At 72.8% G+C, this 102,486-nt stretch carries 95 protein-coding genes and 3 pseudogenes; 50 read left to right on the top strand and 48 right to left on the bottom strand.

The features are described from left to right. The first annotated feature begins 182 nt into the window (after nucleotides 1-182). Nucleotides 183-1,883: a glycosyltransferase family 39 protein gene (locus tag HTV45_RS05105; protein ID WP_215204369.1), complete on the top strand. Its 1,701-nt coding sequence runs from the start codon at nucleotides 183-185 to the stop codon at nucleotides 1,881-1,883. A gap of 10 nt (nucleotides 1,884-1,893) precedes the next feature. On the opposite strand, the gene HTV45_RS05110 is transcribed toward HTV45_RS05105, so the two are convergent. Together HTV45_RS05110 and HTV45_RS05115 are read right to left on the bottom strand one after the other, a co-directional pair. After that, nucleotides 1,894-2,307, bottom strand: a complete 414-nt coding sequence (locus HTV45_RS05110) for a DUF3662 domain-containing protein (RefSeq protein ID WP_215204370.1) — start codon at nucleotides 2,305-2,307, stop codon at nucleotides 1,894-1,896. Between the two features lie 130 nt (nucleotides 2,308-2,437). Beyond that, complete coding sequence (locus HTV45_RS05115; RefSeq protein WP_215204371.1) at nucleotides 2,438-2,599, bottom strand: hypothetical protein; 162 nt, start codon at nucleotides 2,597-2,599, stop codon at nucleotides 2,438-2,440. Nucleotides 2,600-2,772: 173 nt separating this feature from the next. Between HTV45_RS05115 and HTV45_RS05120 the strand changes: the two genes are divergently transcribed. From HTV45_RS05120 to HTV45_RS05130, 3 genes are all read left to right on the top strand, one after another. After that, entirely contained in the window at nucleotides 2,773-3,690 is a 918-nt protein-coding gene (locus HTV45_RS05120; protein ID WP_215204372.1) for a MurR/RpiR family transcriptional regulator, read from the top strand. A gap of 397 nt (nucleotides 3,691-4,087) precedes the next feature. Then, nucleotides 4,088-4,462, top strand: coding sequence for a hypothetical protein (locus HTV45_RS05125; protein WP_215204373.1), 375 nt, complete (start codon nucleotides 4,088-4,090; stop codon nucleotides 4,460-4,462). Nucleotides 4,463-4,603: 141 nt separating this feature from the next. Beyond that, nucleotides 4,604-7,003 (top strand): SpoIIE family protein phosphatase, encoded by a 2,400-nt coding sequence (locus tag HTV45_RS05130; protein ID WP_215204374.1) that lies wholly within the window; start codon nucleotides 4,604-4,606, stop codon nucleotides 7,001-7,003. A 52-nt stretch (nucleotides 7,004-7,055) separates the two neighbouring features. On the opposite strand, the gene HTV45_RS05135 is transcribed toward HTV45_RS05130, so the two are convergent. Beyond that, nucleotides 7,056-7,667 carry a peptidoglycan-binding protein gene (locus HTV45_RS05135; protein WP_215204375.1) on the bottom strand — a complete coding sequence of 204 codons (612 nt, stop codon included), beginning with the start codon at nucleotides 7,665-7,667 and terminating at the stop codon, nucleotides 7,056-7,058. Between the two features lie 76 nt (nucleotides 7,668-7,743). Then, on the bottom strand, nucleotides 7,744-8,589 hold the full coding sequence (locus HTV45_RS05140) for a hypothetical protein (protein WP_215204376.1): 846 nt from the start codon (nucleotides 8,587-8,589) through the stop codon (nucleotides 7,744-7,746). Between the two features lie 711 nt (nucleotides 8,590-9,300). Here HTV45_RS05140 and HTV45_RS05145 point away from each other — a divergent pair. Then, nucleotides 9,301-9,717 (top strand): Zn-ribbon domain-containing OB-fold protein, encoded by a 417-nt coding sequence (locus tag HTV45_RS05145; protein ID WP_215204377.1) that lies wholly within the window; start codon nucleotides 9,301-9,303, stop codon nucleotides 9,715-9,717. A gap of 67 nt (nucleotides 9,718-9,784) precedes the next feature. Here HTV45_RS05145 and HTV45_RS05150 read toward each other — a convergent pair whose 3' ends face one another. Both HTV45_RS05150 and HTV45_RS05155 read right to left on the bottom strand, forming a co-directional pair. Beyond that, nucleotides 9,785-10,165 (bottom strand): PPOX class F420-dependent oxidoreductase, encoded by a 381-nt coding sequence (locus HTV45_RS05150; protein ID WP_215204378.1) that lies wholly within the window; start codon nucleotides 10,163-10,165, stop codon nucleotides 9,785-9,787. 10 nt (nucleotides 10,166-10,175) lie between these two features. Further along, nucleotides 10,176-10,668: pseudogene (locus HTV45_RS05155) on the bottom strand (SAM-dependent methyltransferase); the annotation flags it as partial. Between the two features lie 283 nt (nucleotides 10,669-10,951). Between HTV45_RS05155 and HTV45_RS05160 the strand changes: the two are divergent. After that, nucleotides 10,952-12,322, top strand: a complete 1,371-nt coding sequence (locus tag HTV45_RS05160) for a S1 family peptidase (protein ID WP_215204379.1) — start codon at nucleotides 10,952-10,954, stop codon at nucleotides 12,320-12,322. 339 nt (nucleotides 12,323-12,661) lie between these two features. On the opposite strand, the gene HTV45_RS05165 is transcribed toward HTV45_RS05160, so the two are convergent. From HTV45_RS05165 to HTV45_RS05190, 6 genes are all read right to left on the bottom strand, one after another. Then, a complete protein-coding gene (locus HTV45_RS05165; RefSeq protein WP_215204380.1) occupies nucleotides 12,662-12,847 on the bottom strand; it encodes a hypothetical protein in 186 nt (61 codons plus the stop codon). A gap of 165 nt (nucleotides 12,848-13,012) precedes the next feature. Beyond that, nucleotides 13,013-13,708 (bottom strand): L,D-transpeptidase family protein, encoded by a 696-nt coding sequence (locus tag HTV45_RS05170; RefSeq protein WP_215204381.1) that lies wholly within the window; start codon nucleotides 13,706-13,708, stop codon nucleotides 13,013-13,015. Nucleotides 13,709-14,129: 421 nt separating this feature from the next. Continuing rightward, nucleotides 14,130-14,933: an SDR family NAD(P)-dependent oxidoreductase gene (locus HTV45_RS05175; RefSeq protein ID WP_215204382.1), complete on the bottom strand. Its 804-nt coding sequence runs from the start codon at nucleotides 14,931-14,933 to the stop codon at nucleotides 14,130-14,132. 50 nt (nucleotides 14,934-14,983) lie between these two features. Beyond that, nucleotides 14,984-15,898, bottom strand: a complete 915-nt coding sequence (locus HTV45_RS05180; RefSeq protein ID WP_215204383.1) for an SDR family oxidoreductase — start codon at nucleotides 15,896-15,898, stop codon at nucleotides 14,984-14,986. A 102-nt stretch (nucleotides 15,899-16,000) separates the two neighbouring features. Next, on the bottom strand, nucleotides 16,001-16,630 hold the full coding sequence (locus HTV45_RS05185; RefSeq protein WP_215204384.1) for an MBL fold metallo-hydrolase: 630 nt from the start codon (nucleotides 16,628-16,630) through the stop codon (nucleotides 16,001-16,003). After that, on the bottom strand, nucleotides 16,630-17,718 hold the full coding sequence (locus HTV45_RS05190) for an S-(hydroxymethyl)mycothiol dehydrogenase (protein ID WP_215204385.1): 1,089 nt from the start codon (nucleotides 17,716-17,718) through the stop codon (nucleotides 16,630-16,632). Before HTV45_RS05190 ends, HTV45_RS05185 begins: the two co-directional genes overlap by 1 nt. Before the next feature lie 133 nt (nucleotides 17,719-17,851). On the opposite strand from HTV45_RS05190, the gene HTV45_RS05195 reads away from it, so the two are divergent. From HTV45_RS05195 to HTV45_RS05205, 3 genes are all read left to right on the top strand, one after another. Continuing rightward, a complete protein-coding gene (locus HTV45_RS05195) occupies nucleotides 17,852-19,606 on the top strand; it encodes an ABC transporter ATP-binding protein (protein ID WP_215204386.1) in 1,755 nt (584 codons plus the stop codon). Nucleotides 19,607-19,764: 158 nt separating this feature from the next. Then, on the top strand, nucleotides 19,765-20,130 hold the full coding sequence (locus tag HTV45_RS05200; protein WP_215204387.1) for a nuclear transport factor 2 family protein: 366 nt from the start codon (nucleotides 19,765-19,767) through the stop codon (nucleotides 20,128-20,130). Between the two features lie 130 nt (nucleotides 20,131-20,260). Further along, on the top strand, nucleotides 20,261-20,635 hold the full coding sequence (locus tag HTV45_RS05205) for a nuclear transport factor 2 family protein (protein WP_215204388.1): 375 nt from the start codon (nucleotides 20,261-20,263) through the stop codon (nucleotides 20,633-20,635). Here HTV45_RS05205 and HTV45_RS05210 read toward each other — a convergent pair. Beyond that, nucleotides 20,601-21,305 carry a TetR/AcrR family transcriptional regulator gene (locus tag HTV45_RS05210; protein WP_215204389.1) on the bottom strand — a complete coding sequence of 235 codons (705 nt, stop codon included), beginning with the start codon at nucleotides 21,303-21,305 and terminating at the stop codon, nucleotides 20,601-20,603. The two genes, HTV45_RS05205 and HTV45_RS05210, sit on opposite strands and share 35 nt — an antisense overlap. A 176-nt stretch (nucleotides 21,306-21,481) precedes the next feature. Here HTV45_RS05210 and HTV45_RS05215 point away from each other — a divergent pair, with 176 nt between their 5' ends. Then, a complete protein-coding gene (locus tag HTV45_RS05215) occupies nucleotides 21,482-22,744 on the top strand; it encodes a YncE family protein (RefSeq protein WP_215204390.1) in 1,263 nt (420 codons plus the stop codon). 174 nt (nucleotides 22,745-22,918) lie between these two features. Here HTV45_RS05215 and HTV45_RS05220 read toward each other — a convergent pair whose 3' ends face one another. The 4 genes from HTV45_RS05220 to HTV45_RS05235 all read right to left on the bottom strand — a co-directional run bounded on the left by HTV45_RS05220 (nucleotide 22,919) and on the right by HTV45_RS05235 (nucleotide 26,804). Beyond that, complete coding sequence (locus tag HTV45_RS05220) at nucleotides 22,919-23,416, bottom strand: metallophosphoesterase (protein WP_215204391.1); 498 nt, start codon at nucleotides 23,414-23,416, stop codon at nucleotides 22,919-22,921. Between the two features lie 66 nt (nucleotides 23,417-23,482). Next, entirely contained in the window at nucleotides 23,483-23,662 is a 180-nt protein-coding gene (locus HTV45_RS05225; RefSeq protein ID WP_215204392.1) for a hypothetical protein, read from the bottom strand. 117 nt (nucleotides 23,663-23,779) lie between these two features. Continuing rightward, nucleotides 23,780-24,199, bottom strand: coding sequence for a CBS domain-containing protein (locus HTV45_RS05230; RefSeq protein ID WP_215204393.1), 420 nt, complete (start codon nucleotides 24,197-24,199; stop codon nucleotides 23,780-23,782). A 163-nt stretch (nucleotides 24,200-24,362) separates the two neighbouring features. After that, nucleotides 24,363-26,804, bottom strand: a complete 2,442-nt coding sequence (locus HTV45_RS05235) for a SpoIIE family protein phosphatase (RefSeq protein WP_215204394.1) — start codon at nucleotides 26,802-26,804, stop codon at nucleotides 24,363-24,365. 375 nt (nucleotides 26,805-27,179) lie between these two features. Between HTV45_RS05235 and HTV45_RS05240 the strand changes: the two genes are divergently transcribed. After that, nucleotides 27,180-29,348, top strand: a complete 2,169-nt coding sequence (locus tag HTV45_RS05240) for a SpoIIE family protein phosphatase (RefSeq protein ID WP_215204395.1) — start codon at nucleotides 27,180-27,182, stop codon at nucleotides 29,346-29,348. A 277-nt stretch (nucleotides 29,349-29,625) separates the two neighbouring features. On the opposite strand, the gene HTV45_RS05245 is transcribed toward HTV45_RS05240, so the two are convergent. Beyond that, nucleotides 29,626-30,948, bottom strand: a complete 1,323-nt coding sequence (locus HTV45_RS05245; protein WP_215204396.1) for a S1 family peptidase — start codon at nucleotides 30,946-30,948, stop codon at nucleotides 29,626-29,628. 566 nt (nucleotides 30,949-31,514) lie between these two features. Here HTV45_RS05245 and HTV45_RS05250 point away from each other — a divergent pair. From HTV45_RS05250 to HTV45_RS05265, 4 genes are all read left to right on the top strand, one after another. Beyond that, on the top strand, nucleotides 31,515-31,730 hold the full coding sequence (locus HTV45_RS05250; protein ID WP_215204397.1) for a type A2 lantipeptide: 216 nt from the start codon (nucleotides 31,515-31,517) through the stop codon (nucleotides 31,728-31,730). A 117-nt stretch (nucleotides 31,731-31,847) separates the two neighbouring features. Further along, nucleotides 31,848-32,654, top strand: a complete 807-nt coding sequence (locus tag HTV45_RS05255) for an HlyD family efflux transporter periplasmic adaptor subunit (protein ID WP_215204398.1) — start codon at nucleotides 31,848-31,850, stop codon at nucleotides 32,652-32,654. Nucleotides 32,655-32,671: 17 nt separating this feature from the next. Then, entirely contained in the window at nucleotides 32,672-34,894 is a 2,223-nt protein-coding gene (locus HTV45_RS05260; protein ID WP_215204482.1) for an NHLP family bacteriocin export ABC transporter peptidase/permease/ATPase subunit, read from the top strand. A 1-nt stretch (nucleotide 34,895) separates the two neighbouring features. Then, entirely contained in the window at nucleotides 34,896-37,721 is a 2,826-nt protein-coding gene (locus HTV45_RS05265) for an NHLP bacteriocin export ABC transporter permease/ATPase subunit (RefSeq protein ID WP_215204399.1), read from the top strand. Between the two features lie 4 nt (nucleotides 37,722-37,725). Here the strand turns inward: HTV45_RS05265 and HTV45_RS05270 are convergent, their stop codons facing one another. Both HTV45_RS05270 and HTV45_RS05275 read right to left on the bottom strand, forming a co-directional pair. Next, entirely contained in the window at nucleotides 37,726-38,256 is a 531-nt protein-coding gene (locus HTV45_RS05270; RefSeq protein WP_215204400.1) for an SRPBCC family protein, read from the bottom strand. Between the two features lie 5 nt (nucleotides 38,257-38,261). After that, complete coding sequence (locus HTV45_RS05275) at nucleotides 38,262-38,600, bottom strand: helix-turn-helix transcriptional regulator (RefSeq protein WP_215204401.1); 339 nt, start codon at nucleotides 38,598-38,600, stop codon at nucleotides 38,262-38,264. A 118-nt stretch (nucleotides 38,601-38,718) separates the two neighbouring features. Between HTV45_RS05275 and HTV45_RS05280 the strand changes: the two genes are divergently transcribed. After that, entirely contained in the window at nucleotides 38,719-39,729 is a 1,011-nt protein-coding gene (locus HTV45_RS05280) for a Ppx/GppA family phosphatase (RefSeq protein WP_215204402.1), read from the top strand. An 88-nt stretch (nucleotides 39,730-39,817) separates the two neighbouring features. On the opposite strand, the gene HTV45_RS05285 is transcribed toward HTV45_RS05280, so the two are convergent. Beyond that, entirely contained in the window at nucleotides 39,818-40,426 is a 609-nt protein-coding gene (locus tag HTV45_RS05285; protein WP_215204403.1) for a flavodoxin family protein, read from the bottom strand. Nucleotides 40,427-40,505: 79 nt separating this feature from the next. Here HTV45_RS05285 and HTV45_RS05290 point away from each other — a divergent pair, with 79 nt between their 5' ends. Genes HTV45_RS05290 through HTV45_RS05300 form a run of 3 tightly spaced genes read left to right on the top strand, consistent with a single transcriptional unit; the run spans nucleotide 40,506 to nucleotide 42,373 of the window. Beyond that, nucleotides 40,506-41,519, top strand: a complete 1,014-nt coding sequence (locus tag HTV45_RS05290; RefSeq protein WP_215204404.1) for an iron-containing redox enzyme family protein — start codon at nucleotides 40,506-40,508, stop codon at nucleotides 41,517-41,519. A gap of 46 nt (nucleotides 41,520-41,565) precedes the next feature. After that, nucleotides 41,566-42,195, top strand: a complete 630-nt coding sequence (locus HTV45_RS05295) for a HemK2/MTQ2 family protein methyltransferase (protein WP_215204483.1) — start codon at nucleotides 41,566-41,568, stop codon at nucleotides 42,193-42,195. After that, on the top strand, nucleotides 42,176-42,373 hold the full coding sequence (locus HTV45_RS05300; RefSeq protein WP_215204405.1) for a CDGSH iron-sulfur domain-containing protein: 198 nt from the start codon (nucleotides 42,176-42,178) through the stop codon (nucleotides 42,371-42,373). Before HTV45_RS05295 ends, HTV45_RS05300 begins: the two co-directional genes overlap by 20 nt. A gap of 155 nt (nucleotides 42,374-42,528) precedes the next feature. Here the strand turns inward: HTV45_RS05300 and HTV45_RS05305 are convergent, their stop codons facing one another. Beyond that, nucleotides 42,529-42,963, bottom strand: a complete 435-nt coding sequence (locus HTV45_RS05305; protein ID WP_215204406.1) for a subtilase-type protease inhibitor — start codon at nucleotides 42,961-42,963, stop codon at nucleotides 42,529-42,531. A gap of 322 nt (nucleotides 42,964-43,285) precedes the next feature. On the opposite strand from HTV45_RS05305, the pseudogene HTV45_RS34015 reads away from it, so the two are divergent. Both HTV45_RS34015 and HTV45_RS05310 read left to right on the top strand, forming a co-directional pair. Next, nucleotides 43,286-43,838 (top strand): annotated as a pseudogene (locus HTV45_RS34015) (hypothetical protein). Between the two features lie 164 nt (nucleotides 43,839-44,002). Continuing rightward, the gene (locus tag HTV45_RS05310) at nucleotides 44,003-45,172 is read left to right on the top strand and encodes a lactate 2-monooxygenase (protein WP_215204407.1); all 1,170 of its coding nucleotides are present in this window, start codon (nucleotides 44,003-44,005) and stop codon (nucleotides 45,170-45,172) included. Nucleotides 45,173-45,318: 146 nt separating this feature from the next. On the opposite strand, the gene HTV45_RS05315 is transcribed toward HTV45_RS05310, so the two are convergent. The 4 genes from HTV45_RS05315 to HTV45_RS05330 all read right to left on the bottom strand — a co-directional run bounded on the left by HTV45_RS05315 (nucleotide 45,319) and on the right by HTV45_RS05330 (nucleotide 50,514). Continuing rightward, nucleotides 45,319-46,965, bottom strand: a complete 1,647-nt coding sequence (locus HTV45_RS05315) for an RICIN domain-containing protein (protein ID WP_215204408.1) — start codon at nucleotides 46,963-46,965, stop codon at nucleotides 45,319-45,321. Nucleotides 46,966-47,475: 510 nt separating this feature from the next. After that, nucleotides 47,476-47,853 carry a toxin Doc gene (locus tag HTV45_RS05320; protein ID WP_215204409.1) on the bottom strand — a complete coding sequence of 126 codons (378 nt, stop codon included), beginning with the start codon at nucleotides 47,851-47,853 and terminating at the stop codon, nucleotides 47,476-47,478. Between the two features lie 3 nt (nucleotides 47,854-47,856). Next, nucleotides 47,857-48,102: a hypothetical protein gene (locus HTV45_RS05325; RefSeq protein WP_103541942.1), complete on the bottom strand. Its 246-nt coding sequence runs from the start codon at nucleotides 48,100-48,102 to the stop codon at nucleotides 47,857-47,859. Nucleotides 48,103-48,264: 162 nt separating this feature from the next. Then, entirely contained in the window at nucleotides 48,265-50,514 is a 2,250-nt protein-coding gene (locus HTV45_RS05330) for a glycoside hydrolase family 9 protein (protein ID WP_215204410.1), read from the bottom strand. A gap of 220 nt (nucleotides 50,515-50,734) precedes the next feature. Here HTV45_RS05330 and HTV45_RS05335 point away from each other — a divergent pair, with 220 nt between their 5' ends. From HTV45_RS05335 to HTV45_RS05360, 6 genes are all read left to right on the top strand, one after another. Next, a complete protein-coding gene (locus tag HTV45_RS05335; RefSeq protein ID WP_215204411.1) occupies nucleotides 50,735-53,113 on the top strand; it encodes a SpoIIE family protein phosphatase in 2,379 nt (792 codons plus the stop codon). Between the two features lie 146 nt (nucleotides 53,114-53,259). After that, nucleotides 53,260-53,595 carry a YnfA family protein gene (locus HTV45_RS05340; RefSeq protein ID WP_215204412.1) on the top strand — a complete coding sequence of 112 codons (336 nt, stop codon included), beginning with the start codon at nucleotides 53,260-53,262 and terminating at the stop codon, nucleotides 53,593-53,595. A gap of 141 nt (nucleotides 53,596-53,736) precedes the next feature. Further along, nucleotides 53,737-54,255: a MerR family transcriptional regulator gene (locus HTV45_RS05345; RefSeq protein WP_215204484.1), complete on the top strand. Its 519-nt coding sequence runs from the start codon at nucleotides 53,737-53,739 to the stop codon at nucleotides 54,253-54,255. A 366-nt stretch (nucleotides 54,256-54,621) separates the two neighbouring features. After that, nucleotides 54,622-56,841: an MMPL family transporter gene (locus tag HTV45_RS05350; RefSeq protein ID WP_215204413.1), complete on the top strand. Its 2,220-nt coding sequence runs from the start codon at nucleotides 54,622-54,624 to the stop codon at nucleotides 56,839-56,841. Between the two features lie 111 nt (nucleotides 56,842-56,952). Beyond that, nucleotides 56,953-58,218: a sensor histidine kinase gene (locus HTV45_RS05355; protein ID WP_215204414.1), complete on the top strand. Its 1,266-nt coding sequence runs from the start codon at nucleotides 56,953-56,955 to the stop codon at nucleotides 58,216-58,218. After that, nucleotides 58,215-58,895: a response regulator transcription factor gene (locus HTV45_RS05360; protein WP_215204415.1), complete on the top strand. Its 681-nt coding sequence runs from the start codon at nucleotides 58,215-58,217 to the stop codon at nucleotides 58,893-58,895. Before HTV45_RS05355 ends, HTV45_RS05360 begins: the two co-directional genes overlap by 4 nt. A gap of 39 nt (nucleotides 58,896-58,934) precedes the next feature. On the opposite strand, the gene HTV45_RS05365 is transcribed toward HTV45_RS05360, so the two are convergent. Continuing rightward, nucleotides 58,935-59,459, bottom strand: a complete 525-nt coding sequence (locus tag HTV45_RS05365) for a flavoprotein (RefSeq protein WP_215204416.1) — start codon at nucleotides 59,457-59,459, stop codon at nucleotides 58,935-58,937. A 208-nt stretch (nucleotides 59,460-59,667) separates the two neighbouring features. Between HTV45_RS05365 and HTV45_RS05370 the strand changes: the two genes are divergently transcribed. Next, entirely contained in the window at nucleotides 59,668-60,117 is a 450-nt protein-coding gene (locus HTV45_RS05370; RefSeq protein WP_215204417.1) for a nitroreductase family deazaflavin-dependent oxidoreductase, read from the top strand. An 89-nt stretch (nucleotides 60,118-60,206) separates the two neighbouring features. Here the strand turns inward: HTV45_RS05370 and HTV45_RS05375 are convergent, their stop codons facing one another. Then, nucleotides 60,207-61,172, bottom strand: coding sequence for a cation diffusion facilitator family transporter (locus HTV45_RS05375; RefSeq protein ID WP_308309161.1), 966 nt, complete (start codon nucleotides 61,170-61,172; stop codon nucleotides 60,207-60,209). 100 nt (nucleotides 61,173-61,272) lie between these two features. On the opposite strand from HTV45_RS05375, the gene HTV45_RS05380 reads away from it, so the two are divergent. Both HTV45_RS05380 and HTV45_RS05385 read left to right on the top strand, forming a co-directional pair. Further along, on the top strand, nucleotides 61,273-62,298 hold the full coding sequence (locus tag HTV45_RS05380) for a glutathione S-transferase family protein (RefSeq protein ID WP_215204486.1): 1,026 nt from the start codon (nucleotides 61,273-61,275) through the stop codon (nucleotides 62,296-62,298). 93 nt (nucleotides 62,299-62,391) lie between these two features. Next, nucleotides 62,392-62,703, top strand: a complete 312-nt coding sequence (locus tag HTV45_RS05385; protein ID WP_215204418.1) for a DUF4235 domain-containing protein — start codon at nucleotides 62,392-62,394, stop codon at nucleotides 62,701-62,703. A gap of 9 nt (nucleotides 62,704-62,712) precedes the next feature. Here the strand turns inward: HTV45_RS05385 and HTV45_RS05390 are convergent, their stop codons facing one another. Then, nucleotides 62,713-63,105 (bottom strand): VOC family protein, encoded by a 393-nt coding sequence (locus HTV45_RS05390; RefSeq protein ID WP_215204419.1) that lies wholly within the window; start codon nucleotides 63,103-63,105, stop codon nucleotides 62,713-62,715. A gap of 245 nt (nucleotides 63,106-63,350) precedes the next feature. Between HTV45_RS05390 and HTV45_RS05395 the strand changes: the two genes are divergently transcribed. The 3 genes from HTV45_RS05395 (at nucleotide 63,351) to HTV45_RS05405 (ending at nucleotide 65,088) form a co-directional block, all read left to right on the top strand. Then, entirely contained in the window at nucleotides 63,351-63,743 is a 393-nt protein-coding gene (locus tag HTV45_RS05395) for an anti-sigma factor antagonist (RefSeq protein ID WP_215204420.1), read from the top strand. Nucleotides 63,744-63,889: 146 nt separating this feature from the next. Then, nucleotides 63,890-64,552 (top strand): DUF4230 domain-containing protein, encoded by a 663-nt coding sequence (locus HTV45_RS05400; RefSeq protein ID WP_215204421.1) that lies wholly within the window; start codon nucleotides 63,890-63,892, stop codon nucleotides 64,550-64,552. A 59-nt stretch (nucleotides 64,553-64,611) separates the two neighbouring features. After that, on the top strand, nucleotides 64,612-65,088 hold the full coding sequence (locus HTV45_RS05405) for a VanZ family protein (RefSeq protein ID WP_215204422.1): 477 nt from the start codon (nucleotides 64,612-64,614) through the stop codon (nucleotides 65,086-65,088). A 64-nt stretch (nucleotides 65,089-65,152) separates the two neighbouring features. Here HTV45_RS05405 and HTV45_RS05410 read toward each other — a convergent pair whose 3' ends face one another. After that, nucleotides 65,153-65,428, bottom strand: a complete 276-nt coding sequence (locus tag HTV45_RS05410; RefSeq protein ID WP_215204423.1) for a hypothetical protein — start codon at nucleotides 65,426-65,428, stop codon at nucleotides 65,153-65,155. Nucleotides 65,429-65,608: 180 nt separating this feature from the next. Here HTV45_RS05410 and HTV45_RS05415 point away from each other — a divergent pair, with 180 nt between their 5' ends. The 5 genes from HTV45_RS05415 (at nucleotide 65,609) to HTV45_RS05435 (ending at nucleotide 70,353) form a co-directional block, all read left to right on the top strand. Then, a complete protein-coding gene (locus HTV45_RS05415) occupies nucleotides 65,609-66,649 on the top strand; it encodes a PHP domain-containing protein (protein WP_215204424.1) in 1,041 nt (346 codons plus the stop codon). Between the two features lie 38 nt (nucleotides 66,650-66,687). Continuing rightward, a complete protein-coding gene (locus HTV45_RS05420; RefSeq protein WP_215204425.1) occupies nucleotides 66,688-67,344 on the top strand; it encodes an HAD family hydrolase in 657 nt (218 codons plus the stop codon). Nucleotides 67,345-67,416: 72 nt separating this feature from the next. Next, nucleotides 67,417-68,610: an aromatic acid exporter family protein gene (locus tag HTV45_RS05425; protein ID WP_215204487.1), complete on the top strand. Its 1,194-nt coding sequence runs from the start codon at nucleotides 67,417-67,419 to the stop codon at nucleotides 68,608-68,610. Between the two features lie 371 nt (nucleotides 68,611-68,981). Further along, nucleotides 68,982-69,995 carry an SDR family oxidoreductase gene (locus tag HTV45_RS05430; protein WP_215204488.1) on the top strand — a complete coding sequence of 338 codons (1,014 nt, stop codon included), beginning with the start codon at nucleotides 68,982-68,984 and terminating at the stop codon, nucleotides 69,993-69,995. Between the two features lie 85 nt (nucleotides 69,996-70,080). Then, nucleotides 70,081-70,353 (top strand): hypothetical protein, encoded by a 273-nt coding sequence (locus tag HTV45_RS05435; RefSeq protein WP_215204426.1) that lies wholly within the window; start codon nucleotides 70,081-70,083, stop codon nucleotides 70,351-70,353. Nucleotides 70,354-70,530: 177 nt separating this feature from the next. Here HTV45_RS05435 and HTV45_RS34020 read toward each other — a convergent pair. Beyond that, nucleotides 70,531-70,701, bottom strand: a pseudogene (locus HTV45_RS34020) (sugar kinase); the annotation flags it as partial. A 333-nt stretch (nucleotides 70,702-71,034) separates the two neighbouring features. On the opposite strand from HTV45_RS34020, the gene HTV45_RS05440 reads away from it, so the two are divergent. Beyond that, on the top strand, nucleotides 71,035-71,523 hold the full coding sequence (locus HTV45_RS05440; protein WP_215204427.1) for an FBP domain-containing protein: 489 nt from the start codon (nucleotides 71,035-71,037) through the stop codon (nucleotides 71,521-71,523). 80 nt (nucleotides 71,524-71,603) lie between these two features. Next, nucleotides 71,604-72,854, top strand: coding sequence for an aromatic acid exporter family protein (locus tag HTV45_RS05445; protein WP_215204428.1), 1,251 nt, complete (start codon nucleotides 71,604-71,606; stop codon nucleotides 72,852-72,854). 78 nt (nucleotides 72,855-72,932) lie between these two features. On the opposite strand, the gene HTV45_RS05450 is transcribed toward HTV45_RS05445, so the two are convergent. From HTV45_RS05450 to HTV45_RS05500, 11 genes are all read right to left on the bottom strand, one after another. Then, the gene (locus HTV45_RS05450) at nucleotides 72,933-73,661 is read right to left on the bottom strand and encodes a DUF2470 domain-containing protein (RefSeq protein WP_215204429.1); all 729 of its coding nucleotides are present in this window, start codon (nucleotides 73,659-73,661) and stop codon (nucleotides 72,933-72,935) included. Nucleotides 73,662-73,875: 214 nt separating this feature from the next. Next, nucleotides 73,876-74,781 (bottom strand): sigma-70 family RNA polymerase sigma factor, encoded by a 906-nt coding sequence (locus tag HTV45_RS05455; RefSeq protein ID WP_215204430.1) that lies wholly within the window; start codon nucleotides 74,779-74,781, stop codon nucleotides 73,876-73,878. Continuing rightward, nucleotides 74,778-75,521, bottom strand: a complete 744-nt coding sequence (locus tag HTV45_RS05460) for a PIG-L deacetylase family protein (protein WP_215204431.1) — start codon at nucleotides 75,519-75,521, stop codon at nucleotides 74,778-74,780. The genes HTV45_RS05455 and HTV45_RS05460 overlap by 4 nt, the downstream gene beginning before the upstream one ends. A 44-nt stretch (nucleotides 75,522-75,565) precedes the next feature. Beyond that, nucleotides 75,566-76,867 carry an alpha/beta fold hydrolase gene (locus HTV45_RS05465; protein ID WP_215204432.1) on the bottom strand — a complete coding sequence of 434 codons (1,302 nt, stop codon included), beginning with the start codon at nucleotides 76,865-76,867 and terminating at the stop codon, nucleotides 75,566-75,568. A 101-nt stretch (nucleotides 76,868-76,968) separates the two neighbouring features. After that, on the bottom strand, nucleotides 76,969-77,988 hold the full coding sequence (locus HTV45_RS05470; protein WP_215204433.1) for a LacI family DNA-binding transcriptional regulator: 1,020 nt from the start codon (nucleotides 77,986-77,988) through the stop codon (nucleotides 76,969-76,971). Between the two features lie 81 nt (nucleotides 77,989-78,069). Beyond that, nucleotides 78,070-79,482, bottom strand: a complete 1,413-nt coding sequence (locus HTV45_RS05475) for a BNR repeat-containing protein (protein WP_215204434.1) — start codon at nucleotides 79,480-79,482, stop codon at nucleotides 78,070-78,072. Between the two features lie 14 nt (nucleotides 79,483-79,496). Then, nucleotides 79,497-79,817 carry an L-rhamnose mutarotase gene (locus HTV45_RS05480; protein ID WP_215204435.1) on the bottom strand — a complete coding sequence of 107 codons (321 nt, stop codon included), beginning with the start codon at nucleotides 79,815-79,817 and terminating at the stop codon, nucleotides 79,497-79,499. A gap of 30 nt (nucleotides 79,818-79,847) precedes the next feature. Further along, nucleotides 79,848-80,930, bottom strand: coding sequence for a rhamnose ABC transporter substrate-binding protein (gene rhaS, locus HTV45_RS05485; protein ID WP_215204436.1), 1,083 nt, complete (start codon nucleotides 80,928-80,930; stop codon nucleotides 79,848-79,850). Nucleotides 80,931-80,957: 27 nt separating this feature from the next. Then, a complete protein-coding gene (locus HTV45_RS05490) occupies nucleotides 80,958-81,989 on the bottom strand; it encodes an ABC transporter permease (RefSeq protein ID WP_215204437.1) in 1,032 nt (343 codons plus the stop codon). Then, nucleotides 81,982-83,022, bottom strand: coding sequence for an ABC transporter permease (locus HTV45_RS05495; protein WP_215204438.1), 1,041 nt, complete (start codon nucleotides 83,020-83,022; stop codon nucleotides 81,982-81,984). The genes HTV45_RS05490 and HTV45_RS05495 overlap by 8 nt, the downstream gene beginning before the upstream one ends. Further along, nucleotides 83,019-84,536, bottom strand: a complete 1,518-nt coding sequence (locus HTV45_RS05500; protein ID WP_215204439.1) for a sugar ABC transporter ATP-binding protein — start codon at nucleotides 84,534-84,536, stop codon at nucleotides 83,019-83,021. The genes HTV45_RS05495 and HTV45_RS05500 overlap by 4 nt, the downstream gene beginning before the upstream one ends. 262 nt (nucleotides 84,537-84,798) lie before the next feature. Here HTV45_RS05500 and rhaI point away from each other — a divergent pair, with 262 nt between their 5' ends. The 6 genes from rhaI (at nucleotide 84,799) to HTV45_RS05530 (ending at nucleotide 92,533) form a co-directional block, all read left to right on the top strand. Next, complete coding sequence (gene rhaI, locus HTV45_RS05505) at nucleotides 84,799-85,959, top strand: L-rhamnose isomerase (protein ID WP_215204440.1); 1,161 nt, start codon at nucleotides 84,799-84,801, stop codon at nucleotides 85,957-85,959. Between the two features lie 146 nt (nucleotides 85,960-86,105). Continuing rightward, on the top strand, nucleotides 86,106-88,145 hold the full coding sequence (locus HTV45_RS05510) for a bifunctional aldolase/short-chain dehydrogenase (RefSeq protein ID WP_215204441.1): 2,040 nt from the start codon (nucleotides 86,106-86,108) through the stop codon (nucleotides 88,143-88,145). Further along, on the top strand, nucleotides 88,142-89,590 hold the full coding sequence (locus tag HTV45_RS05515) for a rhamnulokinase family protein (protein WP_215204442.1): 1,449 nt from the start codon (nucleotides 88,142-88,144) through the stop codon (nucleotides 89,588-89,590). Before HTV45_RS05510 ends, HTV45_RS05515 begins: the two co-directional genes overlap by 4 nt. A gap of 74 nt (nucleotides 89,591-89,664) precedes the next feature. Beyond that, entirely contained in the window at nucleotides 89,665-90,420 is a 756-nt protein-coding gene (locus HTV45_RS05520; RefSeq protein WP_215204443.1) for a (Fe-S)-binding protein, read from the top strand. Beyond that, the gene (locus tag HTV45_RS05525; RefSeq protein WP_215204444.1) at nucleotides 90,417-91,895 is read left to right on the top strand and encodes a LutB/LldF family L-lactate oxidation iron-sulfur protein; all 1,479 of its coding nucleotides are present in this window, start codon (nucleotides 90,417-90,419) and stop codon (nucleotides 91,893-91,895) included. Before HTV45_RS05520 ends, HTV45_RS05525 begins: the two co-directional genes overlap by 4 nt. Beyond that, complete coding sequence (locus HTV45_RS05530) at nucleotides 91,892-92,533, top strand: LUD domain-containing protein (RefSeq protein ID WP_215204445.1); 642 nt, start codon at nucleotides 91,892-91,894, stop codon at nucleotides 92,531-92,533. Before HTV45_RS05525 ends, HTV45_RS05530 begins: the two co-directional genes overlap by 4 nt. Nucleotides 92,534-92,609: 76 nt before the next feature. Here the strand turns inward: HTV45_RS05530 and HTV45_RS05535 are convergent, their stop codons facing one another. Then, nucleotides 92,610-92,897 (bottom strand): hypothetical protein, encoded by a 288-nt coding sequence (locus HTV45_RS05535; RefSeq protein WP_215204446.1) that lies wholly within the window; start codon nucleotides 92,895-92,897, stop codon nucleotides 92,610-92,612. A 124-nt stretch (nucleotides 92,898-93,021) separates the two neighbouring features. Here HTV45_RS05535 and HTV45_RS05540 point away from each other — a divergent pair, with 124 nt between their 5' ends. Next, on the top strand, nucleotides 93,022-93,378 hold the full coding sequence (locus tag HTV45_RS05540) for a tetratricopeptide repeat protein (RefSeq protein WP_215204447.1): 357 nt from the start codon (nucleotides 93,022-93,024) through the stop codon (nucleotides 93,376-93,378). A gap of 61 nt (nucleotides 93,379-93,439) precedes the next feature. On the opposite strand, the gene HTV45_RS05545 is transcribed toward HTV45_RS05540, so the two are convergent. Beyond that, on the bottom strand, nucleotides 93,440-94,849 hold the full coding sequence (locus tag HTV45_RS05545) for a PepSY domain-containing protein (protein WP_215204448.1): 1,410 nt from the start codon (nucleotides 94,847-94,849) through the stop codon (nucleotides 93,440-93,442). A 129-nt stretch (nucleotides 94,850-94,978) separates the two neighbouring features. Between HTV45_RS05545 and HTV45_RS05550 the strand changes: the two genes are divergently transcribed. Beyond that, a complete protein-coding gene (locus tag HTV45_RS05550; RefSeq protein WP_215204449.1) occupies nucleotides 94,979-95,623 on the top strand; it encodes a peptide deformylase in 645 nt (214 codons plus the stop codon). A gap of 336 nt (nucleotides 95,624-95,959) precedes the next feature. Here HTV45_RS05550 and HTV45_RS05555 read toward each other — a convergent pair whose 3' ends face one another. Continuing rightward, the gene (locus HTV45_RS05555) at nucleotides 95,960-97,405 is read right to left on the bottom strand and encodes an NAD(P)/FAD-dependent oxidoreductase (protein WP_215204450.1); all 1,446 of its coding nucleotides are present in this window, start codon (nucleotides 97,403-97,405) and stop codon (nucleotides 95,960-95,962) included. 119 nt (nucleotides 97,406-97,524) lie between these two features. On the opposite strand from HTV45_RS05555, the gene trxA reads away from it, so the two are divergent. Next, entirely contained in the window at nucleotides 97,525-97,920 is a 396-nt protein-coding gene (trxA, locus tag HTV45_RS05560; RefSeq protein WP_215204451.1) for a thioredoxin, read from the top strand. 50 nt (nucleotides 97,921-97,970) lie between these two features. Here the strand turns inward: trxA and HTV45_RS05565 are convergent, their stop codons facing one another. The 3 genes from HTV45_RS05565 to HTV45_RS05575 form a co-directional block, all read right to left on the bottom strand. Continuing rightward, on the bottom strand, nucleotides 97,971-99,404 hold the full coding sequence (locus HTV45_RS05565; protein WP_215204452.1) for an aldehyde dehydrogenase family protein: 1,434 nt from the start codon (nucleotides 99,402-99,404) through the stop codon (nucleotides 97,971-97,973). A gap of 132 nt (nucleotides 99,405-99,536) precedes the next feature. Next, the gene (locus tag HTV45_RS05570; RefSeq protein ID WP_215204453.1) at nucleotides 99,537-100,574 is read right to left on the bottom strand and encodes a LacI family DNA-binding transcriptional regulator; all 1,038 of its coding nucleotides are present in this window, start codon (nucleotides 100,572-100,574) and stop codon (nucleotides 99,537-99,539) included. Between the two features lie 328 nt (nucleotides 100,575-100,902). After that, nucleotides 100,903-101,565, bottom strand: coding sequence for a TetR/AcrR family transcriptional regulator (locus HTV45_RS05575; protein ID WP_215204454.1), 663 nt, complete (start codon nucleotides 101,563-101,565; stop codon nucleotides 100,903-100,905). Nucleotides 101,566-101,683: 118 nt separating this feature from the next. Here HTV45_RS05575 and HTV45_RS05580 point away from each other — a divergent pair, with 118 nt between their 5' ends. Next, nucleotides 101,684-102,247 carry an NAD(P)H-dependent oxidoreductase gene (locus HTV45_RS05580; protein WP_215204455.1) on the top strand — a complete coding sequence of 188 codons (564 nt, stop codon included), beginning with the start codon at nucleotides 101,684-101,686 and terminating at the stop codon, nucleotides 102,245-102,247. Nucleotides 102,248-102,486: the final 239 nt, after the last annotated feature.

The raw sequence follows: 102,486 nt of genomic DNA on the forward strand, positions 1-102,486 counted from the left end.
TGGGACGCCCTTGTGCACCGGTCCGTCGGCGAGTGCCCGCCCGCATCTGCCGGCAGCGGCACCGCGGGCAACGCGCCCCGCGCACAACGGCGTTCCGCGGCATGGCGCCGTGACGACCGTCGCACGGGGCAATGCCGCGGTGGCGCCCCGGTGGGGATGCGCGGGTGGGAGAGTGTGCCCCCATGAGGGATCTTGTGAAGGCGGGCCGGACACCGGACCCGGGTGCCGGTGCCGGTGAGCCGGGCTCGGAACGGGAGGGCTCGCACCGGGAGGGCTTCCGCCTGACCGGCTCGGGGCGGCGGTGGCCGGTGCTCGTCGTCGTGGTGCTGCTTCTCGTGCAGATGGCCGTGGCGATGGTGACCGCCGCCGTGCGGCAGACACCGACGATCGACGAGCCCGTGTACGTGGGTACGGCCGCCGTGTACCTGGAGGAACACAGCCTGCGGTTCAACCCCGAGCATCCGCCGCTCGGCAAACTGGTGATCGCCGCGGGGGTGGCGGTCGCCGGTCCGCACCTGGAGCCGGGGTTCGGCGGCGACCAGGGCGAGTTGGGGCGGAGGCTGCTGTACGAATCGGGGAACGACCCGGGGCGGCTCATGTTCTGGGCCCGGCTTCCGGTGATCGTCCTGACCCTGTTGTTCGGCCTCGTCGTGTTCTCCTTCGCCCGCGAACTGGCCGGGAACGCGGGCGGTCTCGCGGCGCTCGCGCTGTACTGCCTCTCACCCGACGTGATCGCGCACGGTTCCCTGGCCACGCTCGACGTGCCGGCCGCGGGGTTCGCGCTGACCTCCGTGTGGCTGCTGTGGCGGTCCCGCCGGCGGCCCCGGCTGCATCTTCCGTTCGCCGGGGCGGCGTTGGGGGCAGCGATGGCCACCAAGATGAGTGTGCTGCCCGCGCTGCCGGTGCTGGTGCTCACGGCAGCCGTGTCGGTGTGGTGCGCGGCCGGGGGCGACCGGCGGCGCCGGCTGGTGCGGGCGGCCCTGGGCGCCGCGGCCTTCGCGCTGGTCGCGGTCGCCGTCGTCTGGGTCGCGTACCTGCTCGTCGATCCCCGGTTGCGCTGGAGTCCGCAGCAGGTGCCCGTGGTCCGCGGGCTGCGCGGGCTGCTGGTGAACCTGCTGCCGTTCCCCGAGCCGTACCTGGACGGCATGCGCCTGCAGTTCCAGCTCGAGAACCGGCCGTGGCAAGGGTTCTTGTTCGGGCGGGTGTACGAGGGCTCGCTCTGGTACTACCTGCCGGCCGCGCTGCTGGTGAAGACACCGCTGGGCATGCTGGTGCTGTGGGCGGCGGGCGCCGTCACGGTGGTGTCGGTGCGGCGGTTGCGGCCGGTGGCGCCGTATCTGCTGCCGGTCCCGGCGCTTGCGCTGGCCGCCGCCATGGTCGGATCACGGAACTTCGGCACCCGGTACGCCGTGTTCCTGCCGATGTTCCTGGCGGTGGCGGCGGGCTGTGTGCTGCTGCTCCGGTGGCGGTGGGTGCCGGTGGTGAGCGCGCTGCTGGTGGCGTTCGTGGCGGTGAGCTCGCTGCGGACGTTTCCCTACTATCTGCCGTACTCCAACGAGGCGTTCGGCGGCCCGTCGAAGACCCGGCTGCGGCTGCACGACTCCAACGTGGACTGGGGCCAGGATCTCGGCCGGCTCGCCGACCGGCTGCGCGAGCGGTACCGGGGGGAACGCGTCTGGCTCGTGTACAAGGGCGCCGGCGTGCCCTCGGCCTACGGCATCGACGCGGCCGACCCGCGCCGCGTGCCGCTGGGGAGGGTGCGCGGGGTGCTGGTGGTGTCGAACTCCGCGGCGGCCAAGGCGACAGGCCGGCTGGCCGAGCTGATCGGGAGCAGCCGGCCCGTCGACGACGTGGGTCACTCGATCACGGTGTACCGGCGGTGAGGGAGGACCGTCAGCTCCGGCCCGGCGCCGCCGCCCGCTGGAAACCGTCCGCGCTCACATGGGGCATCACGCTGCTCGCCACACGGTAGCCGCCGCCCGGCACGTCGGCGGACCGGCGGACGTGCACGGCGAGCGGACCGGCCCACTCGTAGCCGTGCCGCTCGGCGTGCCGGGCCAGCCGGTCGGTGAGCACCTGCCCCACACGGCCGCCCCCGCGCATCAGTTCCTCGTGCACCGGTCCGGCCAGTTCCACGTCGTAGGCGTTGGGCACCAGGACCCGGCCGGCCCGGCAGACCACGGCGTTGCTGTCGCACTCGTGCCGCAGGGCATCCACGAGTTCGACCGGGTCCCGGGCGAACATCCGCGCCCACAGGGACTGCCACCGGTTCTCCAGCGTCTTCTCCAGCGCGCTCAGGGCGCTCATGTCTTCACCTGCCGAAACATCGTCACGTCGGGGGCGGGGGTGCGCGGGGGATGCCGTGCGGTCCAGGCCGCGGGTGGGTGGCCTCGCCCCGTCAGAACGCCGCGGCCGGGGCGTCGTCAGCACGGCACGCCTACCGCTCGTCGTAGTCGTCGGGGCGGATCTCGGCTTCCTCCAGCGCCTCGCGCATCGTGCGGCCGGTGCCGCCCTGCTCCCGCGTGCCGGTGTCCTCGCGCTGCTCGATCGTGTCGTCGGTGTCCCGGGTCTTCGGCCGGTTCTCCTCGGGGACGGTCATGTCCGCTGACTCCTCGTATGTCCTGGGGTGCGCCTGTTCCGCTGTGTCCGCGGGTTCCCTGCGCGGGCGTGGATATCCCCCGGGAAGCGGGCCGGTGTGCTCCGGCGGGCAGCCTGACCGTCACGGTGCGTGGGCTATGTTGAGCATTCGTGGGAGACGAAGGAGGCACACCGGTGCCATCGCCGCAGCAGGCACGCGCACAGGCATCCGCGATCACCTCGGGGAAGGCGGGCCAGGACGCGGAGTTGTCCCCGACGGCCCAGCTCCGCGCGCTGTTCGACCGGCCCCGGCTCTCCCCCGGCCAGCGGCGTATCGCCCAGTACCTGATCGAGCACATCGCCGAGGCGGCGTTCCTGTCGATCACGGATCTCGCGGACCGGGCCGGGGTGAGTCAGCCCTCGGTGACCCGGTTCGCCTCGGCGGTCGGCTTCAGCGGTTATCCCGCGCTGCGGGAGAAACTGCAGTCGATCACTCTCGGCGCCCGGACCGGCGGCCACGCCGAGGAGGCCGGGGGGAACGAGTTGCAGGCGGCGGTCGACGCGGAGATCGAGAACCTGGAGAACCTGCGGCGCGACCTCGCCGACGCCGACCCGGTCATCGAGGTGGGCCGCCGGCTGTCCGCGTCCACGCCGCTCACCGTGCTGGGTCTGCGCATCTCCGTCTCGCTGGCCGAGTACTTCGCCTACGCCGCCCGGCGTATCCACCCGGACGTGCGTCTGGTGACGCGGGGCGGCAGCGTCGCCTACGACGCGCTGCTGCAGTCACGGGAGGCGGGCGGCACCTGGGTGCTGGCGTTCTCCATGCCGCGGCATGCCCAGGAGACCCTGACGGCGGTGCGGGTCGCGCGCAGCGCCGGGCTGAAGGTCGCGCTGATCACCGATCTGGCGCTGGGCCCCGTGGTGGACGAGGCCGACGTCACCTTCGCCACCGGGACCGGTTCGCGGCTGGTGTTCGACTCCTACGCCGCTCCGGGCGTGATGTGCGCGGCGCTGCTCCAGGCCATGACCGACGCGGACCCCGAGCGGACGCAGGCGCGGCTCGACGAGTACGAGCATGTCGCCGACGAGCACCAGTTCTTCCTCAGGGACTGAGAGCCGTTCCTTGGGCGGGCGGCGGGATGTCCGCTTCGAAGCACGCATGAATGTTTTCATACGTCTTGCAAACCAGATGGCATATATAAATACTGCTCACGGATCGCACCTCCGGTGGCCCGGGGGCCGCGCTCCAGCACCCTCGTCCCTGACCCGTTCCGCCCGGAAGGCCGACGGTCCGCCCATGCGCCGCACGCACCGCTCACCGCGCCGGGCACCCGTCGCGACCGGGCGCCTGCACGACACCCGAAGCCGCCGGCTCCTACCCGCACCGGCGGCCAGGGTGTTCGGCCGGGCTTCCCTTGGCCCGGCCACTCGTGGCGGCCCCGGTCATCCCCTGGACCGGGGCCGCCCCACCCCGTCGTCCACGTAAGACGACACCCGCACACCGGAAGCGATGATCATGTCCCTGACGTCCACGCGCCTCAGTCCCGACTGGCCCTGCCAGGTCAAGGCCCCCGGCAGCTACGACTGGGAACGCTCTGCGGCGAAGTGGCTGCGCGAGCTGGTGCCTGCCCGCTACGCGAGCTACCCGGCGTTCATCCGGCACCCCGTCCTGCTGGGCCGGCATGCCCAGATCCAGGTGGAGCACGAGATGCGGGTGGCCCGCACCGCCCTGCAGACCGCACGGGCCGATCTGCCCCGGGCGGGACTGCGCGAAGGAGTCATCGAGCACACGATCAAGCTCTACGCGGCCGAGGTCACGCAGCTTCAGCACATCGCCCGCAGCGTACGGGCGGTCACCCAGGCCCTGGCCGACGCCGGCCGCTGACCGCACGGCCCCCGCGGCCGCCCGGCGTCTGCCGGTGCACGACCGTGGAGCCGCCCGGCGCCTGCCGGTGCGCCGCCGGTGTCCGGAACCAAGGCCGGCCATCCGGCCAACGAAACCGGAGTGGTGTGCGATGCTCGTCGCGTGAAGAGCGAGCCTGTCGTCCCGGCAGGGTCCGGTTCCGCACCGGACCTGGTGGAACTGGCCAGAATCGTCGCCCAGCAGCGCGCCGAGCTGGACCGGCTCCGGGAGCAGGCCGCGACCTCGTGTGTCGTGGAGCGTGCCAAAGGCGTGGTGATCGCGCTGACCGGCTGCACCGCGGACGCCGCCGGCGAGACCCTGCTCCAGCGTGCCAAGGCCGCCCGGCGCTCCCTGCTCGAGGAGTGCTGGATCACCCTGGGCGGACTGGCGCCCGCCCGGCCGGGCGGCACGTCCCCGGGCCGGTCCGGCGACGGCAGGGACACCACGCCGGCCGGCCTCCCCGAGTACGACCCGCCCGCGGCACCGTCCGCTCCGGACGACGTCGCCGACGCACTGACCCGCCTCGGCCGCGCCCTCGTGGGGATCGACACCTACCAGGACCTGGCCCACTGTCTGCTGGACCACTTCGGGCCGGACCTGGCGGCGGACTCGGTCATGATCTACGCCCGCCGGACCGGCGGTGGCCTCGAACTGATCGGGCACGCGGGCGTCGACGAACGGCTCGCCGCCCGGTGGCGGCAGGTGCCCCCCTTCAGCGGGGTCGCCGTGCTGGACGCGATGGACGCCGGTGAACCCCGCTGGCTGGAGGACTTCGCCTCGGACAGCGCGCGGTACCTGCTGATCGGCGAACCGCCCGAGCGGTGGCTGTCGCGGGCCTGGCTGCCGCTGTCCGCCGGGGACGGCACCGAGGTGTGCATCGGTGTGCTGCGCAGGTCCCCCGGCGCCTTCACGGAGCGCGACCGCATCCATCTGCGGGGCACGGTCCGTCTGTGCGCCGGCCGGCTGCGGATGTTCTCCGCCCTGCCGGAGCCCGCCGCCGACGCGTCCCCGGACGCCGTGCAGACGCTCTTCGCGGCACTGCCGGTGCCGGCCATGCTGCTGACTCCGCTGCACGGCCCCTCCGGTGACACCGCGGACTTCCGGATCGATGCCGCGACGGCGCAGGCCGCGGACCTCCTGGGCGGGAGCGGCGCCGTGGCCGGGCGGCGGCTGCGGGAGGTGTGGCCCGACGTGACGGACGCGCCGGTGTGGCAGGGCTGTCTGGACACTCTGGCCGGTGGGGCCGCGTACGAGGGCGAACCCTTCGCCCACCAGGAGACGGTGGACGGCGTCGCAGAACTCGCCACCTACTCCGTACGCGTGACACCGCTGGAGGACGCGCTGGTCGTCACCTGGGTCCGCCACGACTCCTCGGACCGCCAGGAACAGCGGCTCGCCGAACTGCAGCGGCTGGGTGACCTCGGCTGGACGAACTGGAATCTGGCCACGGGCGAGGTGTCCTGGTCGACACAGGTCTTCGCGATCCTCGAGCGGGATCCGGCGCACGGCCCGGTCCCGCTCCCGGACCTGCCCGGACTCGCGGTCTCCGACGACCGGGCGGCACTGCAGCGGGCCGTCGGCGCCCTGACCGGCCAGGGACAGCCGTTCGACGTCCCGTTCCGGGTCCGCGGCGAGCGCGGCGTCCGGCACCTGCGTCTCGTCGTCGAGGTGGTGGCCGAGGGGGACGGCACACCCGTGGAGGTGCACGGCATCCTCCAGGACCTGACCGCACGGCGGCGGGCCGAGCTGGCCCTGATGGAGAGCGAGCGGGCGATCCTCACCCAGCACGATGTGCTGCAGTCCGAGCGGGCCCTGGTCGCCCGGCTGCAGAACGCTCTGCTGCCGCTGCCCGAGCGGGCGGTGCGTCTCTCCGGGCTGCGCGTCGAGGTCGCCTACCTCCCCGCCCAGGCGGGCGTCCACGTCGGCGGTGACTGGTTCAGCGCCATCGAACTGCCGGACGGTGACGCCCTGTTCGTCATCGGCGACGTCGCCGGGCACGGGGTCGGCGCCGTCGCCACCATGGCGCAACTGCGCTTCGCCGCGAAGGGCATGCTCATCACCGGCTCCTCGCTGACCGGCGCGCTCGCCCGGCTCAACGCCCTGCTGCTGCATTCCAGCGACACCCATGCCACCGCGACCATGATCCTGGCCCGTTACCGGCCCCGGGACCGGCGGCTGCTCTGGGCACAGGCGGGGCACACACCACCCCTGCTGGTGCGCGACGGCGAGGTCACCTATCTGCGCCGGCCCCCCGGAATGCTGCTGGGCGCGGCCATCACCCCCCGGTACGAAGAGGCCGAGTGCCGGCTCGAACCGGGCGATCGCCTGCTGCTGTACACGGACGGACTGGTGGAGCGGCCTCCGGAGATCATCGACCTGGGCCTCGACCGCCTCGCCGAGGCCGTCACGGCCCGTCCGGACGACGAGTCCGGGTCTCTGGGAGCGCTGCTGGAGACCATGCTCGAGGACGGACGCCGCGACGATGTCTGCGTCCTGGACATCCGGCTGCCGCGGCAGCTCTGAGCACCGCGGCGGACGAGGGCGGGCACCCCGGTGGCCGCCGGCCGGGGGCCGTTCATCCCGCCTCCCCCGTACGGGACTCCAGCGCCAGGCGGGTGTCGTCGCCGTAGACGCCGGTCTCGTCGCCCTGGATGCCGTACCAGAGCTGGAAGCGGGCGACGGCGGCCGAGAGGGTGGCGTCGTAGCGGCCGTCGGTGGAGCCGGCCCGGTAGACGTCGGGGACGCGCAGCAGCCGCTCCTGGAGTTCGGCCACCTCGGGCCCCGCATCGCCCTCGCGGAGGAACCCGTCCTCGGCGCGGTGAGGCGGCGCCGGGGGCGCGGAGGCGGACGGCCCTGGAGCGGGAACCGCGCGGTCGTCGCTGTCGCGGTCCATGAGCAGCAGCGCGCACCCGAAGCCGGCCAGCGCCGCGGCGGCGACGGCGAGGGTCAGCACGGTACGGCGCGTCCCCGGCGGCCGGTCGGCGGGAACGGGCGGCAGTTCCTGTGTCCTGTCCTCCGCTCCGGCCGGCGGCCCGGGCAGTGGTACCGGCTCGTAGCGGCCCTGTTCCCCCTCCTCGAACTCCCGGAACAGTTCCGCGAGCGCGTCGGTGCGGCGCGGGCGCAGCACGCGGATGGGTTCGAGGGGTGGTCCGTCGTGCTGCCGCCCGGACCCGGCCGGTGTCGTCACCTTGCTCTCCTTCCGTCCGGTGCGGGGGGGGGTCGGCCGCCCACGGGGAGAGATACGTGACGAAGACCCCGCGGGTTCAGCCGCCCGTCCCCGAGGCGTCGCGGAGGAAGGCGCGCAGGGACGTCACCACCGCCGACACGAACGCCTCCCGGCCCGCGTCGTCGAGGGCGTCGAGGGACAGATACGGGTTGAGGTCCTCCAGTTCGACCAGCAGCAGTTCACCGTCCGGCGCACGGCAGGCGTCGACGCGCTGGATGCCGTGGGCGAGGGTGTTCCACTCGATGAACTGCCGGGCGAAGTCCAGGTCGTCCGGCGTGGGTTCGTAGCGTTCCAGCTGCCAGCGCCGCTCGGGGTCGGGGGTGTGGAGGGCGTACTGGAAGGAATGGTCGACGAAGGTGAAGGAGACCTCGTAGGCGAAGTCGATGTGCGGCTGCACCAGGACGTCCCCGTCGACGAGGCCGCGCACCTCGCCGGCGGGGACGACGCGCAGCCCGATGGAGTCGGCGCCGCGCCTGGGCTTGACCACGTACCGTTCCGCCGCGGGCAGCCGGCGCAGGTCCTCGGGCCGGTCGACGGTGGGGATCACCGGACGGCCGGCCGCGGTCAGGTCGAGCAGGTACTGCTTGCCGGCCATGTCGCCCCGGCCGGTGAGCGGGTTGTAGACCGGCACACCGGCCGCCAGGGCGTGCGCGCGAAAGGCGTCGTAGGCCTCCTGGTACGCCAGTACCGGACCGCTGTTGCGCACGACCACGGTGTCGAAGCCGTCCATGAGGGCGACGGTGTCCCGCGGGTGGCACAGGGCGAGATCGACGTGCTCGCGCAGCCGGGAGGTGAGGAAGATGTCCTCGTCGCAGTAGCGGCGCCCGCGGGCCGGGTAGGCCAGGTCGGTGACATAGAGGACGCGGGGACGGGCGGACGGCATACGTGCTCCTCGGCGAGACGGTGGTCCGATCATAGGGACGGCCCGCACAGGAGTGCGGTGACGGTACCGAGTGCCGTGCCGGGCGGGCACCGAGTGCCATCACCGGTTTCCGGCTTCTCGTCGTTCCCACCGCGGCCGGGAGCCGCACCGCCGGAGCTCGTGGACGGCACGCGGTACCGCCGCCTGGTGGCGGCGGCTTCCGGCTGGTCCTGGAGCGGGGGTACGAAACAGACCGCGGTGGACGGCATCGTGGCGCTCGCCGGGGCGGGACGGCAGTCTGCGGGCGGATGTGCTCGCGGCGGCCGTGGTCGCGGCGGCCGTGGTCGCGGCGCACGACAACGCCTCGCGTTCCCGGCTGCGTTCGAAGGGCCGGGGGACGCGGGGAGCGCGGTGGACCACGCGCTGGAGCATGTGCGGGAGGCGTTCGGCGGCACGCAGGCGCCCACCGTGACCGGGCGGCCCGGCGGCCATGGTGGTGGTCGTCTCACGGCGCGGCACACCGCTGTGGCGGGTGGTGCGGGACCGGAGTCCGCGCCCGGCCGCGGCCGGCCCTTCTCCGTACGTGCTCCCAAAGGAGAGGGTACGGAGTGCCTTTACGGGTGACACTCAGTGCCATACGCTGACTCCGCACGGAGGCACGTCATACCGGGCACGTGTGCGCCGGGCGACCGCGCACGCGGGAATCCGGCCGAGCGCAGGGAGTTGACCAGCGTGTATCACCACTCAGGAAGCGTCACGCAGCAGGCGGCCGGCTCCCCGACGGGTGTCCTCGATGCCCGGGGCACCGACCGTGCGGTGGCCATGGTCTACCAGCGCTGCACCTGGTGCGGCACCGCCATGTACCACCGGCTGCTGTGTCCGGTCTGTCAGTGCAGCGAGCTGCGTACGGAGCACAGCGAGGGCATCGGCACGGTCCGTCACTCCACGGTGCTGCACCGGAACACCCCGGCGGCCCGCAATGTGTCGCTGATCGAGATGGCCGAGGGATTCGTGGTGCGCGGCCGGGTCATGGGCCCGCCCATCGGTATCCACAGCGGCGACCGGGTGCGGCTGTCCACAGCGCAGGACCCGGTGCGGGGCGAGCCGGTCTTCCAGATGCTCGACGAGCCGTTCCGGGCGTGGACCTGACGGGCCGTGCGGACCCGGCGGACGGCCGGGCGCGGTCCCTGGCGATCACGGGAGGGCGCTCCGCGCCTCAGAGGGTGATACGGATACCCACCGTGCCGTCGCGACCGCGGCGGAGGCGGCTGCCCAGGAGCGTCAGCCGGCCCAGGACGCCGTACTTGCGGGCGAGCAGCCGCCGGTAGCGGTCGGTGGTGGCCTGGTCGCAGATCTCCGCGGTGGCGGGAACCTGGTCCCCGGTCGGATTGCCGCGCACGTCGCACGGACCGACGAGGACCCCACCGCGGGCGCGGATCCGCTTCACCTTCCAGGAGTCGGCGACGGTCCACACCCCGAGCGCGTCACCGTCCCGCACCACCCACACCGGCGTGGCCACGGGCGTCCCGTTCTTGCGGTAGCTGGTGAGCAACAGGTACTTCCCGGTGCCGAGCCGGTCCCGCAACGCGTCGTTCATGGAAACGAGTCTAGGCGTCCGCCCGGCGGGCGACGAAGACGCGCTCGCGTCCCGGGCGGTCGGGCGCGTCCCGCACCTCCTCCAGGGCGAAGCCGTGCCCGGCGAGGTCGGCCCCGGCCTCCTCGCGCCGCCGGAAACGCGGGGCCGGGTCCGACGTCGGCACCGTCGCCTCCGCGGCGAACACCCAGGTCGTACGGAACGTCACCAGCGGGCCGTTCACGCGCGTCACCTGGTGCCGGTGCCCGACCGTGCCGACGCCGGGTACGTCCGTCCCGCGGTACGACTCCTCGCGGGTCCATCCCTCCCACGCCCGCCGGGCCGGATCGCGGGTCTCGAACACCAGCCGCCCTCCGGGCCGCGGCGCCGCGCGGGCGCCCCGCAGCGTGCCGTGCCAGGCAGCCGGGTCCGCGATGGTCTGGGCGAGTTCGCCGTCATGTCACCAGGTCCACGGCGAGCGGGGCCAGGGCCGTCGCGTCGCCCTCGGTCCAGCGGACCCGCGCGGCACGACCGGCTCGGCGAGGGGTACGTCCATCTCGGCCACCCACAGCGGCAGCACGTCCGCGGGGTGGGTGCGCCGCTTCATGCTGGTCCGGCGCCGCAATGGGCGGCGAAAGCGGACATCCGGCGGGGTCCGCGGGCGCGGTGCTGTCCGCGCGGCGCGGTTTCCCGCCGGGATCACCTCCGCGCTGAACGCCGGGGCTCCGGGGCCCGTATGGACTGAGGGCACCCGACTCCGGGCAGGCCCCGCGGTGTTCGCACCGTGCCGCAGAGGTTCGGGAGCCATGCATGAGGCACGCACGACGACGGGTGGTCCGGCGAGTGACACGGCTGGCGGCCGTCGGCGGACTCCTCCTGGGGGCCACCATGGTCACCCGCGCCGTCGCCAGTGAACCCCGGGTGCCCGAGGCCGTCCCGTTCTCCACCGCCGAGGAGACGCCGGTGGGCCCGGGCGCCGGCCTGGTGTCACGGCTGGGCACGTCCCGTACGGCGGGCAGCTGGATCGGTGCCGACGGCCGCACGGTGGTCGCGGTCACCGACGAGAAGGCGGCGGCCGAGGTGCGCGGGGCGGGCGCCGAGGCGAAGATGGTGCGGCACAGCATGGACGACTTCAAGTCCGCGGCGAAGACACTGGGTTCGGCGCCGCGCGTCCCCGGCACGGCCTGGGCCATGGACTACCGGTCCAACGAGGTGGTGGTCCGCGGTGACAGCACGGTGTCCTCGGGCGACTGGTCCGAGCTGACCGAGGTGGCGGACGGCATCGGCGGCTTCGTGCGGATGGAGCGGACCGGGGGCACGTTCACCACCCGCCTCAACGGGGCCCAGCCGATCCTGTCGACGGCCGGCCGCTGCTCGGCGGGCTTCAACGTGACCGACGGCGAACGGGAGTTCATCCTCACCGCCGGGCACTGCGGGCCGGACGGATCGGTGTGGTTCGCCGACGACCAGGGGCGTCAGGAGGTCGGCACCACGATCGGCGGCAGCTTCCCCGGGGACGACTACTCGCTGATCGAGTACGCCGGAGGCCGGGCCGGCGAGGGCGCCGAGGTGGTGGCGGTCGGCGACGGCAAGGGCGTACGGATCACGGGGGTGGCGGACCCCGCGGTCGGGCAGCGGATCTTCCGGAGCGGCAGCACCAGCGGACTGCGTGACGGCGAGGTGACCGCGCTCAACGCGACGGTGAACTATCCCGAGGGCACGGTCGGCGGTCTCGTCGAGTCCAATGTGTGCGCCGAACCGGGCGACAGCGGCGGCCCCATGTTCTCCGAGGGGATCGCGCTCGGTGTCACCTCCGGGGGCAGCGGTGACTGCGCCACGGGGGGTACGACGTACTTCCAGCCGGTGACGAAGGCGCTGTCGGATCTCGGCGTACGCCTGATCGTGGCGCCCGGGGCGGACGGGGACGCCGCGGCGCCGTCCCCCGCGCCGTCGGAGGCGGGGGCGGCTCCGGACACCGCCTCCCCGGGGTCCTCGACGCCGGTACGGGGCATCGTCCCGGACCCCTCGACGCTGCTGGCACGGCTGGCCGACCCGCAGAACGTGGGACCGGGCCTGCTGGTGATCGGGGGCAGTCTGGTCGCCCTGGTGGCCTCGCGGTGGATCCGGGCGGAGCAGGACCGCAAGGCCTACCGGCGTCACTACTCGGCGACCTGGGGCTGAACGGACCCGGGTGCGCGCCGTTCGGCCCACCGCGAGCAGCACGGTCGCCATGGCCGCCGGCGGCAGCCCCGCCACCTGCCGCCGGGAGACGCGCGCACCCAGAAGGACGGGACCGAGGCGGACGGGGGGTGTCGGCCGACCGGCGAAGGTGACGGCGGAACGCGGGACGCGGCGCGACAGGACGGCGCCGGTGATAAGGGGCACCTCCCGGCTCGGGCGAAGCCGGGAGCCGGGGTGACGATGCCGTGGCGGAGGGCCGAGGAGAATGCGAGAAGGGCACCCATGTGTGCGGGGGTGCCCGGTGGACGGGTGGCGAAGCCAGGGCCGCCTACTGAGCGCTCAGGCGGCCCTGGCGGGCTGCGGAGGAGCCGAGGCCCACTCCTGGACCAGGCGCTGGTACTCCTCGCGCTGTTCGCCGCTCAGTGTCCCGCCCGACCGGAGCCACAGGGCCCGGATCTCCTCGTTGACCTCATCAGCCGATCGCTCGGAGGAGGGTTCAACAGTGGTGGACATGCCGTGAAGCATACGGCGCCAGAGGTGAAGACGCTGTGAGTAATGGCACGCATACCGGGCATTACCGACAGTGTTGCTGATCACGTCCATCTGCCGTATCTGCCATGGAACGTGGGCGAGTTCACAGCACTCCGCCCCCCGGACCCCGCACCGGGCCCGGAGAGCCACGGGCCCCGGTCAGGTGCCCGGCTTGCGGCCGTACACGAAGACGTCGTCGCCCTTCCTCAGCAGCGACCAGTACTTCTTGGCGGTGACCCTGGTCATGTTGACGCAGCCGTGCGACCCCGGAGGGTTCCACATGCTGACGCCGGCCGAGTGGAAGGCCTGGCCGCCGTCGAAGAACTGGCTGTAGGGCATCGGCACGTCGTAGATCGTCGAGACGTGGTCGATGTTGCGCCAGTAGACCTTCTTCAGACCGGTGCGGGTCTCGTACCCGTCGCGTCCCGTGCGGACCGGCACCGGGCCGTGAACAAGCTTCTTGCCGTCCTGGATCCAGCTGAGCTGGAGCGTGAGGTTCACACAGGCGATCCGGCCCTTGTTCGTCGGGCACTTGCCCGCCTTGTTCGGCTTCTTCCCGACCGCCTTCTGCTTGTTCATCAGGTTCATCACGCCCCAGGTGACGGGTCCGGCGTACCCGATGTCGGGTGTGATGCCGTGCTTGGTCTGGAAGGCGCGGATGGCCTTGCAGTCGGCGGACGACTGCTTGCCGTCGACCGGACGGCCGAGGAATTTCTCGACCTGCTTCTGGTACGGGCCCTTCGAGGTGGTGCAGCTCGCGGCCTGCGCGGGTGTCGCACCGAGCGCCAGCGTGAGCGGAGCCACCAGCGCGGTGACCCCTACGGCTACGGCGCTTCGTCTACGTGTGTCCCCCATGGTCTGTTTCGCCTTTCGCAGCGGTGGCGCAGGGCCTGCGCACTCTGCCAGGTAGACGACCGACCGGGACAATCGGTTGTACGGACCGGACACACCGCGACCGAACGGTGACAGTGGGCTGCGGGGCGCAGCGGACGCGCCGCGGGGAACCGGGGCCGAGGCTGCTCGCCCCGGTGCGCCTCGACGTCCTGTCTGCACGGTCGACGGCGGTCCGGGCGAGGAACGGGTGGCCGCCTTCGGCCGGGTGGGACCGCGGGCGGCGTTCAGCGACCGGCGGAGGTCGCGGGAGGACGGGGAGCGCATGGCCGGGGTGCCGGGGTGCCGGTGTGGGCTGTGTGGGCTGTGTGGGCGGTCACCGATGTCCTCGGAGGGCGAGGACCCCAGTAAGGGCACAACGGGGGTCCTCACCAGCTCGTCGGTCTTACCGCCGGCCTCCCGGCCGGGGCACCGCCCGGCCGAAACCGGGGTTCACCGCGGTGATCCCCCCGTCGACCACCAGCGTGGTCCCGGTGATCCAGGACGCGTCGCGGGAGGCCAGGAAGGTGACGGCGGCCGCGATGTCCTCGGGTTCGCCGACGCGGCCCAGCGGATAGACCCGCCGGAGCGCCTCGAGGTCGTCGTCCCGGCCGGCCCAGGCGCGGGTGCGGACGGTCCCCGGCGCGACGAGGTTGACCCGGACACCGCGCGGGGCCGCGTGTCCGGTGAGGGTGCGGGTGAGGGAGATCAGGCCCGCCTTGGCCGCGCTGTAGGCGTGGTTGCCGAAGTCCTGGAGGCCGTTGACGGAGCCGACGCTCACGATGGCGCCCCGGCCGGAGGCGGCGAGGTGCGGGAGTGCGGCGCGGCAGCAGCGGTAGGCGCCGGTGAGGGTGACATCGAGGTCCGCGGCCCACGCCTCGTCCGGCTCGTCCTCGAAACGGGGAGCGTCCGGTGTGCAGTGGGCGGCGTTGTTCACCAGGACGTCGAGCGCGCCGAAGGTGCTCACCGCGTGCGCCACGGCCGCCTCGACCGAGGCCCGGTCCGTCACGTCGCAGGCGGAGGCCACGGCGTCGAGCCCCCGCTCCCGCAGTGCCGACGCCGTCCCCTCCGCCGCGTCCTGGTCCACGTCGGCCACCAGGACCCCCGCCCCCTCCTCGGCGAACCGCAGGGCGGTGGCGGCGCCGATGCCGCGTGCCGCCCCGGTGATGAGAATCCCGTACCCCTCGAAGCGCCGTGTGTCCGTCGTCATGGGGTGACGGTAGCCGCCGGGACGATCACGGCGGCAGAGGCGGGACGGGATCAGCGGTAGCCGGTCACGTCCGCCGGCTTGCCCGCGTCCTGGACCTCGACGAGGTAGCGCCAGGCGTCGGGCCGGCTGCCGTCGAGGTCGGTGAATCCGTACTCCCGGGCCAGGCCGCCGCTGGAGAGGGAGGTGCCGTTGAAGCGGGCCACGTCCGGGTCTGCGGCGAGGGCGGTGACGGCCCGGCCGGCATAGCGCGGGGTCTCGGAGATGGCGAAGTGCGGGACGTCGGCGAGGGCGTCGCGCCAGTTGTCCTCCCGTACCCCGAAGTGGTCGAGCATCATCTCCGAGCGCAGCCAGCCCGGGGTGAGGGCGACCGCCGTGGCGCCGCGCGGGCCGAGTTCGTGGCCGAGGGCGAAGGCCATGCGCAGCACGGAGGACTTGGCGAGGTCGTAGAAGAAGGAGACGCGGTAGTGACCGTCGTTGTAGTCGGCGGTGCCGTCGGTGACCTCGACGACGAGGCCGCCGGGGTTGCGCAGCAGCAGCGGCAGGGCGTGGTGGCTGGTGATCGCGTGGGTCTCGACGGCGAGCCGGAGCAGGCGCAGGCCCTTGTCCAGGTCGTGCTCCCAGACGGGAGCTTCCCACGCGAAGAGGTGCTCGCCGCCCCAGATGTCGTTGACGAGGACGTCCAGGCGGCCCTGCTCGTCGGCGATCCGGTCGACCAGCGCCTTCACCCGGTCCGGTTCCAGGTGGTCGGTGGGCACCGCGATGCCCCGGCCGCCCGCCTCGGTGACCAGGTCGGCGGTGTCCTCGATGGTCTCGGGGCGGTCGTACTCGGAGCGGCGGGCGCGGGTGCTGCGGCCCGTGACGTACACGGTCGCGCCCGCCGCGCCCAGCTCCACCGCGATGCCCCGTCCGGCTCCCCGGGTCGCCCCGGCCACCAGCGCGACCTTGTCCCTCAGCTGCTCCGACATGTACGGCCTCCCGTCGTCCCTGCTCGGCTGTCGCTTCGAGGGTGACGGGTAAGCCGGACATCTCCTGTCGCCTTTTCGCGCCGGTCACCCGGGCGGGCCGGCTCAATGGCCCCGCGCGATCCATTCCTCCAGGTGCGGGGCCTCCGCGCCGATGGTGGTGGGATCCCCGTGGCCGGTGAGGACCCTGGTCTCCGGCGGGAGGGTGAGCAGCCGGTCCCGGACCGAGTCGATGATCGTCGGGAAGTGGGAGAAGGAGCGGCCGGTGGCGCCGGGACCGCCCTGGAAGAGGGTGTCGCCGGTGAAGACGGCGCCGAGCCCCGGGTCGTGCAGGCAGACCGCGCCGGGCGCGTGCCCGGGGGTGTGCAGCACCGTGAGGTCGGCGCCGGCGGCCTCGATCACCTGTCCGTCGGCCAGCCAGGCGTCGGGGTCGCGGTCCGGGTGGGTCTGCTTCCACAGCCCCAGGTCGTCGGGGTGCAGCCAGATGGTGGCGCCGGTGCGCTCGGCGAGGGCGGGGGCGGCGTCGATGTGGTCGTTGTGGGCGTGGGTGCACACGATGGCCGTCAGCCGCCGGTCCCCCACCGCCTCGGCGATCGCGTCGGCGTCGTGGGCGGCGTCGATCACGATCGCCTCGTGGTCGTCGCCGACGATCCACACGTTGTTGTCGACGTCCCAGGTCCCGCCGTCGAGGCTGAACTGCCCGGAGGTGACCAGTCGTTCGATGCGGGCGGTCATCACAGCACCACCACCGAACGCAGCACGTCGCCGCGGTGCATCCGCTCGAAGGCCTTCTCCACCTCGTCCAGCTGGATGGTCTCGGTGACGAACGCGCCGAGGTCCAGGCGTCCCTGGAGGTGCAGGTCGATCAGCATCGGGAAGTCCCGGGAGGGCAGACAGTCCCCGTACCAGGAGGACTTGAGGGAGCCGCCGCGGCCGAAGACGTCGAGGAGCGGCAGTTCCAGCTTCATCTCCGGGGTGGGCACGCCCACCAGGACGACCGTGCCGGCCAGGTCACGGGCGTAGAAGGCCTGCTGGTAGGTCTCGGGGCGGCCGACGGCCTCGATGACGACGTCGGCGCCGAAGCCGCCGGTGAGTTCGCGGATCGCCTCGACGGGGTCGCCCTCGCGCGAGTCGACCGTGTGGGTGGCGCCCATGGAGCGCGCGGTCTCGAGCTTGCGTGCGTCGATGTCGACGGCGATGATCTTCGCCGCTCCGGCGAGCCGGGCCCCGGCGATCGCCGCGTCACCGACACCGCCGCAGCCGATGACGGCGACCGAGTCGCCCCGGCCGACGTTGCCGGTGTTGATGGCCGCGCCGATGCCGGCCATCACACCGCAGCCGAGCAGTCCGGCGACCTGGGCGGAGACGGCGGGGTCGACCCTGGTGCACTGTCCGGCGGCGACGAGGGTCTTCTCGGCGAAGGCGCCGATGCCCAGGGCCGGGGAGAGTTCCTGACCGGTGGAGGCGAGGGTCATCTTCTGCCCGGCGTTGTGGGTGTCGAAGCAGTACCAGGGGCGGCCCCGCAGACAGGCGCGGCATTTCCCGCACACGGCCCGCCAGTTGAGGATCACGAAGTCGCCGGGTCCGACATCGGTGACGCCGTCGCCGACCGACTCGACGACGCCCGCGGCCTCGTGGCCGAGCAGGAAGGGGAAGTCGTCGCTGATCCCGCCCTGTTTGTAGTGCAGATCGGTGTGGCACACCCCGCAGGCCTGGACCCGCACGACCGCCTCGCCGGGTCCCGGGTCGGGTACGACGACCGTCTCGATCCGCACCGGCTCGTCCTTGCCGGGTGCGATCACGCCGCGTACTTCCTGGGCCATGGTGCTGACTCCTTCGTCGGCCGGTGTCCGTCCCCCCGACCCTACGCGGGAATGATCGGTGATGCCGCCCGCCGTGCGGCGGGCCGGTGCACTCCACGTAGCCTGATGTTCCATCGTCGCCGAGGGGGGCCACGTGACCATCGCAGCCGAGGATTCCGCTCCGCCCGCCTGGCGACTGCTGTTCGGATATGTACGCCCGCACCGGTGGGCCCTGCTGGGCGGTGCCCTGCTCTCGCTGATGACCGGGGCGACGGGGCTGATGCTGCCGCTGGTGGCCCGGGAGCTGATCGACGACCTCTCCGGCGACCGGAGCATCACCGGACCGCTGCTGCTGATGTCGGCCCTGGTCGTCGCCAACGCCGTGCTGGGCGGGCTGGGTTCCTATGTGCTCCGGCGCACCGCGGAGTCGGTGGTGCTCGGGGCACGGCGCTCCCTGTCGTCGTATCTGCTGCGGCTTCGCATCGCGGCCGTGGACCGCAGTGAGCCGGGTGACCTGATGGCCCGGATCACGTCCGACACCACGCTGCTGCGTGAGGTGACCACCGATTCGCTGGTCGGTCTCGGCACGGGCGGGCTGACGCTGATCGCGACCGTGGCGCTGATGGGCTTCGTGGACCCGGTGCTGCTGGGTGTCACGCTGGGTGTGATCGCGGTGGCGGGCACGGTGCTCGGAGTGATCGTGCCGCGGATCAACCGGGCCTCCCGGCGGGCGCAGGACGCGGTCGGGGTGATGGGTGCCTCGCTGGAGCGGGTGCTGGGCGCGCTGCGCACGGTGAAGGCCTCGGGCGCGGAGCCCCGGGAGGAGCGCACGCTGCACGAGGCCGCGCAGGAGTCGTGGCGGCAGAGCGTGCGCGCCGCCAAGTGGTCGGCCGCGGCGGGGAACACGGCCGGTCTGGCGATGCAGATCGCGTTCATCACAGTGCTCGCGGTGGGCGGCGCGCGGGTGGCGACGGGCGCCATCGACATAGGGACGCTGGTGGCGTTCCTGCTGTTCGTGTTCTATCTGATGGCGCCGATCCAGTCGGTCGTCGGCGCCGTCACGCAGTACCAGACGGGCAGCGCCGCCCTGGCCCGCATCCAGGAGGCGCTGCGGCTGCCCGCCGAACCGGCGGCCGGTCCCGCGCAGCTGCCCGGCCCCGGCACGGCTCCCGCCTCGCTCACCTTCGAGGGTGTCCGCTTCCGGTACGCCGACGATCTGCCGTACGTCCATCACGGGGTGACGTTCTCCGTGCCCGCGCGGGGTATGACTGCGTTCGTCGGCCCGTCCGGCGCGGGCAAGACCACCGTCTTCTCCCTGATCGAGCGGTTCTACGACCCCGGCTCCGGTGTGATCACGCTGGACGGCCGGGACGTGGCCGAGTGGGAGCTGTCGCGGCTGCGGGCGGCGATCGGCTATGTGGAGCAGGACGCGCCGGTGCTGTCGGGCTCCCTGCGGGAGAACCTGCTGCTGGGCAGTCCGGAGGCGGACGAGGACTCGGTGACGCGGGTGCTGCGGACAACCCGGCTGGACGGTCTGGTGTCGAGGATGCCGGAGGGTCTCGACACGCTGGTCGGGCACCGCGGCACCAAGCTGTCCGGCGGCGAGCGCCAGCGGGTGGCCATCGCCCGCGCGCTGCTGCGCCGGCCCCGGCTGCTGCTGCTCGACGAGGCCACCTCTCAGCTCGACGCGGTGAACGAGGCGGCGCTGCGTGACACCGTCGCCGACGTGGCGCGCACGACGACGGTCCTGGTGGTCGCGCACCGGCTGTCCACGGTGACGATGGCCGACCGGATCGTGGTGATGGACGCGGGCCGGGTCCGCGCCGTCGGCACGCACCGGGAGCTGGTGACCTCCGATCCGCTGTACGCGGAGCTGGCGACGACCCAGTTCCTGGCGACGGCCGGCTGACCCGGGGGCACGGCGGGTACCGGCCGCGGCGTACACGGGGCGTCCGGGCACGTCACGGGGTCCCGGCTTGCCCTGTCCGCCGGGGCGGGGGAGGCTCGTGGAGAGGCCGTTACGGCCCGCCGGAGGTCCGGGCCGCGGCCTCGGAGGAGGCGGTCATCATGACATCCGAGGCACAGCCCCGCTTCGGCACGGACACCCTGCGCCAGGGCATCGAGGCGGACTCACCGGCGCCGCTGGTGGCGCTCTACGCGGACGACGCGGAACTGCGCGTCGTCGACCGCGACGCCCAGCCCAGCCATCCCCGGGTCCTGCGCGGCCGGGACGAGATCGCGGCCATGCTCGACGACGTCTACAGCCGCGACATGACACATTCACTCGAGGCGTGTGTGGTGCAGGGCGACCACGCGGCGTACTGCGAGAGCTGCCGGTACCCGGACGGTGTGCGGGTGCTCTCGGAGTCGATGCTGACCCTGCGGGACGGGAAGATCACCGGGCAGACGATGATCCAGGCCTGGGACGAGTAGCCGCGCGGGCCCGGCCGGCACGTCAGGGCGGCGTCCGTCCGCGGCTCGTCGCCCCGGGGGCTGTCACCCCCTGCCGGTCACCGCACCGGACCGCTGACGGCGTCCGAGTGCGGCTGGTATGACTGGGTGCATGCACGCAGACACCGCTCGCTCGGCCATCGACACCTTCGTCTCGGCGTTCAACGCCTCGGACGACGCCTATGTGACCGCTCTGCTGTCGCAGGCGCTCACCTCGGACGTGGTCTTCTGGGGCCCGCTCGGCAGGAGCGAGGGTATCGAGGCGGTCGAGCACTTCGTGCTGGACATCCGGCGGCACCCGGCCGGATCGGGCACCATGGTGCGCTGTTCCGGGGTGGACATGCCGGACGAGTGGGCCCGGTACCGGTGGGTGTTCACCACACCCGGCGGGGGCCCGCGACTGGCGGGCACCGACGTCGTTCACCTGCGGCGGGGCCTGATCGACCAGATGATCATCTTTGCCGGGGACCTCGAACCGGCCGGCTGACGGGCGGTCGCTCCGACGCCGGCATCCAGCCGGGCGGGCGGAGGATGCTCAGGAGCTGGCGGACCAGTTCCTCCACCACCTCGTCCAGGGTGGCCTCCACCCAGCCCGCGCTCCAGTCGTGGAGCAGACCGTTGACGCTGCCGATGAATCCGGTCGCGGCGAGCCGGTGGTCGCGGGGCGCGGCCTCGCCCCGATCGGCGGCGCCCCGGGCCTCGGCGCAGATCAGCTCCACCCACTGGGCACGGCGGGCCAGGCGCTGTTCCTCCAGACGCGGACTGACCCCGATGATCTCGACGAACGCGATGCGGATCCGCCGCGGGTCGCGGGTGACCTCGGCGGCGTAGGCGCGGAAGACGGCGTCCGCCCGTTCGGCGACCGGGGTGTGCGCCGCACGGGCCGCCGCGGCCAGCACCGCCGCCTCCGCCCGGTCGTTGACCTCGAGATGCAGCACGGCCAGCACGTCCTCCAGGTTGCGGAACTCCTCGTAGAACTGACGGGTCGACAGGCCCGCGGCCTCGCTGAGGGCGGCGACGGTGGTGGACCGGTAGCCGGGGCCGGCTCCGAACAGTTCGAGGGCCGCGTCGAGGAAGCGCCGGCGCCGCTCGGCCTTCCGCTCCTCGGCGGACTTCCCGGCGTAGCGGCCGCGCGGTGCGCTCGGACTGCCCGGCACCGGCCCTCCCCTCCTTGTCCCCACAGCCAATTTTGTCGTGTACGCAGTCTTGTGGAGACGGCCAACCCTCCTTACTTTTCAGTAAGTTGATTCTGAAAGCGCCTGTGTTCAGATTCCCGAACCCCTGTCCTGGCACGCCTCACTCATGCCCCCCACTCACAGAGGAGAGAGCAGTCATGCCGCTCCGCAGAACCAGGCACCTGTGCGTCCTCGCCGCCGCCCTCGCCCTGACCGTCACCGCTCCCGCCTCCGTCGCGAGCGCCGCCGGTGACAATCAGACCTCCGCCGACCCCCTGCGGGAGGTGCTGTTCGTGGGCAACAACTGGGACGGCACCGCCGATGTCATCGAGTCCGCCGGTGACTTCGGCCGGATCGGCCGGATCGACGTCATTCCCGACCGGGACGAGCGGATGGCCGAGATCAACGCCAACCCGATCCACTGGATCTACTTCATGGCCATCCGCAACAGCGTCGGGGAGGGCCACGACCAGTTCGTCGACGACATGTACTCCACCCCGGACGGCACCTCGGTGGTGGTCTCCCGGCCGAGCTTCGCCGACGTGGTCTCCCTCGACCTCGCCACCGGAGAGGTCAACTGGCGTTTCCGCGTGTCCGGTTACCGCTCCGACCACATGGCCGTCTCCCCCGACGGCAAGCGCGTCGCCGTCTCCGCCTCGACCTCCAACAAGGTCCACGTCCTGGACATCGAGACCGGCGCGGAACTCGGCTCGTTCGCCACCGGCGACAAGCCGCACGAGAACATCTTCAGCGCCGACGGCAAGCATATCTGGAACATGTCCATCGGCGAGGTGAACACCGCGCTCGACGCGCCGTGGCTGGACTGGACGAAGGGCGACCGGCGCATCACGGTGGTCGACGCGACCACGTTCCGGCAGACCAAGGTCATCGACATGCGCGAGCGGCTCGACGCCATCGGGCTGGGGGACTACTCGGACGCGGTCCGCCCGGCCGCCTTCTCCCCCGACGAGTCGAAGCTCTACTTCCAGGTCTCCTTCTTCAACGGCTTCTTCGAGTACGACGTCGCCACCGACCGCATCACCCGCGCCAAGACCCTGCCGAAGAACCCCGCCACCAGCGCGGACCGCACCACCTGGGTCAACGACTCCCGCCACCACGGCATCACCATGAAGCCCGACGGCACCAAGCTCTGCGTCGCGGGCACCATGGACGACTACGCCACCGTCGTCGACCGCACCACCCTCCAGGAAGGGCCGCTGGTCACCGTGTCCAAGCCGTACTGGGCGACCGTCAGCGGCGACGGGAACTCCTGCGTGGTCTCCGAGAGCGGCGCCGACCGGGTCACCGCGATCGACTTCGCGACCGGCGAGAAGACCGTGTCCGTGCCCGTCGGCGACCACCCGCAGCGGGTCCGCCTGGGTCAGGTCGCGGAAGGCTGGTCCGGCCCGTCGGCCGGCTGAGCGCGGCGGAGCGGTCCGTCCACGGGCGGCGGGAGACCGGAGAGGAGCGGGTGTGAATGCCGCGCGGGCGGGTGGCCGGCCGGCGTCACAGCCGATCGTGGGAAGGATGTCCGTGAAAGCGCGCGTACTCACGGTGCCGGGGCCGCTTCCGTGCGGGCGAAGCGGCCCGGCCCGTCAGCGCGGTGGCAGCGGGTGGAGATCCACCTCGAGCCGGCCGCCGCCGAGCGTCGCGGTCATATAGGTGTGGTGGGGCTGACGGCGGCGGTCGGTCGGCGAACCCGGATTGAGCAGACGAAGTCCCGTGGGCGCGGTGGTGTCCCACGGGATGTGGCTGTGCCCGAACACCAGGACGTCGAGGTCGGGGAAGCGCGCGGCGCACCGGGACTCACGCCCCTGCGCGGGCCCGGTCTCATGGATCACGCCGAAGCGCAGCCCCCCGAGTTCGGCATACGCGATCTCCGGCAGCCGGGCGCGAAGACCCGGACCGTCGTTGTTCCCGTACACGGCGATCAGGCGGCGACTGCGGTTCTCCAGCAGGTCGAGGGTGTCGGTGTCGACCCAGTCCCCCGCGTGGAACACGACATCAGCGCGGGTGATCTCGTCCATCAGCGGTTCGGGCAACCGCCTGGCGCGCCGGGGCAGATGGGTGTCGGACATCAGGAGCAGCCGCATGGGGCCCAGCCTAGGCGTCCGGCCGTGTCCCGCCGGGCGGCTCGACCGGTGGCGTCCGCCGGTCGTCTAGTCGTCGCCCCTGACGATGTTCTCCTCCGCCCCCGTGGCCGGCCGGGTGGAGGGCGTCCCGCGCTCCACGGCGGGCAGGCAGGTCCGCAGCGGATCCTTGCCGCGCAGCCGCCGGGCCCGAGCCCAGCCGGTCTCCGGGCGGCGGGGCCGGGGTTTGCCGCTGATCTCCGTTGTCATGACGCATCATCTTCCTTCTAATTGAGCCGGCCTTCGGGTCCCCGGTGCCGGGCCGGGCAAACACCCGCCGTCCCGGCCGGTGCCCGTGGCGGGGGGCGTCCGGTGTCCCGGAGGGGATCAGGCCTGGGGGCGGGCCACGCTGATGTCGCTCAGGGCCGACTCCGGGTCGCGTTCCATGGCGGCGTCGCCCAGCGTGACGACGCCGACGGCGTGTCCGCCCTCGACGACCGGGACGCGGCGCACGGCATGCCGGCGCATCAGCCGCACCGCGTGGTCCAGGGCGTCGTCGGGTGCCACCGTCACCAGGTCCTCGCTGCACGCGCCGGCCACGGTGGTCTCCTCGGTGTCCACACCCTGCGCGACCGACCGCACCACCAGGTCGCGGTCGGTGACCAGCCCGCGCAGCCGGTCGCCGTCGGTGACGAGTACGGCCCCGAGGTCGCGGTCGCGCATCACGCGGGCGACCTCCGCGACGGAGGTGTGCGGCCCGACCGTGACCGGTGCGGCGGTCATGATGTCGCGGACGTGCTGTGCCATGACGTGTCCCCTCTCGAGACTGCGGAAGCCTCACGGGTACCCGGTGGAGCCGCGCGGTCACCAGGCGCGTGCGGCTGCCCCGGGCCGGGCGCGGACAGCCGGCCGGCACAGGGTGGAGGTCGTCCAGGCCGGGGGCGTCCAGGCCGGGGGCACCGGGGCGTCGTCAGCGCAGGACGAACTCCGCCCACACCTGTTTGCCGCCGCTGACCGGAAGGGTGCCCCAGGTGGCCGACACCGCCTCGACCAGCAGGATGCCCCGGCCTCCTGTGGCCTCCCAGGCGATGCTGGTGGGCTTCATCGGGCTGCGGGGTGAGGAGTCGGCGACCGCGAGCCGCAGCCGGCCGCCCACCAGGGTGAGGTCGAGACGGACCTGGCCGCCGGTGTGCACCAGGGCGTTGGTCACCAGTTCGGAGACGGCGAGCAGGGCGGCGTCGATGTCCTCGGTCACACCCCAGGAGCGCAGGGTGCGCCGGGTGAAGCGGCGGGCGTGTCCGACCGCCTGGGGCACCCGCCACACCGTCCAGCTCTCACGCAGCGGGAGCGAGGTCATGCCGTCGTAGCGCATCAGCAGCAGGGCGACGTCGTCGCTGCGCGGGGCCTCGCCGAGCAGGGCGTCGGCGACCGGCCCGAGATGGGCGGGGTCGGCGGCGGACAGCTGCCGGGCGAAGCGGTCCATGCCCTCGTCGATGTCGGCCTCGTGCGACTCGACCAGACCGTCCGTGGTCAGGGCGACCAGGGTGCCGGGCCCGAGCCGCAGCGGGCTCATGGGGAAATCGCTCTGCCGCACCACCCCGAGCGGCGGACCGCCCTCGGCCTCGGCGATCTCCGTACGCCCGTCCGGGTAGCGCAGCACCGGCGGCAGATGACCGGCGCGTACGCACCACGCCAGGCCCTCCTCCATGTCCACGTCGACATAGCAACAGGTCGCGAAGAGGTCCGTCTCCATGTCCATGAGCAGCCGGTTGGCGTGGGAGACCACCACGTCCGGAGGGTGTCCCTCGACGGCGTAGGCGCGCAGCGCGGTGCGCATCTGGCCCATGAGGGTGGCGGCGCCGGCGTTGTGGCCCTGGACATCGCCGATGACGAGGGCGACGTGGTTGTCGGGCAGGGGGATCACGTCGTACCAGTCGCCGCCGAGCTCCAGCCCGACGGTGCTGGGCAGATAGCGGGCGACGGCGACCGCGCCGGGCAGCCGGGGCAGCCGGCGGGGCAGCAGCTGGCGCTGGAGCATGCCGACCAGCTCGTGTTCGGCGTCGAGGGCTCGGGCCCGCGTCAGGGCCTGCCCGGCGAGGCCGGCGGCCGCGGTGAGCAGGGCCCGTTCGTCGGCGCCGAAGTCGTGCGGGGCGTCCCAGCCGATCAGACAGGCGCCGGCCATACGGTTGCCGGCGGGCAGCGGCAGCACCGCCAGGCCGCCGGGGCCGACCTCGGCGAGAGCGGTCTCCAGCATGGAATTCGCCGGCCAGATGCTGGCGCGGCCCTCCCGCAGGGCGGCGGCGAGGGTGGGCATGGTGCGCACGGGTGCCTCGGGCCACTCGGTGCGCCACTCCGCGCGCCACAGTTCCGGCCACGCCTCCGGCTCGGGCGGGTCCAGGACGGTGACGACGAGCCGTTCGTTCTCCAGCTCGGCCAGCGCGATACGGTCGGCACGCAGCGGCCGGCGCAGCGCGGCCACGACGGCCTTGCCGACGTCGCGAACGGTGACGGCGGTGGCCAGCGCGGCGGCGAGCCGCTGGACGCGGGCCACGTCGGTGATGTCGGAGCGCAGCGTGGAGACGTCGGCGACGGAGCCCACCAGCCGGGCCGAGCGCCCTTCCCCGCCGGGCAGCAGCCGGCCGCGCAGCCGGAGCCACTTGGGCGGTCCGGCCGGCTGGAGCACCCGGAACTCCAGTTCCCGCTCGCCGATCGTCATATGGTCGGCCTCGACAACGGACATCAGCGAGGGAAGGTCCTCCGGCACCGTCAGGCCCAGCAGGGTCTCCACCCGCCCGTCGAAGTCGCCGGGCTCGAGACCGAACAGCTCCAGGACGGCCGGGTCGACCATGAGCCGGCCGGTGTCCATGGCGAGGCTGAAGCCCCCGGGCGGCGGCTCCCCGCCCTCGGCGGCCGCGAACGGCGCCGGGAAGTCCACGGCGTCGGCGACGAGGCCGAGACAGACGCGGTCGTCGGCGTCGAATCCGCCGGGGCGCTCGCCGACCACCAGGAGACAGCCGCCGCCCCCGCGCACGGGCAGGGCCGCCAGATGGAAGTCCCGGCTCGGCACGCGCCTCGACTGGGCCTGCGCGGCGAGGTCCTCGGGCGTCAGCCACACCGGCCGGCCGCGGTGCGCCTCGGCCACCGGTGACCGCCCCGCGGCGGGATAGCTGTCACGTACCCCGCACAGGGTCTTCGGCATCCCGGCGGACTCCGTCAGACGGAGCTGTTCCCCGTCCGCCCCGGGGGTGTACACGGCGGCGAACGCGGCCCCGGCGAAGACGAGAGCCTGCTCCAGTACCCTGCGCATCCGCTCGGGTGAATCCGGTTCGACCGTGACCGCCGCCAGGGCACCTTCCGCACGCAGCGTTCTCGTGCTGCGTCCCGCAGCGCCCTCACTGGCCACGTTGGCCATTACAGCGCTAATGGGACACCGGCGCAGCCCCTGTGCGCGTACGGCGGCCGGGCGGTCCGGCCCGCACGCGGGTTCGGCGGCCGGGCGGACCGGCCCCCGTGCGACTTCGGTGACCTGGCGGACCGGCTCACACGCGGGATCCGTGACCCGGACCTGTGGCCTGGTCGGCGGCCGGGCGGTCCGGCCCTTTCACCCCGGGACTGCGGCGCGGGCCTTGGAGTCCCGGTCGCGGGGTAACCGGAGGGTGCGCCGTGGCAGCGGGCCCCGGCCGGTCCGCTCTCACCCCGGTGTACGGCCCCGCTCCCTCGTCCGCTCGTCGTGCGCGACGGTCCGGCAAGGGGGAGATTGGGTCGCGGGACGCGGCCGTGCGAGGAGGTGGTCGGCGTGTCCGAGGGACAGTCGTCCGCGCGGGCGCCGACGGGTGCGCAGGCACCGGCGAGCCCCCGGGTGCCCATCGGCCGGCCGCTGCTGTCGCTGACGCTGGCGGCGATGATGGACGAGGTGCACGCCCACTCCGGGGCGGTGTATCTGCTCGCCCCCGACCATCCGGTGCTGGAGATGGCGGTGATGGCGGGGCTGCCGCGCGCCTTCGCCGCCCCCTGGGAGCGGGTGGGGCTCAGCGCGCCGATCCCCGTCTCGGACGCGGTGCGCGAGCGCCGGCTGGTCTGGGTGGGCGGCGAGGAGGAGATGGCCCGCCACTATCCCCGGATCGCCATGGTGCTGCCGTACCACTTCGCGCTGGCCGCGCTGCCGGTGGCGACCCCGGCCAAGGCGTACGGTGCGGTGTTCGTGACCTGGCCCGGCGGGCATCCGCCGGAGCTGTCCGACTGGGAGCGCGATCATCTGACCGCCGCCTGCGACCGGCTGGCGGTGCGGCTGGAGCGGGCCGCCGAGCAGAGCCTGCCACTGGCACCCGAGCCGGATCTGCTGGCCGCGCCGCTGGTGGGCGGCTTGGCCGGCACGCTCGGAACGGTGGAGGCCGCGCGGATGGTGTCCCGGCTGCCGTACGGTCTGTGCTCACTCGATGTGCACGGGCGGGTCGGCTTCGCCAACGCTGCCGCCGCCGAACTGCTGGACGTCCCGGCGGACCGGCTGCTGGGCGCCCAGCTGTGGGCGTCGGTGCCGTGGCTGAACGATCCCGTGTACGAGGACCGCTACCGGGCCGCGATGTTCAGCCAGCACGTCACCTCGTTCGTCGCGCTGCGTCCGCCGGGCGAGTGGCTGTCCTTCCGGCTGTATCCGAGCACGACCGGACTCAGTGTCCGGATCAGCCGGGCCCGCGCGGTCACCGAGATGAACCGCACGGCGCCGCCGCCCGGGCGGGCGGGCACCCGGCTGGTCACCATCAGCCAGGTGCTGAGCCTGGCCGGCGCGCTGACCGAGACGGTCGGGGTGGAGGACGTGGTGCAGCTGGTCGCGGACGAGGTCGCTCCGGCCGTGGGCAGCCAGGGGCTGGTGGTCCTCGGCTCCCGGGCGGGCCGGCTGCGCGTACTGGGGCACCGCGGATATCCGGACCCGCGGGTCGTGGAGCGGTACGACGGTATGCCGCTGTCGGAGCCGACCCCCGGCAGCCAGGTGCTGCGTACGGGGGTGCCCGCGTTCTTCGGGAACCGCGCGGAGCTCGAGCGTCTCTATCCGTCGCCGGTACACGTCTCCGGGTTCGCGGCGTGGGCGTATCTGCCGCTGATCGCCTCGGGGCGCCCGGTGGGGACGTGTGTGCTGTCGTACTCGGCGGCGCACCACTTCGCGACGGAGGAGCGGGCGGTGCTGACCAGTCTGGCGGGGCTGATCGCCCAGGCGCTGGAGCGGGCCCTGCTCTACGACGCCAAGCACCGGCTCGCGCACGGGCTGCAGGAAGCGCTGCTGCCGCACACCCTGCCGTCGCTGGCCGGGATCGAGGCGGCCGCACGCTATCTGCCGGCGACGCACGGGATGGAGATCGGCGGCGACTTCTACGATCTGGTGCCGACGCAGGGCATGGCGGCCGCGGTGATCGGGGATGTGCAGGGCCACAACGTGACGGCGGCCGGGCTGATGGGGCAGGTCCGCACCGCCGTACGCGCCTACACCGCCGTCGGGCAGAAGCCCGAGGAGGTCATGCGGAGCACCAACCGGCTGCTGCTGGACCTGGGTTCGGAACTGTTCGCGAGTTGTCTGTATCTGCGGCTCGATCCCGTACGCGGACGGGCCGTGATGTCCCGTGCGGGCCATCCGCCACCGCTGCTGCGCCGGCCGGACGGGCGGGTCCGGGTGCTCGACCTGGCCGGCGGGCCGCTGCTGGGGATCGACGGTTCGGCGGTCTATCCGTCGACCGAGGTGGACCTCTCCCCCGGTTCACTGCTGGTTCTGTACACCGACGGTCTGGTGGAGTCCCCCGGTACGGACCTCGAGGACGCCCTGGCCGATCTGGGGCGGCGTCTCACCGAACTGGGTGACCTGCCGCTGGACGAGCTCGCCGACGCGCTGGTCCGGCACGGCGGGGGCGCGCAGGAGCGCCTGGACGACATAGCGGTGCTGCTGCTCAGGGCCCTGCCGGACGCCTGACACGGCCGGCCCGGACCGGCGTCCCGGCTCGAGGGGGCCACGGCTCGATCCGGGTGGAGGGGCCGGGTGTCACGGGGAGCAGGGGAGGCGTGGTCCGGCACGCGCCCCTCCGGGCGGCCGGAACATGTGAGGCCGGCGTCCCGCCGCCGGGCGGGCCGACCCTCGGCAGGGGATGCCTCACCGAGGCCGGACGTGCCCGCGGCGACGGCAGCGGCCCGGTCCCGTCACAGCTGGACGACGGGACCGGGCCGGTGTTGCCCGGGAGGACCGAGAGGGGTCAGTGGGTCTGGGCCGGACCGGAGCCGTCCCCGGCGGGCTGCCCCGCTCCGTCACCGGCTCCGTCACCGGCGTTCTGGCCACCGGGCTGAACGCCGCCGACCTCCTGGCCGCCGGCCTCCTCGCCCGCGCCCGCCTGGTCGCCGCCCGCCTGATCGCCGCCGGCCTCGTCGCCCGCTCCCGCGCCGCCGTCCGCGCCGCCGTCCGCGCCGAGGGTCGCGCCGACCGCCGCCAGGGCGGTGGTGACCGGCTGGAAGAACGTCTCGCCGCCGGTGGTGCAGTCGCCGCTGCCACCCGAGGTCAGGCCGATGGCGAGTCCGTCCCGGGTGAACATCGAGCCACCGCTGTCGCCGGGTTCGGCGCAGACGTCGGTCTGGATGAGGCCGGTGACCGTGCCCTCCGGGTAGTTCACCGTCGCGTTCAGACCGAGGACCTGGCCGTCGGCGAGCCCGGTGGTGCTGCCCATCCGGAACACCTCCTGGCCGACGGTGGCCTCCGCCGCCTGCGAGATCGGAACCGTCTGGCCGCCGACGTCGACCTCGCTCGGCGCCTGGGTGGCCGGGTCGTCGTACCGGACGAGCGCGAAGTCGCCCTCACCGGGGAAGAGTGCCTGGTCGACCGTGGCGATCGGCTGCCCGCCCTGCTGGTCGGACCACTGGTCTCCCCCGGCGGCGCAGTGACCCGCCGTCAGGAAGGCCGGGGCACCGTCGCCCGCGGTGACGTTGAAGCCGAGCGAGCAGCGCGCTCCGCCGGCGAAGATGGCGTCGCCGCCGGAGACGAACGTCTTGAAGGTGCCCGCGGACTTCTTGATGGTCGCCATGCCGGAGCCGAGGCTCTCCACGGTGGACTCCAGCCGGTCCCACTTCTCGCCGGTCACCGTGCTGTCGGCGGTGACGAGGATCTTGTTGGTGCGCGGGTCCACGGCCCAGGAGGTGCCCGGAATGGTCGCCCGCGCCTTCAGGGTCTGCGCCCCGGCGTCCAGTTCGGTCATGCTGTTGTCGACCTCGCGGACGGCCGCGCCCGCCTTCTCGGCCTGCACGACGACGCGGTCGTCGTCGCCCGGTACGACGTTGACGACGAGCTGCTTGCTGTCGCCGTCGTAGTAGGAACCGGCGAACGCGTCGCCGAGAAGCGCGGCGAGGTGCGAGGCGAGATCCGAGGCGTCGCCCGCCTTCAGGGTCCTGGGCGCCGCCGCGGCCGCGTCGCCGGACGCTCCGTCCTGCGACGCGTTGGCGTTCGGGAGCAGGATCGCGGCGGCTCCGAGCGCCACCACACCGCCCACGGCTATCGCGGCCTTGCGCTTCGGAATTCGCTTGTGACTCAAACTTCTCGACCTCCTGGGGGGACCGGAGTCGTGCCGCCGTTCGGCGGCTGTCGGGGGCGCCTGGACGGCTTCTGGTACGCACACGGCACGGGGCGCGTTCAATCGCGCCGCCTCCTCACACGAGGTGACCGTCCATGACCGGCGGGTGGCGATCATGAAGCGGAATCCCGGCTTCGGTGAATCTGCACAGCGAATGCCCAACCCGGTCACCGGAGCGGGGTCCGTCAGGGGGCCGGCCGGCCGGGTCACGTCTTTGGGCCCGGTGTGCCGGATTCCGGCCAGGGGTGCGCAAGTGGCCGGATGCGCCGATGCGGTGGACCGTGTGAAGGACTCGCCGTCAGGCCGTGCCCTCGTCTGCACGCCTGGACACCGGCGGGGCGCGAGTTGCCTGGTAGGACGTTTGATTGATTGGAAGGCCCCGCCCGGCGCGTGCTTTGATCCATCGCACCGCAAGGCCGCTCAGGGCTCCCGGCGACGGGTGTCCGGCGCCCGCGGTCCGCGGCCTTCATCTCCCCAGAGGGGGCCGCTCCCCCCGTGTGACATTCCATATGAAGGGAAGTTCCATCATGAACTCCACCCCCCAGGTCGAGACCGTCGAGATCTCCGACGCCGACCTCGACAGCGTCTCCGGCGGTCTGTCCGTGAACGCCGTGAACACCCTCACGGGCGCGGTGGACGGCATCGCCCCGGTCTCCGGCGTGATCGACACGGTCGTCGGCACCGTCGAGGGCGCCACCGGCCTGAACACCGCTCCGGTCACGAACCTGGTCGCCGGTCTCTGATCGCGCCTTCGTGTCACTGAGTCCCGGAGCCGCCCCCCGGCTCCGGGACTCAAGTGTTGCGCCGAAGTCCGAAGTTCCGGTTCCCGTCCCACAGTTCGCCCAGGTGAGGGAAGTCCCGTGCAGTTCCGTCAGCAGGCCCTCGCCAGGCTCCAGTCGCCGGAGGAACTCGATCTCCCCGTGCGCTTCGCCCGGCCGCAGGGCTGGTTGGTGCTGTCCGTGACGGTGATCGCGATGGCGGCCGCCTCGGTGTGGGCGGTGACCGCGACGGTGTCCTCCACGGTCGGCGCGCCCGCCGTCCTGACATACGGTCAGGGCAGTTACGTCCTGCAGAGCCCGGTCGCCGGCCAGGTCACCGCCGTCCTGGTGAAGGAGGGTGAGCGGCTGCCCGCCGGCTCCCCGGTCCTCAGGGTGCGTACCGGGGAGGGCGATGAGGTGGTCCGCTCCCTCGACGCGGGCCGGATCACGTCGCTCGCCGTCAGCACCGGACAGATCGTCGCCACCGGCACGGACGTCGCCGCCGTGGAGAAGGTCACCCGCGCGAACGCCCCGCTGTACGCGACGGTGTACGTCCCGGCCGAGAGCGCCGCCGGCATCCCCGCGCGCGCGCCGGTCGACCTGACGGTGCAGTCGGTACCCAGCCAGGAGTACGGCGTCCTGCACGGTCGGGTGAAGTCGGTGGACCGCTCGGCCCGGTCCGCCCGGCAGATCGCCGCGTTCCTCGGGGACGGCCGGCTCGGCGAGCAGTTCACCCGGGAGGGCAGGCCGGTGGCGGTCACCGTCGAACTGAAGAAGGCGTCCGGCACACGGAGCGGTTACGAGTGGTCCTCCGCGGACGGTCCGCCGTTCGAACTGACCTCGATGACCCTGGCGGAGGGCTCGGTGCGGCTGGCCGACCGGCGCCCCGTCGACTGGCTGCTGCCGTGAGCACCACCCGGGAGACCGTGAGCACCCCCCGGGAGACCCGGGGCAGACGCCGGGCCGCCCCGCCGAAGCGCAAGGTGCCCCGCTCCCGGGCGGGGACCGTCCGCACCCCCACCGTGCTCCAGATGGAGGCAGTGGAGTGCGGCGCCGCCTCGCTCGCCATGGTGCTCGGCCACTACGGCCGTCATGTCCCGCTGGAGGAGCTGCGCATCGCCTGCGGTGTCTCACGCGACGGTTCACGCGCCAGTAACCTGCTGAAGGCCGCGCGCGGTTACGGACTGACCGCCAAGGGCATGCAGATGGACCTGGCCGCGCTCGCCGACGTGGCGACGCCGGCCGTCCTGTTCTGGGAGTTCAACCACTACGTCGTCTACGACGGCACGGGCCGCCGCTTCGGCCGCCGCGGGGTGTACATCAACGACCCCGGCAAGGGCCGGCGGTTCGTCCCCCTGGAGGAGTTCGACGGCAGCTTCACGGGTGTCGTCCTGGTGATGGAGCCCGGCGAGGACTTCACCCGGGGCGGCCGCAGGCCCGGCGTGCTCGGCGCCATGCCGGCCCGGCTGCGCGGCACGGCGGGCACCCTGCCGGCGGTGGTGCTGTCGAGTCTGCTGCTGGTGGCGGTGGGCGCGGCGGTGCCCGGGCTCAGCCGTACCTTCATCGACGAGTTCCTGATCGGCGGCCGCACCTCGACGCTGGACGTGCTGTTCCCGGCGATGGGCGCCTGTGTCCTGCTCACGCTGGTGCTGACCTGGCTCCAGCAGGGCAACCTGCTGCGCGGCCGGCTGATCTCCTCCACGCTGTCCAGCGCCCGCTTCCTGCGCCATCTGCTGCGGCTGCCGGTGACGTTCTTCGCCCAGCGCAGCCCGGCCGACCTGGTGCAGCGGCTGCAGTCCAACGACGCGGTGGCCGAGACGCTGGCCCGCGATCTGTCGGCGGCGGGCGTGGACGCGCTGGTGGTCGTGCTGTACGCGCTGCTGCTGTACACCTACGACCCGCAGCTGACGTTCGTGGGCATCGGGGTGGCGCTGCTGAACATCGTCGCGATGCGGGTCGTCATCCGGCTGCGTGCGACGCGCACGGCGAAGCTGCGGGCGGACACCGCGCGCCTCACCAACACCGCCTACACCGGTCTGCAGCTGATCGAGACGCTGAAGGCGACCGGCGGGGAGGACGGCTACTTCCGCAAGTGGGCCGGTCAGCACGCCACGACGCTGGACGAACAGCAGCGGCTCGGGGTGCCGACGGCGTGGCTCGGCGTCGTCGCGCCCGCGCTCGCCACACTCAACAGCGCGCTGATCCTGTGGATCGGCGGTCTGCGCGCGGTCGAGGGACACGTCTCGGTCGGGCTGCTGGTGGCCTTCCAGGCGCTGGTGACCCGGTTCACCGCGCCGCTGACCCGGCTCAACGGCGTGGCGGGACGGATCCAGGACTTCGCCGCGGACGTGGCCCGGCTGAAGGACGTGGAGAACTTCCGGGCGGACCCGCTCTACGGACGTCCCGGTGCCGGGGAGTCGACGCGCCGGCTGCACGGCCACGTCGAACTGCAGAACCTCACCTTCGGCTACAACCCGCTGGACAAACCGCTGCTGACCGGGTTCGACCTGACCGTGGGGCCCGGGCAGCAGGTGGCGCTGGTCGGTGGCTCCGGCAGCGGGAAGTCCACGGTGTCGCGGCTGATCTCGGGGCTGTACACGCCGTGGGAGGGCGTGATCCGGATCGACGGGCAGCACATCGAGGACATCCCGCGCGGGGCGCTGGCGGCGTCCGTCTCGTTCGTCGACCAGGACGTGTTCCTGTTCGAGGGCAGCGTGCGCGACAACGTGGCCCTGTGGGATCCGTCGATCCCGGACGAGGCGGTGGTGGAGGCGCTCAGGGACGCGGCGCTGTACGACGTGATCACGCGCCGGCCGGGTGGCATCCACAGCCCGGTCGAGCAGGACGGCCGGAACTTCTCCGGCGGGCAGCGCCAGCGTCTGGAGATCGCGCGGGCGCTGGTGCGCCGGCCGAGCATCCTGGTCCTCGACGAGGTGACCAGCGCGCTGGACGCCGAGACCGAACTGTCCGTGATGGACAGCCTGCGCCGGCGCGGCTGCGCCTGTGTGGTGATCGCGCACCGGCTGAGCACGGTGCGCGACAGTGACGAGATCGTCGTCCTGGACCACGGCACGGTCGTGGAACGCGGACGGCACGGGGAACTGGTGGCGCGCGGTGGCGCGTACGCGGCGCTGGTCAGGGAGCGTTGACATGACGGCGGTGCACGATACGGCGGGCGGCGATCTCGTCCTGGGCGCGCTCGGGTCGCTGGGCACGCCGGTCGACTGTTCCGGGTTCTCCCGGCTGGACCTGGAGGGGCCGCAGGTGTTGTGGCTGATCGCGTCCGGCGGCGTGGACCTGTTCGCGGTCGACGCCGGGCAGCGGGGGCAGTGGCACCATCTGGGCCGGCTGGAGGCGGGCTCGCTGGTGCCCGGCCCGGTGACCGGTCCGGCGCACACCCTGGTGGCGCGTCCGCTGCGGGACTGTGTGGTGCGCCGCATCGGGCTGCGGGAGCTGTACCAGCCGGCGAGCACCCAGACCTGGTCCTACGACGCGTACGGCAACCCGCAGTACGTACCGCCGACGACGAGCCCGCTGGAGTACGCCCTCGCGCTCGGCGTGGGACGGAGTCTGTCCGTCCTGTTCCAGGCGCCGCTGGCGACGGAGCGGGCCGCGGCGCCCACCGACGACGACGTGTTCTGGATGCAGGTTCCGCCGGGCAGTGTGCAGTACGGCTCGCTGTACGGTGCCGAGGCGGCGGCCGATCTGCTGATGGACCCCGCGCTGTGGCAGAGCATGGTCGACCAGCAGTACCGGCTGATGACCACGCTCGACCGGTGGATCGAGCAGCTGGAGCACACGCACGAGACGCGCACCGCCGAGGGCATCGCGGCCGGTGAGGCGGTCCGGGACCGGGCCGACCGGACGCTGCTCGCCGCGATCGGCGAACGGCCGGGCCGGCGCACCACCGCGGCCGACGCCGACGCCACGCACGCGGCCTGCGAGCTCGTGGCCCGGGCGGCGGGCATCACGCTGGCCGCGCCCGCGCGGTCCGGCACCGGCGCGGACCGGCTCGATCCGGTCGAGCGGATCGCCCTGGCCTCCCGGCTGCGTACCCGGGTCGTACGGCTGCACGACCGCTGGTGGCGGGAGGACGTCGGGCCGCTGGTGGGTCACCGGACGCTGTCGGGCGCGCCGGTGGCGCTGCTGTGGCGGCGCGGCGGCTACGTGGCGGTGCATCCCGCGACCGGTCGTGAGACACCGGTCGAGAGGGCGAACGCGGAGGAGTTCGAGCCCCGCGCGGTGATGTTCTACCGCCCGCTGCCCGAGCGGCGGCTGAGTCCGCTGCGGCTGCTGCGGTTCTGCATGTCGGGCACCCGGCGTGATCTGACGGGTCTGCTGCTGAGCGGTCTGGTGACGGTGGCGATCGGGGCGCTGGTGCCGCTCGCGACCGGCAAGGTGCTCGGCGAGTTCGTGCCGAAGGCGCAGACCGGGCTGATCGTGCAGGTGTGCCTCGCGGTCATGATGAGCAGTGTGGTGGCCGCCGCCTTCATGCTGCTGCAGAACCTCACCCTGCTGCGTCTCGAGGGCCGGGTGGAGGCCACGCTCCAGCCGGCCGTGTGGGACAGGCTGCTCCGGCTGCCGACCCGGTTCTTCACCGAGCGGTCCACCGGGGAGCTGGCCAGCGCCGCCATGGGCATCAGCGCGATCCGGCGGCTGCTGGCCGGGGTCGGGCCCACGGTGGCCCAGTCGGTCACCGTCGGTGCGATGAACCTGGGTCTGCTGCTCTGGTTCAGCGTGCCGATGGCGCTGGCCGCGATCGGGATGCTGGTCGTCATCGCGGGAGTGTTCCTGGGGCTCGGGCTGTGGCAGGTGCGCTGGCAGCGCCGCCTGGTGGTGCTCACCAACAAGCTGAACAACCAGGCCTTCCAGACCCTGCGCGGGCTGCCGAAGCTGCGTGTGGCGGCCGCGGAGAACTACGCGTACGCCGCGTGGGCGTCCCAGTTCGCCCGCAGCCGTGAGTTCCAGCAGCGAGCGGGCCGCGTCAAGAACCTGACGGCGGTGCTGGGCGCGGTCTATCTGCCGTTGTGCACCCTGCTGATGTTCATGCTGCTGGCGGGGCCGGCGCGCGGCTCGATGACGGCGGCGGAGTTCCTCACCTTCAACACGGCCGTGACGATGGTGCTGACCTCGGTCACCCAGCTCACCGGCGCGTTCGTCTCGGCGGTCGCGGCGCTGCCCCTGTTCGAGCAGATCAGGCCGGTCCTGGACGCCACGCCCGAGGTGCGCGCGGCGAGTACCCGGCCTGGCCCGCTGTCCGGGGCCGTCGAGGCGCGGCGGCTGTCCTTCCGCTACTCCGACGACGGACCGCTGGTCCTCGACGACGTGTCCGTCGACGTAACGCCGGGCGAGTTCGTGGCGGTCGTCGGCCCGAGCGGCAGCGGCAAGTCCACCCTGCTGCGGCTGCTGATCGGCTTCGACCGGCCGGTGTCGGGGAGTGTGCTGTACGACGGCCAGGACCTGGCGGCGCTCGATCAGTCGGCGGTGCGCCGGCAGTGCGGTGTGGTGCTCCAGCACGCGCAGCCCTTCACCGGGTCCGTTCTGGACGTGATCCGCGGGACCGGGCCGTACACGCCGGAGGAGGCCATGGCGGCCGCCGAGATGGCGGGGCTGGCCGAGGACATCCGGCGGATGCCGATGGGGCTGCACACCATCGTGTCCGGCAGCGGGGCGGTCTCCGGCGGTCAGCGGCAGCGGCTGATGATCGCCCAGGCGCTGATCCGCCGGCCGCGGATCCTCTTCTTCGACGAGGCGACCAGCGCCCTGGACAACGAGACCCAGCGCACGGTGATCGAGAGCACCAAGGCCCTGGAGGCGACCCGGATCGTCATCGCGCACCGGCTGTCGACGGTGCTGGACGCGGACCGGGTGGTGGTCATGGAAGCCGGCAAGGTGGTCCAGCAGGGCGCCCCGGCCGAACTGCTCGCCGACACCCGGGGCCGCCTGCACGAGCTGGTGCGCAGGCAGCTCGCCTGATCCGTCAGGCGTCCGCGCCCGGGTACGGCGCCCCGGAGGGCATCCCGGCCGCGACGTAGGCCTCGTACAGCCGCCGGGCGGGAGCCTCGGGGCCGGCGTGCGGTCCCTCGAAGCGTTCGCCGCGCGCCCGGGCGTCCAGCGCCGAGAGGCACACGTCCCATCCGGCGCTGTTGCGCGCGGCGGTGTTCTCGGCGCCCAGGACGTTGGTGAGGGTGAAGCGGGTGCGCTTGTCCGCCAGTTCCTCCAGGTCGAAGTGGATCTCGTCGTCCTCCCAGGTGAAGGACAGGTGGCGGGGCGGGTCGACGGCGATCACCCGGCCGCCGGAGTCCTCCAGCGCGGGGTCGCCGGTGAAGGTGACGGCGCCTTGGGGGCGCAGGTCGATCTCCGCGCGGGAGGGGAACCAGCGGGCCAGCTCGTCGGGGTCGGTGACGAACCGCCACACCCGGTCGACGGGGTGGCCGTACTCGCGGCTGAAGCGGACGGCCGGGCGTCCGTCGTCCAGGGTGAGGAAGGTGCCGGTGGGTTCGGCGGGCATGGGGATCAGTCCTCCGGTGTCGGTTCGGTGGCGTCCGGCCGCTCGTCCAGGCGACGGCCCAGCGCGTCGAGGCTCTCGCCCCACAGCTTCCGGTACGGCGCCAGCCAGGCGTCCAGGGCGGCCATGGGAGCGGGGTCCAGGGCGTGCACCCGTCGCTGCGCCTCCTGCCGTACGTGGACCAGGCCCGCCTCGCGGAGCACCTTGAGGTGCTTGGAGGCGCCCGGCTGGCTCAGGCCGCACTCCCGCGCGATCTCCCCCACCGGCCTCGGGCGTGCCAGCAGCAGGGCGACGATGGCCCGTCGACGGGGGTCGGCGAGGGCGGTCCACAGGTCGGCGGCGGGCATGTGACCAATATGCCTCTGTGGTTATATTCCTGTCAAGGAATACACGGCTCGTGGCGTGTCTTCGACGCACCGGGGGCGGCCCCCGTTGACCCGCGCGATAAACGGGTACCCACGGGCCATGCGGACCAGCGTGGTGGATGTGGGATCGAAGACCGTCAGACTCGTCGTGTCGGACACGGACGGCGGTGCGCCGCTGCCGGTGCACACCTCCAAGTGGAGGCTGAGGCTGTCCGAGCAGGTCACGCCGGGCGGACCGGTGCCGGAGCAGGCCGTGCGGGACCTGGTGGAGGCCGTGACCGAGGCGGACCGGACCGCCACGCGATGGGGTGCGTCGGGTCCGCTGGCGTTCGCGACGGCCGTGGTGCGCGGTGCTCCGAACCGGCTGGAGGTGCTGCGGACGGTACGGAATCGGACGGGCGTCGAGCTGTGCACCCTGCCGGGCGAGGTCGAGGCGGAACTCACCTTCCTCGCGGCGCGGCGCTGGATGGGCTGGCGCTGCGGACCGCTGGCGATGCTGGACATCGGCGGAGGATCGCTGGAGGTCGCCTTCGGACGCGGCAGGCTGCCCGACTTCGCGGCCTCGCTGCCGCTGGGCGCGGCCCGGCTGACCCATGAGCACTTCGAGGACGAGGACCCTCCCTCGCCGGAGCGGATACGGGCGCTGCGCCGACGGGTGCGCCATCAACTGCGTGATGTGGCGGCCCGGATCCGCTGGGAGGGGCCTCGCACGGCGGTCGCCACCTCCCGGACGTTCCAGCAGCTGGGGCGGCTGTGCGGGGCGGCGCCCGGACGGCACGGGCCGTTCGTGGAGCGCCGGCTCACCAGCGCCGATCTGCGGGTGGCGGTCGACCGGCTGGCCGCCCTGCCCGCCGCGGAGCGTGCGCGGCTGCCCGGCATCTCGGCGCCGCGCTCCGTGCAGAGCCTGGCGGGCGCGGTCGTGGCGCACACGGCGATGAAGCTGACCGGGCTGCGGACGGTGACGATCTGCCCGTGGGCGCTGCGGGAGGGTGTGCTGCTGCGCCACATCGAGGACGGTCCGGCCTGGTGGGCGGAGATCACCCGCCTCAACGAGAAGGAGGCGGCCGGCCCGGAACCCGTACCGCTGCGCGTCGCCGCCGCGCGCCACTGAAGCGGTTTCGGGCCACTGGTCGAGCGGGCCGAGGCGGCGAGCCGGCCGCACTCCGGCAGGGCTGGACGGGGCGCGGCCGGCCGGCCCGCTACCGCGGGGGCGGGCCGAGGGGGTGGGACTCCAGGGCGCGGGCCACGCCCAGCAGGTTGGCCGCCATGGCGCGGCCGGTCTTGCGGGACCAGTCGTGGCCGCTGCCGCCCTCGAGGAAGCTCGGTCCGGGACCGGGGCCCTGGTTCCAGTAGGTCCAGGCCTGGCCCGGGATGGTGTAGCCGATGTCCTGCAGAGCGCCGGTGATCTCGCTGATGACGTGGTGGGCGCCGTCCTCGTTGCCGGTGACGACCACGCCGGCGACCCGGTTGTAGGCGACCGGGCGGCCGTCGTCGTCGGTTTCGGCCATCATCCCGTCCATGCGTTCCAGGACGCGTTTGCTGACCGACGACGGTTGGCCGAGCCAGGTCGGGGTGGCGATGACCAGGATCTGCGAGGCGAGGAGTTCCTCGTGCACGGCCGGCCAGTCGTCACCCTCGTGCACGGCCTCGCTGACCACGCCCGGGGCGATGTCCAGGTCCACCGCGCGGACGACGTCGACCGCCACGCCCTCCGTCTCCAGCTGTTCGGTGACGGTCCGCAGCAGCGCCTCCGTGTTGGACGTCTCCGGTGACTTCTTGAGGGTGCAGTTGATCATGAGTGCCTTCATGCGGCATGAGGTACCCCGCCGGCCGCCCTCTGCCACACCGGCAGGGGTTTCCGTGCGCCGTCCGGGTACCCGGGGCCTCATGGAACACCCTCAGGACGAACCCCGGCTGCCCGCACCACGCGGCGCCGTGAGCCGCGCCGTACAGGACCGTCTGCGCGGCACCGGCCCGCTGCCCTGCGACGAGGACGTCGCGGCGGCCCCCGTGTACGGAGACGATCTCCAGCTCGCCCTGTACCTCTGCTACGAGCTGCACTACCGCGGCTTCGCGGACGTGGACCCGGACCTCGAATGGGACCCCGGGCTGCTGCGCACCCGCGCCGCCCTGGAGCGGCGCTTCCTCGCCGCTCTCCGCGCGGACGCACGGCGGCACGACACCGTCGAGGACGCCCTCGCCGGGATCCTGGTGGAACCCGTGGACGGCACGGGTGTCAGTCATTTCCTGCGCGACAAGGGCGAGCTGTGGCAGCTGCGCGAGTACGCCGCCCTGCGGTCGCTGTACCACCTCAAGGAGGCCGACCCGCACGCCTGGGTGCTGCCCCGGCTGCGGGGCCGGGCCAAGGCGGCGATGGCGGCCGTGGAGTTCGACGAGTACGGCGGCGGCCGGGCCGACCGGGTGCACGCCCGCCTCTTCGCCGACCTGATGGACGATCTGGGCCTGGACACGACGTACGGTGCCTATCTGGACGCGGCTCCCGCCGAGCTCCTCGTGACGGTGAACCTGATGTCGCTCTTCGGCCTGCACCGCTCCCTCAGGGGCGCTCTGGTGGGGCACTTCGCCACGGTCGAGATCACCTCATCGCCCGGTTCCCGGCGGCTCGCGGAGGCGATGCGGCGGACGGGCGCGGGGCCCGCCGCCGAGCACTTCTACGACGAACACGTGGAGGCGGACGCGGTACACGAACAGGTGGTGCGCCATGACGTCATCGGCGGTCTGCTGGAGGACGAGCCGCATCTCGCCGCGGACATCGCCTTCGGTGTGGACGCCACGGTGTTCACCGAGGACCTGCTCGGCGACCGGCTGCTCGCCGGCTGGCGGGCGGGCGAGTCGTGCCTGCGTACTCCCCTGCCACAGGAAGTCCCCCATACCTCCTGAGCACGGGGGTACTCGGCCGTCTGTGAAATCACTCGTACCCCCGGGCGTGTACGCCCCTCAGGAGGACACCGAACTGCTGGCCGGCGCCCTGGTCGAGGAGCCCGTCCAGCCAGGTGCCGACGTTCTCGACGTGGGAACCGGGTCCGGCGCGCTGGCGGTCGCCGCCGCGCGGCGCGGCACCCGGGTGACCGCGGTCGACGTGTCGTGGCGGGCTCTGTGCGCCACGCGGCTGAACGCCCTTCGCGCGGGCGTGCCCGTCCGGATCCGGCACGGGAACCTGTTCACTCCGGTGCGGGGACGGTCGTTCGACCTGATCCTCGCCAATCCCCCCTACGTCCCTGCACCCGGCGGCCGGGGCCTGCCGCGCGGGGCGGCCCGGGCCTGGGACGCGGGCGCCGACGGGCGGCTCGTCCTGGACCGGATCTGCCGGGAGGTTCCGGAGCTGCTGCGGCCCGGTGGTGTGCTGCTGCTGGTGCAGTCGGCGCTCAGCGGCCCCGAGCTGACCCTCGGCCTGCTGCGGGCGTCCGGGCTGAAGGCCGCGGTGACCCGGCGCCGGCGCATCGCCTTCGGTCCGGTGCTGCGGGACCGGGAACACTGGCTGCGGGAGCGCGGGCTGCTGCCTCCCACGGAGAACGAGGAAGAGCTGGTGGTGGTCCGTGCCGAACTCCCCGTCTGACACCCCCCGGCGCGTCACCGTGCGGCGCAAGGGGCCGCTGCTGCTGGAGGGTCCGGTGGAGGTGGAGCTGGAGGACGGCACGGTCGTGTCCTCCGACCGCTTCCTGGTGGCCCTGTGCACCTGTCGCCGCAGCCGCCGCTACCCCTGGTGCGACACCAGCCACCGCGACAGGGCCTGAGCCTCTCGCCGGCCCCGCACAGCCCGGAGGCCGGCGGGCGGCCCCACTCCGCCCGTCGGCCTCCTTGCGCGAGATCGCACGTTCCGCGTGGGGGCTCGCACTCTCCCCAGATCTGCGGGCCGCCGCGCGGTCACGGGAACCGTGCGATCCCGGTCTCAGAACGCGAAGACGCTCGAACCGTGAGCACTCATCACGCACGCGTTGGAGAAGACCCGCTCGTAGGAGACGCGCTGTCCCTGCCAGACGCCGTCGACCGTGACGAGCACGGGGTCGTACTGCTTGGTGCAGAAGACGCCTTCCCTCATCGTCAGCGCGTCGAGGTCGCCCTGGACGCCGTTCAGGTCCGCGCAGGCGGAGGCGGCTGCCGGGTGGCTGCCCGAGGGTCCGGGGGCGCAGGTCAGCGTGACCGCGCGTTCCGGCGTGACGGTCGCCGTGCTGTCGCCGTGGCCCACGGTGAGGACCAGGGCCGAGGGGGCGTAGAGCGCGGACGGGGCGTCTCCGGGAGCTGCCAGCGCGGCCCCTGCAAGGGGTGCGCAGACGGCTGCGGCCGTGAGGCCGATGACGGTGGCCCAGCGCGCGGTGTTCCGCATTGTGTGCATCCTTCCGCTTCGTTTCGTCGGGTCGCCGGCCCTGCTCGGTAGTGCCTGACCGACGTGCCGGAGTCTGCCGAGTCCGCGACGGAAACTCACATCGAGTGTGCAGATTCGGGTAACATTGCGTGTTGAAACAGTGGCGTGAAGTGACAGCATGCGAGCACCTCGACCCGCCAACCGGGCGGCCGTCGCAGGTGCGAAGTGGACAGTTGGCCGAATAACCGCCGCTCGTTAATAGGCCTGAATCATTCCGGTTCAGCTGCCCGCAGACCGTTCCCCGGCCCTCGTGCTCATGAGATTCGCGCGTCATGGTCATCACGTGATGACGAACGAGGAGCGGGATCAACTGCGGGGCTGACTTCGCGGGCCGGCTCCCCGACGACCTCTTCGGGGAACTGGCCCAACGCACGCCCGACCGCGGGGAGACCACCGTGATCGGCCGCGTCTCCGCCCTCCGGACGGCCGGGGAGGACTCGCCGGACGGCCGGGAGACGGCGGCCGAGGGCAGCGTCCAGGAGTTCCGGGAGCGCACCCGGGAGGACCGGATGGCGGTGGCCCGGGACGCCGGGCGCAGCTTCGGACCGGAGTCTCTCCCGGGGCGTGGAGTGCGACGGCCACCGCGCCCTGTCCGCCCATGCCGCCGCCCCGGTCGTGATCCGGCTGCGCCGGCCGGAGCGCCAGGTCCTGGACACGCTCGTCGCGGGCGGGGTGGCCCGCAGCCGCGGGAACACGCCGGCCCGGTGCGTACGTGGGGCGGCGCAGCGACACATGGCTCACCGGACTGCGGGAGTCGCCGGAGCGTGTCCGGCGGGTACGAACCGGGGCCGGACGCCGCGTCCGGTGAGAGCGAGTCCGGCGGGGACGGCGGCTGAACGGCCCTGCCGGCGCCGCCCGGCCCCGCCGCGGGAGCCGGACCACCCCCGCCCGCCGGGCGGCCGACGGCCGCCGAACCGTCGTCCCGCACGCTGGACGCGCCCCGCGCATACCGGCCAGTATGCGTCGGGACGGCACGGCTCGAGGAGACAGGGCGGGACGGATGACGAAGCACTGGGGCGATTTCCAGTACGAGATCTACCTGAACGGGATGACGGGCGCCGTGCCCCGGCTGCCGACCGATCTGACCCGGCTGGAGGAGCTGACCGAGCAGCGGCTCGGCCCGGGTCCGGTCGGGTACGTCGCCGGGAGCGCGGGGGACGGCGGCACCGCCCGCGCCAACCGGGCGGCGCTGGAGCGCCACCGGATCGTGCCGCGCATGCTGCGGGACGTGCACGAGCGTGATCTGTCGGTGGAGGTGCTGGGGCGCGCGCTGCCGGCGCCGCTGGCGCTGGCGCCGGTCGGGGTGCTGTCGATCATGCATCCGGACGCGGAATCGGGTGCCGCCCGGGCCGCCGCCGCGCAGGGTGTGCCGTTCGTTCTGTCCTCCGCGTCCAGCACCCCGATGGAGGACGTCGCGGAGGCGATGGGCGAGGCGGAGCGCTGGTTCCAGCTGTACTGGCCGAAGGACGTGGAGGTGGCCCGCAGCTTCCTGAACCGGGCGAAGGCCGCCGGGTTCTCCGCGCTCGTCGTCACCCTGGACACTCCTCTGCTGTCCTGGCGTCCGCGCGATCTGGACCAGGCGTATCTGCCGTTCCTGCGCGGGGTGGGCACAGCCAACTACTTCTCGGACCCGGCGTTCCGGGCGGGGCTGGCCAAGCCGGTGCACGAGGACCCCGACGCGGCGGTGATGCACTTCGTGGGCATGTTCGCCGATCCTGCCAAGACCTGGCCGGACCTGGCATTCCTGCGGGAGAACTGGGACGGCCCGATCGTCCTCAAGGGGGTGCTCCACCCCGACGACGCCCGGCTCGCGGCCGATGCCGGAATGGACGGTGTGGTGGTGTCCAACCACGGCGGCCGTCAGGTGGCCGGAGCGATCGGGGCGGCGGAGGCGCTGCCCCGGGTGGCGGCAGCCGTCGGCGACCGGCTCAGCGTGCTGTTCGACAGCGGGGTCCGCACCGGCGACGACGTCTTCAAGGCGCTCGCCCTCGGTGCGCGGGCGGTGCTGGTGGGACGCCCCTACGTCTACGGACTCGGCCTCGACGGGCAGGCCGGCGTGGAGCACGTCATCCGCTGTCTGCTCGCCGAACTGGACCTCACCCTCGCTCTCTCGGGTCACGCCACGCCGTCCACGGTCGGCCCCGACGCCCTCTGGGACCCCACCGCCTGACCCGGCGGCTCACCCGTACAACCGTTCCCTCACCCTGCCCTTGCCCTCGCGAAGACGGCGAGGGGACGGCCGGGGCCGCGGCGCTCACCGGGCGTACGGCCGGGCGGTGCCCCCGCGCAGAGGGCACCGTCCCTGCCGCGGGGATGTCACGCCAGGGGTTCGGGCAGCCTGGCGTGGCGGGCCGGCGGGACGTCCGTCCCCGTGATGGAGAAGGAGTCCGAGGCGGCGCGTACGGGTTCGGCCGCCCAGCGCTGGTTCACCGTCCGGTCGCGTACCTTGACGACGATGTCGGCGTTCGCGTCAGGGGTCGCGGGGGTGAGGGCCAGCTGCTCGTCCCAGCGGGGCAGCAGCTCGCCCTGGAAGGTGAGGTCGTAACGCACGTCGTCACGGCGGACGTCGTCGGCGTCGGCACAGGTGCCCAGGACGACGACACCGGCGTCCTTGTGCGAGTCCAGGCACAGACCGGGGTCTGCCACGCTGCGCAGCAGTCCGTCGTCCTCGTAGGTCCACTGCTGGGTCCATTGCGAGGTGCACCCCGCCAGCCGGGTGCCCGAACCGTCCTGCGGCACGCCCCGGGTGTCGAGGCACAGACCGGAGGCTATGTCACGCAACCGTGTGCGCCCGGGCGCACCTGGCAGGCCGGCGGCTCCGGGCGGTGACGCGGACGGCACGGCCGCGCGGCCACCCGCCGCGCCGGTGGCGCCCGTCGGGTCGGCGCCGCCGCCGTCCGGCGTCGAGGACCCGGCGATGAGGACACTCACCAGCACTCCCGCGGAGACCGCCCCGAGGCCGGTGAGCAGGGTCCGGGTGGAGCGCACCGGGTCCGGGAGCGCGATGCCGGTGAGACGGTCGGGGACGGGTATCCGGGACAGCAGACGGTATCGGCCGCCGCCGGATCCCCCGTCACCGCCACCGCGCCGGCGGCGGGCCGAACGTCTGCCGCTCCCGGCGCCGGCGGACGCGCGCCCCGGACGGGAGTCGAGATAGCGCCGGGCGCCCCACCCGAGCACCGCCTCGGCGAGCAGCGCGCCCAACCCGTCCTCGAAGTGACCCAGTTGCTCAGCCGCGTTCCGGCAGTAGCGGCACTCCACCAGATGCTGCCGCACGTCCGGCAGCAGCGCACCGCCCCGGCGGATGGGGACGTCGAGGAGACGGTTGTAGAAGCCGCAGTCCTTGGTCGGTGCCAGTTCCTGATGGGCAAGGACAAGATGCTGACGGAATTTGTCCCGTGCCTGTTCGAGTGCGCCCGACGCGATGTCCGGATCCATGCCCAGCAGACCGGCGGGTACGGAAATCGGCTCGGCCTCGACCTCGACATGCCAGAGCAAACAGCGCGCGAGTGCGGGCAGGGACCGGAATGCCCGCTGAGCGAGTGAGCGGTTTTCCGGAGTCATGGTCGTCGCCGTGCGCATGCCACGTCCGCCGGCCGGCTTCTGCAGCTCCGGCAGAACCCCGGCTATTCGGTCGTCGGCGGCCCACTCCCGGACCGTGTCACGCACTCCGACCAGCAGTACCGGCCGCAGCGCGACGGCTGATTCACCGGCGGCGACCCGGTCCAGGACGCGGTGCAGGGCGGCCGCGGTGACCATGCCGGCCGTCTGTCCCGACGAGGCGAGGCAGACGGCGGCGTAGTCCTGCATCGGCCGCCAGTGCCGAGCCGTCAGCAGTGCGACGGAGTGGGCGGCCTCGCCGGCCTGGCGGCCCCGCAACCGCGCGGCGAGGACCTCGTCGGATTCCCCGGGGTCCCCGCCCGGCGACGGACAGGGAGGTCGAGTGGGGTGGGGGGTGTGCACTGAGATGGTTCCTTCCCACAGCGCATGTGACATTCGAGCGTTCCGACGCCAAAAAAGGGACTCCGATGTGTGCATACCTCTTCGGCGCGGCGCGGGGGGCACGAATTCACCGGCGGCGATTCGGATCCGGTTCATCAACTCGCGTGTGTCCCCGGCCTTTACCCCCTCGCGGGTGGCTCACTCTCGCACAACCGGCACGCGGCCAACAAGGCGGTCGGCCAAGCTGCGCCCATTGACAGAAAGTCAAAAGCCGAAGGGACCCGCGAATCTCGCCCCCGGCTTTCGACCTGGTGTTTTCCCGCGGTTCACCGCCGCGGCGACACAAGTGACGGCCGGCGCTCATCCGCGCACTCGCCGGTGGCGTTCCGCACCCCCGTGCGATGACCGCGCTTGCGCTGTGACCCCGCGCGCGCTCCCGGCGCACGCCGGAACGCGTTCCCCTGGTCACACCCCTTCCCGGAGGTCGGAGCGGGGTCGGCGGCTCTCCCCCGCGCGCGGTGCGCCGTGGTCTCAGATCTGCCAGGAGCGCAGCCGGTCGGCCGCGGCGTAGACATCGGCGTCGCCGGAGATCAGGTCACGGGCGAGGTCCACCAGGGCCCCGTAGGGCGGGTCGATGCCGACACCGCTGACGAACATGTACGCCACGGCGGTGGAACAGGCGAAGCGGGCGTTGGCCGAGGGCAGCGGCCGGAGCACGGCCAGGGTGTGCAGCAGGGCGGCGGCCCGCCAGGCCGCGTCGGAGTTCACGCCCAGCCGGGGCGGGTCCACGCGATGACGGGCGACGGCCGCGACCAGGGCGGAGAAGTCGTTGACGACGGGCTGGTCCGGAAGGACCTCCTCGTGCCGCTGGAGAAGCCAGGGCACGTCGATGTGCAGCACGGGTGCCATCGGTCAGGCGGCCCGTCCCTCGCCCTTGGCGGGAGGTTCGTCGTCCGGAAAGGCCGCGGCGAACTCGTCCTTGTGGGAGGCGAAGAACCGGCGGAAGGCTTCCGCACCCTCCTGGAGGGCGCGGTGGCGGGCTATGTCCGCCGCGGCCGCCTCCCGCACGAGGGCCTTCATGGACGTACCGCGTTCCTTGGCGATCTGCCGCAGGTCCTCGAGTTCGCGGTCACTGAACTCCACGTTGAGAGCTGGCATGCCATCACGGTACCGCGCAGGTACTCGATCGTAAATAGTCGCAGGTCAAGACATACGCACGGGGGTACCGCAGAACGTCAGCCCGATACCTGGCGGTGCGGATCCCCACGGCGGTCCCCGCGGGCCGGCGACCGGGCGGCCACCGGCCCGCGGGGACGGTCCTCAGCCCTGATCGGCCACGAAGGAGGCCATCCGGGTCAGTGCCGCGTTCCAGTTGATCGTGTGTTCGTTGGTCGACCAGGACTGGATGTCGTCGATGAAGCAGAACTGGCCGACGCAGCCCTGGAGTTTCGACTGGGCGAAGGGGTCCTGGATGCTGGAGTTCGGTCCGCCGGAGAGCGTGCCGGCCGGCGGGTTGGGGGAAGCCGGGTCGAGCTGACGGGCGTACCAGCGGCTGTGCTGGTTCTGCGCGTGCACCTCGCCGTAGCCGGTGACGTAGGAGATGTTCAGGGCGTTGCGGCCCAGGATGTAGTCCATGCTCTGCAGCGCGCCGTCGCGGTACTTCGCGGCGCCGGTGAGGTCGTAGGCGGTGGCGAGGACGACCGCGTTGTTGAGCACCTGGTGGCCGGACCCCCAGTCGTAGACGTTGCCGGGCGGCGCGTAGGGCATGCCGTACGGGTGGGCCTTCAGGGTGGCCAGGTAACGGTCGGCGCCCTGGATCACGGAGCGGCGGACCTTGTGCCTGTCCTTGCCGGGCAGCCGGTTCGGCACGGTCGCGAGGTCGAGCCGGCCGGCCGCGGCGGTGCGCGCCCAGTCGAAGCCGGTCGGGCCGAAGATGTCGGCGGTGTGCACCGGGGAGTTCAGCACGTACTCCCTGAACTGCCGCTCCCCCGTGGTGATGTAGAGCTCGGCGGCCGCCCAGTAGAACTCGTCGGACACGGTGTCGTCGGGATAGGCGCCGCCGCCGATGCCGTCGTCCGGGTCGGCGAGCAGGTCCGGGTGGGCGAGGGCCGCCGTCCATGCCTTGCGCGCGGCCGCCAGCGTCGTGGCCGCGAACTCCTTGTCGTAGGAGCGGTACAGCCGTGCCGCCTGGGCGGCCGTGGCCGCGAGGTTCAGGGTGGCGGCGGTGGTCGGCGGGTGCAGTTCCCGCTTCTGCGGATCGTCGCTGGGCAGCAGCGGCAGCCCGGTCCACTGCTCGTCGTGGATCTTGTGGTGGGCCATGCCGGCCAGCGGCTCACCCTCGGGGACCTGCATCTTCAGCAGGAACTCCAGTTCCCAGCGGGCCTCGTCGAGGATGTCCGGGACCTTGTTGCCGCTCTCCGGGATGTTCAGGGTGCCGTCGCCGAGCCGGTGCGCCTCGCCGGTGCGGGCGTGCCGGGCGCGTTCGTAGGTGCTGAGCACCTCCCACGTGCTGATGCCGCCGTTCACGACGTACTTGCCGTGGTCGCCGGCGTCGTACCAGCCGCCGGTGACGTCGAGCGTGTAGTCGCACTCGCCCGGCCGGCAGGGCACCTCGCCGTCGCCCTGGTTGGGCGCCACGCCGACGTGTCCGGCCGGGCGGCCGTAGCCGGGACGCAGATCGTCGCGGATCGGGGTGCCGCTGCGCTGGGTGTAGTAGCACTTCGCGGAGTCCAGCCGTAGCCGCTCGTACGCGCGTCCGTCGATGTCGAAGGGCCTGCTGGTCTCGCCGTCCGCGGTCAGGGTGTAGCCGGTGCCGCGTCCCCGGTAGGAGCCGAAGTCGAGGGAGTGGACGTTCTGTCCGGACGAGCCGTCCACGCCCCGCGGGACGGTCCAGCCCTTGCGGACCACCCGGCCGTCGTCGTCCCTGAGCTTCCAGGGCAGGCGCTCGACCGCGTCGGTGACCAGGGTGGCGTTCTTCGGCCCCGAGGGCAGGTAGGCGACCTGGTTGACCCGGACGCGGGGGCCCGTGTCGGGCTCGTACGGCTCGGGGGCGACCCCGCCGAGCAGGGAGACGTCGTCCACGCAGAAGCGCCAGGGGTCCGCGCTGCCGCCGAGCTGGAAGCCGACCTGCCCCGTGCTGGTGTCGACGGGGGAGGTGAAGGTGTACGCGTAGGTGTCCCCGGAGACGCTGAGCTGCGGTGACACCTCGTAGTAGGTGTCGTACGGCTCCACCTGGAGGCCGACGACGGCCCGCACGACATGCCCGGCGGGTGAGCCGTCCGCGCTGAAGGAGAAGCGGTACGACTCTCCCTCGACCAGGGTGAGGTCGTTCTGTCCGACGACCGCGTCCCAGCGGTTGGCGGTGCCACCGGGGACATCGGCGCACAGTCGGCCTTCCGACGTACCCGCGGTGACGTCGGCCGACGCCCACCAGGAGTCGGTGCCGGCGTCGAAGGTCCCATTGCGCACCTGTTCGACCTCGTCGGCCCCGGCCGGCGGGGCGGGCATGGCGGTGAGGGCGGTCGCCAGCAGACCGGTCAGGGACAGCAGTGCGGTTCTGCGTCTGTTCACGTCTGGGCTCCTCTGGGGAGGTGCGGGTGTCATGGGAGCGCTCCCATGTCCGTACGCGGACCATGGTTGTGGCAGGGGTGACGGTCCGTCAACGGTCGGGACAGGACCGGTGACGGCCGCCCCCCGGGGTCGTTCGCGTTCGCGTGGCGCTCCGACGCACTAGTCTGGGACTCTGGCGGTACACCGGTTCACGGTGAGTGTGCGCGATGGAGTGGCGACGATGAGGCCGGACGACCCGTTCGACGATGCCGTGGCGGCCAGGGCCGTCATCGCCCCCGACGGCACCCTCACGCGGTGGAGCGAAGGCGCGCGTCTGCTGCTGGGGCACACCGCCGAGGAAGTCGTCGGGCGCCCGGCCGCCGGCCTGCTGGCCCGCGGTGGCCCGCCCCGGCTCCCGGCCGACCGCTGGAGCGGCACCCTCGCGCTGCGGCGCCGCGACGGCGGCACCGTGACCGTGTGGGTGCTCGCCCATCACCGGCAGCCGGACAGCGGTGGCCCCGGGGAGTGGCTCGCCGTCACCCCGCTGGAGGTCCCGGCTCACGACCTGCCGGACGATCCACTGGTCAGGGCCGCCGCGTTCCAGTCGCCCTGCGCCACGATGGTCTTCGACGAGGCGCTGCGGCTGCACGGGGTCAACGACGCCATGGCACACCTCCTCGAACTGCCGGCCGACCAGCTGCGCGGGCTGCGGCCCACCGACGTCGGCGGCCGGCCGCAGCACAGTGAGCTCGAGCGGCATCTGGACCAGGTGCTGCGCACCGGCCGGCCGTACGAGATGCAGACGTACATGAAGGCCACCGGCGAGAGCCGCGCGCACGCCTGGCTGGCCCGGCTCGCGCCGCTCACCGACCGGGCGCGCCGGGTGCGGGGCGTGTGCGTGACGGCCCACGACTTCACCGAGCAGTTCCGGGCGCGGGAGCGGCTGCAACTGGTCAACGAGGCCAGCAGCCGCATCGGCACCACCCTCGATGTCACCCGTACGGCGCAGGAGCTGGCGGAGGTCTGCGTGCCCTCGCTGGCCGACCTCGTCAGCGTGGACCTGCTGGAGCCCGACGAGCCCGGCGGTGAGCCCGTCGGCCCGCTCACCGTGCCGGTCTCGCTGCGCCGGGTCGCCCACCAGTCCCTCACCCCGGGCAGCCCGGAGACCATCGCCGACGTGGGTGAGGTGGTCGTCTACCCGGCCACCGCGCCCCACGCCGACTCGCTGATCGCGGGCCACAGCGTCATGGCCTCCGTCGCCACCGGCGACCTCGACCCCTGGCTCGACATGGACCAGGCACGGGCCCGGCAGATCCGCGAGCACGGCGTGCACTCGATGCTTGCCGTCCCGCTCCAGGCACGCGGCATCACGCTCGGCGTCGCCGCCTTCACCCGCTTCAGCCGGCCCGAGGCGTTCACCTACGACGACGTACTGCTCGCCGAGGAGGTCACGGCGCGCGCCGCCGTCTGCATCGACAACGCCCGCCGCTATTCCCGCGAGCGTGAGACCACCCTGGCGCTCCAGCGCAGCCTGCTCCCCCGCTCCCTGCCGCGCACCGCCGCCGTGGAGGCGGCCACCCGCTATCTGCCGGCCGCCCGCACCGGAGTGGGCGGCGACTGGTTCGACGTGATCCCGCTGTCCGGGATGCGGGTGGCCATGGTGATCGGGGACGTGGCGGGTCACGGCATCCAGGCGTCCGCGACCATGGGCCGGCTGCGCACCGCGGTACGCACGCTCGCCGACATCGACCTGGCCCCCGACGAACTGCTCACCCACCTCGACGACCTGGTCCACCATCTGTCCCAGGAGGCGGGCGGCGACCCGGGTCACAGCGAGGTCGGCGCCACCTGTCTGTACGCGGTGTACGACCCGGTGTCCCGCCGCTGCACCCTGGCACGGGCCGGGCACCCCGCGCCGGTGCTGATCCCGCCGGGCGGCGCGGCCCACCACCTCGACCTGCCCACCGGCCCGCCGCTGGGCGTGGGCGGACTGCCCTTCGAGTCGGCGGAACTGGAGCTGCCGGACGAGGCGGTGCTGGCGTTCTACACCGACGGACTGGTCGAGTACCGCGGGCGGGACACCGAGGCCGGGTACGCGCTGCTGCGTGAGGCGCTGTCCGACGCCTCCGGCCCGCTCGACGAGACCTGCGACCGGGTGCTGCAGTCCGTGCTCTCGCCGGGCGTCCCGAGTGACGACGTGGCCCTGCTGCTGACCCGGACGCACAGTCTGCCGTCCGCGCAGGTGGCCACGTGGGACATCCCCGCCGATCCGGCGCTGGTCGCCCCCGTCCGCAAGCAGGCCGTCGACCAGCTTGCCGCCTGGGCGCTGACCGAGGCCTCGTTCACCGCGGAGCTGGTGGTGAGCGAGCTGGTCACCAACGCCATACGGTACGGGGCCCCGCCCATCCGGCTCCGGCTGATCCACGACGCCTCCACGCTCATCTGCGAGGTGTCCGACACCAGCCACACGGCTCCGCATCTGCGCCGGGCCAAGACCTGGGACGAGGGCGGCCGTGGGCTGCTGCTGGTCGCCCAGCTCACCCAGCGCTGGGGCAGCAGACACACGGCCGACGGCAAGACCATCTGGTCGGAACTCTCCCTGACGGACGGGGAGATGTGAGCCTGGCGGCCGGCCCGGTCGCGGCGCCGGCCGGGCCCGCCGCCGGGCCCCCGCCTCCTCCCGCGTGCCGGTGAGGGCTGCGGCCGCGAGGGGCCCGGGAACCCGCTGACGAGCACGCGCGCCGGCCGCCGGTAGGGTCGGCCGGTATGACCGTCGCCCGATCCGCCGCCCTGTTCATCGTCGCCGCCCTCTTCGAGATCGGCGGCGCCTGGCTGGTCTGGCAGGGCATCCGCGAGCACAAGGGCTGGATCTGGATCGGCGCCGGCGTCATCGCGCTGGGCCTGTACGGGGTGGTGGCCACCTTCCAGTCCGACGACAACTTCGGACGCATCCTCGCCGCGTACGGCGGGATCTTCGTGGCCGGGTCGATCGCCTGGGGCATGGTCGCCGACGGCTACCGCCCCGACCGCTACGACGTCGCCGGAGCCCTGGTGTGCCTCGCGGGCATGGCGTTGATCATGTACGCGCCCCGCGGCCACTGACCAGCGGGCCGGCGGGGCGCCCGCGGCGGGCACGGGAGACGCCGCGTCGCGGGATGTCCCGGCAGCGCGCCGCGGACACCGGCTGTTGACCCTCACGTGGCGTCAGGCTCCATAGTCTCCGCTGTGGAGAATCACTGGACCGTGGGACGCGTGGCCGGCCTGGCCGGCGTGAGCGTCCGCACGCTGCATCACTATGACGAGATCGGGCTGGTCCGGCCGTCGGCGCGGACCCCGGCCGGGTACCGGGCCTATTCGGCGGGCGACGTGGAACGGCTGCGGGAGGTGCTGGCCTACCGGCGGCTGGGCTTCGGGCTGCGGGAGGTCGGAGAGCTGGTCGGCGACCCGTCCACCGACGCGGTAGCGCACCTGCGCAGGCTGCGCGGTCTGCTGCTGGCGCGGCGCGATCGCGCCGAGCCGGTGCCCGTCCCGTGGGACTGCGCCGACGGCCTGTTCGAGGCGTACTGGCGCCGTCCGGAAGCATATCTCCAGGATCATGTGCGCCGGGCGGTGTCGGTGTGGACGCGGGTCGGGCCGCAGGCCGAACAGCGGGCGGTTCGCCGCCTCGGGGACGACCTCGGCTCCGGCCGATGGGCCGAGCGCAACAGCGACCTCGCCGGCCTCGACGCGGCAGACCTCGGACTCCGCCTGCTCGTGGCCTGAACGGCGGCGCGCCTGTCAGGACGGGCCGCGCGTCCGGTCGGCGGAGCCCGTGTCACACCCCTGATCGCTTCGCCCGTGCGCGCCTGCGCGGCCCGTCACGGCAGGTCCGTGGCGGGGTGGTCGGTGACGAGGGTGCGGAGTCAACTCCCGCGCAGTGCAGGGCGGTTCGGCGGTCACCACCCCGGGCGGGCAGCCGCCTCGCCGCACCGGAAGGTGAGCTACCGAACCGACCGCACGGCCGTGCGCCCCGCAGGTCCCTACTACGTTCTCAGTAGCGGCAACTGCCAGCAGGCGTACGACGACACGGCGGCCCGCGTCCCGAGAGGCTGGGCGGACAACCAGCACCCCATGGGGAGACCTCCTGCCGTGGCCATATTTCTTCACCGAACGGGCCGTCTGGCCTTTCGGCACCGTTGGTACATCGTTCTGGTCTGGGCGGCCGTCCTGGCCTTCACCGGACTCAGCGCACTCAGGGCTCCGGAGGCTTCCGACAAGGGGTTCTCCATGCCGGGCATCGAGTCCCAGCAGGCGTTCGACCTGATGGAGCGGCGTTTCCCCGGAACCGCCGCCGACGGTGCGACCGCCCGCATGGTGTTCGTCGCCCCGCGCGGGGAGCAGATCACCGCTCCCGGGAACAAGCGGGCCGTAGAGGAGGCCGTGGCTTCCCTGGCCGACGGCCCACGGGTCGTGAGCGCGTCCGACCCGTTCCGGTCGAAGTCGCTGAGCCAGGACGGCCGGACGGCGTACGCGACGGTCACCTACGGTGTCGGGGCCAAGGAACTCACCGATGCCGACAGGAGCCGGCTGGAGGGGGCCGTCCACCGCGCCCAGGATGCGGGGCTGACCGTCGAGGTGGGCGGCAAGGCCCTGGACTCGGGCGGCGGGCCGGGCGGCACGGCCGAACTGATCGGTGTGGCCGTGGCCGCCCTCGTCCTGCTGGTCACCTTCGGTTCGCTCGCGGCGGCAGGCCTGCCGCTGCTGACCGCCCTGATCGGCGTCGGGGTCAGCCTGGCAGGCATCCTGGCACTGGCCCACGCGCTGGACCTGTCCGCGACGACGAGCATCCTGGCGATGATGCTGGGTCTCGCGGTCGGCATCGACTACGCCCTGTTCGTCGTCTCCCGCTACCGTGAGGAGCGCGCCCGGGGCCGTGCGCCGCAGGAGGCCGCCGGGCTGGCGGTCGGCACGGCCGGGTCCGCGGTGGTGTTCGCCGGGCTCACCGTGGTCATCGCCCTGGCCGGACTGTCGGTCGTCGGGATCCCGATGCTCACCAGGATGGGCCTGGCCGCGGCCGGTGCGGTCACCGTCGCGGTACTGATCGCCCTGACCCTGGTCCCGGCGTTCCTCGGCTTCTGGCCGGACGCCGTGCTCACGCGGCGGGACCGCGAGGGCGGCCGGACCGGGGAGCGGAGCACCCCGGACAACTGGGGCACCCGCTGGGCGCGTTTCGTGCTGCGGCGTCCGCTGCCCGTGCTGCTGGCGGGCGTGGCGGGGCTGGGGGCCCTCGCCCTGCCGGCCATGGACCTGCGGCTGGGCAACCCCGGGGACGAGGCAAAGCCGGTCTCCACCACCGAGCGCCGCGCCTACGACGCACTGGCCGACGCGTTCGGGCCGGGCTTCAACGGACCCCTGACCATCGTCGTCGACGCCCGGGGCGCCACCGGCGCGAAGGACGCCGTCGAGTCCGTCACCCAGCGCATCGGTGACACCGAGGGGGTCGTCTCCGTCTCCCCGGCCCGCTTCAACGAGGCGGGTGACACGGCTGTCTTCCAGGCCGTGCCGTCCACGGCGCCGACCGACGAGAGGACCCGGGACCTGGTCACGTCCATCCGGGACGACCGGCCCGCGATCGAGTCCCGGACCGGGGCGACGTTCGCCGTCACCGGCACCACCGCGGTCGACATCGACATCGCCGGGAAGGTGCAGTCCGCTCTGCTCCCCTACCTGATCGTCGTCGTGGGCCTCGCGATCGTCCTGCTGATGCTGGTCTTCCGGTCCCTGCTGGTCCCGTTGAAGGCGGCCCTCGGATACCTGCTGTCGGTGCTGGCCTCGCTGGGCGTGGTCGTCCTCGTCTTCCAGCAGGGCCACGGCGCCGAACTGCTGGGAGCGGAGCACACCGGCCCGGTCATGAGCCTGATGCCGATCTTCCTCGTGGGTATCGTCTTCGGCCTGGCGATGGACTACGAGGTCTTCCTCGTCTCCCGGGTGCGCGAGGCGTACGTCCACGGCGCATCGCCTCACGAGGCGGTCGTCAGCGGATTCCGGCACAGCGCCCGGGTCGTCGCCGCGGCCGCGCTGATCATGGTCGCGGTCTTCGCCGGATTCATCAGCGAGAGCGACTCCATGATCAAGATCATCGGGTTCGGACTCGCCGCGGCCATCCTGTTCGACGCCTTCGTCGTACGGATGGCGATCGTCCCCGCCGTCCTCGCCCTCCTCGGCCACCGGGCCTGGTGGCTGCCCGGCCGGCTGGACAGACTGCTGCCCCGCGTCGACGTGGAGGGCGAGGCGCTGGACCAGCGGCCCGCCGCGGCGGATCCGCCATCGGCCGGGTCGCCGGCCGGCCGGGAGGTCTCCCGCACCTGACATCGCTTCCCCGCGGCCGGGGCCACTCGTGTTGGACTACACGGGTGGCCCCGGCGACCGTCCGTGAGGGCGGACGGCGGCACATGTTCCGAAGCACCGACGGAGAACCGTATGAGAACCAGCCCTGAGCGCTGTACCGACCGTTTCGAGCGGTACGCCGACCGCCATCCGCGCGTCGTCGACACGGTCCTGGTGCTGGTACTCATGGCCTGCGCGATCGTGGGCAGCGGTCTCACCAGGCCCGGCGCCGCTCCGCCTCAGCGGGACACCCCCGTGCTGATCGTCATGGGCGTCTCGTGCCTCGTCCTGTTCGCACACCGGAGCCGCCCGCGGACGGTCGCCGTCGTGAACGCGGTGTGCATCGTGGTCGTCACCGCGCTGGGGTACGTGCTGACCCCTCTGCTGCTGGCCCCCGTCATGGCGGCGATGTACTGGCTGACCACGCACACCGGCCTCAGGACCGCACGCCTGCACAGCGCCACCACCGCGGCGGCGCTGATGGCCGCGTCAGCGCTCTTCGACCCCACCTACGCCTCGTCGCCCGTGCCCCGGTCCATCGGCTACTGCTTCTGGCTGCTGCTGCCGCTCGCCGCCGGGAGCATGACCAGGCTGCGCCGCGCCTATGTGGCGTCTGTGCAGGCCCGCGCCGAGCACGCCGAGCGGACCAGGGAGGAGGAGGCACGGCTGCGCGTCACCGAAGAACGCATGCGCATCGCCCGCGAACTGCACGACGTCGTGGCTCATCACCTGGCCCTGGCCAACGCCCAGGCGGGCACGGCCGCCCACTTCGCGCTCACCGATCCGCCCCGGACGAAGAAGATCCTCACCAGCCTGACCGACACCACGTCCTCCGCACTGCGCGAGCTCAAAGCCACGCTGGGGCTGCTGCGCCACGACGGCGGCCCGGACTCCGCGCCGCTGGGCCCCTCTCCGGGACTCGCTCTCCTGCCCGAGCTGGTCGCGACGTGTGCGTCCGTGGGGCTGACCGTCACGGTCGCCACGACGGGCGAGCCCCGCCCGCTCACCTCCGGGGTGGACCTGACCGCGTTCCGGATCGTGCAGGAGGCGCTCACCAACACCACCAAGCACGCCGCCGCGGACGCGGCGCACGTGCGTCTCGACTACGAGGAGTCCCGACTGCTGATCACGGTCACCGACGACAAGCCGTCCGGCGCGAGCGACGCGGCCGCGGCCGGGCCGGGCCGGGGATTCGGCATCATGGGCATGCGCGAGCGAGCCCACAGCGTCGGCGGCACTCTCCGCGCGGGCCCCCGCCCGGGCGGGGGCTTCGAAGTCACGGCCGGCCTGCCGTTCCCGCCCGCCACCCCCGACGCGGCGCCGGACACCACAGAGCATCCGACAGGAGAACCAGCATGACCATCACGGTGCTGCTCGCCGACGACCAGACCCTGCTACGGGCGACGTTCCGGATGCTGATCGACTCCTGCGCGGACATGACCGTGGTCGGTGAGGCCTCCGACGGCGCGGAGGCGGTGGACCTGGCCCGCGCCCACCGCCCCGACATCGTCCTCATGGACATCCGTATGCCGGGCACGGACGGTCTCGCCGCCACGTCCGCCATCTGCGCCGACCCTGACCTGTCCGCCACCCGCGTCCTCATCCTGACCACCTTCGAGACGGAGGAGTACGTCGCCCGTGCCCTGCACGCCGGTGCCAGCGGCTTCCTCGGCAAGGACGTCACCACCGACACGCTGCTGGCCGGTCTGCGGACGGTGGCCTCCGGCGAGGCACTCCTGTCCCCCGCCGCCACCCGTACCCTCATCGCGAACTTCCTGATGACACCGTCCCTCGGCACACAGCTCGTGTCCGCACAGCGGCTGTCGGAACTCACCGCCCGAGAACGCGAGACGATGGCCATGGCCGCCGCGGGCAGGTCCAACACCCAGATCGCCGAGGCACTCACCCTCAGTCCGCTGACGGTACGCACTCATATCTACCGCGCGATGGCGAAACTGGGCGCCCGCGACCGCGCCCAACTGGTGGTCATCGCCTACCAGACCGGCCTGGTGCAGGTGACCCCGACCACGCCCTGACCCGCGCAGGCGCACCGGTGGAAGCCGACGGAACGCGCGTCAGTCCCGTCGCAGCAGGTCCAGTGCCTTCCCCCAGCCGAACTCCGGTCGCGTGCCGTCCGGTTCCGGATCGCCCTCGTACGGGTCACCGAAGCGCACACCCATCCCGCGCAGCCGGGTGAGGCTGTCCCGGTAGGCGGGGTGGGCGGCCAGCGCGCCGGCGACGCACGGCAGGACGGCGATCGGCACTCCCAGACCGGCGGCCTCGCACAGGGTGCCGAGGGCGAGGGTGTCCGCGACACCCGCCGCCCATTTGTTGATGGTGTTGAAGGTGGCCGGCGCGACCACCACGGCGTCGGGGGCGGGAAAGGGGCGCGGCTCGCCCGGGGTGCGCCAAGCCGATCTGATCGGGCGGCCGGTCTGCGCCGCGACGGCGGCGGCGTCGAAGAAGCCGTCCCTGGCGACCGGGGTCGCGATGACACCGACCTCCCAGTTCCGTTCCTGTGCGCGGTCGATCAGCCGGCTGACGTCCGCGGCGACACCGGCGGCGCAGACCACGACGTAGAGGAAGGGCTTGTCGGTCACCCGTACACCGTAGTCACCGGCGGAAACCCCGATCGCCCCTCCCGCGGCGCGGGCGCCGGGATCCCGCCATGAACACCCGCGCACTTGCGATGCCGCTGTCCTCCCCCGCGTCCGCCGCGCTCATGACGACGGGACGAACTCCGTGTGCGAGGGTGTTGCGGCAGTGATCGACTCTGCGGCAGTACGCGAGAACGACGGGAAGGATGCCATGCCTCTGCAAGGCGAGTACGAACCCAGTCCGACGCGGTGGGTGCGCGAGCAGGTGGAGCTGTACGAGAGTTCCGGGGGCACGGAGGGGACGACCCTGCAGGACACGGGGATGCCCGTCGTGGTGCTGACCAGCCGGGGTGCCAGGAGCGGCAAACTGCGCAAGTCCCCGGTGATGCGGGTGGAACACGAGGGCCGCTACGCGGCGGTGGCCTCGCTGGGCGGAGCTCCCCGGCACCCGGTCTGGTACCACAACCTCAAGGCCGACCCGCACGTCGAACTGCAGGACGGGCCGTCCAGGTGGGACATGACGGCCCGTGAGGTCACCGGCGAGGAGAAGGCGGAATGGTGGAAGCGCGCCGTCGCGGCCTTCCCCATGTACGCCGAGTACCAGGAGAAGACGGACCGTGAGATTCCCGTCTTCGTGCTGGAACGCGACGACCGGGACTGACGGAGGGTCCGGTGGCCGGCGGACCGGGCGTCGGAGGTGAATCCTTCGCCTCGGTGCGCATGAAGCCACCGGCGCCGGGCACCCGTGGGTCAGGCCCCGCCGCGTTCCCCCGTCGCGGCGGGGCTTTCCCATGCCTCGCACGCCTCCGGGGAGCCCCGCTCGGTGACGTCGAGGAAGATCTGGTCCGCCTCGGGGACCGTACGGGCGATGGACCGCTTGATGCGTACGGCGACCAGCTCCACCCGCTCGCTGTCCAGTCCGGGCATCAGATCGACGCGGGCGGCCACCAGTACCGTGTCCAGGCCGGTCTTCATGGTGAGGAGCGCCTCGACACTGTCGATCTCGGGCTGTGCCCGCAGCAGCTCCCGGATGCGCGCGCTCGCCTCCGGATCGGCGGCCTCGCCGATCAGCTGGTCACGAGCCTCGCGTCCGAGCCGGAAGGCGACATAGACCAGCAGCGCCCCGATGGCGAGCGAGGCGGACGCCTCCCACACCACCTGCCCGGTGATCATGTGCAGCGCCATGCCCGCGATGGCGAGGGTGACTCCCACCACCGCGGTGCCGTCCTCGGCGACCACCGTGCGCAGTGCCGGATCCCGCAGTCCGCTGCCCATGCCTCCCTGCCGGCGCACCTGGTACAGGGCGCGCAGCAGGGAACCGCCCTCGGCGAGCAGGGCGATACCGAGCACGACCAGTCCGGCGACATAGCCGTTCAGGTCCTCCCCGCCGCCGTTCCTGAAGGCCTCGACACCCTGGTAGAAGGAGAAGCAGCCTCCCATCACGAAAATGCCGACGGCCGCGAGCAGGGACCAGAAGAAGCGCTCCTTGCCGTAGCCGAACGGGTGACGGCGGTCGGCCGGGCGCCTGCTGCGGCGCAGCGCGGCCAGCAGGAACACCTCGTTCAGGCTGTCGGCGACCGAGTGCGCCGCTTCCGACAGCAAGGCGGGGGAGGCCGCGGCCAGTCCGCCGACGGCCTTGGCGACGGCGATCACCAGATTGGCGGCGAGCGCCACCAGCACGGTGATCCGGGTTCTGCGATCCGATCGAGTAGTCACCTTCGGCCGATTGCCCCGGTCGGCCCAGCACACACCGTGCCGTCGGCGGAAAACGGGGAACGCGGTGAAGGGACATCCGAACGGCGACGAGGAGAGCATCATGGGCCCCGACGACGGGGGCGGCGGCAACAGTGCGTACGGCAGGAAGAAGTTCAAGAGGTCCAGGGCCCACTTCGCGGACCGGATCACCGCGGACGGCCGGGACGGCCCGCCCGTGGAGGCGGGGCGCTACCGGCTGATCGTGAGCCGGGCCTGTCCGTGGGCGAGCCGGGCCCTGGTGTCCCGGCGCCTGCTCGGTCTCGAGGACGCGCTGTCCCTGGCCGTCACGGACCCGGTGCAGGACGACCGGAGCTGGCGCTTCACCCTGGATCCGGACGGCCGCGACCCGGTGCTGGGCATCCGCTGTCTGAGCGAGGCCTACGACCGTCGGGAGACGGGCTATCCGGGCGGGGTGAGTGTGCCGGCGATCGTGGACGTGCCCAGCGGGAAGCTGGTCACCAACGACTACCAGCAGATCACCCTGGACCTCGCCACCGAGTGGACGGCCCTGCACCGCGACGGGGCGCCGGATCTGTATCCGCCGGCGCGGCGCGAGGAGATCGACGCGGTCATGGACGACGTCTTCCAGGACGTCAACAACGGCGTGTACCGGGCGGGCTTCGCCACGGACCAGGAGGAGTACGAGGCCGCGTGCACGGCCCTGTTCCGGCGCCTGGAACTGCTGGCGGAGCGATTGGAGGGGCAGCGGTACCTGGTCGGTGACACCATCACCGAGGCGGACATCCGGCTGTTCACCACGCTGGTGCGGTTCGACGCGGTGTATCACGGCCACTTCAAGTGCAACCGGTGGAAGCTGGCCGAGAACCGGGTGCTGTGGGGTTACGTCCGTGACCTGTACCAGACGCCCGGTTTCGGCGACACCGTGGACTTCGACCACATCAAACAGCACTACTACCGGGTGCACACCGGTATCAATCCGTCCGGCATCGTGCCCCTCGGCCCCGATCTGTCCGGGTGGACCACGCCCCATCACCGTGAGGAGCTGGGCGGCCGGCCCTTCGGGGACGGCACGCCGCCGGGGCCGGTCCGGGCCGGCGAGGAGGTCCCGGCGCACAGCCGTCCCTGACCCGCACCCGGCCTGACGGCCCCGGAGCCCCGTAACACCACGACCCGACGAACCCTTCACCGACCAGAACCGACACCGACCTGGGAGATCCACGTGGCGAAGAAGAGCAAGAAGGCCAAGCAGAAGATGCCCCTCGCGTACAAGCCCATCGGGTTCGCGCTGGGCTGGACCAGCGGCACCCTGGCGGGGATGGCCTTCCAGAAGACCTGGAAGGTGATCCGGCACGAGGACAACGCGCCGGACGCGCTGGACCGGGACCGCCGCTGGGGGGAGATCCTGCTGGCCGCGGCCATCCAGGGCGCCATCTTCGCGGTGGTGCGCAGTGCCGTGGACCGTGCGGGCGCCAAGGCGATCGAACGCTCCACGGGCACCTGGCCGGTCCCGGACAAGGGCGGCCGCGACTGACCGGGCCGGTCAGCCCTGCTTCGGCGCCGTCGGGAGGCCCCGGCGGACGGTGAAGGAATGGCCCGCCGGGTCGGCGTAGCCGCGCACGTCATTGGGCCTCGCGGGGTCGCCCGTCTCCGTCGGGCGGCCCCCGAGGCTCACGATCAGGCGTTCCACCGCGTCCAGATCCTCCACCACGAACTCCACGTGTGCCTGGAGGGAGTTCTCCGGGCGGGGCCAGCTGGGCGCGGTCACGTTGACATCGCGGCGCAGCGCCAGACGGAAGCCGTCGGCGGCCCGGATCTCCACTCGGTTGGCGTTGGACCCGACCTCGTCGGCCTCCAGCAACTCCTTGTAGAACGCGGCGAGTTTCTCGGGCTCGGCGCAGTCGAGCACCACCACACCCGTCGTCACCAGTGCCATGTCTCCTCCGGGGTCCCTGCACGGGGCGCTGCTGCCCCGTGCCGTACGTGACACCTGTCCCGGCTCGCCGGTTTCAGTCGGCCCCCGGCACGGAGGAGACACGAAGAAACTTGGTCGCAATTCGAAGACATATGTCAATCGAACATGCTCAGATTCGCTCGACCGAAGGTAACTTGCAGGGACGGGACCGGTGTTGGACCGATCCACTTCCCCGTTGCACGGAGCAGTATGGAGGCGATGGCGTCGTGCGGTACGAACCGGCACCGCCGACCCGGCACCTCAGCGTCCGCCAGGTCCGGGGACACACGGTGCTGGAGTTCCGCGGTGAGATCGACATCGCCGCGGCCGAGGAGATGGTCCCGCATCTCGACGTGGCGACCGCCGAAGCGGACGCCCGGGTCGTGATCGACCTGACCGGGGTCGAATTCTTCGACTGCTCCGGACTGCGCCTGCTGTACCGGGCCCGGCACCGGACGGCGGACGGGCCGGGCGGCCTGCGCCTCGTCTGCGCCCATCCGCTGACCCTGCGCATGCTCCGCATCACCGGCCTGTCCCGCCTGCTGCCCCCGTGGCCGACCCTGGACGCCGCCCTGGCCGCGGCGGCGGAGCAGCCGGAATCCGCCTCCGGTCCCGCCTGACGGCGCCTCGGCCCGCCGGCGGTTCCGCGTGCGGGCGCCCCTCAGTGCGCCCCCTCCGTGCTTCCGGTGCGGCCTCGATTCCTCGACTTCCCTGTCTGCCCGCCCGGCCGAAGGGCATCCGGACTTCAGGAAGGAGGGCCGTCGCCATGACGACTCCCACGAGGAAACCGGCCGGCCGCGTCCCCGGATGGGTGAAAGTGGTCGGCTCGGTGGTCCTGCTGCTGGCCGTGCTGTTCGCCGGAATCCGTATGAGTGTGCTGCCGGGACTGAAGGACCTGTTCGGCACCGAGACCCGGGACCGCTCCGGACCCGCTCTCCTGGAGTCCATCCAGGACATCAGCCGCTACGACGCCGCCACGGGCAACTTCCAGGTCGTGGTCGACCTGGAGAAGGACGCCAAGTTCCTGCCCGACGCGGTCCGCGGCAGCCGCACGCTGTACGTCGGCGCGGGCACCGTGGACGCCTACGTCGACCTCGGCAGGCTGGGCCAGGGCGATGTGCGGGTCGACGACGAGCGTACGTCCGCCACGCTGCGGCTGCCCCACGCACGCCTGGGGACACCGGCGTTGAACCCGGAGCGCTCGTACGCCGTCTCCAGGCAGCGAGGGCTGCTCGACCGGCTCGGCGACTTCTTCTCCGACAATCCCAACAGCGAACAGGCCGTGCAGAAGCTCGCGGTGCGGCACATCGGCGACGCGGCGAAGGAGAGCGGACTCACCACCCGGGCCGAGACCAACACCACCGAGATGCTCGAAGGCCTGCTGCGCTCCCTGGGCTTCGAGAAGGTGCGGGTCACCTACGGCGACTGACAACCCCTGACAGGGGTAACCGGCTTACCTCAGAAGGAAGTTGCCAACCAGGAGGACCCATGGCCCGCGCCGCCGCACGTCCGCTCCCCCTCCCCGTGCGGCTGCTGGTGCTGCTGTGCGCCGTCGTGTTCATGGTGGTCTTCGCGGTGGTGCTGGCCCGGCTCACCCTGCAGCCCTCCCCCGCCTCGGAGGCACTGACCCACACCAACCTGCGTCCCGGCCGGTCACTGCGGGCCTATCTCGACCAGCCCGCACTGCGCGACGCGGTGCGTCAGATCGGCGGCAACATCCTGCTGGGCGTGCCCTTCGGCGTCCTCGCGCCGGTCGTCGCGCCGCGCACCCGCGGATTCCTGCGGGTGCTGGTACTGACGGCCGTGGTGATGCTGCTGGTCGAGGTCGCCCAGGGCTTCCTGGTGACCGGACGCGCCTTCGACGTCGACGACGTCATCCTGAACACCGGCGGAGCTCTCCTCGGCTATCTGCTCGTGGGCCGGCGCCTCAGCCGGACCGTGCACGCCCGGAAGTCACCGGCCTGACCCCTCCCTTCACCGGCCGGCGGGGGGGGGCAGCCGCCGGGACGGCCACGGGGCACCCCGGGTGTCAGGGCCGCTCGTCCTGTTTCTCGGCGGCCCGTGCGGAGTGGCGCGGGGTCCAGGTGAGCTTGTCCCCGCCCACCCAGCGGACCGTGTCCGGATCGTCCAGGTCGTGGACGGTGATCCCGAACGCTGCGGCGGCCTGCAGCACGTCGGTGATCGTCCGGGCCTCACCGACCACCTGTCCGTCGATCTGCACGATCCGGAACGGCGGGGTCCCGGGCTGCACCCCGAGCACCGTGATCCGCGGGTTCGACATGTACGGGCTCGCGCTTTCGGTCATGCATCGAGGGTAGAGCGCAAACCGGGTGAACGCGGCGTCCGTGCGCGAACCGGCGCAAAGCCGCCGCCGGCCCGCTCCCCGGATGCGCCGGTACCCGTACGGCCGGGGACGGAGGAACCGGTCCCGTCTCCGCCGTGCGGCCCGTCCCGCGCTGGGGAACCCTGGAGCGAGGAGGTGGCGATGGACCCCGTCGAGGCGCTGGAGCGGATCGCCTTCCTGCTGGAGCGGTCCCTGGCTCCGACGTACCGCGTCCGTGCCTTCCGCACCGCGGCGCGGACCCTGTCGGAGCTGGGAGCGGACGAGGTGCGCGCGCGGGCGGAGGCCGGGACGCTCGAGGGACTCAGAGGTGTCGGGCCGAAGACCGCGCAGGTGGCGCGCGAGGCGCTGGCCGGGGACCGGCCCGGCTATCTGCGCAAGCTGGAGGACGAGGCGGGCCGGGAGCCCGCGGACCGGCAGGGGCAGCGGTTGCGGGAGCTGCTGCGCGGGGACTGCCATCTGCACTCCGACTGGTCGGACGGCGGGAGCCCGATCGAGGAGATGGGCCGGACCGCCGCTGCGCTGGGCCACGAGTGGGCGGGGCTGACGGACCACTCACCCCGGCTGACCGTGGCCCGCGGGCTGTTGGCCGGCCGGCTGCGCGAGCAGCTGGACGTGGTGGCGGAGCTCAACGAGACCTGGGCGCCGTTCCGGCTGCTGACCGGAATCGAGTGCGACATCCTCGAGGACGGGTCCCTCGACCAGGAGCCCGAGTTGCTGGACCGGCTGGACGTCGTGGTGGTGTCGGTCCACTCCAGGCTACGGATGGACTCCCGGTCGATGACCCGCCGGATGGTGGCCGCGGTGCGCGACCCGCGCTCCGACATCCTCGGCCACTGCACCGGCCGGCTGCTGACCGGACGCGCCCGGCCCCCGTCGGAGTTCGACGCCGCCGAGGTGTTCGCGGCCTGCGCGGAGACCGGCACCGCCCTGGAGATCAACAGCAGGCCCGAGCGGCTCGACCCGCCGCGACGGCTGCTGCGCCAGGCGGTGGAGGCGGGTGTGCTGTTCTCCGTCGACACCGACGCGCACGCGCCGGGCCAGCTGGACTGGGGCATCCTCGGCTGCGCCCGCGCGCAGGAGTGCGGGGTGCCGCCGGAGCGGGTGGTCACCACATGGCCGCTGGACGAGCTGCTGGCGTGGGCCCGCGAGCGGCGGGTGCCCGCCGGAGTGGCGGACGGCTGAGGTGGTACCCGTGTCCGCTCCCGGAGGAAGGACAGCGTATGGAACGGGCGGCCGTGTTCGATGTGGACGGCACTCTGGTCGACACCAATCATCTGCATGTGACGGCCTGGTGGGAGGCGTTCCGCCAGGCGGGCCACCGGGTGCCGATGCACGCCGTCCACCGGGCCGTGGGACTGCCCTCCTCCGCCCTGATCGCCCACCTGCTGGGCGAGGACCGGGACACCGGCCGCGACGCGGAGCTCAGCGCCGCCCACAAGGCGCTGTACGGGCAGTACTTCGACCGGCTGCCCGCCCTGCCGGACGCCGGCCGGCTGCTGAGGCGGCTGCACGGGGAGGGCTGGACCGTGGTCCTGGCCACTTCGGCCGGCGGTGCGGAACTGAGCGCGCTGCGCCGGGCGATCGACGCCGACGACGCGATCGGCGCGACCGCGAGCGCCGACGACGTCGAGGAGGGGAAACCCGCGCCGGAGCCCGTCGAGCACGCCCTGGAGCTGGCCGGGGCGCCGGCGGAGCGCGCGGTGTTCGTCGGCGACACGGTGTGGGACATGCGGGCGGGCAGCCGCGCGGGGGTGCGCTGCGTGGGCGTGCTGTGCGGCGGTATTCCGCGCGCCGATCTGGAGGCGGCCGGCGCGGACGCGGTCTACGACGATCCGGCCCACCTCCTGGCGTCGCTCCCGGACGGTCTCCTGGCATGAGGTGCCACGCGCAGGGCATGAAGTGCCGTGCGAACGGGATACCCGCAGGGCATGGCAGGTACGGGAGAAGTGATGCGGCGCGGTGAGGCCGAGGGGCGGGGTACCGCGGTGGCTCGGGCGCGGGAGGCGGTGCGCTGGGACGTCCGGTCCGCCGGCCGGGCGGCACGGGCCGCCTGGCGGGGACCCGGGCGGGAACGGGACCTCGTCGTCCAGTCGCTGAAGGCCGCCGCCGCGGCCCTGCTGGCGTGGCTGCTGGCCCAGGTCTGGCTCGGCGATCCCATGGCCCTGATGGCGCCCTGGGTGGCGCTGGTCCTGGTGCAGGCCACCGTCTACAGCTCGATCGTGCAGGGAGTCCGCCAGTTCGCCGCGATCTGTGTGGGCGCGCTGGTGGCCTCGGGGGCACAGGCGGTCACCGGCGACACGACGGGCGCCCTCGCGCTGTCCGTGCCGGTACTGGTGCTGTTGTCGAACTGGCCGCGCTTCGGCGACCAGGGCATCTACGCCGCGACCACGGCGGTGTTCACCATCGCCACCGGAACGGTGAGCGCAGCCGCCGTCGGGCACCGGCTGGGGCAGGCGGCGCTGGGCGCGGTCATCGGGATCGCCGTGAACGCGTTCGTCCTGCCGCCGGTGCATCTGCGGGACGTCAGGGAGAACCTGGCGGCGCTGGCCCGGGAGAGCGGCGATGTGCTGCACAGCCTGGCCGGGGACCTGCGGGAGGGCGAGTGGGACGCGCAGACGGCCGCCGGCTGGGTGCAGGCCTCGGCGCGGCTCCAGGACCGCCTGGAGGCGTTGCGCTCGGCACGCGGGTGGAGCAGGGAGAGCCTGCGGCTGACCTCGGGCATCCTGCGCAGCCTGCACCGGGCGCCGACCGAGGCCCTGCCACCGCCGGAGGAGGACCAGCGCTTCAGCCGGGTCGCCGGGCATCTCACGGCGCTGACCCGCGGCCTGGCGGTGGCCGCGGACGAGGAGCGCACGCCCGCGGCACCGGACACGGCGGTGCTGCGCTGCTACGCGGAACTGCTGGAGCTGCTCGGCGACGGCTGCCGGGCGGACGCGGACCGGCTGACGGGCAGCGGGGAGCGGGCGGATCCGCTGCTGGACGAGCGGACGGAGGCGGTGATGCGGGAACTGCACGAGAGGCTCCAGGAGGGACTGCGGGAGCACGCCGGACGGGACGCCGCGCGGGCGGCCGTCCTGGGCACGCTGCTGCTCCAGGCGGAGAACCTCTGGGCCGAACTGGACGGTGGCGGGCAGGGCCGGTGACACACCTCACGCGCGAAGACGGCCGGAGGCGGAACAGCCGGAGGGGGCCGGCCGTTGAACAGGACGTGGGTGCGGATGGGACAGTGTCCCCGGGCCTCACCATTCGCCCACAGGGACGATCGTTCGGCTGAAGCCCTGTGGAGCCTTTCGCCGAGAGGCGACCGCCATCCGTGCCCACCCTTTGTCCGCCCCGGCCGTGATTCCCCCGTCACGGTCGGGGCTTCCTCCTGTCCGGCTCGTTCGCGGCGCGCGGACGTGCGTCCTCGCGGGCACCGGCCGGACGGCGTGTGCACGCGCGCGGCTGAGGGGTACCCGGCCGGCTCCGCGGAGCGTACGGCCGAGAGGAGCGGAAGGTGAGCGGCAAGGCGGGCATGAGGGTCGTCGTCACGGGCGCCACCGGCAACGCCGGAACGAGCGTGGTGCGCGCACTCTCGGAGGAACCGGAGGTCGGGTCCGTACGGGGTCTGGCCCGGCGGGTCCCCGGGTGGTCGCCGTCGAAGACCGAGTGGTCGGCGGTGGACGTGGCGTCGGAGCGGTTCGATCTCGTGGAGGAATTCGCCGGCGCGGACGCGGTGGTCCATCTGGCCTGGGCGTTCCAGCCGACGCACGATCCGGCGACCACCTGGCGCACCAATGTGCTCGGCAGTATGCGGGTGTTCGACGCGGTGGCCGAGGCGGGGGTGCCGGCGCTGGTGCACGCCTCGTCGGTCGGGGCGTACTCGCCGGGCCCGAAGGATTCCGCGGTGGACGAGTCGTGGCCGACACATGGCTGGCCGGACGCCGCCTACTGCCGGGAGAAGGCGTATCTGGAGCGGGCACTGGACACGTTCGAACGGGACCACCCGGCCGTCCGGGTGGTACGGATGCGGCCCGCGTTCCTCTTCAAGCGGGAGTCGGCGAGCGAGCAGCGCCGCATCTTCGGCGGGCGTTTCCTGCCGGGGCAGCTGGCGCGGCCGGATGTGCTGCCCTTCCTGCCCGACATACCGGGCCTGCGGGTGCAGGCGCTGCACACCGACGACGCGGCCGGTGCCTACCGGCTGGCGGTGCTGTCCGCCGGGGCACGGGGCGCGTTCAACCTCGCCGCCGAGCCGACGGTCGACGCGGATCTGCTCGGGGAGATGTTCGGGACCCGCCGGGTACGGCTGCCGCGCACCGCGGCCCGCTCGGCGGTCGCCGCCGCCTGGGGACTGCGGCTGCTGCCGGCCTCCCCTCATCTGTTCGACGCCGTGCTGCGGCTTCCGCTGATGGACTGCACCCGTGCGCGCGTGGAGCTCGGCTGGCGGCCGGAGCGCACGGCGACGCAGGTGGTGGAGGAGTTCCTGCGGGGCATGCGGCAGGGTGCGGGGGACGCGACGGAACCGCTGCGGGGGCGCAAGGTGGGCTGAGTGCTGCTGAGTGCTGAGTACCAGGTTTGGCGGGCCCGCGTGGAGGTACCCGCGACGGCTTACGCACGGATGAAGGGAGAGGGACGTGACCGACCACCGTCTCGAAGGACCCGGGGAGAACGGCGCCGCTGTCCCCCGCGATCTGCCGGACCAGCAGGCGGGTCCCGACGAGGATCCCTGGGAGGTCGCACCGGCGGCCGCGGAACGGGAGAGCGAGAGGAAGGCCGGCGCGTCGGACGAGGCGGGGTCCGGACCCGACGTCCCCGACACGGACGAGGCCGGCACGGGACGCCAGGGCGCCCCTCAGCCGGGGTCCGGCAACGCGGAGCAGCCCGTACCGGAGGAGCCGTCGGCGTAGTCCGCCGCGTCCCGGCGGGCGCCGCGGCCACCACCGGGCCACCGCGCCGGGCCGGCTCGACCGGGCGCCGCCCGGCATGTCGGTGCGCTTCTGTCACGGACCCCGGCGCACCGGGACGGACCGGCCCGCGGTGCGGTCCTCGGGCGTTGTGTGCCGGGCCGGCGGTGGGAATCCCGGGCCCGGGGCGACCAGGCCGGCGACGACATCGCTCACGGACCCGGAGCTGGGCCCGGTCGCGGGGCCGGGCTCGAAAGGGCTGAGCGGGCCGTCGAAGCAGAGCCGCTGAAGCACGGCCGCGCGGCCGGCCCGTCCGAGGTCACGCGCCGTGCGCCCGTTCCGCCCCGCCATGCGGCTCCCTCCGAACCCCTGCCGATCTGCGGCCTACCGCCGAAGGGCAGGACGGCGTGATGTCCGTGCCGCCCGGTCCCGTGCCATTCAGCGGCCCCGGACGACCTCCTGGACGTCGTCCAGCCGTCATGGCCCTCCCCCTCGGCGGCTGCGGAACAGCGTACGGAGCGCGGCCTGGCGTGTTCGGCGCCGGCGCGGAAATCCATTGGCTCCTGCGGGCGTCAGGTCCCTAGCCTGGGCCGGAGACCGGGCCTCCCGGGTTTCGCAGGACTTCGCAGGACTTCGCAGGACACGGACAACCACCGCACGGCACCCGCCAGGAGACGGCCCCCCATGAGAGCGCTCAGCGAGCAGGACATCCGCACGTCGTTCATCAACTGCTCCAAGGGGGAGGCCAGGCGGCTGGCCGTGCCCCGGGACCTGGCGTCACGTCCCTGGGACGATCTCGACTTCCTGGGCTGGCGTGATCCGGGCGCACCCGACCGCAGCTATCTCGTCGTCGAACGCGACGGCCGGCCCGTCGGGGTGGCCATGCGGTTCCAGCCCGCCCGGCGCGGCTTCCTGCACCGCAGCATGTGCTCCCTGTGCCTGACGACACACCCGCGCGGCGGGGTGGCTCTGATGACGGCGCGCAAGGCGGGGACGGCCGGCCGCGAGGGCAATTCGGTCGGCGCCTACATGTGCACCGACCTCGCCTGTTCCCTCTATCTGCGCGGCAGGAAGGTCCCCGAGACCGGGCCCCGGTTCGAGGAGAGCCTCACCGTGGAGGAGCAGATCGACCGCACGCGCGGCAACCTGTTCGCTTTCCTCGACACGCTGTAGGTCCTCCCGGCTGTGCTCCGTGGGGCTGCCGTCGCTGCTGAACACGTTCGACGCGTCCGGGGAGGGGGAACCGTCCGAGGATGCAAGCCGTACGTGAGATGACCGCGCCGGCCGTCCGCTTCGTGAAGCAGCGCCGGGACCCGGTGGCCGTGCAGACGCTGCGGTCGGCCGCGGCGGCCACGGTCGCCTACGTCATCGCGGTGCGGCTCAGTCCGGAGGCCGCCCCGCTCACCGCGCCCCTGACCGCGCTGCTCGTCGTCCAGGTCACCCTGTACTCCACGCTCACCACCGGGCTGCGCCGGGTGAACGCCGTGGTGACCGGGGTCGTCCTGGCGATCCTCTTCAGCCTGCTGGTGGGTCTGACCTGGTGGAGCCTGGCCCTGCTCCTGCTGTCGTCGCTGATCATCGGCCATCTGGTGCGGGTGAACGAGTTCGTCCCCGAGGTGGCGATCAGCGCGATGCTGGTGCTCGGGGTGACCACCCACGGGGACACCGCATGGGCCCGGATCGTGGAGACGCTGATCGGAGCGTTCGTCGGCATGGGCTTCAACCTGCTGCTGGCCCCGCCGGTGTGGGTGGAGGAGGCAGGCGAGTCGATCGAGGAGCTGGCGCGGCGGGTGCGGCAGCTGATGCTGCGGATCGGCGAGGAGGCAGCACAGGGGCCGCCCTCGGAGCGCGCGGCGGCCCGGCTGCACGAGGCCCGCCGGCTGGACCACGACATCTACGAGGTGGACGCGGATCTCCGGCAGGCGGAGGACAGTCTGCGGCTCAACCCGCGGGTGCGTGAGGGGCTGCTGCACCGAGTCGTGCTGCGTACCGGCCTGGACACGCTGGAGATCTGCACGGTGGTGCTGCGGGTGCTGGCCCGCACCCTGACCGACCTGTCCAAGGAACGCGGCCCGGGCCGGCTGTTCGCGCGGGAGACGGGCGTCGTCTTCGAGCAGCTGCTGTCCGAGATCGCCGACGCCGTGGTCAGTTTCGCGGTGCTGGTGACCACGAGTACGAGTGCCAACGCCGAGTCGGCCGAGGAGCGGCTCGCCTCCGAGCTGCGGCAGGCGGCGGCCACCCGTGACCGACTGGCCCAGCTGCTCTTCGAGGAGGCCCGGCGTGACGCGCGCCAGTGGCAGTTGCTGGGCGCGGTGCTCACCGAGGTCAACCGCATCCTCGACGAGATGGACACCGAGCACCGCACCCGCCGGCTCTTCGAGGAGCTGGACCGGCACTCGCAGGAACAGCGCGAGCGGCTGCCCCGGCTGACCCGGGTGCGGGACCGCCTCCGCGTTCCGGAGCGGCTGCGCCGGAACCGTCAGGGCGCCTCCCCTCGGTCCTGAGAGCCTGATGTCCCGCGGCGCCGGCTCCCGGAGGCGCGCCCGCGCGGTGCACCGCACCGCGCGGGCGCGCCGTTCGCCTCACCCGTCGCCGTCCGCGCGCTGCCGCTGCAGTGCCCGGGGGCAGGAGGCGGCCGCGGCCTGCGAGAGCAGCGCGTGCATGCGTTCGGTGAGTGCGGCGACATCGTCGGCGGGCGCGTGGAAGGGCAGCCGTACGTCGCTGTCGGTGCGGACGCGTTCGATGCGCAGGGTCAGTCCGTGCCGGTCGACGGCGAGCGGCTGGACGCGGAGCGCGCCGTGCAGGCTGCCCGCGTCGACGAGGCGGGTGAGCCGTTCGACCGCGTCGCGGTGGCAGTCGGCGAGGTGGGTGAGCAGCCGGGCCTCGGCGGTGGCCAGCGGGTCGGGCACGCCTGCGGCGAAGTCGTCGAGGTCGACGAGCACGGCGCCGGACGCCTGCCGGAGTACCACGCGTGTCGGCCGGAAGGCGAGACGGCCGTCCTGGAGGGAGAACCAGCCCGCGAGCCACAGCCGGGCACGGATCCGGTCGCGGACCGGGACGGGTGCGGCGTCGGCGAACTCCAGCACGGCGGACGGTTCGCCGCGGGGCGCGCAGAGCGCGACGGCGAACAGGGCGCTGTCCGCCGGCACGTCCAGCAGGACCCGTCCGTCGTCGGTCACGGTGTGCGCGCCGGCGAACTCCTCCCTGGTGCCCTCCGCGGTCACCGCGCAGGACCACGCGGTGGCGAGCACCGAGCGCGCCCGGTCCGCCGCGCCCGGCGCGGCCGTCCAGCCGTGCGTGTCGTCACCCATTCCGAACCTCCTCTTAGGTAAGCCTTGCCTAACCTATCGAAGATCGGGGTGCACGCCAACCAGGTGGCGTGATCCTTGTGGGACTCCTCAAGGCGCGTGAGCACGCCGAGCAGAGCGCGGGCGCACAGGTCGCGCACCCGCTCACGGCTCGGTTCCGAGCGGACCGGCCCGCGCGGCCGTCCCGGGGCGTGGCCCGGGACGGCCTTCGCCGGTGTCAGTTCCCGGCGTCCGGAGCGACCAGGTGCTCCAGGCGGGACGGGTCGGCCAGGATGTACAGACCCGTGATGCGGTGGTCGGTGACGGTGACCGACACGACCGAACGGATCCGGCCGTCCTCCACGCTGAGCAGGCCCAGCGCGTCGTTGACGAGGACCACGCGCGCCGCCGCCGTGTAGCGGGCGAACATCATCGCCGACTCGGCCACCGGCTTCGCACCCCGGAGCGTCTTGGACACGGCCAGGCCGCGGACGACCCGGCCCGCGTCGGCGCGCAGCACCACGTCCGGGTGCAGGACGGCGACCAGTGCCTCGAAGTCACCGCCGCGCGCGGCGGCCATGAACGCGTCGAGCACCCGTCGCTGCCGGCCCAGGTCGGGATCGGACGCGGGGGTGGCGTCCCGTACCCGGCGGCGGGCCCGGGAGGCGAGCTGCCGGGTGGCGGCCGCGTTGCGCTCCACGACGGGCGCTATGTCGCCGAACGGCACGGCGAACATGTCGTGCAGGACGAACACCAGCCGCTCGTCGGGCTCCAGTCTCTCCAGCACCACCAGCATGGCCACGCCCACCGCGTCCGCGCGCAGCGCCTCGTGTTCCGGGTCCGCTTGCGCCACGGGCCTGATCACCGGGTCGGGGACGAAGGTCTCGTCGATCGGCTGCTCCCGGCGCGCGGTGCGTACGCGCAGCATGTCCAGGCAGATCCGGCCGGTCACGGTGGTCAGCCAGCCGCCCAGGCTGACGATCTCGCCGGGGTCGACCCGGCCCAGGCGCAGCCAGGCCTCCTGGACGGCGTCCTCGGCCTCGGTGAGCGAGCCGAGCATGCGGTAGGCGACCGCCTCGAGATGGCCCCGGTGCTCCTCGAAGCTCCGCGCCAGCACCTCCTCGTCGCCGTTCAGCACGGTCACCGGGCGAACAGCTCGAAGGCGACCGCCGGGCGGTTCCCGAACCGCTTCCCCGTCTCCTCGGCGAAGCCGGTCAGCAGGCCGCGTGCGTACGCCTCCGGGTCCTCGTCGGTCAACGCCTCGATATAGGTGCGGTGTTCGAGCAGGGAGCGCACCGCCCGCTCAAGACCGCCGGTCGCGTCCACCGCGTGCGTGGGGCGGTCGGAACCGGCGACCGCCACCCAGCGGACGCCGTTCCAGGGTTCGAGGCCGCGCTCGGCCGGCTCCGGGAAGATCCAGCGGTTGCCGGCGTCACCGGCCGCGTCCAGCGTGGCGCGCCCGACGGCCACGTGGTCCGGGGTGTTCCAGTAGGTGCCGCCCCAGGTGTCCCGGTGGTTCAGGGTGATCAGCAGTTCGGGCCGGTATCTGCGCACCGCGGCGGCGATGTCCCGGCGCAGTGCGGGGCCGTACTCGACGACGCCGTCCGCGTGGTCGAGGAAGTCCACGTCCGACACGCCGACCACGGCCGCGCTCGCGCGCTGCTCGCGCTCCCTGAGCGGTGCGCACTCCGCCGGCTCCAGGGTGTCGATGCCCGCCTCCCCGCGGGTCGCCAGGACGTAGGAGACCTCACGGCCGGCGTCGGTCCAGGACGCGACGGCCGCCGCGCATCCGTACTCGAGGTCGTCCGGATGGGCGACGACGGCCAGGGCTCGCCGCCAGTCTTCGGGCATGGGCTGGAGTTGGCTGATCACCGGCTCGCTCATGCCCGCAGACTAACCCGCCGCACCGACAGCGCGGCGGGCACGCGTCACGCCTCGTCGCGTGCCAGGGAGAGCAGCCGGTCCAGCACGCGGGGGCCGCCGGCCCGCACGCCGTCGTGCTCGAACTCGTCGGTGACCCAGGTGCGCAGACCGCGGATCCTACCGGCGGTCTCGAGCGAGTGGGGTGTGTGGACGTACATGTCGTCGTGGTAGACGGCCGCCGCGGCCGGGACCTCGTTGACGGCGAGGCGCGCGGGGTCGTAGAGGGGTGTCCAGTCGGTCCGCTCGGCGAGCAGTTCCGCGGTCTCGCGCAGCGGGCGCAGCGCCGGGTCGCAGTCGAACATCCAGGGGTGAATGGTTTCGCCGGTGAACAGCAGCGGTTCGTCCCCGGCGAGCGTCTTGGCCGCGTCGAACCGGGGGAACTCGGCCCGTACGCGTTCGGCGGACCAGGCGGTGGGCCGGTCGTCCCGGCCGTAGATCGCCTCGTGGACGAGCGCGTACAGCGGGTGGCCGGCGAACGACAGCAGGCTCTGCGCCTGTTCCTGGAAGGCGTCGGAGAGCGCGGGGCCGCCCGGGGTGCGGACGAAGGCGTCCTCCAGGAGGTAGTGCAGCCGGTGGCTGCCGTCCCCGGCGCCGAGCATCCGGCCGAGGGACTGGAACGCCTCGGCGGTGAAACGGTAGCCGTTCGGGAGCACGACCTCGTGGGTGAGGAGGTGGTCGGCCACGCGGCGGGCGCGTTCGACGTCCTGCGGGTAGCGGGCGTAGTGGGCGGCGACCTTGCGTTCGACGCGCGGGTAGGCGGCCCGGTAGACGTCGTCGGCGTGGGCGTCGAGGGAGGGCAGACCGCCGGTGACGATCGCGGTGTCGAGCCCTCCCGGGGCCATGGAGAGGTAGGCGACGGTGCAGAAGCCGCCGAAGCTCTGCCCGAGCACGCTCCAGGGGGCCCCACCGGTCACCCGGGATCGGATGGCCTCGCAGTCCCGCACGATGGAGTCGGCGCGGAAGTGGGTGAGGTACGCGGCCTGTTCGGCGGGGCCGCCGCGCAGCGGGAGCGTCTGCCGGTTGGCGGGGGTGGAGCGGCCGGTGCCGCGTTGGTCGAGGAGGAGGACCCGGTACTCCGCGAGGGCGCGGCCGAGCCAGGCCGGCTTGCCGACGAAACGGTTCGCCCCGAAGCCCGGCCCGCCCTGGAGGTAGAGCAGCCAGGGCAGGTCCTGGCCCGCCCGCTCACTGGCGACGACCTCACGCGCGTACAGCTCGATCGTCTCCCCGGAGGGGTTGTGGTGATCGAGGGGCACGGTGAAGCGGCGGTCGGTGAGGACCACTCCGGGCTGGCGGTAGCTGACGGTCAACGGAACTCCTGGGACGAACGGATTGTCGGACCGTCACCCAGTTCAGCACATGTTCCTCCGGTCAACGAGCCCGGGATCAGGCGATCCTTGCGCGGCACCGGTCAACGGGCCGAGAGGCTGGAGCGCCGGACCACCAGCTCCGGACGGAGGACGACCCGGCGGTGCTCGTGAGGCGTGCCGCCGCTCTCGGTCTCCTCCAGCAGCAGCCCGGCCGCCAGGGCGCCCATGGTGACGGCGGGCTGCCGCACCGAGGTGAGCGGCACGGCCGCCGCGGCGGCGAACTCGATGTCGTCGTAGCCGACGATGGCCAGGTCGTCGGGCACGCCGACACCGGCCGCGTACATCGCCTGGAGCACCCCGAGGGCGAGCAGGTCGTTGGCGCAGAACACGGCGGTGGGCCGTTCGGCCAGTCCCAGGAGGCGGGCGCCCGCATCCCGTCCCGCCGCCACGTCGAGCCGTTCGGTGGGCAGCTCGGTCAGGGATTCCGGTCCGAGCCCGGCCTCGGCCAGCGCGTTCAGGGCGCCGGTACGGCGGTCCCGCACCTGGTTCAGTCCGGGCGGGCCGCTGACGTACGCGACGCTGCGGTGCCCGGCGTCGACGAGGTGCCCCACGGCCAGCGCGCCGCCCGCCACATCGTCCACGGAGACGGAGCACTCGGTGGTGCCCTCGGCGACCCGGTCGACCAGGACGAAGGGGATGCCGTGCCGGCGGAACGCCGCGATGTTGCGGCCGGTGGCGTCGGCCGGCGTGAGCAGTACGCCCCGTACCCGCTGTTCGGCGAAGAGGGAGAGGTACTCGGCCTCCTCTCCCGCGTCCTGGGCGCTGTTGCAGACCATCACGCCGAGCCCGGTCTGGCGCGCGGCGCGCTCCGCGCCGCGCGCGACGTCGACGAAGAAGGGGTTGCCCATGTCGAGGACGAGCAGCCCCATGATGCGGCTGCGGCCGGCGCGCAGCTGACGCGCCGACTCACTGCGGACGTAGCCGAGCCGGTCTATGGCGGACAGCACCCGCGCCCGGGTCTCGGCGGCGACCGTGTCCGGGCGGTTGATCACGTTGGAGACCGTGCCGACGGATACTCCGGCGACGCGGGCGACGTCCTTGATACCCACCGACTGGGCCATCGGGCAGGGACCTCCAGGGAGACGGGGGGCGGCTCGGCGGGCCATCACACTACCCGCACGGCCGCCCCTTGCCGGTCACGGTCAGGCGGGCAGCCGGAAGTCGGCGACGCGCAGTGGTGAGGGCGCCGTACCGGTGGACTTCTCCTGGTACATGACCGACAGGACCCCGTCCTGGGCGACACGGGTCTCGTCGATCACCGCCTCGCCGAAGGCGTCGAGCCCGGCGCCGTCGTACAGCAGCCGCCAGTCGGTGTGCCCGGAGGCGGCGGAGGCGGCGGCGACCCGGAGGCGGGGAAGGACGGCGTAGGCGTTGTCGTACCGGTCCAGGACCAGCTTGGTGCGCCGGCTGCTGTCCAGCGGGACGGGGATTACGGTCTTCCGCCAGCCGCCGGCGGCGGTGCGGCGGACGTGGAAGGCGCGGCCGTTCGCCGTGCGGTCGGCGACGTGGTCCGTGGTGCACTGCCCGAAGCGGCCGGGGACGTAGGAGATGATCGCGTGCGGCCGGCCGGCGGAGTCGGTGAACTGGCTCTCCTGGTTCATCAGGGAGTGGTCCGGGTCCAGCGGGTCGACGACCAGTCCGGCGTCGGTGACACGGACCCGGTCGGGGGTACCGGTTCTGCCGACGACGGTGCCGGCGTCGGTGCGCCAGGTGCGGCCGCGGTCGTCGGAGTACACGTAGCAGGTGTCGTGGTTGGTGAGGCCACCGCGGTCGCACCTCACGGCGTCGTCACGCTCGCGCCAGGTGAAGAAGGCGTGCAGGCGGCCCCGCCGGTCGTAGTCGATGCCGTGCAGGTACATGTTGCGGGCGGTGGAGGAGCCGTGCTCGCTGGTGTACGTGCCGGTGGAGCCGGTCCACTCCCCCAGTGCCGTCCAGCGGGTGCCGTCGTACTCGGCGAGCGCGTTGCGGCCGTTGCCGCAGACGCCCGCACGGTAGCTGAGCTGGAGCCTGCCCTCGGGGGTGGCGATGAACTGCGGATAGGTGAACCGCGAGGTGAGGGCGAGTCCGTCCAGGGTGGCCTGCGGGGCGCCGAAGCGGCTCGCGGTCCAGCTCTGGCCGGCCGGGTCGGTCAGGAGTCCGGCGACCGACTTGACGTAGGTGAAGCCGTCGCTGTGGGAGTCCATGTTCATGTGCAGCCGGCCGTCGGTCCCCGAGACGCCCATGGAGATGACGTTGTGGGAGTCGTCGTAGCGCAGGGTGTGGCCCACCCGCACGGTCTGCCAGGTGCTCGCGCCGAGGGTGCGGCGGCCGACGACGGCGTGGCGGTCGGCGGTGTACCAGGCGGCGTACTGGTGGCCCCGGTGGGTGAGCAGGCCGTTCTTCTGGAACGCGGTGTTGTTGACCAGGCCGTCGTAGGACACGAAGAAGAGCGCCAGGTCGTCGGGGGTGGTGCTGCCGACAAGGGTGACCGACGGGCCGGGAGCGGCGGCCCCCGCGGCCGCGGAGTCGGGGGCGAGGGCCGTCACGGTGCCTGACGGCAGGGTACGTCGTCTCATGGCGGGCTCCTTCGTCAGGCGAGGTGGAAGACCTCGGTCAGCGGTGTCATCGCCTCGTCGGGGCGGGCACCGTCCGGGGACTCGAAGAAGGGGGCCATCTCGGCCTGCCAGCGGGCGTTGACGCCGGTGGCCTCCATGCCGGCCCTGGCCGCCTCGAAGTCCTCGGTCTCCAGGTAGCCGACGAGGAGGCCGTCGTCGCGAAGGAAGAGGGAGTAGTTGTGCCAGCCGGTGGCCGAGAGCGCCTCGCGCATCTGGGGCCACACGGCGGCGTGGCGTTCGCGGTACTCGGCGATCCGGTCCTGCCGGACCCTGAGCAGAAAACAGACGCGTTGCATGAGTACCGCTCCCCTGGGGACAGGCCGGGATCAGAAGTCGAACTGGTCGATGTTCCCGGCGTTGAAGACGGTGGGCTTGCCGAGGTTGATCACGCCGTCCTTGCCGATGGTGTACTCGCCCATCGCCCCGGCGGTGAAGGTCTCGCCCTCCTTGCCGGTGATCTGGCCGGAGGCCAGCGCGATCGCGGTGCGGCCGGCCAGCTCGCCGAGCTTCGCCGGGTCCCAGAGCTCGAACGCCTCGACGGTGCCGTTCTTGACGTACTTGCGCATGTCGTTCGGTGTTCCGAGGCCGGTCAGCTTGACCTCGCCCTTGTACTTGGAGCCGGACAGGTACTGGGCGGCCGCCTTGATGCCGACGGTGGTCGGGGAGATGATCCCCTTGAGGTTCGGGTACTCCTGGAGCAGACCCTGGGTCTGCTGGAAGGACTGCTGGGCGTCGTCGTTGCCGTAGGCGACCTTGACCAGCTTGATGTCCTTGTACCGGGGCTCCTTGAGCTCCTCCTTCATGAAGTCGATCCAGGTGTTCTGGTTGGTCGCGGTCTGAGCGGCGGACAGGATCGCGATCTCGCCCTTGTGGCCGATCTGTTCGGCGAGCAGTTGCACCTCGGTGCGGCCCAGGTCCTCGGCGGAGGCCTGCGAGATGAAGACGTTGCGGCAGTCGGCGGTGGTGTCCGAGTCGTAGGTGACGACCTTGATGCCGTTCTTCATGGCCTGCTTGAGCGCGGTGCACAGGGCCCCGGGGTCCTGCGCGGAGACGGCCATGGCGTCGACCTGCTGCTGGGTGAGGGTGTTGACGTAGGAGACCTGGCCGGCGGTGTCGGTGGCGCTGGAGGGGCCGACCTCCTTGAAGCTGGAGCCCAGTTCCTTCACGGCCTTCTCGCCGCCCTTGTCGGCGGTGGTGAAGTAGGGGTTGTTGACCTGCTTGGGCAGGAAGCCGACGGTCAGTCCCTTCTTCGTCCCGGCGTTCGGGTCGGCCTGGCCGGCCGGGGCCGCGGCGCCGTCCTCCTTCTTGACGTCCTCCTTGGTGGTGCCGCCGCAGGCGGTGGCGGCCAGGGCGAGCGAGGTGACGGCGGCGAGGGCCGCGCAGGTACGGCGGACGGTTGCCTTGCGCATGGCGGGTTCCTTAGGGACGAGAGGGTTTCAGGGAGTCGGGGTGGGTGCCTCGGACACCGGTGGCGGGGCGGCGGCCCGGCGTCCGGCACGTGCGACGGCGAACTGCCGGGCGACACGGGGTCCCAGGACGGACAGCACCAGCAGCACACCCGTCACGACGATCTGCGACTGCGCGGAGACGTCCCGCAGACTCATCACGTTCTGCAGCGCGCCCAGCAGGAACACACCGGCGACGGCGCCGCCGAGCGTCCCCTTGCCGCCGTCGAAGTCGATGCCGCCGAGCAGTACGGCGGCCACGACGGAGAGTTCGAGGCCGGTGGCGTTGTCGTAGCGGGCACTGGCGTAGTGCAGCGCCCAGAACACGCCGGTGAGGGCCGACATCAGACCGGTCAGGGTGAACAGGATCAGCTTCTGCCGCTTGACCCGGATGCCGGCGAACCGGGCGGCCTCCTCGCCGGCGCCGATCGCGAACAGCGACCGTCCGAACGGGGTGGCGTGCAGGGCGACGACGGCGATGGAGAGCAGCACCAGGAACGGCAGGAAGGCGTACGGGACGAAGGTGTCGCCGATGCGTCCGGCGGCGAAGTCCAGGTACGGGGTGGGGAAGTCGGTGACCGCGTCGGAGCCGAGCACGATCTGCGCGATGCCCCGGTAGGCGGCCAGGGTGCCGATGGTGACGGCGAGGGAGGGCAGTCCGAGGCGGGTCACCAGCAGGCCGTTGACCAGACCGCAGAGGACACCGATCACGAGGCAGATCGGGATGATCGTCTCGATGGTCATGCCCTGGTTCCACAGGGCGCCCATCACGGCGCCGGACAGTCCGGCCGTGGACGCCACGGACAGGTCGATCTCGCCGGAGACCACGAGCAGGGTCATGGGCAGGGCGATCAGCGCGATCGGCAGGGTGTTGCCGATGAGGAACGACAGGTTGAGCGCGTTGCCGAAGCCGTCGACGGTGGTGAACGACAGCAGCAGGACCACGACGAGCAGGGCGCCGACGGCTGTGTCCCACCTCGACGAGGCGGACCAGCGGCTCGCACGCGTCAGGGACTCAGGCATGGCGGGCGTTCCTCTTCTTCAGGGCGGTGGCCACGCGCAGCGCGACGATCCGGTCGACCGCGATGGCGAGGATGAGCAGGATGCCGTTGATGGCGAGCACCCACACGGAGCTGACGCCGAGGGCGGGCAGCACACTGTTGATGGAGGTCAGCAGCAGTGCGCCGAGGGCGGCGCCGTAGACGCTGCCGGAGCCGCCGGTGAAGACCACGCCGCCGACCACCACCGCGCTGACGACGGTGAGTTCGTAGCCGGTGCCGGTACCGGAGTCGACGTTGCCGAACCGGGCCAGGTAGAGCGCGCCGGCGAGACCGGCGAGGGCGCCGCAGAAGGTGTAGGCGGCGAGGATCCGCTTGCGTACGGGGATGCCGGCGAGCCGGGCCGCCTCCGGGTTGGAGCCCAGCGCGTACAGCTCGCGTCCGCTGCCGAAGTGCTTGAGGCAGTAGGCCGTCGCCACGACCACCGCGAGGGCGATCAGCGCCAGGTACGGCACCGCCGAGATGCCGCCGGAGCCGAAGTCGACGAAGGTTTCGGGGAGATCGGCGGCGGTGATCTGGCGGGAGCCGACCCAGATGGAGTCGATGCCCCGGATGATGTACAGCGTGCCGAGGGTGACCACGAGGGCGGGTACCTGGCCGAGGCTGACGAGCAGACCGTTGAGCAGTCCGAAGCCGATGCCGAGGAGGACGGCGAGCGCGACGGCGACGACCGGGTTCCCGCCGCCCTGGAGGTGGATCCCGGCGGCGAAGGCGCTGATGCCGAGGGTGGAGCCGACGGACAGGTCGACGTTGCGGGTGATGACCACCAGGGCCTGGCCGGTGGCGACCAGGATCAGGATGGTCGCGTTCAGCAGCAGGTCCTTGATGCCCTGTTCGGACAGGAACTCGCTGTTGCCGGCCTGGGTGACGCCGATCATCACCAGGAAGACCAGGAGGATGGCCAGTTCGCGTATCTTGAAGACGCGGTCGGCCAGCCGGGTGGCGGCGGCCTTCGGCACCCCGGCGACGGGAGCTTCTTCGGGAGCGGTGACCGTCATGCGGCGGCCCTCCCCGTGGCTGCGGCCATCACGGTCTCCTCGGTGGCGTCGGTGCGGGGGATCTCGGCGGTGAGCCGGCCCTCGTGCATCACCAGCACGCGGTCGGCCATGCCGAGGATCTCGGGCAGGTCGGAGGAGATCATCAGGACTGCGACGCCGTCGGCGGCGAGCCGGGACAGCAGCCGGTGCACCTCGGCCTTGGTGCCGACGTCGATGCCGCGCGTGGGCTCGTCCACGATCAGCACCTTCGGCCCGGTGGCGAGCCACTTGGCGAGGACGACCTTCTGCTGGTTGCCGCCGGACAGGGTGTTCACCGTGTCGGCGATCCTGGCGTACTTGACCTGGAGTCGCACGGCCCAGTCGAGGGAGCGGCTGCGCTCGGCGCCGCGGTCGACCAGGCCGGCCCTGACGGTGCTGCGGAGTCCGGTGAGGCCGATGTTGCGCTCGATGGACATGTCCATCACCAGGCCCTGGGCGCGCCGGTCCTCGGGGACCAGGGCCAGGCCCGCGGCCATGGCGGTGGACGGGGCGCCATTGGTGAGCGCCCGCCCGTCGACCTCCACCCCGCCGGCGTCCCAGCGGTCGATGCCGAACACCGCGCGGGCGACCTCGGTCCGGCCGGCGCCGACGAGTCCGGCCAGGCCGACGATCTCACCGCGCCGCACGTCGAAGGAGACGTCGGTGAAGACGCCCTCCCGGGTCAGCCGGCGCACGCTCAGGGCGACCTCGCCCGGCGTCACGTCCTGCTTGGGGTAGAGCTCCTCGAGGTCGCGGCCGACCATGCGGCGGACCAGGTCGTCCTCGGTCATGCCCTCCAGCGGCTCGGAGGCGATCCAGGCGCCGTCGCGCAGGGTGGTGACGCGTCGGCAGATCTCGAAGATCTCCTCCAGCCGGTGGGAGATGAACAGCACCGCGGCGCCCTGGTCGCGCAGGGTGCGCACGACACCGAAGAGACGGGCGACCTCGCTGCCGGTGAGGGCGGCGGTGGGCTCGTCCATGATCAGCACGCGGGCGTCGAAGGAGAGCGCCTTGGCGATCTCGACGATCTGCTGGTCCGCGATGGACAGCCCGCGGGCCGGGCGGTCCGGGTCGAGTGCGACACCGAGCCGTTCCATCAGGGCCGCGGTGGCGCGGTACGTGGCCCTGTGGTCGATCCTGCCGAGGGCCCGCCGGGGCTGGCGGCCCATGAAGATGTTCTCGGCGATCGACAGGTCGGGGAAGAGCGTGGGCTCCTGGTAGATCACGGCGATGCCGGCGTCGCGGGCGTCGCCGGGGCCGTGGAAGACGACCGGAGCGCCGTCGAGCAGCACCTGGCCGGCGTCCGGCCGGTGCACTCCCGCCAGGGCCTTGATGAGCGTCGACTTGCCGGCTCCGTTCTCACCGGCGAGGGCGTGCACCTCCCCGGGGAACAGTTCCAGGGAGACGTCCCGCAGCGCACGCACCGCGCCGAAGGACTTGGACACGTCCCTGAGTGCGAGAACCGGGGCCGGACCCGTGTCGGACGGGTGGGTCATGAGGGCTCCTCGACGACGTCGGCGGGTCGGCCCACACCACGTCGTGAAAGGTTTCAACTGGGTTGCCGGGACGTTAGGCGCGCGATGCATGTCACGTCAATGGGTGTCCGTCGAAAATCTCTCGACGGCTTCGCTCTCCCCTGCGGTCACGGACAACCGTCTGCGCCGGAGGGGTTGACACCCCTTCGGGGGCGCCATAGCTTCCCGTCCTGAATCGTTTCACTCCGTGGTCGTTACGACCCGATGTCACAGGAGCCCTGACGTGACCGAGCTCGCCGCGGCGAAGGCCGCTCTCCAGACCCAGGCCGTCGAGACGCCGTCGTGGGCGTACGGGAACTCGGGGACCCGGTTCAAGGTGTTCGCCCAAGAGGGTGTCCCCCGCACTCCGCAGGAGAAGCTGGACGACGCGGCCAAGGTGCACGAGTTCACCGGAGTCGCGCCGACCGTGGCCCTGCACATCCCGTGGGACAGGGTCGAGGACTACGCGGCACTGGCCGGGCACGCCGCGGACCGGGGGGTGCGGCTCGGCACGATCAACTCCAACACCTTCCAGGACGACGACTACCGCCTGGGCAGCATCTGCCACCCGGAGGCGGGGGTGCGCCGCAAGGCCGTGGACCATCTGCTGGAGTGCGTCGACATCATGGACGCGACCGGGTCCAGGGACCTGAAGCTGTGGTTCGCCGACGGGACGAACTATCCCGGGCAGGACGACATCCGGGCACGCCAGGACCGGCTCGCCGAAGGGCTCGCCGAGGTGTACGAGCGGCTCGGTGAGGGGCAGCGGCTGCTGCTGGAGTACAAGCTCTTCGAGCCGGCGTTCTACACGACGGATGTGCCGGACTGGGGCACGGCGTACGCGCACTGCCTGAAGCTCGGTGAGAAGGCGCAGGTCGTGGTCGACACCGGTCACCACGCGCCGGGGACCAACATCGAGTTCATCGTGGCGACGCTGCTGCGGGAGGGGAAGCTCGGCGGATTCGACTTCAACTCGCGGTTCTACGCGGACGACGACCTGATGGTGGGAGCCGCGGATCCGTTCCAGCTGTTCCGGATCATGTACGAGGTGATCCGCGGGGGCGGGTTCACGCCCCAGGTGGCGTTCATGCTGGACCAGTGCCACAACATCGAGGCGAAGATCCCGGCGATCATCCGCTCCGTGATGAACGTCCAGGAGGCCACGGCCAAGGCCCTGCTGGTCGATCCGTCGGCGCTGGCCGACGCCCAGCGGGCGGGGGACGTCCTGGAGGCCAACGCCGTGCTGATGGACGCGTACAACACGGACGTGCGTCCGCTGCTTCGTGAGGTGCGCGAGGAGATGGGGCTGGACCCCGAGCCGCTCGTCGCGTACCGGCGGTCGGGATGGGCGGAGCGGATCGTCGCCGAGCGGGTCGGCGGGGAGCAGGCCGGGTGGGGGGCGTGAGCGTCTGCCGGTTTCAGCTCGTCGCGGACTGCCGGTCCGCTGTGGCTGATCGCGCCCGCGCGGCGGTGGCCGCACAGTGAAACAGCCCCGCGCCCCTGAGTATGCGCACTCACCCTCTTTCCCATTCGAAGAAGGACTGAACGTAGATGGCATCGCATCCGGAAGCCGCCGCTCTGCTCGCTCGATCGCACCGGCTCGGCGGCGATCCCCGTAACACCAACTACGCCGGCGGCAACACCTCCGCCAAAGGCACCGGAACCGACCCCGTCACCGGCGGCGACGTCGAGCTGATGTGGGTCAAGGGGTCCGGGGGCGACCTCGGGACGCTGACCGGGTCGGGGCTGGCCGCGCTGCGGCTGGACCGGCTGCGGGCCCTCACCGGGGTCTACCCGGGGGTCGCCCGCGAGGACGAGATGGTCGCCGCGTTCGACTACTGCCTGCACGGCAAAGGCGGTGCCGCGCCCTCGATCGACACCGCGATGCACGCACTCGTCGACGCCGCGCACGTGGACCACCTCCACCCCGACTCCGGGATCGCGCTCGCCTGCGCGGCCGACGGGGAGAAGCTGACCGCCGAGTGCTTCGGCGACACCGTGGTGTGGGTGCCGTGGCGGCGGCCCGGCTTCCAGCTGGGACTGGACATCGCCGCGGTCAAGGAGGCCAACCCCCGGGCCGTCGGCTGCGTGCTGGGCGGCCACGGGATCACCGCGTGGGGCGACACCTCCGAGGAGTGCGAGCGGAACTCGCTGCACATCATCCGCACCGCCGGGACGTTCCTCGCCGAGCGTGGCCGGCCGGAGCCGTTCGGTCCGGTGATCGAGGGGTACCAGGCGCTGCCCCGGGACGAGCGGCGGGCGCGGGCGGCCGCCCTGGCGCCGCATGTACGGGCCCTCGCCTCGCGGGACCGGGCGCAGGTCGGGCACTTCGACGACTCCGACGCCGTACTGGACTTCCTGGCCCGCGCCGAGCACCCGCGGCTGGCCGCCCTCGGCACCTCCTGCCCGGACCACTTCCTGCGCACCAAGGTCCGTCCGCTCCTCCTCGACCTGCCGGCGTCCGCGCGGCCGGAGGAGGCGGTCGCCCGGCTGAAGGAACTGCACGCGGCCTACCGCGAGGAGTACGCCGCCTACTACGCGCGGCACGCGGAGCCCGGCTCCCCCGCGATGCGCGGCGCCGACCCCGCGATCGTGCTGGTGCCGGGTGTGGGCATGTTCAGTTTCGGCAAGGACAAGCAGACCGCCCGGGTGGCCGGTGAGTTCTACCTCAACGCGGTCAACGTGATGCGCGGGGCCGAGGCGGTGTCCGCGTACGCGCCGATCGAGGAGTCGGAGAAGTTCCGTATCGAGTACTGGGCGCTGGAGGAGGCCAAGCTCCGGCGGATGCCGGAACCCGAGCCGCTCGCCACCCGGGTGGCGCTGGTGACGGGCGCGGGCAGCGGGATCGGGCGCGCCATCGCCCGGCGGCTGGCGGCCGAGGGCGCGTGCGTGGTCGTGGCCGATCTGGACGGGGAGAACGCCGCGCGGGTCGCCGAGGAACTGGGCGGGTCCGACAGGGCCGTCGCCGTGACCGTCGACGTCAGGTCCGAGGAGCAGATCGCCGGTGCGTTCCGGGCCGCCGTGCTCGCCTTCGGCGGCGTCGACCTCGTCGTCAACAACGCCGGTATCTCCATCTCCAAGCCGCTGCTCGAGACGTCCGGGCAGGACTGGGACCTCCAGCACGACATCATGGCCCGCGGTTCCTTCCTCGTCTCGCGCGAGGCGGCCCGGGTGATGATCGCGCAGGAACTGGGCGGCGACATCGTCTACATCGCCTCGAAGAACGCGGTGTTCGCCGGCCCGGACAACATCGCCTACTCCGCGACCAAGGCCGACCAGGCCCACCAGGTACGGCTGCTCGCCGCCGAGCTGGGCGAGCACGGGATCCGGGTCAACGGCGTCAACCCGGACGGTGTGGTGCGCGGTTCCGGCATCTTCGCGGGCGGCTGGGGCGCCCAGCGCGCGGCGACCTACGGGATCGAGGAGGAGAAGCTCGGGGAGTTCTACGCCCAGCGGACCATCCTCAAGCGTGAGGTGCTGCCCGAGCATGTGGCGAACGCCGTGTTCGCGCTGACCGGCGGCGATCTCACCCACACCACCGGACTGCACATTCCGGTCGACGCCGGCGTCGCCGCCGCGTTCTTGCGATGAGCACCGCCGTGGGGTCGTACGCCGCGGTCGACCTCGGCGCGTCCAGTGGGCGCGTCATGGCCGGCCGCGTCGGCCCGGACAGCCTGGAGCTGACCGAGGCCCACCGCTTCCCGAACCGGCCGGTGCGGGTGCCCGAAGGGCTGCGCTGGGACGTCCTGGGCCTGTACGCGGGCGTGCTGGACGGGCTGAGGCGTGCGGAACGGGTCGACTCCGTCGGTATCGACAGCTGGGCCGTGGACTACGGGCTGCTGGACGCGGACGGGGCGCTGCTCGGCAACCCGGTGCACTACCGCGACAGCCGCACCGAGGGAGCCGCCGCGACGGTGTGGGCGAGCGTGCCCGCCGCGGAGCTGTACGCGGCGACCGGACTGCAGTACGCCCCGTTCAACACCCTGTACCAGCTGACGGCGGCGCGCGGTTCGGCCCAGCTCGCCCGCGCCGGGCGGCTGTTGATGATCCCGGATCTGCTGACGTACTGGCTCACCGGGGAGCAGGGCACGGAGCTGACCAACGCCTCGACCACCCAGCTGATCGACCCGCGCACCCGGGACTGGGCGTACGGCGTCGCGGAGCGGCTGGGAATCGATCTCACCCTGTTCGCGCCGCTGCGCCGGCCCGGGGACCCGGCCGGGGTGCTGCGGCCGGAGGTGCTGGCGGAGACCGGGCTGAGCGGGCCGGTCCCGGTGACGGCGGTCGGTTCGCACGACACCGCGTCCGCGGTGGCCGCGGTGCCGGCGGACGGTGAACGGTTCGCGTACATCTGCACCGGCACCTGGTCGCTGGCCGGCCTCGAACTGGACGCGCCGGTGCTGACGGAGGAGAGCCGGGCCGCCAACTTCACCAATGAGCTGGGGCTGGACGGCACGGTCCGCTATCTGCGCAACATCATGGGACTGTGGCTGCTCCAGGAGTCCCTGCGGGCCTGGGGCGAGCCCGATCTGGGCGCGCTGCTGCGCGAGGCCGCCGGGGTGCCGGCGCTGCGGTCGGTGGTGGACGCGGGGGACGCCGCGTTCCTCGCGCCGGGGCGGATGCCGGAGCGGATCGCCGAGGCCTGCCGGGAGTCGGGGCAGCCGGTGCCGGTGTCCCCCGCCGAGGTCACGCGCTGCATCCTGGACTCGCTCGCCCTGGCACACCGCAAGGCGGTCGGGGACGCCTCCCGGCTCGCCGGGCAGCCGGTGGACGTGGTGCACATCGTGGGCGGCGGCACCCGCAACGCGCTGCTGTGCCAGCTGACCGCCGACGCCTGCGGGCTGCCGGTGGTGGCCGGGCCGGCCGAGGCGGCGGCGCTGGGCAACGTACTGGTGCAGGCCCGTGCGCACGGACTGGTCGGCGACCTCGGCGGGATACGGCGGCTGCTCGCCCGTACCCAGCCGCTGACGCGGTACGCGCCGCGCGGCGGCACCCAGCGGTGGCGGGCGGCGCAGGCCCGGCTCGCCGGGGGCTGACGATGGTCTCCCCCGCGTCCCCTCCCCCGCACTACCCTGCGTTCACCCGATGATCGACTGTACGAGGAGCCGCGATGCGTGTCGCCCTGTTCCTGACCTGCGTCAACGACACGCTCTATCCGGACACCGGGCGCGCTGTGGTGAGACTCCTGACCAGGCTGGGCGTCGAGGTCGACTTCCCGGTGGCGCAGACCTGCTGCGGGCAGGCCCACTACAACACCGGGTACCGGCATGAGGCGGAGCCGCTGGCCCGGCGTTTCTCCGATGTGTTCCGGGACTACGAGGCGATCGTGACACCGTCCGGGTCGTGCGGGGCGATGGTGCGGGAGCTGTATCCGCGGATGGGCGAGCGGGCCCGGGCCGAGGGGCGCGGGGACGGCCTCGCGACGACGCTGGCGCCGGTGGTGCCGAAGACGTACGAGCTCACCGAGTTCCTGGTGGACGTGCTGGGGGTGACGGACGTCGGGGCGTACTACCCGCACCGGGTGACCTACCACCCGACCTGTCACGGACTGCGCGGACTCGGCCTGGGCGAACGGCCGCTGGCACTGCTGCGGGCGGTGAAGGGGCTGGAGCTGACCGAGCTGCCGGGCGCGGAGGAGTGCTGCGGTTTCGGCGGCACCTTCGCGCTGAAGAACTCCGATGTATCGGCGGCGATGGGCACCGACAAGGTGCGCAACGCCGAGTCGACCGGCGCCGAGGTGCTGTGCGCGGCCGACAACTCCTGTCTGATGCACATCGGCGGAACCATGACCAGGCTGGGCACCGGCATGCGGCCGGTCCACATCGCCGAGATCCTGGCGAGCACCGAGGAGGAGCCGGCCGTATGAGCGGGACTTTCGTCGGGATGCCGGCCTTTCCGGAGGCCGCCCGGGACGCCGTGCGCGACACCACGTTGCGCGGCAACCTGCGGCATGCCACGCACACCATCCGGGCCAGGCGCGCGGGCGCCGTCGCGGAGCTGTCCGACTGGGCGGAGCTGCGGGAGGCGGGCAAGCGGATCAAGGATCACACGCTCCGCCATCTGGACCGGTACCTGGAGCAGTTGGAGGAGGCGGTGACCGCGGCGGGCGGCACCGTGCACTGGGCCGCCGACGCCGGTGAGGCCAACCGGATCGTCACGCGACTGGTCAAGGAGACCGGTGAGTCGGAGGTCGTCAAGGTCAAGTCCATGGCCACGCAGGAGATCGGCCTGAACGAGGCACTCGAGGCGGAGGGCATCCGCGCCTACGAGACCGATCTGGCCGAGCTGATCGTGCAGTTGGGCAAGGACCGCCCCTCGCACATCCTGGTGCCGGCGATCCACCGCAACCGCGGGGAGATCCGGGAGATCTTCGCCCGTGAGATGAGCGAGTGGGGCCGCCCCGCCCCCGAGGGGCTGACGGACACACCCTCCGAACTCGCCGAGGCGGCGCGGCTGCACCTGCGGGAGAAGTTCCTGCGCGCCAGGGTCGGCGTCTCCGGCGCCAACTTCATGGTCGCCGAGACCGGCACGCTGGTGGTGGTGGAGTCCGAGGGCAACGGGCGGATGTGCCTGACCCTGCCGGAGACGCTGATCTCGGTGGTCGGCATCGAGAAGATCGTGCCGACCTGGCGGGATCTGGAGGTGTTCCTGCAGACCCTGCCCCGCTCCTCGACCGCCGAGCGGATGAACCCGTACACGTCGATGTGGACCGGGACGGCCGACGGGGACGGACCGCGCTCCTTCCACCTGGTGCTGCTGGACAACGGCCGCACCGACACGCTCGCCGACGCGGTGGGCCGGCAGGCCCTGCGCTGCATCCGCTGCTCGGCCTGCCTCAACGTGTGCCCGGTCTACGAGCGGGCCGGCGGCCACGCGTACGGCTCGGTCTATCCCGGCCCGATCGGCGCCATCCTCAGCCCGCAACTGCGCGGCACCGACAGCGAGATCGACGCCTCCCTGCCGTACGCCTCGACGCTCTGCGGGGCCTGCTACGACGTGTGTCCGGTGGCCATCGACATCCCGGAGGTGCTGGTGCATCTGCGGGAACGCGTGGTCGAGGGCGGTCAGGTGACACGGGCGGGCAACAAGGTGGTGCTGCAGCCCGCGAAGGGCCACGCCGCCGAACGGTCGGCGATGCGCGCGGCCCGCTGGGCGTTCACACACCCCGGGGTGCTGCGCACCGGCCAGCGCCTCGTCGCGCGCACCCGGCGGCTGCATCCGCGCACCCTGCCGGGGCCCGGCCGGGCGTGGAGCGGCACCCGGGACCTCCCGCCGGTGCCCGCGGAACCCTTCCGGGACTGGTGGCAGCGTACGCGGGGCGGAAAGGGCGGTGCGCGGTGAACAGCAGGGAACGGGTCCTGGGACGGGTGCGGCGGGCACTCGCCGACGTGCCGCGCGACGAGGGACCCTACGAGCGGGCGGTCCCCCGGGACTACCTGCGGGAGCACGGTGAGCGCACACCCCGGCAGACGGTGGACCTCCTCGCGGAGAACCTGGCCGGCTACCGGGCGATCGTGCACCGCACGGACGACGGGGAACTGTCCGTGCTCATCACGAGGCTGCTCGCCGCGCGAGGGTCCCGGTACGTGCTCGTGCCACCGGGGCTGCCGCCGGAATGGATGTCGGCGGCCGGTCCCACGCGTATCCACGACCGTGCCGCGAGCACACCCCGCGAACTGGACCGGGCCGACAGCGTGGTCACCGGCTGCGCGCTGGCCGTCGCCGAGACGGGCACCATCGTCCTGGACGGCTCCCCCGGCCAGGGCAGGCGCCGCATCACGCTGGTCCCCGATCACCACATCTGTGTGGTCCGGGTCCCGGACCAGGTCGTCGCCTCGGTCCCGCAGGCTCTGGAACGCCTCGACCCGGCCCGTCCCCTCACCTGGATCTCCGGTCCGTCGGCGACCAGTGACATCGAACTGGACCGGGTGGAGGGTGTGCACGGGCCACGCACGCTGGAGGTCGTGCTGGTCGAGTGAGCACCTTCGGCGGTGCCGTCGGTCACCCGGGCGGCCCCTCACCCGTGACCCGTGACGGCCGCCGCGCGGCCAGGGCTCAGCCGTGCCGGACGGACCGGACCGGCGTACCCGGCCGCCTGCCGCACGACCGCCCGTGCCGCTCCCGGGACGCGGGAGGCGTCCAGGGGGTTGCGGCCGAAGGCCGGCGGGCTTCCCGGCCGGGCACCAGGACGACGGCGCGGCTGCCGTCCGCCGTCAGGGAAGCGATCTGACCGACGACGCCCGGGCTCGCGCCGGGGCCCTTGGGGACCGGGGCCAGGGCCACGCCCCGGCGGCAGCCGGCCGGCAGGTCCGCGTTGGCCGTGGAGCGCACGCCTGCGTCCATCCAGCGCCCCTCCCCGCTCGTGACCGGAGGGAACAGAGGCGGGACCGGCCGCCGCGGCCGGCGGTGCGGGGTTGCGGAATACCAGGCCGTCCGGGTCCGTTGTCGGCCGCGAAGGAGGTCACGCGTGGACACCATGTACTACGACCACGGAACCCCGGCCGAGCGCTGGGAGCGCGCCGGGATGTTCTTCGGCGCCAGGGACTACACCGCCGCCGCACGCGTTCTGGGCACTCTGGTCGAGGAGGTGCCGGAGCAGACCGGACCGCGGCTGCTGCTGGCGCGCGCCTACTACCACTCGGCCCAACTGCGGCGGGCAGAGGCTGAGTTGCAGGTCATCGTCGAGCGTGACCCGGTGGAGCACTACGCCCGGCTGATGCTCGGGCGCACTCTCCAGCGGCAGGGACGCGAGGACGAGGCCCGGCCGCATCTGCGGATCGCCGCGGCGCTGGGCGGCGAGGCCGGCGGGTTCGGCGAGGAGTAGACCGTCCCACGGGTGCCCGGCTCCCGCGCCGGGAGCCGGGCACCCGCACGGCGGGTTCGCGTCATCGCACCGCCGTGCCGTCCGCGGACGTCCGGCGCCCCCGCCGGTGGGCGATCTCCCCGAGGACGATGTCGACGGCCAGGAACGCCGCCAGCGGAATGCCGAACAGCGGCAGGAAGTAGCCCAGTACGGCGATCAGCGCCAGCAGGGGGACGAGGACGTACGGCGGCACGTGCTGCCAGGCTCCCCGTGGGATCGGCCGGCCGAAGGCGGAACCGCGGCCCCGCTGCCACCACATGCGGTAGCCCCAGAGGATCAGCAGGATCAGGGAGAGGGCGAGGACCATCAGCACGATCTGGTTGGGCAGGCCGAACAGGCTGCCGGTGTGCAGGTCGATGCCCCAGCGGGTGAGCTTGGCGAGGACCGGGTGGTCGGCGAACCGCAGGACGTCGGTGACCTCGCCGGTGGCGGGGTCGACGGCGGCCGAGTCCTGCTTCACGGGCCAGCTGCGCTGGACCTGCTGGACGACGTACGCGGAGTTCTCGCCGGCGGGCGGCCTGATCTCCACCGGGTCGCCCAGGCCCTCGGCCCGTGCCGCCGCGAGCACCCTGTCCAGGCCCACTCCCTGTGCCGCGTCGCCGGAGGCACCGCCGGCCGTGCCGTGACCCGCGTGTTCACCGCCCGCCTCGGCCGACACCGCGGGGGTCTCCTGCCCGAGCGACGTGCGCAGTTCACCGATGCTCGCGCCCGCGTAGGTGGACCAGGTGAGGCCGGTCGCCGAGAGGAAGAGGAAGCCGACCGCCGCCCAGGCGCCCACGCCGCCGTGCAGGCCCAGTGTGCGTCGCCGTCCGCCGGTGCCGCGCACCTTGCGCAGGGCACGGCGCCGGGAGAACCAGAGCACGAGTCCGCCGGCCGCGATGACCCACAGCCAGCTGGCCGCGAACTCGCTGTACAGGCGGCCGGTCTCACCGAGGCGGAGGTCGCGGTGGAACTCGTCGATCCAGGTACGCAGCGGCAACGCGCCCGAGGAACCGTACTGTTCCAGCTCGCCGCGCACCTCTCCGGTATAGGGGTCGACGAACACCGCGAGGGTGTGGGCGGGGTCCACGCCCGGTATGCCGGACAGCATCACCCTGGTGGTGGCATTGGCCTCGGCGGAGGGGCGTACGGCGGCGATCGTGCCGTCGGGGTGGGCCTCGCGGGCGGCGGCGACCTGGTCGGAGAGGGGGAGCTCGCGCTCACCGACGGGGACGGTCAGCTCATGGCCGTAGACGATCTTCTCCGCCTGGAAGGAGGCGGCGTACAGCAGACCGGTGAGAGCGGCGACGAGGAGGAACGGCGCCACCACCACGCCCGCGTAGAAGTGCAGGCGCAGCACGAGGGGGCGCAGGGACGCCCACGCGCTCTTCGCGGGTGCTGGGGCGGGGGGTTGGGGGGCCTCGTCCGTGGCGGTCGAGGGAGCGGTGGTCATCGGTGGGGTTCTCCCGGGGACGTCTGATCGGCGGGCATGGCGGTGCAGTAGTCGGGGCGGCGGGGCGTCGAGTTCCCGGGAGGACTGTGTGATCTACGGCACAAGCGCAGGGCGTGCGATCCTGACGGCATGGAGATTCCGGACAATCGCGCACCCCTGGCCGAGTGGCTCGAGCAGCTCCTGGCCGTGGAGGGGCCGTTGCCCATCGTCGCGGCCGGTGATCCGGTGCTGCGCGGCGGCAGTGAGCCGTACGACGGCCAGTTGGGCCCCGCGCTGCTGGCCCGCTTCGTCGAGGCGCTGCGCATCACCATGCACGCGGCGCCGGGTGTCGGACTGGCCGCGCCGCAGGTCGGGGTAAGGTTGCGGATCGCGGTGATCGAGGATCCGGCGCCGGTTCCGGACGAGGTGCGCCGGGTGCGTGGGCGGGTCCCGCAGCCGTTCCGGGTGCTGGTCAATCCGGCGTACGAGCCGGTCGGCACCGGGCGGGCCGCGTTCTTCGAGGGGTGCCTGAGCGTGCCGGGGTATCAGGCGGTGGTGGCGCGGGCCGCGCAGGTGCGGCTGACCGGGCGGGACGAGCACGGGCGGGCGCTGGACGAGGTGTTCACGGGCTGGCCCGCCCGGATCGTCCAGCACGAGACGGACCATCTCGACGGCACGCTGTACCTCGACCGGGCCGAGCCCCGCTCACTCTCCACCCATCAGGCGGCGGCGGAGTACTGGGCCCAGCCGACGCCGGAACGGGCGGCGCGGGCGCTGGGCTTCGAACTGCCCTAGCGACCCAAGGCGGGGATCTGTCGTCGGTCCGGTACGAGCGCGGATCGTGCTGGAGCGCGCCGGGGCCACTCGGCCATGGAGGTGGCGCGCCGGCTGCGCGTCACTCCGGGCACGGCCCGCGCCCGGCGGCGGCGCTCCGCCGAACGCGGACCGGACGGGCCGTACGACGAGCCGGGGCCCGGCGTCCCGCGGAAGATCACTGACACGGACGCCGAGCGCGTCATCGCGAAGACGCCCGAGGTCAGGCGGCTCATGTCGCAGGCCCGTCCCTGCGGGCAGGAACTCGGGGTGGCGCCGGGACGTCGGCCGGGCGCGGACGCCGTCCCGGTGGACGGTTCAGGCGTCCCGGTACGCCTCCAGCAGGCGCAGCCATACCTCGCTGATCGTCGGGTACGACGGGACCGCGTGCCACAGCCGGCTGATCGGGACCTGCGCGGCCACCGCGACGGTCGCCGAGTGGATGACTTCGCCGACGCCGGGGCCGACGAGGGTGAGGCCGCGCAGGATCTCGTCCTCGAGGTCGACGACCATGCGGGCGCGGCCCCGGTAACCGTCGGCGTAGAGGCCGGCGCCGGCGACGCTGGACAGGTCGACGTCGACCGCGCGGACGCGGTGGCCCGCCTGTTCGGCCTCGGCCAGGGAGAGGCCGACGGCGGCCGCCTCCGGGTCCGCGAAGACGACCTGGGGCACGGCGGCGTGGTCTGCGGTGGCGGCGTGCGCGCCCCAGTCCTCCGCCCGCACCGGCTCGCCCGCCGCCCGGGTGGCGATGGCGGCTCCCGCGATCCGGGCCTGGTACTTGCCCTGGTGGGTGAGGAGGGCACGGTGGTTGGCGTCCCCGACGGCGTACAGCCAGTCGTGACCGGTGACCCGCAGACTGTCGTCGACGGTGAGCCAGGAGCCGGGCTCCAGTCCGATCGTCTCCAGGCCGATGTCGTCGGTGCGCGGGGTGCGTCCGGTGGCGAAGAGGACCTCGTCGGCCTCGATCGTGTCACCGCCCTCGGTGACGACGCGGACGGTGCCGTTCTCCCTGCTCACGGATGCGACGGACGTGCCGGTGCGGATCTGTGCGCCGGCCTCGGTGAGGGCTTCGGCGACCATCTCCCCGGCGAAGGGCTCCATGCGGTCGAGCAGACCCCCGCCGCGGACGAGGACGGTGACCCGTGAGCCGAGTGCCTGCCAGGCACAGGCCATCTCGGTGGCGACGACCCCGCCGCCGACCACGATCAGCCGGCCCGGCACCGACTGGGCACTGGTGGCCTCACGGCTGGTCCACGGACCGGCCTCGGCGAGTCCGGGGAGCTCCGGCAGCCTGGCCCGGCTGCCGGTGCAGACGGCGACGGCGTGCCGGGCGGTGAGGACGTGCTCCTGTCCGTCGGAGCCGGTGACGGTGACGCTGCGCGGGCCGGAGAGCCGCCCGTGGCCGCGGTACAGGTCGGCCCCGGTGCCCGCCAGCCACTGGACCTGGCCGTCGTCCTTCCAGTGGGAGGCGTACTCGTCGCGGTGGGCGAGTACGGCGGCGGTGTCGAGGGGGCCCTGGACCGCCTGCTTCAGGCCGGGGGTGCGGCGGGCGTCGGCCCGGGTGATGACCGGGCGCAGCAGAGCCTTGCTGGGCGAGCACGCCCAGTAGGTGCACTCACCGCCGACCAGCTCGCTCTCCACGACCGCGGTACTCAGCCCGGCGGCGCGGGTGCGGTCTGCGACGTTCTCGCCCACGGGCCCGGCTCCGAGCACCACGACGTCGTAGGCGGTTGCTTCCGGTTGCGTCGATCGCGTTTCCGTCATGGTGTCAGTCTGATGGGTGGTGTGCGCGCCGGCCACATGGGTAGGGGCGCGGAATAGCCGACCGGCCGGCCTTGTTGTGCCCGGAACCCGCCCCCACAGCAGGAAGAGGGAATCACGTCATGAGCAGCACCGTGGAGCTCACCAAGGAGAACTTCGACCAGATGGTCACGGACAACGAGTTCGTGCTGATCGACTTCTGGGCGGCCTGGTGCGGTCCGTGCCGTCAGTTCGCGCCGGTGTACGAGAAGGCCGCGGGGGACAATCCCGACCTGGTGTTCGGCAAGGTGGACACCGAGGCGCAGCCGGAACTGGCGGCGGCCTTCGGCATCCAGTCGATCCCGACCCTGATGATCGTGCGGGACCAGGTGGCCGTGTTCGCCCAGCCGGGTGCCCTGCCCGAGGCCGCGCTGACGGATGTCATCGGACAGGCCCGCAAGCTGGACATGGACGATGTGCGCAAGCAGATCGCCGAGCAGCAGGCACAGCAGGGTGAGGCGCCGGACGCCGGTGCCTGACCCGGTGATCCGCGGCCGCGCCCGCCGACCCCACAACGCCGCGGAACGTGTCAGAACGGGTACCGTGCCACGTCCGCGCGCACCGTGGTCCAGCGCAGGTCGGTGAAGGCCTCGAGGTTGGCGTCGCCGCCGACGCGGGAGCCGGTGCCCGACGCGGCGACCCCGCCGAACGGGGCGACGGCCTCGTCGTTCACGGTCTGGTCGTTGATGTGGACGATGCCCGTCGGGATGCGGTCCGAGAGCTCCAGGCCGCGGACCGGGTCCGCCGTGACGATGCCGAGGGAGAGCCCGTAGGGGCTCGCGGTGGCCAGGGCGACGGCCTCGTCGGGGGTGGTGAAGGACCGTACCGGAGCCACGGGACCGAAGACCTCCTCCGTGTAGGCGGGAGTGAGGTCGTCCGCGTCGGTGAGGACCGTGGGCCGGTAGAAGAGCCGGTCGTGGGTGCCGCCGGCGGCGAGCTTGGCGCCTGAGGCCGTGCTGGCCTCGACCAGGCCGTGGACCTTTCCGAGCTGGGTACGGTCGATGAGCGGGCCCAGGTGGACCTGTTCGCGGTGCGGGTCGCCGACGGCGAGGGACTCGGCCCTGGCGGCCAGCCGGTCGACGTACTCGTCGTACAGCGACGCGTGGACCAGGTGCCGACCGGCCGTCATGCAGATCTGGCCCTGGTGGAAGAACGATCCCCAGGCGGCCGTGGAGATCACCGCGTCGAGATCGGCGTCCTCGAGCACGATGAGCGCTGAGTTTCCGCCCAGTTCGAGGTGTGCCCGCTTCAGATGGCGGCCCGCGGCCTCTCCGACGGCGCGGCCCGCGGCGGTGGAGCCGGTGAAGGAGATGACGGGGATGTGCGGGTCGGCGACCAGGGCCTCTCCCGCCTCCGGTCCGCCGGGCAGGACGTGCAGTACTCCTTCGGGCAGCCCCGCCTCGGCGAACACCGCCGCGAGCGCCAGTCCGCCGCAGACCGCGGTGCGCGGGTCGGGTTTGAGGACCACCGCGTTGCCCAGTGCCAGGGCGGGGGCGACGGAGCGGATGGAGAGGATCAGCGGCGCGTTGAACGGGGCGATCACTCCCACCACGCCTACCGGCACCCGGCGGGTGTAGGACAGCCGGGGCTCCTCGGTGGGCAGCACCTGGCCCGCCGGGCGGGAGGCGAGGGCGGCGGCCTCGTAGCACTCCTGGGCGGCGACATGGAGTTCGAAGTCGGCCTTGCCGGGGATGCTGCCGGCCTCCCGGACGAGCCACTCCCGTAGCTCGGCGTGGGCGGTGAACAGGTCACCCGCCTTGCGGAGCACTCCGGCGCGGACGAAGTGCGGGGCCTTCGCCCAGGCGGTCTGCGCGGCGCGCGCGGCCTGCGCGGCGGCCTCGACGTCCTCGGGGGTGGCGAGGGTGACGCTGCCGAGGGCCTCACCCGTGGCCGGCTCGGTGACGGTGTACTCGGGGCCCGTGAGCGGGCGGGAGTGCCGGTCGGTGCGGTCGAGCAACGTCATGGGGGCTCTCCGATCGCGGGCGCGGACCTCCGTCCGCGGACCCAGGTTGGTTGAGCGCGCAACATCGTACGTGCCGGTGCCCGGGTACCCGAAGACCGCACCCGCTTCGCCGGCCCGCTGTCTCCCACGGTGTCAGGTCGTCTCGCGCCGCACCACCGACGCGCCCAGCACCTGGTGCGCCTCGGGTGCCGCGGCCGGGTCGCGCACCGCCCGGTCGACCAGTCCGGCCAGTTCGCGGCCGGCCGGCAGTTCGAGGTGGACGGTGCTCAGCCGGGGCCGCAGCAGCCGGCCGAGCATGAGGTTGTCGGCGCCGATCACGGCGGCCTCCTCGGGGATGCGGACGCCCTCGTCCTGGAGCGCGCGCATCAGCAGCATCGCGTACTCGTCGTTGTAGGTGAACACCGCGTCGAGGCCGAGCTCGCGCCAGCGCGCGGCGAGCCGGGCGGCGGCCCCCTCGTCGTGGGCGAGCGGCAGCTCGGTGACCGTGGCGCCGGTGCCGCGCAGGGCGGCGCGCACCCCGGCCAGGCGGGGCGCGGAGAACGTCTCCAGGCCCGGCTCCCGCGGCACGATGACGCCGATCCGGCGGTAGCCGCGCCCGAGGAGGTGTGCGCCCGCGCTGTGGCCGACCACGTCGTGGTCAACGAGCAGGGCGTGCGCGCCCTCGACGGACTCGGGACCGAGGGTGACGACGGCCCGCGCGCCGGAGCGCTTGAGCACCTCCACGCCGCGCGGGCCGAGGCCGGAGCCGGGGACCAGTACCGCCACGGGCCGCAGTTCCGCCCAGGCACGGGCGGCCTCGTCGTCGTGCAGGCCGGCGGTGCCGTACTGCACGACCGTGTAGTCGAGACGGCCGAGGGCGCTCTGGAGCTCGTCGATGAACTGGCTGTAGAGCGGGCCGACGGGGAAGGCGGGCGCGGGCATCAGCACCATACGGCTGTGCCCGGCGCGCAGGCTGCGGGCCGCGGCGTGCGGCACGTACCCGAGTTCCCTGGCGGCCTCGCGGACACGGCGCCGGGTGGGTTCGCTGATCCGGACGGCGCCGGCGTTGTTCAGCACGTAGGAGACGGTCGCGCGCGAGACGCCGGCCAGGCGGGCCACATCGGCGCTCGTGGGTACCGGGCGCGACGGTGCGGGGGGCACGGGCGCGGGCGGGTTCGTTATCTGCACCATGACGTACCGCATCCTTGCAGAAGCGGTAACGGGGCTGTCGACCGGGTGAGTTGGGACCGCGAACCGGGGTCTGCGGCCCACCTCGCGACCGCCCGGCATCAGGCCGCCAAACCCGGGCCACCGACCGGACTCCCACCAGGGGAGCCGGACGGCGGACCCGCCTCCCACCGGGGACCGGACCACCGGCCGGGGCCGCGCGGAGCCACACCGGGACCGCCCCCGGCATCTGGTCGAAGGCCGGGCTACCGGCCGGGAGGGCTGGAGCACCGGATTTGACTCCCGCCGGGAAGACCGGCAGCACCGGCCGGAGGTCACCGCGCCGGCGCCTTCAGCCGGTGTTCGCGGTCCCCGTGATCCGGCCGACCAGGTCCGTCCACGCGGCTTCCAGCCGCTCGGGCGGCATGCCGCACTGGCGGACCAGATGGTGGACCAGAGCGGGGTCGAGCTGGGCCATCAGCGTGTGGGCCAGAAGTTCGCAGTCCGCTTCGGGAAGCGCCTCGCGCAGCAGCAGGGTGACGTGATGGCGCAGGACACGGCGGGGGGCGACGGTGAAGCGGCGCCCCGCGTCCGCTTCGGCGGCGAGCTGCAGTTCCAGTTCGTCGGTGATGCGGCGGAGCATCGTGAGGCCGAACGCCCGCAGCCGCTCGACCGGGGGCGCCCCCGGGCCGAGCGGCGGGGGGCCGCTGAGAAAGGCGGCCTGGAACTTCTTCTCGGAGTGGTCGAGAAGGGCCGTGAGCAGGCCCGTGCGGTCGCCGAAGCGGCGGAAGACGGTCCCCTTGCCCACGCGGGCGGCCGCCGCCACCTCCTCCATGGTGACGCCGTCCGCTCCGCGCTCGGCCACGAGCAGCGCTGCCGCCTCCAGGAGCCGGGCGCGGTTGCGCGCGGCGTCGGCGCGCAGGCAGGGCTCGTCGGCGTCGGGACCGAGCTGGAGCAACTCCTGCTGCTGGACGGGCTCCTGCGGCATCGGAACGTGCGGCGTCGCGGCGGACATGAACCCAGCGTAAAGCATCGGGGAAGAAATTGGACCGCGGTCCGGTTAGCCTGCTACAACTGCGAAGCGGACCCAGGTCCGATTACAGCCTTCGTCTTGAAGCCCCAGGAGTATGTCCATGTCTGTTCGCATCCTCGCCCTCGTCGGCAGCCTTCGCGCCGGCTCGCACAACCGCCAGCTCGCCGAGACCGCGGTCAAGCTCGCTCCCGCGGGCGCCGACGTCGCGCTCTACGAAGGACTGGCGGAGATCCCCTTCTACAACGAGGACATCGACGTCGAGAGCAGTGTCCCGGACGCCGCCGCCAAGCTGCGCGAAGCCGCCGCCGGCGCCGACGCGCTGCTGTTCTTCACGCCCGAGTACAACGGCACGATCCCGGCCGTCCTGAAGAACGCCATCGACTGGCTGTCCCGCCCGTTCGGCGCCGGCGCGATCGGCGGCAAGCCGGTCGTCGTCGTCGGCACGGCCTTCGGCCAGTACGGCGGTGTCTGGGCGCAGGACGAGGCGCGCAAGGCCGTGGGGATCGCCGGCGGCCAGGTGGTCGAGGACATCAAGCTGTCCATCCCCGGCTCGGTGACCCGCTTCGCCGACACCCACCCGGCCGACGACGCCGAGGTCGCCGCCCATCTGACCGAGGTCCTCGACCGCCTGCACGACCTCGCCGGCCGGCCGACGGCCGCCTGACGCGTCCCGCGGCGGCAGGAGCGCGCACTTCCGGGTCCCGGCGGTTTCGGGGCGCGGCCGTGCGCGGCCCCTGCTCGGGAGCCGGGCCCGTGCAGTGGGTCGCAGCCCCTCCGCACCGCCGCGGGCCTCCCGGCCTGTCCGCCGGGGACCGACTCGTCCCGGCCCCGCCTCGGACCCACGCCGCTCCGGCCCGCCCTCGGCGCTCTTCGCGCCGGCGCCGGTACTCACGGGCACCGGCG

The sequence above is a fragment of the Streptomyces sp. CHD11 genome (genome assembly GCF_018638295.1).
In the GTDB taxonomy this organism is placed as follows: Bacteria; Actinomycetota; Actinomycetes; order Streptomycetales; family Streptomycetaceae; genus Streptomyces.

Excerpts from the sequence above, each read along its gene's own strand:
- HTV45_RS05215 (WP_215204390.1), top strand. The coding sequence starts at position 21,482 with ATGCCGCTCCGCAGAACCAGGCACCTGTGCGTCCTCGCCGCCGCCCTC.
- HTV45_RS05185 (WP_215204384.1), bottom strand. The coding sequence starts at position 16,630 with ATGACCGCCCGCATCGAACGACTGGTCACCTCCGGGCAGTTCAGCCTC.
- HTV45_RS05200 (WP_215204387.1), top strand. The coding sequence starts at position 19,765 with ATGACATCCGAGGCACAGCCCCGCTTCGGCACGGACACCCTGCGCCAG.
- HTV45_RS05175 (WP_215204382.1), bottom strand. The coding sequence starts at position 14,933 with ATGACGACGGACACACGGCGCTTCGAGGGGTACGGGATTCTCATCACC.
- HTV45_RS05510 (WP_215204441.1), top strand. The coding sequence starts at position 86,106 with ATGGCATCGCATCCGGAAGCCGCCGCTCTGCTCGCTCGATCGCACCGG.
- HTV45_RS05400 (WP_215204421.1), top strand. The coding sequence starts at position 63,890 with ATGACGACTCCCACGAGGAAACCGGCCGGCCGCGTCCCCGGATGGGTG.
- HTV45_RS05450 (WP_215204429.1), bottom strand. The coding sequence starts at position 73,661 with ATGGGTGACGACACGCACGGCTGGACGGCCGCGCCGGGCGCGGCGGAC.
- HTV45_RS05425 (WP_215204487.1), top strand. The coding sequence starts at position 67,417 with ATGCGGCGCGGTGAGGCCGAGGGGCGGGGTACCGCGGTGGCTCGGGCG.
- HTV45_RS05360 (WP_215204415.1), top strand. The coding sequence starts at position 58,215 with ATGACCATCACGGTGCTGCTCGCCGACGACCAGACCCTGCTACGGGCG.
- HTV45_RS05275 (WP_215204401.1), bottom strand. The coding sequence starts at position 38,600 with ATGCCCGCCGCCGACCTGTGGACCGCCCTCGCCGACCCCCGTCGACGG.
- HTV45_RS05565 (WP_215204452.1), bottom strand. The coding sequence starts at position 99,404 with ATGACGTTGCTCGACCGCACCGACCGGCACTCCCGCCCGCTCACGGGC.
- HTV45_RS05570 (WP_215204453.1), bottom strand. The coding sequence starts at position 100,574 with ATGGTGCAGATAACGAACCCGCCCGCGCCCGTGCCCCCCGCACCGTCG.
- HTV45_RS05500 (WP_215204439.1), bottom strand. The coding sequence starts at position 84,536 with ATGACCCACCCGTCCGACACGGGTCCGGCCCCGGTTCTCGCACTCAGG.
- HTV45_RS05550 (WP_215204449.1), top strand. The coding sequence starts at position 94,979 with ATGGAGATTCCGGACAATCGCGCACCCCTGGCCGAGTGGCTCGAGCAG.
- HTV45_RS05445 (WP_215204428.1), top strand. The coding sequence starts at position 71,604 with ATGCAAGCCGTACGTGAGATGACCGCGCCGGCCGTCCGCTTCGTGAAG.
- HTV45_RS05230 (WP_215204393.1), bottom strand. The coding sequence starts at position 24,199 with ATGGCACAGCACGTCCGCGACATCATGACCGCCGCACCGGTCACGGTC.
- HTV45_RS05265 (WP_215204399.1), top strand. The coding sequence starts at position 34,896 with ATGACGGCGGTGCACGATACGGCGGGCGGCGATCTCGTCCTGGGCGCG.
- HTV45_RS05190 (WP_215204385.1), bottom strand. The coding sequence starts at position 17,718 with ATGGCCCAGGAAGTACGCGGCGTGATCGCACCCGGCAAGGACGAGCCG.
- HTV45_RS05580 (WP_215204455.1), top strand. The coding sequence starts at position 101,684 with ATGTCTGTTCGCATCCTCGCCCTCGTCGGCAGCCTTCGCGCCGGCTCG.
- HTV45_RS05335 (WP_215204411.1), top strand. The coding sequence starts at position 50,735 with ATGAGGCCGGACGACCCGTTCGACGATGCCGTGGCGGCCAGGGCCGTC.
- HTV45_RS05150 (WP_215204378.1), bottom strand. The coding sequence starts at position 10,165 with ATGAACGACGCGTTGCGGGACCGGCTCGGCACCGGGAAGTACCTGTTG.
- HTV45_RS05310 (WP_215204407.1), top strand. The coding sequence starts at position 44,003 with ATGACGAAGCACTGGGGCGATTTCCAGTACGAGATCTACCTGAACGGG.
- HTV45_RS05140 (WP_215204376.1), bottom strand. The coding sequence starts at position 8,589 with ATGCCGTCCGCCCGTCCCCGCGTCCTCTATGTCACCGACCTGGCCTAC.
- HTV45_RS05280 (WP_215204402.1), top strand. The coding sequence starts at position 38,719 with ATGCGGACCAGCGTGGTGGATGTGGGATCGAAGACCGTCAGACTCGTC.
- HTV45_RS05440 (WP_215204427.1), top strand. The coding sequence starts at position 71,035 with ATGAGAGCGCTCAGCGAGCAGGACATCCGCACGTCGTTCATCAACTGC.
- HTV45_RS05220 (WP_215204391.1), bottom strand. The coding sequence starts at position 23,416 with ATGCGGCTGCTCCTGATGTCCGACACCCATCTGCCCCGGCGCGCCAGG.
- HTV45_RS05515 (WP_215204442.1), top strand. The coding sequence starts at position 88,142 with ATGAGCACCGCCGTGGGGTCGTACGCCGCGGTCGACCTCGGCGCGTCC.
- HTV45_RS05340 (WP_215204412.1), top strand. The coding sequence starts at position 53,260 with ATGACCGTCGCCCGATCCGCCGCCCTGTTCATCGTCGCCGCCCTCTTC.
- HTV45_RS05235 (WP_215204394.1), bottom strand. The coding sequence starts at position 26,804 with ATGGCCAACGTGGCCAGTGAGGGCGCTGCGGGACGCAGCACGAGAACG.
- HTV45_RS05555 (WP_215204450.1), bottom strand. The coding sequence starts at position 97,405 with ATGACGGAAACGCGATCGACGCAACCGGAAGCAACCGCCTACGACGTC.
- HTV45_RS05430 (WP_215204488.1), top strand. The coding sequence starts at position 68,982 with ATGAGGGTCGTCGTCACGGGCGCCACCGGCAACGCCGGAACGAGCGTG.
- HTV45_RS05325 (WP_103541942.1), bottom strand. The coding sequence starts at position 48,102 with ATGCCAGCTCTCAACGTGGAGTTCAGTGACCGCGAACTCGAGGACCTG.
- HTV45_RS05305 (WP_215204406.1), bottom strand. The coding sequence starts at position 42,963 with ATGCGGAACACCGCGCGCTGGGCCACCGTCATCGGCCTCACGGCCGCA.
- HTV45_RS05545 (WP_215204448.1), bottom strand. The coding sequence starts at position 94,849 with ATGACCACCGCTCCCTCGACCGCCACGGACGAGGCCCCCCAACCCCCC.
- HTV45_RS05490 (WP_215204437.1), bottom strand. The coding sequence starts at position 81,989 with ATGCCTGAGTCCCTGACGCGTGCGAGCCGCTGGTCCGCCTCGTCGAGG.
- HTV45_RS05420 (WP_215204425.1), top strand. The coding sequence starts at position 66,688 with ATGGAACGGGCGGCCGTGTTCGATGTGGACGGCACTCTGGTCGACACC.
- HTV45_RS05285 (WP_215204403.1), bottom strand. The coding sequence starts at position 40,426 with ATGAAGGCACTCATGATCAACTGCACCCTCAAGAAGTCACCGGAGACG.
- HTV45_RS05495 (WP_215204438.1), bottom strand. The coding sequence starts at position 83,022 with ATGACGGTCACCGCTCCCGAAGAAGCTCCCGTCGCCGGGGTGCCGAAG.
- HTV45_RS05370 (WP_215204417.1), top strand. The coding sequence starts at position 59,668 with ATGCCTCTGCAAGGCGAGTACGAACCCAGTCCGACGCGGTGGGTGCGC.
- HTV45_RS05380 (WP_215204486.1), top strand. The coding sequence starts at position 61,273 with ATGGGCCCCGACGACGGGGGCGGCGGCAACAGTGCGTACGGCAGGAAG.
- HTV45_RS05290 (WP_215204404.1), top strand. The coding sequence starts at position 40,506 with ATGGAACACCCTCAGGACGAACCCCGGCTGCCCGCACCACGCGGCGCC.
- HTV45_RS05525 (WP_215204444.1), top strand. The coding sequence starts at position 90,417 with ATGAGCGGGACTTTCGTCGGGATGCCGGCCTTTCCGGAGGCCGCCCGG.
- HTV45_RS05110 (WP_215204370.1), bottom strand. The coding sequence starts at position 2,307 with ATGAGCGCCCTGAGCGCGCTGGAGAAGACGCTGGAGAACCGGTGGCAG.
- HTV45_RS05415 (WP_215204424.1), top strand. The coding sequence starts at position 65,609 with ATGGACCCCGTCGAGGCGCTGGAGCGGATCGCCTTCCTGCTGGAGCGG.
- HTV45_RS05115 (WP_215204371.1), bottom strand. The coding sequence starts at position 2,599 with ATGACCGTCCCCGAGGAGAACCGGCCGAAGACCCGGGACACCGACGAC.
- trxA (WP_215204451.1), top strand. The coding sequence starts at position 97,525 with ATGAGCAGCACCGTGGAGCTCACCAAGGAGAACTTCGACCAGATGGTC.
- HTV45_RS05250 (WP_215204397.1), top strand. The coding sequence starts at position 31,515 with ATGAACTCCACCCCCCAGGTCGAGACCGTCGAGATCTCCGACGCCGAC.
- HTV45_RS05165 (WP_215204380.1), bottom strand. The coding sequence starts at position 12,847 with ATGCTTCACGGCATGTCCACCACTGTTGAACCCTCCTCCGAGCGATCG.
- HTV45_RS05320 (WP_215204409.1), bottom strand. The coding sequence starts at position 47,853 with ATGGCACCCGTGCTGCACATCGACGTGCCCTGGCTTCTCCAGCGGCAC.
- HTV45_RS05575 (WP_215204454.1), bottom strand. The coding sequence starts at position 101,565 with ATGTCCGCCGCGACGCCGCACGTTCCGATGCCGCAGGAGCCCGTCCAG.
- HTV45_RS05390 (WP_215204419.1), bottom strand. The coding sequence starts at position 63,105 with ATGGCACTGGTGACGACGGGTGTGGTGGTGCTCGACTGCGCCGAGCCC.
- HTV45_RS05475 (WP_215204434.1), bottom strand. The coding sequence starts at position 79,482 with ATGAGACGACGTACCCTGCCGTCAGGCACCGTGACGGCCCTCGCCCCC.
- HTV45_RS05460 (WP_215204431.1), bottom strand. The coding sequence starts at position 75,521 with ATGAGCGAGCCGGTGATCAGCCAACTCCAGCCCATGCCCGAAGACTGG.
- HTV45_RS05160 (WP_215204379.1), top strand. The coding sequence starts at position 10,952 with ATGAGGCACGCACGACGACGGGTGGTCCGGCGAGTGACACGGCTGGCG.
- rhaS (WP_215204436.1), bottom strand. The coding sequence starts at position 80,930 with ATGCGCAAGGCAACCGTCCGCCGTACCTGCGCGGCCCTCGCCGCCGTC.
- HTV45_RS05480 (WP_215204435.1), bottom strand. The coding sequence starts at position 79,817 with ATGCAACGCGTCTGTTTTCTGCTCAGGGTCCGGCAGGACCGGATCGCC.
- HTV45_RS05410 (WP_215204423.1), bottom strand. The coding sequence starts at position 65,428 with ATGACCGAAAGCGCGAGCCCGTACATGTCGAACCCGCGGATCACGGTG.
- HTV45_RS05470 (WP_215204433.1), bottom strand. The coding sequence starts at position 77,988 with ATGGCCCAGTCGGTGGGTATCAAGGACGTCGCCCGCGTCGCCGGAGTA.
- HTV45_RS05105 (WP_215204369.1), top strand. The coding sequence starts at position 183 with ATGAGGGATCTTGTGAAGGCGGGCCGGACACCGGACCCGGGTGCCGGT.
- HTV45_RS05180 (WP_215204383.1), bottom strand. The coding sequence starts at position 15,898 with ATGTCGGAGCAGCTGAGGGACAAGGTCGCGCTGGTGGCCGGGGCGACC.
- HTV45_RS05205 (WP_215204388.1), top strand. The coding sequence starts at position 20,261 with ATGCACGCAGACACCGCTCGCTCGGCCATCGACACCTTCGTCTCGGCG.
- HTV45_RS05270 (WP_215204400.1), bottom strand. The coding sequence starts at position 38,256 with ATGCCCGCCGAACCCACCGGCACCTTCCTCACCCTGGACGACGGACGC.
- HTV45_RS05170 (WP_215204381.1), bottom strand. The coding sequence starts at position 13,708 with ATGGGGGACACACGTAGACGAAGCGCCGTAGCCGTAGGGGTCACCGCG.
- HTV45_RS05225 (WP_215204392.1), bottom strand. The coding sequence starts at position 23,662 with ATGACAACGGAGATCAGCGGCAAACCCCGGCCCCGCCGCCCGGAGACC.
- HTV45_RS05355 (WP_215204414.1), top strand. The coding sequence starts at position 56,953 with ATGAGAACCAGCCCTGAGCGCTGTACCGACCGTTTCGAGCGGTACGCC.
- HTV45_RS05125 (WP_215204373.1), top strand. The coding sequence starts at position 4,088 with ATGATCATGTCCCTGACGTCCACGCGCCTCAGTCCCGACTGGCCCTGC.
- HTV45_RS05405 (WP_215204422.1), top strand. The coding sequence starts at position 64,612 with ATGGCCCGCGCCGCCGCACGTCCGCTCCCCCTCCCCGTGCGGCTGCTG.
- HTV45_RS05520 (WP_215204443.1), top strand. The coding sequence starts at position 89,665 with ATGCGTGTCGCCCTGTTCCTGACCTGCGTCAACGACACGCTCTATCCG.
- HTV45_RS05535 (WP_215204446.1), bottom strand. The coding sequence starts at position 92,897 with ATGGACGCAGGCGTGCGCTCCACGGCCAACGCGGACCTGCCGGCCGGC.